The 112,187-nt window shown below is 69.6% G+C and carries 108 protein-coding genes and 1 pseudogene (2 of these 109 cut by a window edge); 43 read left to right on the forward strand and 66 right to left on the reverse strand.

Annotated elements, in window-relative coordinates:
• Positions 1-204, reverse strand: the 5' portion of a protein-coding gene (locus ACIOKD_RS16930) for an NADH-quinone oxidoreductase subunit A (RefSeq protein WP_189776989.1). Its footprint begins 156 nt before the window's first position; 204 of the gene's 360 nt are visible here — the first part of the coding sequence; the start codon lies at positions 202-204; its stop codon lies off the left edge, out of view.
• 789 nt (positions 205-993) lie between these two features.
• Between ACIOKD_RS16930 and ACIOKD_RS16935 the strand changes: the two genes are divergently transcribed.
• Complete coding sequence (locus ACIOKD_RS16935; RefSeq protein ID WP_402084025.1) at positions 994-1,839, forward strand: C40 family peptidase; 846 nt, start codon at positions 994-996, stop codon at positions 1,837-1,839.
• A 122-nt stretch (positions 1,840-1,961) separates the two neighbouring features.
• Here the strand turns inward: ACIOKD_RS16935 and ACIOKD_RS16940 are convergent, their stop codons facing one another.
• The gene (locus ACIOKD_RS16940; RefSeq protein ID WP_402084027.1) at positions 1,962-3,293 is read right to left on the reverse strand and encodes a geranylgeranyl reductase family protein; all 1,332 of its coding nucleotides are present in this window, start codon (positions 3,291-3,293) and stop codon (positions 1,962-1,964) included.
• Positions 3,294-3,423: 130 nt separating this feature from the next.
• Here ACIOKD_RS16940 and ACIOKD_RS16945 point away from each other — a divergent pair, with 130 nt between their 5' ends.
• On the forward strand, positions 3,424-3,930 hold the full coding sequence (locus tag ACIOKD_RS16945) for a GNAT family N-acetyltransferase (RefSeq protein WP_402084029.1): 507 nt from the start codon (positions 3,424-3,426) through the stop codon (positions 3,928-3,930).
• A 91-nt stretch (positions 3,931-4,021) separates the two neighbouring features.
• Positions 4,022-4,360, forward strand: coding sequence for a PASTA domain-containing protein (locus ACIOKD_RS16950; protein ID WP_402084032.1), 339 nt, complete (start codon positions 4,022-4,024; stop codon positions 4,358-4,360).
• Between the two features lie 42 nt (positions 4,361-4,402).
• Here ACIOKD_RS16950 and ACIOKD_RS16955 read toward each other — a convergent pair whose 3' ends face one another.
• From ACIOKD_RS16955 to ACIOKD_RS16970, 4 genes are all read right to left on the reverse strand, one after another.
• Positions 4,403-5,122, reverse strand: coding sequence for a demethylmenaquinone methyltransferase (locus ACIOKD_RS16955; protein WP_402084034.1), 720 nt, complete (start codon positions 5,120-5,122; stop codon positions 4,403-4,405).
• A gap of 100 nt (positions 5,123-5,222) precedes the next feature.
• On the reverse strand, positions 5,223-6,434 hold the full coding sequence (locus tag ACIOKD_RS16960; protein WP_402084036.1) for an acyltransferase: 1,212 nt from the start codon (positions 6,432-6,434) through the stop codon (positions 5,223-5,225).
• Positions 6,434-8,770, reverse strand: a complete 2,337-nt coding sequence (locus tag ACIOKD_RS16965) for a bifunctional polysaccharide deacetylase/glycosyltransferase family 2 protein (protein WP_402084038.1) — start codon at positions 8,768-8,770, stop codon at positions 6,434-6,436. Before ACIOKD_RS16965 ends, ACIOKD_RS16960 begins: the two co-directional genes overlap by 1 nt.
• Before the next feature lie 19 nt (positions 8,771-8,789).
• Positions 8,790-9,218: a hypothetical protein gene (locus ACIOKD_RS16970; RefSeq protein WP_402084041.1), complete on the reverse strand. Its 429-nt coding sequence runs from the start codon at positions 9,216-9,218 to the stop codon at positions 8,790-8,792.
• 308 nt (positions 9,219-9,526) lie between these two features.
• Here ACIOKD_RS16970 and ACIOKD_RS16975 point away from each other — a divergent pair, with 308 nt between their 5' ends.
• Positions 9,527-10,552, forward strand: coding sequence for a chitinase (locus ACIOKD_RS16975; protein ID WP_402084044.1), 1,026 nt, complete (start codon positions 9,527-9,529; stop codon positions 10,550-10,552).
• 51 nt (positions 10,553-10,603) lie between these two features.
• On the opposite strand, the gene ACIOKD_RS16980 is transcribed toward ACIOKD_RS16975, so the two are convergent.
• Positions 10,604-11,314 carry a response regulator gene (locus ACIOKD_RS16980; protein ID WP_402084046.1) on the reverse strand — a complete coding sequence of 237 codons (711 nt, stop codon included), beginning with the start codon at positions 11,312-11,314 and terminating at the stop codon, positions 10,604-10,606.
• Positions 11,311-12,651: a sensor histidine kinase gene (locus ACIOKD_RS16985; protein ID WP_402084049.1), complete on the reverse strand. Its 1,341-nt coding sequence runs from the start codon at positions 12,649-12,651 to the stop codon at positions 11,311-11,313. Before ACIOKD_RS16985 ends, ACIOKD_RS16980 begins: the two co-directional genes overlap by 4 nt.
• A 220-nt stretch (positions 12,652-12,871) precedes the next feature.
• On the opposite strand from ACIOKD_RS16985, the gene ACIOKD_RS16990 reads away from it, so the two are divergent.
• Together ACIOKD_RS16990 and ACIOKD_RS16995 are read left to right on the forward strand one after the other, a co-directional pair.
• A complete protein-coding gene (locus tag ACIOKD_RS16990) occupies positions 12,872-13,564 on the forward strand; it encodes an ABC transporter ATP-binding protein (RefSeq protein WP_402084052.1) in 693 nt (230 codons plus the stop codon).
• A complete protein-coding gene (locus ACIOKD_RS16995) occupies positions 13,561-15,909 on the forward strand; it encodes an ABC transporter permease (protein ID WP_402084055.1) in 2,349 nt (782 codons plus the stop codon). The genes ACIOKD_RS16990 and ACIOKD_RS16995 overlap by 4 nt, the downstream gene beginning before the upstream one ends.
• A 209-nt stretch (positions 15,910-16,118) precedes the next feature.
• On the opposite strand, the gene ACIOKD_RS17000 is transcribed toward ACIOKD_RS16995, so the two are convergent.
• The 5 genes from ACIOKD_RS17000 to ACIOKD_RS17020 form a co-directional block, all read right to left on the reverse strand.
• Positions 16,119-16,571, reverse strand: a complete 453-nt coding sequence (locus tag ACIOKD_RS17000) for an imidazolonepropionase-like domain-containing protein (RefSeq protein ID WP_402084057.1) — start codon at positions 16,569-16,571, stop codon at positions 16,119-16,121.
• 26 nt (positions 16,572-16,597) lie between these two features.
• Positions 16,598-17,797: a cyclic dehypoxanthinyl futalosine synthase gene (gene mqnC / locus ACIOKD_RS17005; protein ID WP_402084059.1), complete on the reverse strand. Its 1,200-nt coding sequence runs from the start codon at positions 17,795-17,797 to the stop codon at positions 16,598-16,600.
• Positions 17,798-17,909: 112 nt separating this feature from the next.
• The gene (locus tag ACIOKD_RS17010; protein WP_402084061.1) at positions 17,910-18,701 is read right to left on the reverse strand and encodes a prepilin peptidase; all 792 of its coding nucleotides are present in this window, start codon (positions 18,699-18,701) and stop codon (positions 17,910-17,912) included.
• Complete coding sequence (locus ACIOKD_RS17015) at positions 18,698-21,721, reverse strand: BTAD domain-containing putative transcriptional regulator (RefSeq protein WP_402084064.1); 3,024 nt, start codon at positions 21,719-21,721, stop codon at positions 18,698-18,700. Before ACIOKD_RS17015 ends, ACIOKD_RS17010 begins: the two co-directional genes overlap by 4 nt.
• A 171-nt stretch (positions 21,722-21,892) precedes the next feature.
• A complete protein-coding gene (locus ACIOKD_RS17020; protein WP_402084066.1) occupies positions 21,893-22,843 on the reverse strand; it encodes a LysR family transcriptional regulator in 951 nt (316 codons plus the stop codon).
• 197 nt (positions 22,844-23,040) lie between these two features.
• On the opposite strand from ACIOKD_RS17020, the gene ACIOKD_RS17025 reads away from it, so the two are divergent.
• The gene (locus ACIOKD_RS17025; protein WP_402084069.1) at positions 23,041-23,370 is read left to right on the forward strand and encodes a hypothetical protein; all 330 of its coding nucleotides are present in this window, start codon (positions 23,041-23,043) and stop codon (positions 23,368-23,370) included.
• Between the two features lie 118 nt (positions 23,371-23,488).
• Positions 23,489-23,809: a hypothetical protein gene (locus tag ACIOKD_RS17030; RefSeq protein WP_402084072.1), complete on the forward strand. Its 321-nt coding sequence runs from the start codon at positions 23,489-23,491 to the stop codon at positions 23,807-23,809.
• A gap of 15 nt (positions 23,810-23,824) precedes the next feature.
• Here ACIOKD_RS17030 and ACIOKD_RS17035 read toward each other — a convergent pair whose 3' ends face one another.
• From ACIOKD_RS17035 to ACIOKD_RS17085, 11 genes are all read right to left on the reverse strand, one after another.
• Positions 23,825-24,286 (reverse strand): pilus assembly protein TadG-related protein, encoded by a 462-nt coding sequence (locus ACIOKD_RS17035; protein WP_402084343.1) that lies wholly within the window; start codon positions 24,284-24,286, stop codon positions 23,825-23,827.
• 8 nt (positions 24,287-24,294) lie between these two features.
• On the reverse strand, positions 24,295-24,756 hold the full coding sequence (locus ACIOKD_RS17040; RefSeq protein ID WP_402084074.1) for a TadE/TadG family type IV pilus assembly protein: 462 nt from the start codon (positions 24,754-24,756) through the stop codon (positions 24,295-24,297).
• The gene (locus ACIOKD_RS17045) at positions 24,757-25,137 is read right to left on the reverse strand and encodes a TadE family protein (RefSeq protein ID WP_402084346.1); all 381 of its coding nucleotides are present in this window, start codon (positions 25,135-25,137) and stop codon (positions 24,757-24,759) included.
• Between the two features lie 141 nt (positions 25,138-25,278).
• On the reverse strand, positions 25,279-25,530 hold the full coding sequence (locus ACIOKD_RS17050; protein ID WP_055509289.1) for a hypothetical protein: 252 nt from the start codon (positions 25,528-25,530) through the stop codon (positions 25,279-25,281).
• A gap of 60 nt (positions 25,531-25,590) precedes the next feature.
• Positions 25,591-26,523 carry a type II secretion system F family protein gene (locus ACIOKD_RS17055; protein WP_402084078.1) on the reverse strand — a complete coding sequence of 311 codons (933 nt, stop codon included), beginning with the start codon at positions 26,521-26,523 and terminating at the stop codon, positions 25,591-25,593.
• The gene (locus tag ACIOKD_RS17060) at positions 26,520-27,533 is read right to left on the reverse strand and encodes a type II secretion system F family protein (RefSeq protein ID WP_402084349.1); all 1,014 of its coding nucleotides are present in this window, start codon (positions 27,531-27,533) and stop codon (positions 26,520-26,522) included. The genes ACIOKD_RS17055 and ACIOKD_RS17060 overlap by 4 nt, the downstream gene beginning before the upstream one ends.
• Before the next feature lie 88 nt (positions 27,534-27,621).
• Positions 27,622-28,932 carry a CpaF family protein gene (locus tag ACIOKD_RS17065; protein WP_402084081.1) on the reverse strand — a complete coding sequence of 437 codons (1,311 nt, stop codon included), beginning with the start codon at positions 28,930-28,932 and terminating at the stop codon, positions 27,622-27,624.
• 37 nt (positions 28,933-28,969) lie between these two features.
• Positions 28,970-29,842, reverse strand: coding sequence for a hypothetical protein (locus ACIOKD_RS17070; protein WP_402084084.1), 873 nt, complete (start codon positions 29,840-29,842; stop codon positions 28,970-28,972).
• A gap of 21 nt (positions 29,843-29,863) precedes the next feature.
• Complete coding sequence (locus ACIOKD_RS17075) at positions 29,864-30,616, reverse strand: hypothetical protein (protein WP_402084086.1); 753 nt, start codon at positions 30,614-30,616, stop codon at positions 29,864-29,866.
• A gap of 521 nt (positions 30,617-31,137) precedes the next feature.
• Positions 31,138-32,709 carry a metallophosphoesterase gene (locus ACIOKD_RS17080; RefSeq protein ID WP_402084089.1) on the reverse strand — a complete coding sequence of 524 codons (1,572 nt, stop codon included), beginning with the start codon at positions 32,707-32,709 and terminating at the stop codon, positions 31,138-31,140.
• A gap of 46 nt (positions 32,710-32,755) precedes the next feature.
• Positions 32,756-33,037, reverse strand: coding sequence for a winged helix-turn-helix domain-containing protein (locus tag ACIOKD_RS17085; protein ID WP_402084091.1), 282 nt, complete (start codon positions 33,035-33,037; stop codon positions 32,756-32,758).
• 160 nt (positions 33,038-33,197) lie between these two features.
• Here ACIOKD_RS17085 and ACIOKD_RS17090 point away from each other — a divergent pair, with 160 nt between their 5' ends.
• The 15 genes from ACIOKD_RS17090 (at position 33,198) to ACIOKD_RS17160 (ending at position 43,700) form a co-directional block, all read left to right on the forward strand.
• Complete coding sequence (locus ACIOKD_RS17090) at positions 33,198-33,455, forward strand: hypothetical protein (RefSeq protein ID WP_402084094.1); 258 nt, start codon at positions 33,198-33,200, stop codon at positions 33,453-33,455.
• On the forward strand, positions 33,452-33,826 hold the full coding sequence (locus tag ACIOKD_RS17095) for a hypothetical protein (RefSeq protein ID WP_402084096.1): 375 nt from the start codon (positions 33,452-33,454) through the stop codon (positions 33,824-33,826). Before ACIOKD_RS17090 ends, ACIOKD_RS17095 begins: the two co-directional genes overlap by 4 nt.
• A 204-nt stretch (positions 33,827-34,030) precedes the next feature.
• The gene (locus ACIOKD_RS17100) at positions 34,031-34,702 is read left to right on the forward strand and encodes a hypothetical protein (protein ID WP_402084099.1); all 672 of its coding nucleotides are present in this window, start codon (positions 34,031-34,033) and stop codon (positions 34,700-34,702) included.
• On the forward strand, positions 34,699-35,784 hold the full coding sequence (locus ACIOKD_RS17105; protein ID WP_402084102.1) for a hypothetical protein: 1,086 nt from the start codon (positions 34,699-34,701) through the stop codon (positions 35,782-35,784). Before ACIOKD_RS17100 ends, ACIOKD_RS17105 begins: the two co-directional genes overlap by 4 nt.
• Positions 35,785-35,800: 16 nt before the next feature.
• Complete coding sequence (locus ACIOKD_RS17110) at positions 35,801-36,133, forward strand: hypothetical protein (RefSeq protein WP_402084105.1); 333 nt, start codon at positions 35,801-35,803, stop codon at positions 36,131-36,133.
• Positions 36,134-36,182: 49 nt separating this feature from the next.
• A complete protein-coding gene (locus ACIOKD_RS17115; protein WP_402084108.1) occupies positions 36,183-36,593 on the forward strand; it encodes a hypothetical protein in 411 nt (136 codons plus the stop codon).
• A 209-nt stretch (positions 36,594-36,802) separates the two neighbouring features.
• Positions 36,803-37,420: a hypothetical protein gene (locus tag ACIOKD_RS17120; protein WP_402084110.1), complete on the forward strand. Its 618-nt coding sequence runs from the start codon at positions 36,803-36,805 to the stop codon at positions 37,418-37,420.
• A gap of 406 nt (positions 37,421-37,826) precedes the next feature.
• Positions 37,827-37,955: a hypothetical protein gene (locus tag ACIOKD_RS17125; protein ID WP_402084112.1), complete on the forward strand. Its 129-nt coding sequence runs from the start codon at positions 37,827-37,829 to the stop codon at positions 37,953-37,955.
• Between the two features lie 93 nt (positions 37,956-38,048).
• Positions 38,049-39,086, forward strand: a complete 1,038-nt coding sequence (locus ACIOKD_RS17130; RefSeq protein WP_402084115.1) for a hypothetical protein — start codon at positions 38,049-38,051, stop codon at positions 39,084-39,086.
• Between the two features lie 21 nt (positions 39,087-39,107).
• A complete protein-coding gene (locus ACIOKD_RS17135; RefSeq protein WP_402084117.1) occupies positions 39,108-40,004 on the forward strand; it encodes a hypothetical protein in 897 nt (298 codons plus the stop codon).
• 10 nt (positions 40,005-40,014) lie between these two features.
• A complete protein-coding gene (locus ACIOKD_RS17140) occupies positions 40,015-40,281 on the forward strand; it encodes a hypothetical protein (RefSeq protein WP_402084119.1) in 267 nt (88 codons plus the stop codon).
• Positions 40,282-40,285: 4 nt separating this feature from the next.
• Positions 40,286-40,774, forward strand: a complete 489-nt coding sequence (locus tag ACIOKD_RS17145; protein ID WP_402084121.1) for an RDD family protein — start codon at positions 40,286-40,288, stop codon at positions 40,772-40,774.
• Between the two features lie 162 nt (positions 40,775-40,936).
• Positions 40,937-41,233, forward strand: coding sequence for a hypothetical protein (locus ACIOKD_RS17150; protein WP_402084123.1), 297 nt, complete (start codon positions 40,937-40,939; stop codon positions 41,231-41,233).
• Positions 41,234-41,297: 64 nt separating this feature from the next.
• On the forward strand, positions 41,298-41,879 hold the full coding sequence (locus tag ACIOKD_RS17155; protein WP_402084126.1) for a hypothetical protein: 582 nt from the start codon (positions 41,298-41,300) through the stop codon (positions 41,877-41,879).
• 564 nt (positions 41,880-42,443) lie between these two features.
• Positions 42,444-43,700, forward strand: a complete 1,257-nt coding sequence (locus ACIOKD_RS17160) for a hypothetical protein (protein WP_402084129.1) — start codon at positions 42,444-42,446, stop codon at positions 43,698-43,700.
• 18 nt (positions 43,701-43,718) lie between these two features.
• Here the strand turns inward: ACIOKD_RS17160 and ACIOKD_RS17165 are convergent, their stop codons facing one another.
• From ACIOKD_RS17165 to ACIOKD_RS17175, 3 genes are all read right to left on the reverse strand, one after another.
• Positions 43,719-44,399: a hypothetical protein gene (locus ACIOKD_RS17165; protein ID WP_402084131.1), complete on the reverse strand. Its 681-nt coding sequence runs from the start codon at positions 44,397-44,399 to the stop codon at positions 43,719-43,721.
• A 47-nt stretch (positions 44,400-44,446) separates the two neighbouring features.
• Positions 44,447-46,525, reverse strand: a complete 2,079-nt coding sequence (locus tag ACIOKD_RS17170; protein WP_402084134.1) for a hypothetical protein — start codon at positions 46,523-46,525, stop codon at positions 44,447-44,449.
• Between the two features lie 63 nt (positions 46,526-46,588).
• Complete coding sequence (locus ACIOKD_RS17175; protein WP_402084136.1) at positions 46,589-46,990, reverse strand: hypothetical protein; 402 nt, start codon at positions 46,988-46,990, stop codon at positions 46,589-46,591.
• A gap of 102 nt (positions 46,991-47,092) precedes the next feature.
• Here ACIOKD_RS17175 and ACIOKD_RS17180 point away from each other — a divergent pair, with 102 nt between their 5' ends.
• Entirely contained in the window at positions 47,093-47,359 is a 267-nt protein-coding gene (locus ACIOKD_RS17180) for a WXG100 family type VII secretion target (protein ID WP_402084138.1), read from the forward strand.
• 122 nt (positions 47,360-47,481) lie between these two features.
• On the opposite strand, the gene ACIOKD_RS17185 is transcribed toward ACIOKD_RS17180, so the two are convergent.
• From ACIOKD_RS17185 to ACIOKD_RS17205, 5 genes are all read right to left on the reverse strand, one after another.
• On the reverse strand, positions 47,482-51,936 hold the full coding sequence (locus ACIOKD_RS17185; protein ID WP_402084141.1) for an FtsK/SpoIIIE domain-containing protein: 4,455 nt from the start codon (positions 51,934-51,936) through the stop codon (positions 47,482-47,484).
• Positions 51,937-52,055: 119 nt separating this feature from the next.
• The gene (locus ACIOKD_RS17190) at positions 52,056-52,394 is read right to left on the reverse strand and encodes a hypothetical protein (protein WP_402084144.1); all 339 of its coding nucleotides are present in this window, start codon (positions 52,392-52,394) and stop codon (positions 52,056-52,058) included.
• Positions 52,395-52,595: 201 nt separating this feature from the next.
• Positions 52,596-54,911 carry a PQQ-binding-like beta-propeller repeat protein gene (locus ACIOKD_RS17195; RefSeq protein ID WP_402084147.1) on the reverse strand — a complete coding sequence of 772 codons (2,316 nt, stop codon included), beginning with the start codon at positions 54,909-54,911 and terminating at the stop codon, positions 52,596-52,598.
• Between the two features lie 239 nt (positions 54,912-55,150).
• On the reverse strand, positions 55,151-57,010 hold the full coding sequence (locus tag ACIOKD_RS17200; protein WP_402084149.1) for a serine/threonine-protein kinase: 1,860 nt from the start codon (positions 57,008-57,010) through the stop codon (positions 55,151-55,153).
• 100 nt (positions 57,011-57,110) lie between these two features.
• Positions 57,111-57,992 carry a menaquinone biosynthetic enzyme MqnA/MqnD family protein gene (locus ACIOKD_RS17205; RefSeq protein WP_402084152.1) on the reverse strand — a complete coding sequence of 294 codons (882 nt, stop codon included), beginning with the start codon at positions 57,990-57,992 and terminating at the stop codon, positions 57,111-57,113.
• Between the two features lie 405 nt (positions 57,993-58,397).
• On the opposite strand from ACIOKD_RS17205, the gene ACIOKD_RS17210 reads away from it, so the two are divergent.
• On the forward strand, positions 58,398-58,601 hold the full coding sequence (locus tag ACIOKD_RS17210) for a cold-shock protein (RefSeq protein WP_033319512.1): 204 nt from the start codon (positions 58,398-58,400) through the stop codon (positions 58,599-58,601).
• A gap of 159 nt (positions 58,602-58,760) precedes the next feature.
• Here ACIOKD_RS17210 and ACIOKD_RS17215 read toward each other — a convergent pair whose 3' ends face one another.
• Complete coding sequence (locus ACIOKD_RS17215; protein ID WP_402084155.1) at positions 58,761-60,677, reverse strand: AMP-dependent synthetase/ligase; 1,917 nt, start codon at positions 60,675-60,677, stop codon at positions 58,761-58,763.
• Between the two features lie 301 nt (positions 60,678-60,978).
• Positions 60,979-62,250 (reverse strand): acetyl-CoA C-acetyltransferase, encoded by a 1,272-nt coding sequence (locus ACIOKD_RS17220; RefSeq protein ID WP_402084352.1) that lies wholly within the window; start codon positions 62,248-62,250, stop codon positions 60,979-60,981.
• Positions 62,251-62,482: 232 nt separating this feature from the next.
• Between ACIOKD_RS17220 and ACIOKD_RS17225 the strand changes: the two genes are divergently transcribed.
• A complete protein-coding gene (locus tag ACIOKD_RS17225; protein ID WP_402084157.1) occupies positions 62,483-63,829 on the forward strand; it encodes a 3-oxoacyl-ACP reductase in 1,347 nt (448 codons plus the stop codon).
• A gap of 153 nt (positions 63,830-63,982) precedes the next feature.
• On the forward strand, positions 63,983-64,933 hold the full coding sequence (locus ACIOKD_RS17230; RefSeq protein ID WP_402084354.1) for a MaoC/PaaZ C-terminal domain-containing protein: 951 nt from the start codon (positions 63,983-63,985) through the stop codon (positions 64,931-64,933).
• A gap of 31 nt (positions 64,934-64,964) precedes the next feature.
• Here ACIOKD_RS17230 and ACIOKD_RS17235 read toward each other — a convergent pair whose 3' ends face one another.
• The 9 genes and pseudogenes from ACIOKD_RS17235 to ACIOKD_RS17275 form a co-directional block, all read right to left on the reverse strand.
• A complete protein-coding gene (locus ACIOKD_RS17235; protein ID WP_402084160.1) occupies positions 64,965-65,705 on the reverse strand; it encodes a TetR/AcrR family transcriptional regulator in 741 nt (246 codons plus the stop codon).
• Positions 65,706-65,872: 167 nt separating this feature from the next.
• Positions 65,873-66,175 (reverse strand): annotated as a pseudogene (locus tag ACIOKD_RS17240) (DUF4229 domain-containing protein); the annotation flags it as partial.
• A 108-nt stretch (positions 66,176-66,283) separates the two neighbouring features.
• Positions 66,284-66,817 carry a GNAT family N-acetyltransferase gene (locus ACIOKD_RS17245; protein ID WP_402084162.1) on the reverse strand — a complete coding sequence of 178 codons (534 nt, stop codon included), beginning with the start codon at positions 66,815-66,817 and terminating at the stop codon, positions 66,284-66,286.
• Between the two features lie 288 nt (positions 66,818-67,105).
• Positions 67,106-68,269 (reverse strand): aminofutalosine synthase MqnE, encoded by a 1,164-nt coding sequence (gene mqnE / locus ACIOKD_RS17250; protein WP_402084165.1) that lies wholly within the window; start codon positions 68,267-68,269, stop codon positions 67,106-67,108.
• Between the two features lie 101 nt (positions 68,270-68,370).
• Positions 68,371-68,826 (reverse strand): Lrp/AsnC family transcriptional regulator, encoded by a 456-nt coding sequence (locus tag ACIOKD_RS17255; protein ID WP_107020870.1) that lies wholly within the window; start codon positions 68,824-68,826, stop codon positions 68,371-68,373.
• A 56-nt stretch (positions 68,827-68,882) separates the two neighbouring features.
• Positions 68,883-69,557, reverse strand: coding sequence for a UbiX family flavin prenyltransferase (locus ACIOKD_RS17260; RefSeq protein WP_402084167.1), 675 nt, complete (start codon positions 69,555-69,557; stop codon positions 68,883-68,885).
• A gap of 31 nt (positions 69,558-69,588) precedes the next feature.
• Entirely contained in the window at positions 69,589-70,161 is a 573-nt protein-coding gene (locus ACIOKD_RS17265) for a Uma2 family endonuclease (protein WP_402084170.1), read from the reverse strand.
• Positions 70,162-70,259: 98 nt separating this feature from the next.
• Complete coding sequence (locus ACIOKD_RS17270) at positions 70,260-70,553, reverse strand: hypothetical protein (RefSeq protein ID WP_402084172.1); 294 nt, start codon at positions 70,551-70,553, stop codon at positions 70,260-70,262.
• Positions 70,550-70,810, reverse strand: coding sequence for a hypothetical protein (locus tag ACIOKD_RS17275; RefSeq protein WP_402084176.1), 261 nt, complete (start codon positions 70,808-70,810; stop codon positions 70,550-70,552). Before ACIOKD_RS17275 ends, ACIOKD_RS17270 begins: the two co-directional genes overlap by 4 nt.
• A 151-nt stretch (positions 70,811-70,961) precedes the next feature.
• On the opposite strand from ACIOKD_RS17275, the gene ACIOKD_RS17280 reads away from it, so the two are divergent.
• Both ACIOKD_RS17280 and ACIOKD_RS17285 read left to right on the forward strand, forming a co-directional pair.
• A complete protein-coding gene (locus ACIOKD_RS17280) occupies positions 70,962-71,249 on the forward strand; it encodes a GntR family transcriptional regulator (RefSeq protein ID WP_402084357.1) in 288 nt (95 codons plus the stop codon).
• A gap of 36 nt (positions 71,250-71,285) precedes the next feature.
• Positions 71,286-71,525, forward strand: a complete 240-nt coding sequence (locus ACIOKD_RS17285; RefSeq protein ID WP_402084179.1) for a GntR family transcriptional regulator — start codon at positions 71,286-71,288, stop codon at positions 71,523-71,525.
• A gap of 18 nt (positions 71,526-71,543) precedes the next feature.
• On the opposite strand, the gene mqnP is transcribed toward ACIOKD_RS17285, so the two are convergent.
• Positions 71,544-72,470 carry a menaquinone biosynthesis prenyltransferase MqnP gene (mqnP, locus tag ACIOKD_RS17290; RefSeq protein ID WP_402084182.1) on the reverse strand — a complete coding sequence of 309 codons (927 nt, stop codon included), beginning with the start codon at positions 72,468-72,470 and terminating at the stop codon, positions 71,544-71,546.
• Positions 72,467-73,927 (reverse strand): menaquinone biosynthesis decarboxylase, encoded by a 1,461-nt coding sequence (locus ACIOKD_RS17295; protein ID WP_402084184.1) that lies wholly within the window; start codon positions 73,925-73,927, stop codon positions 72,467-72,469. The genes mqnP and ACIOKD_RS17295 overlap by 4 nt, the downstream gene beginning before the upstream one ends.
• Before the next feature lie 111 nt (positions 73,928-74,038).
• On the opposite strand from ACIOKD_RS17295, the gene ACIOKD_RS17300 reads away from it, so the two are divergent.
• Complete coding sequence (locus ACIOKD_RS17300; protein ID WP_402084187.1) at positions 74,039-74,473, forward strand: PLD nuclease N-terminal domain-containing protein; 435 nt, start codon at positions 74,039-74,041, stop codon at positions 74,471-74,473.
• Between the two features lie 31 nt (positions 74,474-74,504).
• On the opposite strand, the gene ACIOKD_RS17305 is transcribed toward ACIOKD_RS17300, so the two are convergent.
• The 4 genes from ACIOKD_RS17305 to ACIOKD_RS17320 all read right to left on the reverse strand — a co-directional run bounded on the left by ACIOKD_RS17305 (position 74,505) and on the right by ACIOKD_RS17320 (position 76,785).
• The gene (locus ACIOKD_RS17305; protein ID WP_402084191.1) at positions 74,505-75,017 is read right to left on the reverse strand and encodes a hypothetical protein; all 513 of its coding nucleotides are present in this window, start codon (positions 75,015-75,017) and stop codon (positions 74,505-74,507) included.
• Positions 75,001-75,492, reverse strand: coding sequence for an RNA polymerase sigma factor (locus tag ACIOKD_RS17310; RefSeq protein WP_402084194.1), 492 nt, complete (start codon positions 75,490-75,492; stop codon positions 75,001-75,003). The genes ACIOKD_RS17305 and ACIOKD_RS17310 overlap by 17 nt, the downstream gene beginning before the upstream one ends.
• Positions 75,493-75,787: 295 nt before the next feature.
• Positions 75,788-76,402, reverse strand: coding sequence for a class F sortase (locus tag ACIOKD_RS17315; protein WP_402084196.1), 615 nt, complete (start codon positions 76,400-76,402; stop codon positions 75,788-75,790).
• Positions 76,399-76,785 (reverse strand): sortase-dependent protein, encoded by a 387-nt coding sequence (locus tag ACIOKD_RS17320; RefSeq protein ID WP_402084199.1) that lies wholly within the window; start codon positions 76,783-76,785, stop codon positions 76,399-76,401. The genes ACIOKD_RS17315 and ACIOKD_RS17320 overlap by 4 nt, the downstream gene beginning before the upstream one ends.
• Before the next feature lie 438 nt (positions 76,786-77,223).
• On the opposite strand from ACIOKD_RS17320, the gene ACIOKD_RS17325 reads away from it, so the two are divergent.
• On the forward strand, positions 77,224-78,342 hold the full coding sequence (locus ACIOKD_RS17325; protein WP_402084359.1) for a sensor histidine kinase: 1,119 nt from the start codon (positions 77,224-77,226) through the stop codon (positions 78,340-78,342).
• A 307-nt stretch (positions 78,343-78,649) separates the two neighbouring features.
• A complete protein-coding gene (locus ACIOKD_RS17330; RefSeq protein ID WP_402084202.1) occupies positions 78,650-80,887 on the forward strand; it encodes a hypothetical protein in 2,238 nt (745 codons plus the stop codon).
• 22 nt (positions 80,888-80,909) lie between these two features.
• On the opposite strand, the gene ccsB is transcribed toward ACIOKD_RS17330, so the two are convergent.
• The 7 genes from ccsB to hemL form a co-directional block, all read right to left on the reverse strand.
• Positions 80,910-82,028, reverse strand: a complete 1,119-nt coding sequence (gene ccsB / locus ACIOKD_RS17335) for a c-type cytochrome biogenesis protein CcsB (RefSeq protein WP_402084205.1) — start codon at positions 82,026-82,028, stop codon at positions 80,910-80,912.
• The gene (locus ACIOKD_RS17340) at positions 82,025-83,899 is read right to left on the reverse strand and encodes a cytochrome c biogenesis protein ResB (RefSeq protein ID WP_402084208.1); all 1,875 of its coding nucleotides are present in this window, start codon (positions 83,897-83,899) and stop codon (positions 82,025-82,027) included. Before ACIOKD_RS17340 ends, ccsB begins: the two co-directional genes overlap by 4 nt.
• 3 nt (positions 83,900-83,902) lie before the next feature.
• Positions 83,903-84,670 (reverse strand): cytochrome c biogenesis CcdA family protein, encoded by a 768-nt coding sequence (locus ACIOKD_RS17345; RefSeq protein ID WP_402084212.1) that lies wholly within the window; start codon positions 84,668-84,670, stop codon positions 83,903-83,905.
• 6 nt (positions 84,671-84,676) lie between these two features.
• Positions 84,677-85,300: a TlpA family protein disulfide reductase gene (locus tag ACIOKD_RS17350; protein ID WP_402084215.1), complete on the reverse strand. Its 624-nt coding sequence runs from the start codon at positions 85,298-85,300 to the stop codon at positions 84,677-84,679.
• 54 nt (positions 85,301-85,354) lie between these two features.
• The gene (locus tag ACIOKD_RS17355; protein ID WP_402084218.1) at positions 85,355-86,599 is read right to left on the reverse strand and encodes a hypothetical protein; all 1,245 of its coding nucleotides are present in this window, start codon (positions 86,597-86,599) and stop codon (positions 85,355-85,357) included.
• A gap of 387 nt (positions 86,600-86,986) precedes the next feature.
• A complete protein-coding gene (locus ACIOKD_RS17360) occupies positions 86,987-87,661 on the reverse strand; it encodes a histidine phosphatase family protein (protein WP_402084221.1) in 675 nt (224 codons plus the stop codon).
• Positions 87,658-88,977: a glutamate-1-semialdehyde 2,1-aminomutase gene (hemL, locus tag ACIOKD_RS17365; protein WP_402084224.1), complete on the reverse strand. Its 1,320-nt coding sequence runs from the start codon at positions 88,975-88,977 to the stop codon at positions 87,658-87,660. The genes ACIOKD_RS17360 and hemL overlap by 4 nt, the downstream gene beginning before the upstream one ends.
• Before the next feature lie 139 nt (positions 88,978-89,116).
• Between hemL and ACIOKD_RS17370 the strand changes: the two genes are divergently transcribed.
• Positions 89,117-89,779: a hypothetical protein gene (locus ACIOKD_RS17370; protein WP_402084227.1), complete on the forward strand. Its 663-nt coding sequence runs from the start codon at positions 89,117-89,119 to the stop codon at positions 89,777-89,779.
• 141 nt (positions 89,780-89,920) lie between these two features.
• Here ACIOKD_RS17370 and ACIOKD_RS17375 read toward each other — a convergent pair whose 3' ends face one another.
• From ACIOKD_RS17375 to ACIOKD_RS17390, 4 genes are all read right to left on the reverse strand, one after another.
• Positions 89,921-91,234 (reverse strand): FtsX-like permease family protein, encoded by a 1,314-nt coding sequence (locus ACIOKD_RS17375; protein WP_402084362.1) that lies wholly within the window; start codon positions 91,232-91,234, stop codon positions 89,921-89,923.
• A 14-nt stretch (positions 91,235-91,248) separates the two neighbouring features.
• Positions 91,249-91,986, reverse strand: coding sequence for an ABC transporter ATP-binding protein (locus tag ACIOKD_RS17380; RefSeq protein WP_402084364.1), 738 nt, complete (start codon positions 91,984-91,986; stop codon positions 91,249-91,251).
• A gap of 288 nt (positions 91,987-92,274) precedes the next feature.
• Positions 92,275-93,732 carry an IS607 family element RNA-guided endonuclease TnpB gene (tnpB, locus tag ACIOKD_RS17385; protein ID WP_402084230.1) on the reverse strand — a complete coding sequence of 486 codons (1,458 nt, stop codon included), beginning with the start codon at positions 93,730-93,732 and terminating at the stop codon, positions 92,275-92,277.
• On the reverse strand, positions 93,729-94,304 hold the full coding sequence (locus ACIOKD_RS17390; RefSeq protein ID WP_402084233.1) for an IS607 family transposase: 576 nt from the start codon (positions 94,302-94,304) through the stop codon (positions 93,729-93,731). The genes tnpB and ACIOKD_RS17390 overlap by 4 nt, the downstream gene beginning before the upstream one ends.
• A gap of 204 nt (positions 94,305-94,508) precedes the next feature.
• On the opposite strand from ACIOKD_RS17390, the gene ACIOKD_RS17395 reads away from it, so the two are divergent.
• From ACIOKD_RS17395 to ppk2, 3 genes are all read left to right on the forward strand, one after another.
• Complete coding sequence (locus ACIOKD_RS17395; RefSeq protein ID WP_402084376.1) at positions 94,509-94,715, forward strand: hypothetical protein; 207 nt, start codon at positions 94,509-94,511, stop codon at positions 94,713-94,715.
• Between the two features lie 196 nt (positions 94,716-94,911).
• Positions 94,912-95,145, forward strand: coding sequence for a hypothetical protein (locus ACIOKD_RS17400; RefSeq protein WP_402084236.1), 234 nt, complete (start codon positions 94,912-94,914; stop codon positions 95,143-95,145).
• Between the two features lie 62 nt (positions 95,146-95,207).
• A complete protein-coding gene (gene ppk2 / locus ACIOKD_RS17405; RefSeq protein ID WP_402084239.1) occupies positions 95,208-96,101 on the forward strand; it encodes a polyphosphate kinase 2 in 894 nt (297 codons plus the stop codon).
• A gap of 463 nt (positions 96,102-96,564) precedes the next feature.
• Here ppk2 and ACIOKD_RS17410 read toward each other — a convergent pair whose 3' ends face one another.
• Both ACIOKD_RS17410 and ACIOKD_RS17415 read right to left on the reverse strand, forming a co-directional pair.
• On the reverse strand, positions 96,565-97,992 hold the full coding sequence (locus ACIOKD_RS17410; protein ID WP_402084366.1) for an ATP-binding protein: 1,428 nt from the start codon (positions 97,990-97,992) through the stop codon (positions 96,565-96,567).
• Positions 97,993-98,013: 21 nt separating this feature from the next.
• Entirely contained in the window at positions 98,014-98,748 is a 735-nt protein-coding gene (locus tag ACIOKD_RS17415; protein ID WP_402084242.1) for a response regulator transcription factor, read from the reverse strand.
• Positions 98,749-98,984: 236 nt separating this feature from the next.
• Here ACIOKD_RS17415 and ACIOKD_RS17420 point away from each other — a divergent pair, with 236 nt between their 5' ends.
• Positions 98,985-100,283: a glycosyltransferase family 4 protein gene (locus ACIOKD_RS17420; protein WP_402084368.1), complete on the forward strand. Its 1,299-nt coding sequence runs from the start codon at positions 98,985-98,987 to the stop codon at positions 100,281-100,283.
• A gap of 284 nt (positions 100,284-100,567) precedes the next feature.
• Here ACIOKD_RS17420 and ACIOKD_RS17425 read toward each other — a convergent pair whose 3' ends face one another.
• Together ACIOKD_RS17425 and ACIOKD_RS17430 are read right to left on the reverse strand one after the other, a co-directional pair.
• A complete protein-coding gene (locus ACIOKD_RS17425; protein WP_402084245.1) occupies positions 100,568-101,263 on the reverse strand; it encodes a CE1759 family FMN reductase in 696 nt (231 codons plus the stop codon).
• Positions 101,260-102,366: an LLM class flavin-dependent oxidoreductase gene (locus tag ACIOKD_RS17430; protein ID WP_402084248.1), complete on the reverse strand. Its 1,107-nt coding sequence runs from the start codon at positions 102,364-102,366 to the stop codon at positions 101,260-101,262. The genes ACIOKD_RS17425 and ACIOKD_RS17430 overlap by 4 nt, the downstream gene beginning before the upstream one ends.
• A 405-nt stretch (positions 102,367-102,771) precedes the next feature.
• Here ACIOKD_RS17430 and ACIOKD_RS17435 point away from each other — a divergent pair, with 405 nt between their 5' ends.
• Both ACIOKD_RS17435 and ACIOKD_RS17440 read left to right on the forward strand, forming a co-directional pair.
• A complete protein-coding gene (locus ACIOKD_RS17435; protein WP_402084251.1) occupies positions 102,772-103,557 on the forward strand; it encodes an SDR family NAD(P)-dependent oxidoreductase in 786 nt (261 codons plus the stop codon).
• Entirely contained in the window at positions 103,557-103,709 is a 153-nt protein-coding gene (locus tag ACIOKD_RS17440) for a hypothetical protein (protein WP_402084253.1), read from the forward strand. Before ACIOKD_RS17435 ends, ACIOKD_RS17440 begins: the two co-directional genes overlap by 1 nt.
• Positions 103,710-103,810: 101 nt before the next feature.
• Here the strand turns inward: ACIOKD_RS17440 and ACIOKD_RS17445 are convergent, their stop codons facing one another.
• Positions 103,811-105,004 carry an RtcB family protein gene (locus ACIOKD_RS17445; protein ID WP_402084256.1) on the reverse strand — a complete coding sequence of 398 codons (1,194 nt, stop codon included), beginning with the start codon at positions 105,002-105,004 and terminating at the stop codon, positions 103,811-103,813.
• 206 nt (positions 105,005-105,210) lie between these two features.
• Here ACIOKD_RS17445 and ACIOKD_RS17450 point away from each other — a divergent pair, with 206 nt between their 5' ends.
• From ACIOKD_RS17450 to ACIOKD_RS17460, 3 genes are all read left to right on the forward strand, one after another.
• Positions 105,211-106,116 (forward strand): DUF3558 domain-containing protein, encoded by a 906-nt coding sequence (locus ACIOKD_RS17450; RefSeq protein ID WP_402084371.1) that lies wholly within the window; start codon positions 105,211-105,213, stop codon positions 106,114-106,116.
• 149 nt (positions 106,117-106,265) lie between these two features.
• Positions 106,266-107,150 (forward strand): DUF3558 family protein, encoded by an 885-nt coding sequence (locus tag ACIOKD_RS17455; protein WP_402084259.1) that lies wholly within the window; start codon positions 106,266-106,268, stop codon positions 107,148-107,150.
• A gap of 183 nt (positions 107,151-107,333) precedes the next feature.
• Positions 107,334-108,761, forward strand: a complete 1,428-nt coding sequence (locus ACIOKD_RS17460; RefSeq protein WP_402084261.1) for a DUF2637 domain-containing protein — start codon at positions 107,334-107,336, stop codon at positions 108,759-108,761.
• A gap of 132 nt (positions 108,762-108,893) precedes the next feature.
• Here ACIOKD_RS17460 and lysS read toward each other — a convergent pair whose 3' ends face one another.
• On the reverse strand, positions 108,894-110,666 hold the full coding sequence (lysS, locus tag ACIOKD_RS17465) for a lysine--tRNA ligase (protein WP_402084374.1): 1,773 nt from the start codon (positions 110,664-110,666) through the stop codon (positions 108,894-108,896).
• Positions 110,667-110,936: 270 nt separating this feature from the next.
• Between lysS and argS the strand changes: the two genes are divergently transcribed.
• A protein-coding gene (gene argS / locus ACIOKD_RS17470) for an arginine--tRNA ligase (RefSeq protein WP_402084264.1) crosses the window boundary here: on the forward strand, positions 110,937-112,187 show its 5' portion. 537 nt of this gene lie beyond the right edge of the window; only the first 1,251 of its 1,788 coding nucleotides appear in the window; it begins with the start codon at positions 110,937-110,939; its stop codon lies beyond the right edge, outside the window.

Here is a 112,187-nt window from a genome sequence, read left to right on the forward strand (position 1 = left end):
GAAGAGCATCGCCGTCAGGTAGTACTTGATGGGGAACCGCCCACCGCCCGCCGGCGTGGGGGTCGGCTCGATTCCGCACTCGTAGGCGTCAAGCTTGGCCCGGTTGTATCGCTTTGGACCGATAAGCGTGGCCATGACCACGGAGAAGATCGCAAAGCCTGCCCCGAGGGCTCCCAGTACGAGGATGGGCGCATACGCGTTCACCGCTCCTCGCTCCTCTCAGTCGGCATTGACTGCTGGCGGTTGCATCAGGCGTCGCCCCCGCTCCACGAACCCCATGGACCTCATGAGGCGCGCGAGCTCCGTGCGGCTCACACGAAGATCGCGCACATGTGAAGCAGGTCACAAGCCCAACTGCCCCGCATCCTATGCCTGCCGGTCTGTGATCTGCGACACGGGGTGCGACAACGCCTTTGTGATCTCCACCACCCAGCGAAGGATCATGAAGTCGGATGAGTGTCGATCTTCGTACGAGAAGCGTCCGAGTGATCACCAGAGGTGATATTTCCGCTCGTCGTCGCTGGTCCGGGCCTTGGCGCACTATCAAGCCAGGCGGATCCAAGGCAAATTGGTGCTGGACGGGGCCGCTTGATAGAGGAAGTCGTTCACATGCCGGGGGGAGTTGGGATGTCCGTTGTGGACGGCGGGGGTGCGTGCATCCGTTCACGAGCGGAGGACGACGCCGGGACGACCCCGGGGCCACCCTCCGGGTCGGCGCCGAGTCTCCCCGCGATCCGCACGCGCAACGCGGTCGCGGGGGTCGCCGTTCCGTGACGTGCGTCACATCGGTAACAGGCTGGAAACAACCGGGCTTGGCCAACCGCCCCAACGAGTGGTAGGCCGCGGGCAATTCGGACGTAACTCGAAAAGGCCGTGATCACAGGCGCGTCGGGCGCTGTCCGCTATGCCCGTTACGGCGTCAATAAAGGGCGTCACGGCCCCGATTCGCGCGCCCATTGAACAATTGTGGCGCACCACACGTTTCTTGAAGGTATGGAGGAGCCCCTGATACCGGTTGTCCCTATGTCCCACACCGCTCACATACGAAGCCACCGGAAACCCCGGCCTCGCAGCAGTTCGGCGCTCGCGATGCGCGCCGGAGTTGCCGGTGGCGTCCTCGGCACCCTGGCAGTGGCCGGTGCCGCCGGAACGGCCAACGCGGCCGAGCCGGTGACGCAGACCATCGAGCTGCCCACCCTCACGGCCGACATGACCGCCCAGGTCGCCGAGTCCGCGGAGGTCACCCAGCAGGCCGCGGCCGACTACCAGCTGCGTGCCGAGCGCGACGCGGCTGCCGCGAAGGCCGCGAAGCAGGCCAAGTCGGACCTCGCGGACGCGAAGAAGAAGGCCGAGGCCAAGGAGAAGGCCGAGGCCGCCCGTAAGGATGCCGCCGAGCGCGCCACGCGCTCCGCGGGCCGGGAGACCCTCACGACGGCCTCCACGGCGTCCACGGCGGCAAGCAGCGACGTCGTGGCTCCCGCCAGCGGCAGCGTCGGGACCGTCATCAGCTTCCTGCGGGCGCAGGTCGGTGACGCCTACGTCATGGGTGCCTCCGGACCCGACGCGTGGGACTGCTCCAGCCTGGTCCAGGCGGCGTTCAAGCAGGTCGGTGTCGACCTGCCGCGCGTCTCCCAGGACCAGTCCGTGGCCGGCACCCCGGTCTCGCTGTCCAACATCCAGGTCGGCGACATCCTGTACTGGGGTGGCGCGGGCTCGGCGTACCACGTGGGTGTCTACATCGGCGGCGGCCAGTACCTGGACGCGGCGAACCCCTCGAAGGGCGTCGTCATCCAGGACCTGTCGGGCTACCCGGCGGACGGTGCGGTTCGGGTGCTCTGACCTCCGGTCACGCCCCTGGATCACGCCTTTTGAACGCTTTTGTGGGCCGTTTCCCCGGCGGGGGAAACGGCCCACAAGCATGCGTGCGTGCCGACACGGGGCACGGCCGGCCCCCGGTCCCGTCAGGCCCTCGGGGCCACCTTGGTCAGGCCGTTGATGATGCGGTCCATCGCGTCGCCGCCCGTCGGGTCCGTCAGGTTGGCGAGCATCTTCAGGGTGAACTTCATCAGCATGGGGTGGGTGAGGCCGCGCTGAGCGGCGATCTTCATGACCTTCGGGTTGCCGATGAGCTTCACGAAGGCGCGGCCGAGCGTGTAGTAGCCGCCGTAGGTGTCCTTGAGGACCTTCGGGTAGCGCTGGAGGGCGAGTTCACGCTGGGCGGGGGTCGCACGGGCCTGCGCCTGGACGATGACGTCCGCGGCGATCTGCCCGGACTCCATGGCGTACGCGATGCCCTCGCCGTTGAAGGGATTCACCATGCCGCCCGCGTCGCCGACGAGCAGCAGGCCCTTCGTGTAGTGGGGCTGGCGGTTGAAGGCCATCGGCAGGGCGGCCCCGCGGATCGGGATCGTCATGTTCTCCGGGGTGTAGCCCCAGTCCGCCGGCATCGAGGCGCACCACGCCTTGAGCACCTCGCGCCAGTCCAGTTCCTTGAACGAGGACGAGGTGTTGAGGACGCCCAGGCCGACGTTGGACGTGCCGTCGCCCATGCCGAAGATCCAGCCGTAGCCCGGCAGCAGACGGTCCTCGCCGGGTCCGCGGCGGTCCCACAGCTCCAGCCACGACTCCAGGTAGTCGTCCTCGTGGCGCGGGGACGTGAAGTACGTACGCACCGCGACGCCCATCGGGCGGTCCTCGCGGCGGTGCAGGCCCATCGCCAGGGACAGCCGGGTCGAGTTGCCGTCGGCGGCGACGACCAGGGGCGCGTGGAAGGTGACTTCGCGCTTCTCCTTGGAGTCGGCGTCACCGAGCTTCGCGTGGACGCCCGTGATGTGGCCCGTGCGGTCGTCGACGATCGGGGCGCCGACGTTGCAGCGCTCGTACAGGCGCGCGCCCGCCTTCTGCGCCTGCCGGGCCAGCTGCTCGTCGAAGTCGTCGCGCTTGCGGACGAGTCCGTAGTCGGGGTAGGAGGCGAGTTCCGGCCAGTCCAGCTGGAGGCGGACCCCTCCGCCGATGATGCGGAGCCCTTTGTTCCGGAGCCAGCCCGCCTCCTCCGAGATGTCGATCCCCATGGAGACGAGCTGTTTGGTGGCCCGGGGCGTCAGTCCGTCGCCGCACACCTTCTCCCGCGGGAACGCGGTCTTCTCCAGGAGCAGGACATCAAGCCCGGCCTTGGCCAGGTAGTACGCCGTGGTGGAACCGGCCGGCCCCGCCCCGACGACGATCACGTCGGCGGAATGCTCGGAGAGGGGCGCGGTGTGTTCGGAGAGGGGCTGGGACTGGGACTCGGTCACGGCGGGGTCTCCCCAAGTCTCGAAGGCTCGAAAATCTCGTAGCGCGAAGTCTCGAAATCCGCGTGCTGACGGGCACGGGACATGGGCAGTCTATGCAGCGGTACTGATCACCTGGCTGAAGGGCTGCCCCGTGAACCGAGCTCTCCCCGTGGTACACCTGCGCGTCCCCACCGACGAGGACGCCTTCGCCTGGCACCGCGCCTTCGACCACCCGGACGTGATGGAGTTCCACGGCGGGAAATCCGCCGAACTGTCCGTCTACGAGGAGTTGACCGCCCGCCAGCGACGGCACGACGCCGAGCACGGTTTCTGCTTCTGGACCATGCTCGACGAGGAGGACCGGGTCATCGGCTTCACCGGCGCCCAGCCGTGGCCGTACGAGTGGGGTCCGAAGGGCGAGATCGAGATCGGCTGGCGGCTCGGCCGGGACTACTGGGGCAAGGGCTACGTGACGGCGGCGGCGCGGTCCACGCTGGAACGGGTGCGCGCCACGGGCGTCTCCCGCGTGGTGGCCATGGTGAACTCCCGCAACGAACGCTCGATCGCCGTGACCAGACGTCTGGGCATGGAGCTGGCGGAGACGTTCACCTCACCGAAGACGGATCAGTTCGGGCACTGCTACCGGCTGGCTCTCTGACGGCGCCGGGCCACCGGCGGCCCGCCCTCCGACGCCTTCCGGCGGGGCCCGGCATGGGCTTACCCTGCGGGTACCGCAGGGGGTGACGTCTGTGCGCATACCACGCAAGACACCCGAAGTGCGCGTACCGCGGCTCGTCGGTCTGATGGCCGTGGACGCGCGCGAGACGGCCGAGGCCCGTGGAGTGCTCCTCGCCGCGCCCGACCGGCCCGACTTCGACCTGACGGTCGTCGACTACGTCGTACGCCAGTACCCGCGGCCCGGTTCCGAGGTGCCGCGCGGGGCGGTCGTGACGGTGTGGTTCGACCTCGGCGAGGGTGAGGGCGGCGGGGGCGCCGGGGTGCGCGAACCGCGACTGCCCCAGCCGCCGTCGGGCGGCCTGCAACGCGAACTCGACTCTCCGCGCGATCCCTTCGCGCTCCTGAGATGAGCGAGCGCCACGCAGCCGTTCACCGACGCCCCAGCTCTAGATCTAGCTCTGGCCCTGGCCCTGGCTTGGCTTGAATCCGCGGTGCAGCGCGACGATCCCGCCCGAGAGGTTCCGCCAGGCCACCTTCGACCAGCCGGCCTCGATCAGGCGCTCGGCGAGGGCGGGCTGGTCGGGCCATTCGCGGATCGACTCGGCGAGATAGACGTACGCCTCCGGATTCGAGGAGACCGCACGGGCCACCGGCGGCAGGGCGCGCATCAGGTACTCGGTGTAGACCGTGCGCAACGGCGCCCACGTCGGGTGCGAGAACTCGCAGATCACCACCCGCCCGCCGGGCTTCGTCACCCGGTACAGCTCCCGCAGCGCGGTGTCCGTGCCGGTGGACTGCACGTTGCGCAGGCCGAAGGAGATCGTCACCGCGTCGAAGGTGTCGTCCTTGAACGGCAGCTTCGTGGCGTCGCCCGCCGTCAGCGGCAGCCAGGGGTGGTTCTTCTTGCCGACCCGGAGCATCCCGAGGGAGAAGTCGCAGGGGACGACGTACGCACCCGTGCGGGCGAAGGGCAGGGAAGAGGTGGCGGTGCCCGCCGCGAGGTCCAGGATCTTCTGCGCGGGCCGCGCGTCGACCGCCTTCGCGACCTCCTTGCGCCACACCCGGTCCTGGCCCAGCGACAGCACGTCGTTCGTCAGGTCGTAGCGTTCCGCGACGTCGTCGAACATCGAGGCGACTTCGTGCGGCTGCTTGTTCAGGGATGCGCGGGTCACGGTCCCATTGTGGCAGTACGGGCCGGACGACTCTCCGGCGCCCGGCCCGTACGCCGGCCCGTACGCCGGCCCGTCCGAGGACCAGGACCTGCGGGGTCCCTCAGGGCAGCAGTCTCGGCTTCGTCTTCGCGGCCACGTCCTCCACCCACCCGCACAGCAGGATGAACACGCCGATGAGGATCCAGCCGATGCCGAACATGAACCACTGGCTCTCCAGCGGCAGATACGCCTCGAAGGCCGGGACGTTCCAGAACTGGTCGACCAGCGGGATGGCGAGTATCAACGCCAGCTCGTGCCAGAGGTAGACCGTCACCGCGCGGGCGTTGAAGATCCGCACGATCCGGTCGAGGCGCTTGAAACGGACCAGCCACGCGAAGTCGATCCCGAGGCGCGCCTTCGCGTACATCAGCAGGGTCACGAACCCCGCCGACCAGAACGCCTGCGCGTACGGGATGTCGTCGAGGTCGTACGAGCCCGTCTCGGCCTGGTGCGTGAAGGCGTACCAGCCGCCGTACCCGATCGCGGCGAGCGAGAGGACGACGACGGCGAACGGTTTCAGCCGATCGAGGACACCGTCGCGGTGCGCGAAGCCGAGGATCCAGCAGAACAGGTACGTGGCCAGGTCGATGAGACCGATGCCGAAGCGGTTGTCCGGCGGCGTCCAGAAGAACTGGACGACCACGATCGGGGCCAGCGAGAGGACCAGGACCGCGACCGGGGCCAGCCGGAAGACCCTCAGCAGCAGGGGCGACAGCAGGACGAACCAGAGGTACGTCCGCAGGTACCAGAGGATCTCCCAGGCCTGCTCGCCCCACGCGTTGCCCGGCGGGTCGCCGAGCGGCACGATCCAGTAGACGATCTGCCAACCGGGCATCCAGCCGTGGATCAGCATCGCGACCACGACGAAGAAACCCCAGAACCAGAAGGGCGGCAGGAGCCGGCGGACCCGGCTCCTGATCACCTTGAGGGCGGGCCGCTCCAGGGACTTCGCCATCAGGGTGCCGGCGAGCGCGAACATGATCCCCATGGAGGGGAGGACCATGCCCGCCCAGGCCCAGCCGAAGGTGTGGTAGGTGACGACGCGGACGAGGGCGACGGCCCGGAGGGTGTCGAAGTACCGGTCGCGGCCCTTCGCGGTACGCCCCTTGCCGGTAAGCCCTGCGAACGGGGAGTCCGGCGGGGACTGCGGCGGGGACTGCGGCAGGGTCTCCGGCTCCACCCGCGGCAGGCGGGCCGGGTCCGGGACCGCACCGGACTCGGCGACGGCACCGGAATCGGCGACCGGGGGGCCGCCCCGGCGGTGCGAGCCCATCAGCCCACCCCCGCCGGTGTACCGACCTCTCCGGTGCGCTTCAGCTTCTGCCAGCGCAGGCGGCCGCCTGTGAGAGCCGTGATGCAGGAGTGGATCAGGACGAGGTACATCATCTGCCGGTACGCGAGCTGCTGCAGCGGCATCATCAGCAGATACCGGTACTTCTCCCGGTCGAGCCGGAACGCGTACGCCGCGCAGACGAGCTGGACGCACAGCACGGCCAGCCAGGCGAGCAGCGACGCCTTGAAGTCGATGAAGATCATCGAGTAGACGGTGAACACGTCGATCAGCGGGGCGAAGACGGGCGTGACGATCTGGAAGATCACCACCAGGGGCATGCCGACCCGGCCGAAGCGGCCCGAGGGGCCCTTGTCGATCAGGGACTTGCGGTGCTTCCACAGCGCCTGCATGGTCCCGTACGACCAGCGGTAGCGCTGGGACCACAGCTGCTTGAGGGAGGCCGGCGCCTCGGTCCAGGCCTTGGCGTGCTCCTGGTAGACGACCCGCCAGCCCGCCCGGTGCATGGCGATGGTGATGTCGGTGTCCTCGGCGAGGGTGTCCTCGCTCATCCCGCCGACGCCGAGCACGGCCTCCCTGCGGAACGCGCCGATCGCGCCCGGAATGGTGGGCATGCAGCGCAGCAGGTCGTACATGCGGCGGTCGAGGTTGAAGCCCATCACGTACTCGATGTGCTGCCAGGCACCGATGATCGTGTTCCGGTTGCCGACCTTGGCGTTGCCCGCGACCGCGCCGACGCCGGGGTCGGCGAAGGGCTGGACCAGCTGTCGTACGGTGTCCGCCTCGAAGACGGTGTCGCCGTCCATCATCACGACGATGTCGTAACTGGCGTTCCGCACCCCGTTGTTGAGGGCGGCGGGTTTGCCCGCGTTCTCCTGGCGGATGACGCGCACGTTGGGCATCCCGAGCGCCTCGGCGATCTCCTTGGTGCCGTCCGTGGAACCGTCGTCCACCACGATGATCTCGATCGGGTGGGTGCTCTGCGCCAGCGACTTCAGGGTGTTGGCGATGCACTCCTTCTCGTTGTACGCGGGCACGATCACACTGACCGGCCGGGTGACGGGCTCCCCCCAGCTGAACCGGCGTTTGTTGCGCTTGCGGTAGTGCCTGCGGGCGAGGATCAGCATCATCCCGAAGCGGCCCATGACGGCGACGCCCACGACGGCAAGACCGGTCGCGAGCCCCGGTACGGTCCACTCGGCGACGGCGACCGCCGCGACGAGCGCCCTGCCTTCGTAGAGGGTGGTGCCGGTGGCGGTGCGGTGCGCTGCCTGGAGTCCGTTGCCTCCCTGGGCCCCCTCGCCTTGCTGGCCCTGCTGACCGCCGGGTGCCTCGCCGTTGCCGGGCTGCGCTCCGTTCCCCTGCTGGTTCGCGCCGGCCGCGGCGCCGGCGTCGTCGGAGGCGTCGTCGTCCGTGCCCGACTGCTGCTCCGCGGCGTCCGCCTGCTGGATGGCACCGCTGATGGTGGTGAAGGTGTAGCCCTTCGCCTTCATCTTCTTGATGTACGTGCCGAGCGCCTTGACCGTCTGCGAACGCTCGCCGCCCGCGTCGTGGAAGAGCACCGAGGCGCCCTTGTTCTTCGACGGCGTGGCCCACTTGATGATCTTCGAGACGCCGGGCCGCTTCCAGTCGTCGCTGTCGGTGTCGACGAAGACGCTGGTGTAGCCCTCGGCGCCGAGCTCCTTGTAGACGGGCCAGCTGTAGTTGTCGATGGCGTCCGTCTCCGAGGAGTACGGGGCACGGAACAGCGTCGTCGTGATGCCCGCCGCGCCCGCCAGGGCGAGCTGCGTCTGGTCCATCTCCCGCTGGATCCGCGAGTCGCTCTGGTACGAGAGGTCGACGTGCGTGAAGGTGTGGATGCCGACCTCGTTGCCCTGGTCGACCAGGTCGTTCACGATGCTCGGGTAGCGCGAGACCATCGAGCCGACCAGGAAGAACGTACCCGGGACGTCGTTCTCCTGCAGGATCTTCAGGATCTGGGGCGTCCACGTGGGGTTGGGGCCGTCGTCGAAGGTGAGCGCGATGGTCTTCTCCGGGACGGACCGGGACTGGGCCTCACCGTTCCTGAAGGAGAGGATCGGGCCGCCGTCGATGACGGACTCCGGGACCTTGCTGGAACTGGCGTCGCTGCGTACGCGCTCGTCGCCGCCGACCTCCGAGCGCAGATAGCCGTCCAGCAGCATCACGCTGGTGAGCGCGAGAAGGAGCAGCAGGGCGAGGATGACACGCGGTTTCTGCAGCGCCGCTGCCTTGCCCGCGGCCCGTGTCATCCGGGAGGGGGCCCGCCGGCGACCGCGCGAGGGCGTCGTACTAGCCATGAGTGGGGGTCCGTTCCGGTCAGTTGGCGGCCGCGGAGGCGGACGCGGACGGGGCGGAGACGGACGCCGACGGGGCGGCGGTGGGTGCGGCGCCGGTCGCGGCACCCGAGGGCGGGGCGCCGGTGGGCCGCGCGGGCGGACTGCCGTAACCGCCCTGCGGCTGGAGCCCGCCGCCCGGCCCGGAGTTCTGACCGCCGTTCGGGCCGCCTGTACCGAAGGGCAGCAGCGAGGACGGCGTGAGCGAGGGGCCCCACCCCATGAACGCCATGCCGAGCACGACCGCGTACCCGATACAGACGACGCCGAGGAGGATGCCGATCCGGCGCAGAAACCTGGCCCTGCGACCGGAGTTGTCAACGAACACGGGACCGTCCTCAGGCCCGTTGCCGCGTTTGCGGCGGCGGCCGCGCACTGCGGCGCGGGATTCGATGGCAGGCTCGGAATGCATTCCCCAGACATTAGGGAGCCTTTATGTGTCCGAAACTCTGATTCTGTTGTGAGACGGCCATGAGAAACGCCCGAGTCTGTCTTTTCCCTGAGAGAATCCTCGATCGCCGGTCCGGGCGAGGACCGCCGAGAAGATGCCCAATGTCCACATATTCATGTCCGGTTGACCCCATTTGCCGGGCTGTTTCTGTGCACCTTCCCTGAATCTGCTGTCTTCGTGCAGCAAGGCCGCCCGTGAGACATTTTCACTTCGGAAACGCGATTTGTTTCCATCCTGAGACGAGAATCACGAAAGTGGGAGCATGCGCGATGAGGACTTTCCTGAAGCCGGCCGCGGGGCTCATCTGTGTGATCGCCCTGGCCACCGCGGGGTGTTCCTCGGGGACGGACGACTCCTCCGACTCGGGCTCGACGAGCCGTCCGCAGAGCAGCGCGTCACCCTCCGAGAGTTCGTCGGGCACCGCTTACGCCCCGTACGTCAGTGCCACCACCGCCTCCGACAACGACTCGGCCGGCTCTCCGTCGACGTACAACCTGGCCTTCGTCATCGCTGACGGCAGCGCCTGTACGCCTTCCTGGAACGGCACGACCGCGATCGGCGACTCGGCGGTGAAATCCCGTATCTCGGCGCTGACCGAGTCGGGCTCGGCCGTGCGGGTCTCCTTCGGTGGGGCCTCGGGGAAGGAGCTGGCCTCGACCTGTGACAGCGCGTCGGAGCTGGCCGCCGCCTATGGGAAGGCGCTCGACGCCGCCGGGGCGACGGAGGCCGACTTCGACGTCGAGGGCACGCAGTTGACCGACTCCGACTCGGTCGCGCTGCGCTCCGAGGCGATCGCTCTGCTGCAGAAGGAGCGCGGGGATCTGGCGGTCACCTTCACGCTGCCCGTCATGCCGTCCGGTCTCGACGACGACAGCGTCGCGCTGCTGGAGTCCGCCAACGACAACGGTGTCGTGGTGTCCACGGTCAACATCATGACCATGAACTACGGCAGTTCGTACGACGAGGACATGGGCGACTACGCGAAAACGTCGGCGCAGGCGGCCCACGACCAGTTGGAGACGGTCTTCGGGTTGTCGGACGCGGGGGCGTGGAAGGGGCTCGCTCTGACCTCGATGCTGGGTGTCAACGACGTGGACAACGAGACGTTCTCGCTGGCGGACGCGGCGGAGGTGCGGTCGTTCGCGGAGGAGAAGGGGGTTGCGTGGGTGTCGATGTGGTCCACGTTCCGGGACCAGGAGTGTGAGGGCGACGATGCGTCCTCGGACGACGCGGCGACGAACTGCAGCGGGGTCGAGCAGGAGGCGGGCGCGTTCGCCAAGGCGTTCACGGGGTGATTCCCGGCCGGCCGGCACCCGCGAACCGCCCGGCCACCACGGGGTCGCCGGTCACCGGGACGGCCCGCTCCACGGCGCCGGCGGCCGGGCGCCGCCCTCCGGGGCGATCAGCCCTGTCTCGTACGCGAGGACCACGGCCTGTACGCGGTCCCGGAGGTCCAGCTTCGACAGGATGCGGCCGATGTGCGTCTTGACCGTGGTCGGACTGAGGAAGAGGCGCTCGGCGAGTTCGGCGTTGCTGAGACCGGTCGCGAGCAGGCGGAGCACCTCCAGTTCGCGTGGGGTCAGGCCCGACAGTTCGCGGTGCGCGGTGGCGGCCCCCGGCTCCTCGCGACGGGCGAAGCGCTCGATCAGACGGCGGGTGATCGAGGGCGCGAGAAGGGCGTCGCCGGTCTGCACCAGTCGTACGGCGGCCACCAGGTGCTCGGGACTGACGTCCTTGAGCAGGAAGCCGCTGGCGCCGGCGGTGAGGGCGGCGTAGACGTAGTGGTCGAGGTCGTAGGTGGTCAGGATGATGACGCGGGTGCTGTCCTGGCCGTCGGCGAGGATCCGCCTGGTCGCTTCGATGCCGTCCATCCGGGGCATCCGGATGTCCATGAGGACGACATCGGGCCGCGTGCGGTGGACCGCGGCGACCGCCTCGGCCCCGTCGGCCGCCTCGGCCGTCACCTCGATGCCGTCCGCGGCCAGGATCATCCCGAAGCCCGTCCGCACCAGGGCCTGGTCGTCGGCGACGACGGCGCGCAGGCCCGGCCGGCTCATGCGGTCCGCCAGGGGACCCGGGCCCTGATGCGGTAGCCGCCTGCCAGGGTCGGCCCGGTCGTCAGTTCGCCGCCGTAGACCGCCAGCCGCTCGCGCAGTCCGATAAGACCGGTGCCGGTGCGAGTGCCGGTGCCGGTGCCGGTGCTGTTGACGGTGGCGTCGGCGTTGCCCTTCGCCGTCGGTACGGCGTCCCGCTCGCCGCCGGTGTCGGCGATCTCGATCTCCAGCCAGTCCTCGGCGTAGCCGATCACGACGGACGCCTCGGCGCCGGGCGCGTGCTTGATCGTGTTGGTCAGCGCCTCCTGGACGACGCGGTACGCCGCGAGGTCCACCCCCGGCGGCAGCGGTTCCGGTGGCAGCGTCACCGCGATGCGCACCGGTGTCCCGGCGGCGCGTACCCGCTCCACCAGGGTGTCGAGCTGCGCCAGTCCGGGCTGGGGCTCGAAGCCGTCGAGTCGCTCGTTGTCCGGCACCGCGAGCAGGCCCATCACGTGGCGCAGTTCGGACATGGCGGCCCGGCCACCGGCCTCGACCGCGAGCAGCGCAGCCTTCGAGCGCTCGGGCGCCGCGTCCATCACCTTGCGTGCCGCTCCCGCCTGAATGACCATCACGCTCACATTGTGGGTCACGACATCGTGCAACTCGGCGGCGATCCGGGACCGTTCCTCCTCGACGGCCCGGCGCATGGCCTCTTCCTGGTCCTGTTGCAGCCGCGAGTAGCGGTCCTGGCTCGCACGCAGCTGTCGCTGCCAGAACCGGACGAGGCCGGCCCCCGCCCCGGCGATCAGCAGCACGACCGCCGGGCTCGACCAGCCCGGCAGGATGGGCTCCGTCTCCCGGAACGCGAGGCCGGCCAGCACAGCGGCGACGACCAGCGCGGCCATCGCCCGCACCCGGTAGCGGCTGTGGACGACGGCGCTGTACGCGCCGATGACACAGGTCACCACGTTCGTCCAGGAAGCGTCGTCGACCATGACCAGGGTCGCGCACAGCACGACGACGAAGGCCGCCAGCGGGTACCGGCGGCGGGCCGCCAGGGGCAGCGTCGAGAGCACGACGAGGGGCCAGACCGCCGGGGAACGCGTCGACTCCCGCACCACGACGGAGGGCTCGGGCCGCGGAGGCGGAGGCAGAGGCGGGAAAGCGTCCTGGTCGATCCGGACGAGCTGTCCGACGTCGGGAAAGCGCGCGGCCCAGAGCAGCGCGCCGACGGTCAGCACGACGGCCAGCACCACATCGAAGCGCACCGCCCGGGGTGACAGCGGTGCGGGTCCGGGCTCCGGACGCAGCGCGTCGCGCAGCTGCCCGACCCACCGACGCCGGCCTTCCGTCTCCATCAGCACATTGTGCGGCCCTTCCGCCCTCATCCGCGTCCGCCTTCGTGACCAAGTCACCGTCCCCCGGGCGTACTTCGCAGGGATGACGCCACGGCGGATCCTCCGCACGGAGGGCCTGACGTCGGTGCCGCGGACGACGCGCCCCGAACGCGCTCGCCCCTACGTTCGCTGAGCCGGCCAAAGCCAGCTCGCGCTCCCGACCGTAAGGCGGACAAGTCCCATGACTCACGTGATCGAACTGGAGGGCGTGGCCAAGCGCTACGACAGCGCCGGCGCTCCCGCGCTCGGACCGATCGACCTCGGCGTCGCCGAGGGCGAGGCCCTCGCCGTGACCGGCCCCTCCGGCAGCGGCAAGTCCACCCTGCTCAACCTCGTCGCCGGCCTGGACAAGCCGACCGAAGGCGCCGTGACCGTGGCCGGGCGGCGGATCGACCAGCTGAGCGAACACGCCCTGGCCCGCTTCCGCCGCGAACAGATCGGCATGGTCTTCCAGTTCTTCAACCTCCTCGACGACCTCACCGTCGCGGACAACATCCAGCTCCCCGCCCAGCTGACCGGGACGGGCAGGAAGAAGGCGGCGGCCCGCGCCGGTGAGCTCATGGAGGTGCTGGGCATCTCCAGGCATGCCCGCGCCTATCCGGGCCGGCTGTCCGGGGGCGAGCGCCAGCGGGTCGCGGTGGCCAGGGCGCTGGTCAACCGGCCCGCGCTGCTGCTCGCCGACGAGCCCACCGGCGCGCTCGACACCGCGTCGGGCCAGGACGTACGGGAGCTGCTGCTGGACCTGCACCGCGGCGGGCAGACCATCGTGCTGGTCACGCACGACCTGGCACTGGCGGAGTCCTGCGCCGGCCGCACCATCCATCTGGTCGACGGGCACCTCGCGCTCGACACGCACGCACAGGCCGTCCGATGAGCGGCGCTCTCGGCCGGGTCGTGCGCTCCGGGGTGGGCCGACGCCGGGTGCAGACCACGGTGATCGCCATCGCCACGATGATGGCCGTGGCCTCGGCGGTGGTCGCCGGGTCGCTCATGGTCGCCGCGAACGCCCCCTTCGACCACGCCTTCGCCGAGCAGCGCGGGGCGCACATCACCGCGCAGTTCGACCCGGCCGAGGTGAGTGCGGCGCAGCTCAGGAAGACCGGACAGCTGTCCGGGGTGAGCGCGGGCGCGGGCCCGTACCCGACCACGACGATCCGCCCGGTGGACGACCGGGGCGGCCGTCTGCCGCCGCTGACGCTGGTCGGAAGGACCGGTCCGCGGAGCAAGGTGGACGATCTGAATCTGAAGTCCGGCCGCTGGGCCGAGAAACCCGGCGAGATCGTGCTCACCGCGTCCGTCGCCGGACCCGCGTTCGGGCTCGGCACGGTCCTGAAGGCCTCGGACGCCGCGAACAGCCCGAGCCTGACCGTCGTCGGCCTCGCCATCTCGGCCAGTAGGACCGCGGACGCCTGGGCGACCCCCGCCCAGGTCGGCGCGCTGGGCTCGAAGGAGAGCCCGGTGACCAGCCAAATGCTCTACCGCTTCGACTCCGCGGGGACGAAGGGGCAGCTCGCCGACGGCCGCGAGCAGCTCCTCGCCGCCGTACCGTCAGGGGCGCTGGTGGGCACCCAATCCTGGCTGGACACCAAGCGGACCGCCGACCAGGGCGCGGCACCGACCATCCCGTTCCTGATCGCCTTCGGGGTGCTGGGCATCGTCATGTCGGTGATCATCGTCGGCAGCGTGATCAGCGGCTCGGTGGGCACCGGTCTGCGCCGGATCGGCATTCTCAAGGCCATCGGCTTCACCCCGCGCGAGGTCGTCCGGGCCTATGTGGCCCAGGCGCTGATCCCGGCCGCCGCCGGCATCGCGCTGGGCGTCGTCCTGGGCAACCTCCTGGCCATGCCGCTGCTGGCGGACACCGAGTCGGTGTACGGCACCGCCTCGCTCTCCGTGGCCTGGTGGGTGGACGTCCTGGTGGTGGCCGCCACCACGCTCATCGTCGGCGTCGCGGCGCTGGTCCCCGCGCTTCGGGCCGGCCGGCTGCGTGCCGTCGAGGCCATCGCGGTCGGCCGGGCGCCACGCACCGGGCGCGGCCAGTGGGCGCACCGGACGGCGGGACGGCTGCCGCTGCCGCGGGCGGTGACGTACGGCCTAGCGAGTCCCTTCGCCCACCCGGTCCGTACGCTCGCGCTGCTCCTCGCGGTGGCCTTCGGCACGGTCGCGGCGACGTTCGCGCTGGGGCTGACCTCGTCCCTCAACGCGGTCGGCGCCGCGTCGGACCCCGAGGAGCGGGCGGACGTCACGGTGATCGCCGGCAGACCGGAGGGCGGCCGGCCCCCGCCCGGCAGCCCGCCGGCTCCGAACGCCGACCCGGCCGAGGTGCGCGCCGCCATCGAGGCGCAGGCCGGTACCGCCTCGTACTACGGCCTGACGCAGGACGACGTCACCGTGCCCGGCATCTCCGGCACGGTCCGGGCCGGCTTCTACCAGGGCGAGACGGGTTCCGGCCGCTACGAGATGATCTCCGGGCGCTGGTTCGCGGCTCCCGGGGAGGCCGTGGTGCCCACCGGCTTCCTGGAGCGCACCGGCACCGGGATCGGTGACACGGTCCAGGTGACCTACGGGAAGCAGACGAAGACCCTGACGATCGTCGGCGAGGCCTTCGACACCTCGGACGACGGCCTGCACGTCGTCATGGACCTCGCCACCTTCGCCGGGACCGAGTCCCAGACCTTCCTCGTCGAGGTGAAGCCGGGCGTCTCCCCCGCCGAGTACGCGCAGAAGCTGGTCCCCGCGGTGCGGTCGCTGGGCGGCGATGTCATGGTCGACGCCCCCGACGAAGGGGAGAGCATGATCCTCATCCTGAACTCGATGGCGGTGCTGCTCACTCTCATGCTGGTCTCGGTCGCGGGCCTCGGGGTGCTCAACTCCGTGGTCCTCGACACCCGGGAACGCGTCCATGACATCGGCGTCTGCAAGGCACTCGGCATGTCGCCGCGGCAGACCGTGAGCCTCGTGCTCGCCTCGGTGGCCGGGATCGGCGTGCTCGGCGGCCTGATCGGCGTCCCGGCCGGGTACGCGCTGCACGGCTATGTGCTGCCGGTGATGGGACACGCGGCGGGCACCAACCTGCCGCCGTCGATCCTTGAGGTGTACGAGCCGTGGCAGCTGACTCTGCTGGGACTGGCCGGCATCGCCATCGCCATGCTGGGCGCGATGCTCCCGGCGGGCTGGGCGGCCAGAACCCGCACGGCCACGGCACTGCGCACGGAGTAACGACCGACGCCGACCGACAGCGCGCGCCCCTGGGGGGTGGGGCCGCCACCCACCCCCCAGGGGCGCGAGGAACTGCGCGACCAGCCACAACCGAGCCGCACCCACGAACCAACCCCAACCACCCACCCCCCAGGGGCGCGGGGAACTGCGCGACCAGCCACAACGGAGCCGCACCCGTCAACGCACAACCGGCGGAGCCACCACCCGCGCTACCGGCGCCGGTGCACCAACCGCCCCCCGCAGACCGTCGCGAGACACGCACCGTCCTCGGCGAACACCGCGAGGTCGGCCCGGCCCCCGTCGACGATCGCCACGGGGCGGACCCGGTCCAGGACCACCACCCCGTTGCGCTCGGCGGCAGATCGCACCCCAGCCGCGGACACGAACTCCGCCAGCACCGCCACCGCCCCCCGCCGCAGCACACCGTGCACCCGTTCACGCGGCGTCGGAGCGTCCGGCAGCGGGCCCTCGTGGACCAGCGCGGGCCCGAGCGTCCCGGGCCACCGCCGGACCCGGGCGCCCGGAAAGCGTTCCTGGAGCTCCGCCAGGGAACCCGTCGCGGCGACCCGGTCGCCTTCCACGGCGACGGCCCCGCCCGCCACCGGGTCGAAGCCGTCCCAGGTGTGCCGCAGCTCGTCCGCCGCGTGAATCGTCAGCGCCACCGGACCCAAACCCCTCCGCTCCGGGCCTAGTTGGAGGCGAGCAGCTTCAGCTCGGGGTGAGCGGTCCCGCCCTCGATCGCGGTCGACGAGATGTGCGACTGGACCCGGTCGTCGACGGGGTCGTTCGCCGGGTCGTCGTGGACGACGAGGTGCTCGTACGTCGTGGCCCGCTGCGCCGGGACGCGGCCCGCCTTGCGGATCAGGTCGATGATCTCCATACGGTTGGAGCGGTGCTTGGCACCGGCCGACGAGACGACGTTCTCCTCCAGCATGATCGAACCGAGGTCGTCCGCGCCGTAGTGCAGCGACAGCTGGCCGACCTCCTTGCCGGTGGTGAGCCACGAGCCCTGGATGTGGGCCACGTTGTCCATGAAGAGCCGCGCGACGGCGATCAGCCGCAGGTACTCGAAGAGCGTGGCCTGCGTACGGCCCTTGAGGTGGTTGTTCTCGGGCTGGTACGTGTACGGGATGAAGGCCCGGAAGCCGCCCGTCCGGTCCTGTACGTCACGGATCATCCGCAGGTGCTCGATGCGCTCGGCGTTGGTCTCGCCGGTGCCCATGAGCATGGTGGACGTGGACTCCACGCCCAGGTTGTGCGCGATCTCCATGATCTCCAGCCAGCGCTCGCCGCTCTCCTTCAGCGGGGCGATGGCCTTGCGGGGCCGCGCGGGCAGCAGCTCGGCGCCGGCGCCCGCGAAGGAGTCGAGCCCGGCGGCGTGAATGCGCTCGATCGCCTCCTTCGCGGAGACCTTGGAGATACGGGCCATGTGCTCGACCTCGCTCGCCCCCAGACTGTGGATGACGAGCTGCGGATACGCGGCCTTGATCGCGGAGAAGTGCTTTTCGTAGTACTCGACGCCGAAGTCCGGGTGGTGCCCGCCCTGGAACATGATCTGCGTGCCGCCCAGCTCGACGGTCTCCGCGCAGCGGCGCAGGATGTCGTCGAGGTCGCGCGTCCAGCCCTTGTCGGTGGCCTTCGGCGGGGCGTAGAACGCGCAGAACTTGCACGCCGTGACGCAGACGTTCGTGTAGTTGATGTTCCGCTCGATGATGTACGTCGCGATGTGCTCCGTACCGGCGTACCGGCGGCGGCGTACGGCGTCGGCCGCGGAGCCGAGTGCGTGCAGCGGGGCGTCGCGGTAGAGGTCGAGCGCCTCTTCCGGGGTGATCCGCCCACCCTCGGCGGCACGGTCGAGGACGGACTGAAGGTCGGCCTTCTCGGTCACCGGAGCGGTCCCTTTCATGGGGGTGTGGACGGACTCAGCCAGCGTACGCCAGCCGATGTGATCACCCGACGTCAGGCGGCGTACGCCCGCAACAGCCGGTACGGCCCCCGCGTCAGGCGGCGTACGCCCCGATGAGCAGGCCCGTGAAGGCGCCCGCGATCAGGAAGGGGCCGAAGGGGATGGACGTCTTGCGCCCGGCCCTGCGGGCCACGACGAGCACCGTCCCGTACAGCCCGCCGAACAGGAACCCCGCGAACGTGCCGAGCAGCACGGTCCCCCAGCCGTACCAGCCGAGGACGGCGCCGAGGCCGAGGGCGAGTTTCACGTCGCCGAAGCCCATGCCGTTCGGGCTGATGAGGAAGAGGACGAAGTAGCCGCCGCCGAGGGCCAGGGAGCCGTACAGCGCGGTCGGCCAGTCGCCCGCGTGCTCGGGCGCGGCCCGGGCGCCCGCGAGCAGGACCAGGGCGGCGCCCGCCAGGGACAGCGTCAGTACGTCCGGCAGGCGCTGGACGCGGAAGTCCACGACGGCGAGGAGTACGCCGAGGGGCGCGAGCAGCAGCCAGACGGCCAGCTCGGGCCGGGTACCGGTGGCCGCGGCGAGGACACCGCACACGAGAGCGGTGGCGAGGGCGACGAGGAGGGTGCCGGGCCCGTACGCGCGCCCCCCGCACTCCCGGCACCGGGCCGGGCCGATCCAGCCGCCGAGCGGGCCACTGACGGGGCCACTGAGCGAGCCACCGAGGGGGCCACCGATCCGGTGGCCCTCGGGACACCGGTCCGCCCACGGCTCGTCGGGGTCGACGGAGAAGCGGTACGCGGGGCGGGGCACGAACAGACCGGCGACGCCGCCCCACAGGACGGCGCCGACGATCACCATCAGGTCGATCGGCGCAAGGCCGTTCATCCCGCGGCGGCGACGCCGCCGCGCCAGGTCGGCAGCAGCTCGTCGAGGAGCGCCTCGGTCCGCGGCGGCAGCCCGCGCGCGCCGCTGCGTGCGACGAGGTCCGCCGCGAGCCGCTTCAGCCGGTCGCTGTCGCCGGTCGCGTGCGTGGCCCGCAGCAGTTCGTGCCACAGCCGCTCGTCGGCGGGCGCGGAGCCCAGCGCCGCGTCAAGCGCCTCGATCGCCTTCTCGGCCCGGTCCTTCTCCAGGTGGAACGCGGAGAGGGCGAGGCCGATGTCCGCGACGAGCAGCGGCAGTTGGGCGTCGATGATCTCGTGGGTCAGCCAGCCGTACCGCCCCTCGGGCCGCTCGGCCAGCAGCGGACCCCGTACCAGCACCAGCGCGTCGGTCAGCAGACGGCCGCGCACCGCACGGCTGCCGGCGCCCCGGCCCTGGGTGGCCTCGTGGTAGAGCGAGCGCAGGACGTCCAGGTCGGACACGACGGACTTGGCGAGCTTGAGCCGCCCGGTCGCGTCGGCGGCGAGCCGCGGTGTGCCGTCCGGGTCGGCGCCGAGCCAGGCGCGCAGCCGCTCGACGAGCGCGTCCCGTACGTCGTCGGTGACCCCGCGCGGCCAGAGCGCGGAGGACAGCACCCGCGGGTGCACGCCCTCGCGGTGCAGAAGCATCAGCGCCAGCGCCTCGTGGAGCAGCGGACTGCGCTCACCGTCCGGGGTGTCGAGCCCGATGATCTCGTACGGGCCGACGAGCCGCGCGTACACCGCCGGACGCCCCTGCTCGCTGATGTCGACGAGGAACGGCGGGGTGGTGGCCGGGCGGCCGTCGTCGTCGCGTTCGGGGTCGGCGTCGGTGAACAGCTCGACGACGGCCCGCTGCTGGGACACCGGCAGGAGCTGCGCGTCGAGTTCGAGGCCGAGGAGCGGTGCGAGGAGCTTGCCCTCGCTGGTGATCTCCATCTCCCAGGCGGCGCCGGGCAGGTCGCCCGACTGGGTGCCGACGAGGTACCCGATGCCCAGCCGGCTGGCGTCGGCGGCGAGTTCGGCGAGCTTGACGGCGTCCTCGGCGGACGGTTCGGCGGCGAGCAGTACGAGGTGCGGCGCCCAACGGGTGTGCTGGGCCGGGCCCGTACGCCCGGTGAGCACCGAGTCGTGACCGGCCGCACCCAGCGCCCCGCGCCGCTGCCGCGTCTCGGCCTGCATGGTCTCCACGAGGGCCTCGATGTCGTCGAGGTGGCGGAGCCGGTTGGGGGCGAGCGGTGTCAGGTCCTCGCCGAAGCCGACGAGGGTGATGGTCATGCGGTCGGACCAGCCGTTGGTGGCCAGCTCGGCGGCCACGGAGGCGAAGACGCCCGCCCGGTCCTGCTCGCGGCCGCTCAGCGAGACGATGCCGGGGACCGACTCCAGGTTGAGCAGCAGTCGCGAGTCGTCCATCGTGCCGAGGCTGACCAGCCCGGGGTACGGGGCCGCCGTGTCCACGTCCTCGTACCGCTCGGCGTCGGCGCGGGCCAGCATCCAGAACGTCTGGTCCTGCCCCAGCTGCCACGGCGCGGGCGGGCGGCCGGCCGGCTGGGCGAGCTGGAGGTGCAGATCGCCGTTGCCGCCCATCCAGGCCGCGTACACGGTCGGCAGCGGACGGGACTCCCCCGCCAGCGACGCGGCGAGCCCGCGCAACGACCGGTCCAGCAGGCGTACGCCCTCAGGGTCGGCCCCCACCAGCAGCGCGTCCTGCGCGTCGGCCGCGGCGCCGGTGGGCGTCGGCGGCTCCATGCCGCGGCGCCCGCCGACGGCACCGAGCGCGGACTGCCACAGCGCCTGGCGGCGGCGCCGGCCGAGTGCGCCGAGGAGACCGGCGGCGAGGAGGGGCGCGCCGAGGAGGGCCTGCGGCAGCCCGAACCCGCTGCCCTCACCGGCGGCGGGAGCGGCATGCTCCTGCCCGCCCTGCTGCCCCTGCTGCTGTCCCTGGCCTGAGCCGGGCCGCTGCTCGGGAAGACTGATGTGGGCGGTGTCGCGATCCCGCGCACCGGACCCGGCGCCCTGCTGTCCTGCCCCCTGCTGTCCGGGCCGACCCTGCTCCTGCGCGCCGCCGGTCCTGGCGTAGTCGGAGATCTGCCGCTGGACGTCCGGCGAGACCTTCGGGGCCTCGTCGGGCATCTCGACCAGTTCGCCGCCACGGGCGTCGCCCGGCATCTCCATGATCCAGCCGGGCCGGATGAGGCTTGCCTCGGAGAGCTTCGAACCGTCGGGCTGCGCGCGGTCCTTGTTGAGCTGGTAGATCTCCTTGTACCGGCGCCCGTCACCGAGGTGGCGCTCCGCGACCTCCCAGAGGGAGTCGTGATGGCGGCCCTCGGGCGGCTGGATCCGGTAGAACTTCGTGGCGTCCTCGGACGCGTGGACGCCCCCGCCCTCCGCGTGCGCGGCGGCGTCGGCGGCCTGCTCGGCCAGTGCGGCGGCGCTCGCGGCGGTCCGCGCCTGCTGCTGTGCCAGCAGCCCGCCCGGGGTCTGCTGCGCGGCCGCGGCGACGGCGGGCCGCTGGTTGCCCTCCAACTGCTGGCCCAGCTGCGACAGACCGGGCGTGAAGCTCGCCGCGGCGGCGCCGACCAGCAGCAGCGCGGCGACGAGCTGCCGTGCGAGCAGCTGGCTCGGGCCGGCCCCGGGCACGCGGTTCGGCAGTCCGACACCGGACAGCGCGGCCTTCATCTCGACGAGCACACAGGCGGTGAACTGGGCCCAGGCCAGCCAGACGACCACGGTCAGCACGTTGATGAACGTGTCGACGGTGATCTCCTGCTGCAGCCACTCCATTTTCGGCGCCCCGGAGGGCAGCGGCCAGCCGATCTGGACGGCGAGCGCGCCGGGCACACCGATGAGCAGCAACAGCAGGGCGACGAGAGCGAGGAACGCCTTGACGAAGTCCCCCACCGAACGGCGGCGCCGGGGCAGGGGCCGCGGCGTCCGGTTCCTCGGACCCGGCGAACCCGCCGAGCCCGGCGAGCTTCCCGACGAGTTGGAAGTGGTACGTCGCGCCATGGCGGGTGTCCTGATGTCGTGTGGGGGGACAGGGAGAGCGGGGGTGTGCTGAGCCTACTTAGATCTTATTGAGGGTGTCGAAGGGTGGGGAGGGCCGGCGGGCTTTCCCTTCGGGGTTCATCGGCATCTGCCACCTGCACCCGGCTCTCGTAGAACGTCCAGCAGATCCAGTCAGTCGACCGCCGAGCGCCCGGCAACCTCGCGGATCGCGGCGACGGCCGGTCTGGACGCAGCGGAAGGCACCCACGCGAGTACGGAAGTGGACGGTTCCAGCTCGGGTACGTCGAGGAAGCTGATCCCCTGGCGGGCGAAGAGATCTTGAGCCGCTCTCGGCAGGAAAGACATTCCTTCGCCGCTGCTCACGGCATGGAGCAGGGCTTCCATGTTGGACACCACCGGGCCGTAGAGCACCGGGCTGCCGTCCGGGCGGGGGTCGACGGACCAGTAGTCCCGCCAGAGCCGGGGCGCTCCGTCGGGCAGGTGCAGGACCGGGTAGCCGGCCAGGTCGCTGAGGGACACGTGGGGCTGCGAGGCCAGCTCGTGCCAACTGGGCAGGACCGCGACACGCGGTTCGGTGGCCAGTCGCAGAACCTCTATCCCGGCAGGAACGGGGAGGCGCAGGAACGCCACGTCCACGACGCCGTTCCTCAGATCCTCCGCCTGATCGGCGAAGTGCAGGTTACGGATCTCGACCGTGAGGTGGGGATGCCGGAGCCGAAGTTCACCGAGGGTCTCGCGCACATGCGGCATCGAGGCTTCCGCACCGATGGAGCCCACGACGAGACGGCCGGACAATTGCCGGATCTCCCGTCCCACCGCCAGGCCGAACCGCTCCATCGCCCGGACGACGGCTTCGGCCGCCGGAAGCAACGCGGAACCGGTCTCGGTGAGTTCGACCCGGCGCGTCGTGCGTTTCACCAGAGGAGCGCCGACGAAGTGCTCAAGAACCCGAATCTGACGGCTCAGTGCGGGTTGTGTCATGAATAAGCGAGCCGCGGCCCTGCCGAAATGCAGCTCGTCCGCGAGGGCCAGAAAGATCCGGAGTTGCTGAACAGTCGGTTCGGTACGACTGCCGGAGACGTTGGAGCGTAATTCCCGATCGCCGTCCGCCCGACCACTCACTCAAGCCCTCCCCCGAGGCTGCGCCGCCAACCGCCCTCCCGGATCCTGCCGTACGAGCCGGTGCACCGCAACTGCCCCTGTACTGCGGTCATGCCGTCAGGACATCAATGCGTCTGCATATGTCATGGCCAAGGGTCTGGACCACACGCACGGGTTGGCTTCGAATGGGAAACGCAGCAGAACCTATGGAGGACAACATGCTTCGTCGTAAATTCGCCGTGCTCGCCCTCACCGTCGCGGCTTTGGCTCCGTTGTTCGGCGCCGTTCCCGCCCAGGCGCAATCCTCGGCGACAACCGCGGGGGAAATAAGCGCTTCCGGGCCGATCACCTGCTTCGCCAACACCGGCAATGTCCCGGTGTACCGGGCGAATGGCACCTTCGTGCAGTACATCCAGACGGGCCAGGGATTCAATGTGTACGACGGCGACTTCGGCTACGAGTTCTCTGACGGGTACCTCTACTACAGGGGCGACCTGTGGGGTGGCGCGACCGGTGTCTACGTCGCTCTTCGCTACCTGAACTGCTGATTCCAAGTACCGCCGTCGCTGACTCCTGTTCGTCACGTCACGCCGGGGCGATGTCCGCACGCCTCCGTATGATGAACGGGAGTCGGCGCACGGCACGTACACCACAGGGGGATCAGACATGGGCGGTAGACCCGACCTCGCGCTCCCGTTGAGTGATCTTGAGGACTACGGCACCCGGCTGCGCGACATCAAGACGCGGATGAACCACACCAAGAAGCTCTTCGAGTCCTACCGGGACGACATCGGCGACGGCGGCGTCTACGACAAGCTGGAGGACTTCGAGTCCAACTGGGAGGACGGCCGCGAGGACATCAACCAGCAGCTCGACGCGCTGGCCCAGATGTCCGAGGCGATCGTCCGTGAGTTCAAGAAGCTGGACGACGACCTGGCGAAGCAGGTCTCCGAGGGCGTGAAGTCCGACGACAAGGGCGGCGAGTAGGCCGTCCCCGACCGCTCACCCCACCTCGTTCTCCGCCACGGCCCGCCCCCGGACCGTCACGTCGCCGCCGTAGAACATGCCCGTGAAGACCGGCGAGTAGGTGAGCTGGACCTCCACCTCGACCTGGTCGGCGTCGGCGGCGACGCAGTTCGTCGCGGCTGTGTCGGCGCCCGTCATGCCCATCTCCCGGGCGAAGGCCTTCACGCGGGCGCCGCAGTTCTCGAAGAGGATCGGCGCCCCGCCGCCCTCGTTCTCGTACAGCGCGTCGAGGTCGACGTCCTGGGCCGCGTAACGGGCGGCCTGTTCCGCGATGTCGGCGGCCCGTTCGCGCTTGGAGATGGACAGGCCGCCGTCGATGACGAAGGCCGACAGGGACAGGAACACGAGCGCGAAGATGATTACCGCGCCGGCGCCCGAGCCCCGGTCGTCGAGACGCGCGCGGCGCGCAGCCACCCACGCTCGCACGAGGTGCGCCATACGCCCCATCACGCCTTCCTCTTGAACGGATCCAGCGGCGAGGTGAACGACGCCGTCAGCCGGGTCGGTACGTCCAGGCCGAGCATCGCCAGGCCCCGTACCTGACAGCTGACCTCCACGGTGAAGAGGTCGGCGTCCTGGAAACCGGCGCTGGTCTTGTTCACCGACACCGGGCCCGAGCAGACGTCCGCCAGGTCGGCGTCGGCGGCCTTCTGCGCCTCCGCCATCGCGGAACCCTCGTCCCGCTGCAGCGAACCCGAGCGGGCCGCGTCCCGGGCGGCCCCGTCGAGCGCTCCCCGTCCGTCGACCAGTTGCCCGAAGGCCACCAGCACCAGGATGAAGAGGATCATCACCGGGGCGAGGATCACCACTTCCACGGTGGACAGCCCCCGGTCACCGAGGTCGACGCCGCGCGAAAGCGGTCGCCTCACAAGCTTCACAAGCTTCACAAGGGGGCACATCTGGCGCATCTAGTTCCCGTCATCCTCGACGAACCGCTCCACCGGCCCCACCGACCGCGCGTGCACGGTCAGATCCATCCCGGGGAACACCGACGGCACCTTCGCCGTGATCTCCACCCCGACCGTGTTCGGGTCCGGCTGGAGCAGGTTCACGTCAGGACCGAGCACCAACTGCGGTCCCAGCTGCGCGATATAGCTGTCCACGACGTCCCGCGCCTCGCCGCGCCACGCGCCCGGGGACTCGTCTGCCGTGGCACGGGCCTTGCGCGCACCGGCCTGGGCCGCCGCCTGGGCCACGTGGTCGGCGAAGAAGTACAGCGCGAACTGCACCGTCGCGAAGATCATGAAGAAGAGGACCGGCGTGAGCAGCACGAACTCGATCGCGGTCATGCCGGAGTCACCGCGGGCGGAGGCGGCCTCCACCCGGCGGCGTACCCAGCGGACCAGGCGTCGTGCGCTCACCAATAACCCCGTGTACGAGAGAGAAGTCGGCGGCGGAAGCCGCCGATCAGCGGATCCGCGGTCGCTGGATCAGCAGGTGCTGCCCGCGTCCGCGCCCTTGATGCAGTCGCCGACCTTGTTGGCACCGTCGCTGAGCGCGGCGTTGATGATCGCGGCGACCACGCCGACGATCGCCACGACGACCGCCGAGATGATGACCCACTCCACCGCGGACGCACCGCGGTCGAGTTCGCCGGAGCGGGCGCGCTGCACCCGGCCCTGGAGGAAGGTGATCAGGAAGTCCACCCCCGGGATCCCGGTGCTGTAGTTCCGTCCGTTCATGGTGAGTTGTCCTCTCAAGACAGTTCAGGTCGGTGCAGGAGTAGTGGGTGGTTGCCGGGCTCAGACCTGGAACACGCGCATCGCCGCCGGGAAGATCAGGAAGACCAGGAAGCCGGCGCAGAGCAGCAGCTGCGCCACCAGCATCGACTGCGACTTCTCCCCCGCGCTGCCCTCGATCTCGGCGAGTTCGCGGTGCCGCATGGTCTCGGCGCGCGAGGAGAGCGACTCGCGCACCTTCGCGCCGTCGTCCGCGACGAGCGCCAGCGAGGCCGACAGGTCCTTCAGCTCCTCGACCCCGATCTCCTCCCCCAGCGTCCCGAGGGCCTGCCACTGGCTGATGCCGGTGATGCGGGCGTCGGCGAGCGCGTTGCGGATGCGCTGCGTGGCCCAGCCGTCGGAGACCTCGGCGGCTGCCATCAGTGCCTCGGGGAGACCGCGGCCGCCCGCCAGGCTCATCGACACCAGGTCGAGGTACGCGCCGATCACGCGCCGCAGGTCGCGCCGCTTCTCGGCCGCGTCCCGCCGCACTTCGAGGTCCGGCAGGAAGAAGAAGACGAGCGCGAAGACCAGGGCGAGCCAGACCGGGATGGCGGGGCTGCGGCTGAAGCCGAGCGTCCAGACCACCGCGAACATGAGCGGCCCGAAGAACAGTCCCGCGGCCCCGAGCAGCACCTTTGTCGCGAGGAAGTTCTCCCAGCTCCGGTCGAGCACCGAAAGGTCGGCCCGCAGCGAGCGCAGTTCCCAGCCCTGCTGGATGTACAGCTGGGCGACGCGCTGCCCGACCCGGGCGCGTACGCTGCCGAGCCGTCCGGCGTCGGCGTCGGAGGTGCGGTGCGCGGACTCGTACGCCGCTCCCCGCGCCCTCATCGCGTCGATGCGGGCGACCTGGGCGACCGCGCTGCGCTTGGCCGGCATCAGGGCACGGACCAGGACGTAGATGCCCAGGCCCAGGACGGCACCGACCAGGACGGGCAGGGTCAGGGTCGAGTTCATCGGCGTACCCCCTCCTCCGGCGACGACAGCGGCAGCGACTGCTGCGGGGACGATGACTGGGACGGCGCATGGGCCGGCGTCTGCTGCTGGGACGGCGTCTGCGATCCCGGCTGCGTCCGGGGGCGGACGAACTGGACCGCCGACTCGTCCCGCACCAGGAACCGCTCCGGCGTCTCGATGGTCGACAGCTTGCGCAGCCACCAGAAGCCGAGGGCGAACAGACCGCAGACACACGCGAGTACGAGCTGGCCGACGGCCGTCCCGTACGGCTCGACGAACTCGCGGTTGAAGATGGACAGGCCGAGCACGAAGGCGATCGACACGGCCACGACGATCTGCACCGAGCGGCGGGTCGAGGCACGCTGGGCCATCACGCGCTGGCGCATGTCGACCTCTTCGCGCGCCGACTTGGCGAGCGCGCCCAGCACCTGGCGCAGACCCGGCCCGCGCAGGCGCGCGTTGAGGATCAGCGCGGCCACGATGATGTCGGCGGACGCGTCGTCGATCTCGTCGGCGAGCTGCTGCAGGGCCTCGGGCAGCGGCGTACGGGAGCGCAGGCGGTCCACAAGGGCGTCGAGGTGCGGGCGCAGGACCGGCGCCGAGGCGCGGGCGGAGGCGGGGATGGCCTGTTCGAGGCCGACCGCGCCCGCGATGGTGTCGCGCAGCGACTCGGTCCAGGAGGCGAGGGCCTCCACGCGGCGCATGGCGGACTTCTCCTCGGAGGCGCCGCCGAAGAGCTTGTCCCAGAAGAAGACGAGGACGGCGGTCGCGATACCGGCGACGGCCCACCGGGTGAGCAGCAGGACGACGATGCCGGCGATGGCGGCGATCGAACCGCGCCGGCCGACGAACCGTACGAGCTCACCGGCCCGTTCGCTCGCCTTCTGCTTCTCGTGCTCGGGCTTGGCGGGCAGGCCGCGGACCGCGACGGTGAGCAGGGCGAGGCCGCCGCCCACCGCGACACCGCACGCGAGGGCGTACAGGACCGTCGTGGAGAACAGCCCGCCCATGGAGCCGAGCGAGTCGAGAGCGGCCAGAGTCATGCTCGGCCGGCCCATGGTCATGGTCATGGTCATGGTCGGTGCATGCATGATCAAGTCACCCCCAGTTCCCGCCGGGCAGGCGATAGCCGTACTGGATCAGGTCTTCGAGGCAGGACAGGGGCGCGTGCGGCAGGACCCGGCCGTCCGGTGTCTCCGCGAACACCTCGCTGGACAGGACGCGTCCGTCGACACCGTTGACCTCGCGGATCGAGGTGACCACGCGCTGAAGCCGGCCGCCCGACTCGAAGTTGTTGCGCCGCTGGACGAAGACGACGAAGTTCACCGCGCCCGCGACGAGCATCTGGCTGGCCTCGATGGGCAGGCGTTCGGTGGCCTGGAGCGCGTAGGTGGAGATGCGGTTGAACACCTCGTGGGAGCTGTTGGCGTGGATCGTGGACAGCGAACCGTCGTTGCCCTGCGACATCGCGTTCAGCATGGTCACGATCTCGTCGCCGAGGACCTCACCGACGATGACGCGCGAGGGGTTCATACGCAGCGACCGCCGGACCAGTTCGGCCATCGAGATCATGCCCTGGCCCTCGGAGTTGGGCAGCCGCTCCTCGAACGCCACGACGTTCGGGTGCAGGTCGGCGAAGGTGTCGAGGCCCAGCTCCAGGGCGCGCTCGACGGTGATGAGGCGTTCCTGCGGCGGGATCTCGTTGGCGAGCGCGCGCAGGAGCGTGGTCTTACCGGCGTTGGTGGCGCCCGCGATCATGATGTTCTTGCGGGCCCGGACCGCGCAGGCGAGGAAGTGGCCGACGTCGGGGGTGAGCGTGCCGTTGCCGACGAGGTCCGACATGAAGACCTTGCCCATGCGTGCGCGACGGATGGACAGGGCGGGCCTGCGGGTGACGTCCATGACGGCGGACAGTCGCGAACCGTCCGGCAGCCGCAGGTCGAGCTGCGGGTTCGCGGAGTCGAAGGGCCGGGAGGACAGGCCCGAGTACGCGCCGAGGATCTGGATCAGCTCGATCAGCTCCTCGTCGGTCTCGGCGACCGGATCGGCCCTGACCTCCTCGCCGTTCGCGTAGCCGACGAAGACCTGGTCGTACCCGTTGATGTCGATGTTCTCGACCTCGGGGTTGTCCAGCAGCGGCTGCAGGCGCCCGACGCCGAAGAGCGCGGCGTGCACGGCGGCGGCGTACTGCTCCTCGGTCTCGGCGTCCAGGGGCGTGCGCCCGGAGTTGATCTCCGTGCGGGCGTAGTCCTCCAGGATCTGGGCGATGACCGCGCGGGCGTACTGCCGCTCGTCCTCGTTGGACATCGGCGTGACGCCGGAGACCTGGTCGAGGCGGCGCTGCTCGGCGATACGGTCACCGGCGTCCTGCCGGAACCGCTTGACGAGCTGATGGTCGACAGCGGTCATCGGCCCGCCCCCGTCGCCCTCTGCGTGCCGGCCACGGTCATCGGCCGGCTCCGGCGGTCGGCCGACCGCTCGGGCCACCAGGACCGGCCGGACCGCCGGCCGTCGGTACGGACCAGGCCGCGCCGAACTGCTGGTAGAGGTCCGAGGTCACCTTGCGCGCCGAGCGGATGAGCAGCGACTTGTCGAGCCGTCCGCGCCTGCGGCCGGCCAACTGGTCGGCGCCGGTGGGGTCTTCGGCGATCGTGCCGACGACGCGGGCGCCGGTCCGCGCGGCCATCAGCATGTCGTCGACCTGATGGACGATCTTGGCGGAGTCGCCCGGGTCGGTGATCAGCACGACGCCGATGAGGGGTGTGCCTAGCGCCGCCGCGCCGCGCGGTCCGCCGTGCAGCTTGGCGGTGAGCGCGGCGGCCCGGTCGCGTACCCGCGCGATGGCCTCCGGCTCGGTGCGCGACACCAGCAGGACGAGCGCGGCCTGCGAGAACATCTCCACGGCCGGGGACTCCCCGCTGATCCGTCCGCAGTCCGCTATGACGTCGGCGGGCGCGTGCTCGGAGTCGGCGAGCTGCGCGAAGGCACGGCCGAGGGTGGGCCACAGCCCGGCGAGCCCGGCAGCCTGCTCGGAGTGCGCGAGCCCGACGAGCACGTCGAGCCCACCGCTCAACGGCTGTACGTGGTCCCAGATCTGGTCCGGTACGAGGCCGCGGCGGGCCGTGGCGGCTATGGACAGCATGCCGGTGTTGGGGTTCAGCGGTCCGCCGTGCGCGGCGGCGCTGCGGTACACGAGGTCGCCGCCGGCCGGGTCGGTCTCGGCGAGCAGCACGCGGCGCGGCCAGACCGCCGCGAGGGCGACGGCCGTCGTGGTGACGCCGGGGGAGCCTTTGTCCGCGGCGAGGGCGATGAGGGCCATGGTGTGTGTGACTCTCCGCCGCTAGTTGCCGGGGACCTTGACGAGGGCGACCTGGTTCGCCGCGGCGGCGCGGGCCAGCGCGGCGGCATCGCTCTCGTCGACGGTCACGGTGACGCGCTGGTTGGTGCTGCTGATGGTGCTGTCGCTGCCGTCCGGCACCTTGGTGACGCGGGCGTTGTCGACGATCGGGGTGTCACCGGAGCCGGTGGAACCGGAGCCCGTCGCGTCGTCCGAGTCCGCGTCGGAGTTGGAGTTGGAGTTCGAGTTCGAGTTCGAGGAGCCGGTGTTGCCGACCTGGTAGGCGGCCACGAGGTCGCCCGGCGCGATGCCCTGCGGGTACTGCCCCTCCTTGAGGGACAGGCCGACGATGGCCTTGCCGGCCGGGACGCTTGCCTCGGTGCCGAACATCTGGCCGATGACGAGGGTGCCCCCGTAGATCGTGGACTTGGCCTTGAGCTTCTTGAGGGTGCCCAGCTGGGTCCACTTGATGTAGTTGACCCCGGCGTCGTCGGCCACCAGCACCGATTCCACCTTGTTGCCGACGGACTCACCGGCCTGGATGTCGCCGGTCACCTTGACGACCTCGATACGGTCACCGGCGCGCAGTACGAGCATGGTCGCGCCGAGCGCACCCACGAGGATCAGCAGCACCGCGAGCGCGGCCAGTGCCGGTTTGCGCTCGCGAGGCGGCGAGGGAAGGCGCTCCCCCATCGTCGGCTGAACCGGCGCGGAGGAACGGTTGTTGCCCGCCCCCGTACGCTCCTGGATCTTCACGCAACCGCTCCCCGTACACCCAAGAAGGTTTTCGTCATTCAGGACACTTGGCACACTTGGCACGCTCGGCACGCTTGACGCACTTCGGGCACCGGGCCCTCACCGGGCGTACCGCCCGACCTGGTCGGATAACCGTCGAAAAGCTGCCGAATAGCCATGGCCGGAACGAGTGTCAAGTCACCGCACCGTATCAGCAGCACATAAGCCCCTCAAGGCGCGACCACGACCGCGAACCCCACACACCACGACGTTATCCACGCGCAACGCGGGGCGTTCGGTTCCCTGCCGAAGAGGGGGCCGCGCACGGAGTTCCGGACGGGGTCCCCACTGTGCAACAGCGAATCATCCGCTTCCGCCCCGCCGGATGTCGGTAACGCTGCGTCCATCAAGCCTGCACGACACGCTCACGGGAGGCTTGTGGGGTGGGTGGTGTGGCCTTCGGCCACGGGTGGAGGACGGGGGCTGTCGGTGACGGGGAGGCAACGGCTACCGGTGAACCGTCCGAAGAGGTGAAGCCGGCATCAACGGCGACGGCTCCCCCGGCCGTGCCCGGCAGGGAGCCCCTCCCCGGACGGCGTGATGCCTGAAAGATCGCGTACGACGACGCTGTTGCGGTCGCGGACCGAGCGGCCGAGCGCGTACTGCGGCCACAGGCCCGCCGCCACGCGCCTGCTGCGTTCGCTCCACTCCCGCGCCGGGCCGCTGCTGGTCTTGTAGTAGTTGAGGGCGTAGCCGCCGGTGTGGATCCGCAGCAGACAGAAACCGCCGGGGTACTCCTTCACAGCGCCCACCTCCTGCAAGGTGACGTGCCGCGCCTGCGGCAGGACCGTCCGCTTGTTGCGGTGGGTGTGGCCCGCGTGGTGGAGGAAGACGCCGGGGGCGGCGGCGTACGCGCCGAGGATCGCGCGGGCCTGGCGGCGGTTGAGGCGCTGCCCGCTCGTCACGGGGAACGGCGAGTTGCGTACGGTCAGCGGGTGGTGCCCGAAGACCAGGGTGGGCTGGTCCCTGTGCGCCCGCACATCGGCCCGGAACCAGGCGAGTTGCTCGTCGGAGAGCCCGCCCGACCCGGCCCCCCTCCCTCTCTTCTCGTACGTGTCCAGTCCGACGATCCGCAGGCCGCCGAGGTCGCGGGCGAAGTACGCGGCTCCGTTGCCCGCCCCGTCACCGGCGGGGAAGGCATCCAGGAAGTTGTCCCCGCGCCGCCCCTGAGGGCCGGGGTGCCCGCGTCGGTCGTGAGGGCCGGGGTGCCCGCGTCGGTCGTGAGGGCCGGGGTGCCCGCGTCGGTCGTGGTTCCCGCGGACGACGAAGTAGTCCTGCCCGTGCGTGCCGAACCCGTCCAGCAACCGTCGGGCCTCCGCCAGGTCCCGCGGCGCCCCGCCCGCGGATATGTCCCCCGCGGCCAGCAGATGACGGGCCCCGCGCCGATGCGCCTCCTCCACCAGCGCCCTGCCCATGACCTCCGGGTACGGACCGAGGCCGAGCCGTTGCGAGATCCCGCGCATCAACGGCACGCCCGTCACCAGCCCGGCGGTGGTCTCGCCGAGGTGGAGGTCGTTGCAGAGGGCGATCGACAACAGGTGGCGGCCGGGCGGCGGTTGCGGCGTCGTGAAGGAGTACGGACCGCCGTGGCCGCCGAACCCGTGGAGGGAGGTCCCCACGGCGTTCCCCTTCACCAGGTGCAGCGGTGTGGGCGTGGCCGCGGATCCGCGGGAACGGGCCTGGTAGTAGTACGTCTCGCCGGGTTCGAGGTCCGTCAACTCCACGTAGTGGTGTGCGGTGTCGCAGCCCTCGGAGGCGGTCCGGTTCAGGTGCGCGGGGTGGGTGCCGTAGACGACCTCGCCCTCGGTCACCGCGGGGAGCATCCGCCCGAAGCCGTCGTCGCTGCCCTCCACACCGGTGTGCCAGGTGATGACGGCCCGGTCCTCGGTGAGGGTCACCAGCTCCAGATTGACGGCGGACACGGCGTCGGGGGCGGGGGTGGGGGCGCGGCCGAGGGCCGGGTCGTGAGGATGGCGCGCCTGCGCCGTACCGCGACGTGCTGCGGAGTGGAGGACTCGGAGGAGGGCGTGCGGGGCGGCGAGGCAGCATGGCATGCCTGTTCTGTGCCCACGTGCGGTGGACGCGAACGCCCACGAAGTCCTACGGCTCCTGACCGTCACCTGTCGTCTCGGGGTACGCGACGAAGGTGCCCTTTGCGGGGAGGGTGATCACTAGTCCGCGTTCGCGGAGTTCGCGGATCGCTCGGCGGGCGGTCAGGTAGGCGACTCCGTACTCCGTACCTAGGTCACGCTCTCCGGCGAGCCGTGCTCCCGGCTGCAGCTCGCCGGACGCGATCTGGGCGGCGATGTGGTCCGCCACCTGCATATAGACGTACGCGATCTTGTTGGGGTCAATCGGTGAATCGTCTGGTTCTCCTGCCATGCCTACCACCGTAAAACAGCACTGAGCTGCAGTGATGGGCATAAAGCTGCAGACTGCTATGCACTGACATGCGCAGCAATGTAGGCTCACGGCACGAAATACCCCGGCGACGGCGGTAACCGTCCCGGGGCAATGGCCAACGCTTACTAGGAGCGTCAACGTGCTGGACCTTACTCTCCGCCTCCTCGCCAAGGTGCTGAACCTGTGCACCCCGCGCCCACCCGGCCGCCACCGGCTGGGAGCCCTCCCGCCGCTCCGGTTCGTCCCGGTCCCGCCACCCCGCTTTAACTCCATCCGAGGCAACCGCACAGCAGACCACCGCCGCCAACGCGAACGCCGTCGCGCGCTCTACCTCGCGACGGTGGGCATCGACGTCGGCCCGGACCGTATCCACGGCGTCCCGATGGCCGCCCGATGACGCGCCCCGCGGTGCGGATGTGCGCCCGCTGCCACCGGGTGACGGCCCAGCCGGTACTGGTCCACGAGGTACACGCGGCGACGGGCTCCGGCTTCAACGTCTACGCGTGCCCGGAGTGCGCGGACCAGTACCCGGCCGTGACGGACGTACTGGAACTGGCGGAACCGCCCGGCCGTAGCCGCCGCCTCACCCTGCGGGTCTACACGGTCGACGCGCGGGGCGCCGTGACCGGGGAACGGAGCAGGGTAGAGATCCGGACCGGCGGAGGAGCGGGCCCGCTGCCGCCGCCACTGCCGCAGACGTCGGCGTATCCGCCGTGCGGGTGCCCACGCTGCCGGACACCGGAGCGCGGCGCGGCCCGGCTGAACTGAGCCGCCTCGGGGCCCCGACGCATACCCGGGGCCCCACCCGGGTCCGTTGCGCACTCAGACACGATCGGGTCACTTACGCCATCGGCTTGCCCTGATTCCTCCAGGTCCGAGCGTCCGCACAAGGGAGTTCGCGGTAGCGAAAGCGCTCACCCCACGGATACCGTCGTGACTCGCGAATACATCTAAATCTCACGGGGGTTCACTGTGAAGCGCCGATCTTTGCCCGTTGCTGCCGCGCTCGCCGCGACCGCAGCCCTGCTGCTCACGGCGTGCGGCGGCGGCGGGGACGACAAGTCCAGCGACAACGACAAGATCGCGGGCGCCGACCAGGGATCGAAGAAGCCGACGAAATCGGCGGAACCGGCGGGCGCGGCCGAGGACAAGCCCGACGGGGTGGACGTGTCCTTGCCGAAGGACATGAACCTGGTCTTCGACTGGGACAAGCCGAAGGCGAAGAACGAGGCGGCGGCGATGGATGACGCCGCGAACTACGTTCGTGCGATCTATCGGGGTATCGACAAGCGCACGACGAAGGACGCGGCCGTCACCACGTACTCCACCGGCGAGGGCCTGACCTACGCGAAGACGCAGATCGACAAAAGGGTCGACGGCGACTGGACGGCCACCGGCACCCGGCGTCACTACCAGGCCACCACCCGGTCCACGACAAACGGCAACTCGGTGGAGGTCGCGTTCTGCGTAGATTCGAACAAGTTCTACAGCGAAGAGGTCAAGACCGGGAAGGTCCTGAAGACAGAGCCCAGCATCGACGGCTTCGACTACTTCAAGATCATCATGGTCAAGTTCCCCACGGGTGGCGGGCTGTGGCAGGCATCCAAGGTGTTCGTCGAGACGAAGGCGGCGAAGTGCCAGTGAACGCACCACGGCGTACGCCCCTCAGCGTCACCACAGTTGCCCTGGCGCTGACTTTCGGCACACTCATCCTCGGAACACCGGCCAGTGCGACGGAAACGCCGACTAATAGCGGAGACGCCGACACGAACCAGGAGGGTGGAAGCGACGGTAAGGGCATCTACGCCGCCGCCAGCGTCCAGTACTCCGGAGCCGTCACCAAGAACGGCGGCGCTGGAAACGTAGCCTCCGCCGATGTCAACTGGACGCCTCCGCCCTGCTGGTACGCCCCCTACATGGGCGCCAAAGATTTCAAGAAGAAGATGTCCGGCAACATCGACTCGTGGAAGAACAACCCCGACATCACCGGCTCCGCAGGCTCGGCCATCGGTGAGGTGGAGCGCCACTACGAGGACGACTACGGCTGGACCGACACCCCCGGCTACAAGGACTACAACGTCGACAAGGACGGCGAGGGGATGTTCTGGGCCGGCGTCGAGAACCCGAACGAGCCGGACTACCTCAAGCGCACCTCCTGCTCCGACCTCCCCTTCTGGGTCGACAACGGCGAGCCTCCGCCGCCCCAGCACGAAGAAGCCATCACTCCGGAGATGCTCTCGGCCCTCGCCTACCAGCACATGGAACTGCCCGGCACCAAGGTGACGCTCGCCCCCGAGGCCATCACCAAAGTGAACCTGCCGACATGGGCATGGCTCGACCAAGCCGTGTTCGACGAAGTCCAGGCAACAGCGGCGATCAACGCCCCTGGCTTCAACATTCAGGCGACCACGACGGCCAAGCCGAAGTCCCTGACGCTGAGCCCGGGCACGGCGGACGCCACGACGATCCCCGCCGACGGCGGATGCCCAATAGTCGACGGCAAGATCGGCGAGCCCTACGCCAAGGGCAAGGCGAAGGAGACACCGCCCTGCGGCATCATCTACCGCCGCTCCTCCGGCGGCGAAACAGTCCCCCTCAAGGCAGCCCTCACCTGGGAGATCAGCTGGACGGGCACGGGCCAGGCGGGAGCGATCGGCATGCCCGACGGCACGATTGAGGCCACCCAGAACATCACGGTCGAAGAAATCCAGTCGGTCAACCGCTGACTGGCAGGGAAGGCAGATGGCAGCCGCCAACGACAAGCCGAAGCAGGACAACCCGGAACGGGAACGCCTGCAAAGGCTGAGGCGAGAGCTTGAGAAGGAACGGTCCGACCTGGTCGACGCCCTGAAAAGGGGGGCGAGGGACATCGGGAAGGGCGGCCGGGACTCCACGAAGTCATGGGTGGGCAAGACCGCCGACAAGTGGCACGGCGATGTCATCGGCCACCGCAAGACCGTACGAGCCCGTATCGACAAGGTACTTACGGACATCCAGCGTGAGATCGACCGTATGCCGGAGAAGGTCACGCCCGAGGAAGCCAGTGCGATGAACCGCAACAGGCGGATGTACTGAAAGCGGCTGAAGGCCGGCAGCGGGTGCGCTGCGAACGGGGACGGTGGGCATGGACAAGGATGACAACGCAAGTGGCGTTAGTGCCTTCTCGGGCATTGACCCGGACGCACTCAAGGCCACGATCGACTCCGTACAACGGGACCAGGAGAAACTCCAGGACCGAGCGTCCTACTACAAAACGGAACTCGCCTACTACGGCCTGGGCGCCGAAGAACTCCAGGACATCCTGCACGTGGCGAGCTGGGCCCGGGACGAACTGCCCATGCTGAAGAGGCGCCACCACCTGTCCATGAACATGGACAACAGCCCCTATTCCGCCTTCAAGGGCATGGTGCAGATCATGGTGGCATCGTCGCGGGCGGCCTGGCCGGGACAACTGCGGAAGAAGTATTCAACGGTATCCTTAACGGCTTCGACGATGATGGGGAGCAGCAAAATAAACAGGTCTACCAAAACGTAAAGCACACGGACCAGATCCAGCACTCAGTCATCGTGACGACCCAGGAGTCCGCCAAGGCCGCCACTGGCGAGGAGGCTGCCGAAAATAGAGTCGGGGATGAAGCATTCAGAGGATTCAGTGACGCAAATTCCTTGGATTAAGAATAGCGAAGCCGAGCGGCCCACCAACTAATTACAACGGCGATTAGCTGCAGGACCTGGACGGAATCGATGAACCGCAGAGGCATCCAGAAAAGCCATATCTATGGGGTGGTTGCCGCGATTGTTGCCACATGCCTGCTCACTGTCTACCTCCTCGGGGCCTTCGAAGAACGCGGGACCATTCGGTCCGACGAGGTCTGCCGCAACATGCCTGACCGGCAAGAGGCTGCCAAAATCTTCAACTCCGTGCTACCCCAGTCCTCAAAATACGACTTCGACGAGACATGGAGACCTGACCCGGATTGGGGTTTCAAGAGCCAGTGCGGAGTGGGCGACGAAAACAATGAAAGGCTCCTCTACCTTGAGGCCCGTGCGGCCTCCACAACTTCCTGGCAAAGGTGGGCAGCCCACGAAATACCATCTAAGGCCAAGGGCGAGGAAAAGAACTTCGGCGCCGGCATCAAAGGCGTATCAACGGCGGACCTTGCTGCCATCTATGTTCCATGCTATGCCCGTGAAAAGACAAGTAATGAGCCGTACAGCCTGACCGTGTTGGCCCATTCCTTGAAGCCGCTAGAAGCCTCGGACAAGGAAGCACGCCAGACCCTAATCGACCTGGCAACAGACTTCGCCCGCCAGGCCCACAAGGACGCGAAATGCGACCTCCCGTCCAAGCTCCCGAGCTGAGGACGGACCGCGTCGAGGGCCTCCTCTCCGGGGAACGTCCAGACAGTTGCGTGGTCTTCACGTGGCCTACCGCGAGCATCAGCCCCGTGGCACCCGCGCTGTCCTGCACGAGAGCCTGAGCCACGACCTCGGTACCCACGTCGACCGCACGCGGTCAGCGAAAGGGCGAGTACAGCGACGGGCACGACATCTCGCGCCGCGGTCTTCCCGGGCAGCAAAGCCGCCATCTCTGCCGAGGGACCGCGCCCCTGTGGCCCCAGACACGGTCTGACCGCAAGCACTCACCACTTGCCCTGATTCATCCAGTTCCACCCAGTCGCCCAAGGAACTTCGCTGTAGCGAAACCGATCGCCCCACGGATACCGTCATTGCTCTTGACTGCATCTTTGTCTCACGGGGGTTCACAGTGAAGCGCCACTCCTTGCCCGTCGCCGCCACGCTCGCCGCGACCGCGGCCGTCCCGCTGACGGCCCGCGGCGACGCGAACGACAAGTCCGGCGCCGACGCAGCGGAAGCCGGTCACCTCCCGCTCTGAAGACCCATGTCACCGGGTTGAGCTTCGGCAGGAACTCATCGCACCCCAGAACAGAGCAGAGCAGAGCAGAGCAGAGCAGAAAAGGATCAATCAGTGGGCTTCAAGGGAATGAACGACGTCCAGGCACCGAAACTGGCTGCCGCCGTCGACGTACTGGGCGGAACACTCAGCATCCAAGGCGGCTTGATCAGCAACATCCTCGCAAAATGGGACGCGAAGGCGGAAGGCGTCTCCGACTTCCCCAAGAAGGCGTCCTGGGCGCAGGACGAGGCCAAGGACATCCGTCGCCGTCTGGGACTGGCCGCGGACGACCCCGAGGCAGTTCTCACCTTCGCAGGTCTCGCCGGCGCTCTGGAGACCTGGAAGGAGTTCAAAGAGGGCACCCTCAAGGACATCAAGACGCCTTTCAAGATTCTCAAGATTCCCACAGCCATCGAAGCCTCGATGCACCTCTACCAGAGGTGGGCCCAGGGGCAGAACGTGGCAGGCGCACGCGCCGTATGGGAACTCAACAAGTACTTCGGTTCACCGGCTGCGCGCACCGCCGCAAAGCGTGGCGAACTCCTGCAGGAGCTCCTCAAGGACCAGAAGATCCGCAACTGGTACAAGGAGCCCTGGAAGTGGCAGCAGGCGGTCCGGAACACCGCCATGCGCCTCAAGATCCCCTACGCTACGAAACTCTTCTCCAAGGCGCCCGGCACCGGCTTTCTCGCCACGCGTGTCTTTCTTCCGCTGGCCATTGTGAGCGGCGTCAAGGAAATGTTCCTCCCCACTCACGAAGGCGCCCAGGGCTGGGCGGACCGGGGCATGGGAGGCGTCCAGGCCGCGGGCGCCGTGGCCGTGCTGGGCGGCGCTGGCATGGCCACAGCCCTTGGCGCGTCCGCAGCCGTGGCCGCCGCGGTGCCCGTCGTAGGCTGGGTCGCTCTTGGCGTGGCCGGGGCCTACTTCCTGGGCAGTTGGGCCTGGGACAAGTGGGGGGACGACATCAAGGACGGCGCCAAGGAGGCCTGGAAAGCCACCAAGGAGTGGGGCAACGACATCAAGGACAAGGGTGCCGAGATCGTCGACGGAGCCAAGAGTGCCGTAACCAACCTGGTCCCCAACGCCATCCGCAAATACAGCTTCTGGTAAGCGAGCATCGGACTAACAGTCATGAAAAGCCCTGAAACCGACATGGACCTCCAGGAGTTCCGCGGAATCCTGGCCGAGGCGCTCTCCGAAGGAGGAACCCAGCCCCTCCTGAGGCTCACCGACGAAGAGATCGCCATTCTCGATCCCGACTCGTTGACCGAATGCGTCGCTCCCACTCCTCGGATCAGTGAGCTCTCCGGCCAGGAGCGCGAATGGGTCTATGCCACAGCGCTACGGTCCCTCGTCTCGCGTGAGGCGGTGGAGATCGCCAACATCGACGAACTCGACGCCGTGCTGCGAGCGGCGTTCGCGAACTCCGGGTCCGAGTCCGGCGACGCGGACTCCGGCGACGGTACGGACCTCGGTTCCGTCCCTTCAGGGGTGGACCTCGACATGCGCATCACCCCCGAGGTGAGCCTCGCCCTGACTCTGCGACGAACTGCCGCCCGCGCACTGGCTGTCGAACAGCACACGTCGAGCGGCGTCACGCACATGCTCGTCTACATACACGCCGAGGACCTCTACCTCGTGGAGCGCGTGACGGGCGGCGGCCTGCACATGTTCACCCTCGCCAGTTCCGCCAAGGACGCGGCGGACATGGTGCAGCTTTTCGTCGACCCCTTCGAGATAGCCGACAAGGACGGCCGCGTCCAGCAGATCACTCCCGAGCAGATCGGCGAGGACAACGTCGGCCACGCCCTCGGCGAGGCCATCAACAACGCACTCGTGGTCGGCCAGACGGTGCTCCTCGCCGATGCCCCGGGCCCCCTACTGACGACGTACGCCACCGACAAGGCCCTGTGGACGGTGTACGTCGAGAAGCCGAACGCCCCGACCGGCATCGAGGCGCGTGCCGTCGGCAAGACATCACTGCACAGGATGATCACCAAGCTGATCGCCCCGGCCGTCTCCACCTGAGGAAGGAAACATGTCCAGAGAGAGCGACTGCCGAGAGGACGTACGTCTCCTCAAGAAGTACGCGGACGAATTGGAGCGCTCCGTCGACAACGTCCAGCACCTCTGTGGCACCGACACCTGGACGGGCCCCAAGAGCGAACGCTTCCGCGGCGAGTGGTCCGGCCACAAGAAGCAGATCACTGACGCCGTGGCCAACGCACGCGCCGCGATAGACAAAGCACTCAAGCGCGTGGAGCAGGAAGAGGCGGACAAGAAGAAAACAGGAGCCGGGAGCTAGCGCCGTGGCCAACCAGCAACGCATCCTCACCCCCACTCGCGTCCCGGATCCCACCCCGGCACGCCGGATCACCGCGGCGACCATCGACGCGCTCGCCGCCCTGTTGTGCGGCCTCGCCGCCGGAGCCGCGGCCGGCGTGAAGGTGGTCGACGGAGTGGTCGAACTCCGGCCACAGTCCCCCACGGTGTGGGGTGCGGCGCTCGGCACGGCCCTGGGCCTCTCCTTCGTGAACCACGTCCTGCTCACGCTGGCGACCCGAGCCAGCCTGGGAAAGCTGATGGCGGGCCTACGGGTGGTCCGCATCTCCGACAGCGGCCACCCCGGCCTCTTCCGCCTCATCGGCCGCTGGCTTTTCGGCTTCTACTGGGCGGTCGTGTTCGTCCCTATCCATCTGGCAACGGACAGCGACGTCGAACAGCAGGACGCGGTGGGACTACGTATCGTGCGTCGAGCAAAGGGCTCCTCATCCGTGAGCGAACGGAAGATTCCCTGAGCGGCTTCAGTTTCCCTTCTCCGTTCAGCCAGGGGAATTGAAGCGCAGAAAAAATCAGGCTGCGCTTACCCAAAAGATAGCCAGCAGCAGTGCGTAGCCATAATTCTGTCAGATATTTCGGGAGGAGATCCCATTCGCTACCTGCAGGTAGCGGTTATTCCGATGTTGATTGCATTCGTTACTGGATGCACGACAGAAGAAAAACCTGCTCCAGATTCCACGTCAACCAGTGCCTCTACCAGCCCTGTACGGATGAGCCTACCGACAGCAACGAAGTATTCACAGGGTGAGACCAGGAACCTTCCTCTCATCGTGGATAACTCCGGACCGGCACGCGCCTCAGTCAACATCGATCTCGAATTCAAGCTGAGCAAAGCCTCACAAAGCGACCTTACTGTCGAGCATCGACGAAACGATTCCGGCGACTGGAAAAAGATCACGCTGACCAAAAAAAAATGATAGCACCCTGACAGGGACATACGGCACTTCATTGCGGAAGGGCAACAGCACTCTGCACCTCCGCATGGCATTGGGCTTGCGCCCGAAGACAGAAGGCGAATCCATCCCAATCAAAGCCACACTAAGCAGCGGGAAGGAGGAACTCGCAACGACCAACGGCGAAGCACCCCTAGCCACGCTCACCGTCGAGGCGAACCCACGTTCAACAACACTTGATCAAGGTGGTTCGTGGTCTGAATTCCGCTTCAAGATTACCAACAAATCGACGATGAACTATCCAAGAGTAGCGGTCCAAGCCTATGAGGAGTGCATCAACGGCACCGGCGGGGAGTGCGGCAAAACGCGCGACAGCTCGGAAAGTGCATTCCGCACCCAGTGGCTGGACGACCGGGAATGGAAAGATCTAGCGACGATTGTCCGAGGACCGACCTCTGATCCGGGATACCCGGAAAATGAGGCAACCGAGGTTGTCAACTTCTCACTACCCTCAGACTCAGCAAAGGAGGTTCGCCTAAGGATCTCAACGACTCCTGATCTAGAAGCAGCAGACGGTAAGGGAGAACTGCTTCTCATGGCCGAGGGGAACGCGACCGGATCGACAAAAGAGTCGCTCGGATCGGTGTTGTCAGATTTTTCGATTGAATAGTTGCACCCACGCGCAACAGGTCAATTCCAGGAATAGGTTACTTAAACAATTGGGAAGGCTACTGCTTCTGCTTTTCGTCAAGCGACTTGGGGATGGCAACGAATCGGCCATAAGAAGGACCTGCTGCCGGTATCCTCATCAGTGTCGGCCTTGCGGCAGAAAGCTCGCGAGGGCGCCCTTGGCGCCGTCCGCGCACGAGCGGCGCTCGAAGGTCCCCCCGGCTACCAGCGTCCACAGCTCGCGGGCTGCCGGGTGCGGCCGTCGGGCAGCGCCGGCACCTTGTCCCTCACGATGGCAAGGACGTAGCAGACCTGGTGTTCCTGCAGCCAGGCGCACGGCACTGCCGGTATGCCTCGGCGGCCAGGAAGTAGGTGAACGGCACCCCGGCGGTTTTGGTACCCGGATGGCGCAGTTGTCGTCACCTCTACCTCTCTGCCTCGCGATAGCAACACCTCACAGCCCGAACCCACTTGCTGCGCGGGTCCCAGACCCTGGCTTGCGGCCTCGCTAATAGGATCACGATCCACAGTTCGAGTATCAACCTGTGAAGAGAGGTGGAGTCCCTTGAGCTTCTTCAGCTCCTTGTCCCGCCGACGGCGCCGGACCATGGTCGGCGCCGGTATCGCCACCCTGACTATTGCCGGATTTGGGATTTACAGGGTGACATCCGATGGTCCCGACGCCGTGCCGGTGAATGTCGACTTCATACTCGGCGGCGGGGCCGATGTGAACGGTAGAGGTGACAAGTTGGCGACCCCGGGCACGTACCAAGGTCTCGCTGCCGCCTCCGCCGGTACCGTCTATTTGTTCACTCAAGAGACCGACGGCATGGTGATGTGGCGGAAGAAACCATCCGGCGCTGTCGAACGAATCCCGGTCTCCGGCGTCAATGAAGCCCAGGCCGAGCAAGCGGCCGTGGCACCCGACGGGTCTGTCTACCTCGCGGCAGGCGACCTTTGGAAAATCAGCCCAAAGGGGAAGGCAACCAAGATAATTGACACGAGGTGCAAAAAACACACGCCACTAGCAACATTGGTAAGCAAGTTTTGCACCGGGCAAGTCACTGGCGTGTCCATTGCCAGGGATGGCTCGGTCTACATCGGCGATCAGGTGATCTTGGGCGATGATGCCTCCTACGTCCACAGGTTGGACGGCGACTCAATCAAGCTGGTAGCAGGGCGTCCTCCGGCGGCCGGCGAGTCCTACAAGTTGTCCAATCCGGCAGTAAAGAATGGCATCGATCCAAGTTCTGGCACCAAAGCGACGGACGTACTGGTTACGGACAACCTGAACTCCGGGTGGCTAGCATTTGATAAAGAAGGTCTTTACTGGAGAAACGGCCCGGGGATTGTTCGCATCAACCACGACGGAACATTGAGCCCTGTCGTAGCAGCCAAATCACCCCGGAAGATCGCTGAAACAAAGGGCCCGTTCGACAGTGTGGGACGTGCTCTCGATGCGGAGATCCGACGCAACATCTCCGACGCTACGCGAGGCGACTTGGCCGTCATTCCGGGGCGTGGCGAGGTGTACTACTCCGATGGGGGCGCAAAATACAAGCCTACGAAAGAAGGTCCATTCCGCTGGCGTGATGTCGTTTCCGATTCGCAAAAGAAGCTTATCGATGAATCGACCAACGGTAAACTTGTCTATCTAGTGAAGGCCGGAAAATTGGCTCCTGTGATCGCCGGAGTGCAGGCTATCGCTACCTCCGAAGATGCGCTGTACATCGCGGTAGAATCCGAGTCCGGGAACGATAGGGAAAACCCAGAGAACTGGAGCACAGCAGTACTTCGGTTGCAACTTCCCAATACGAAGTAGCGCTAAGCAAACCTAGGCTCACCCCGCCGCCTTATCCAGCTTCTGCTGCTGCGCGCTAAGGATTTTCTGCGGTATGGCAACGAAATTGCGCTCGGACTGATCCGAGGCAGAAACACTGGTCACCGACGCCCCGTTCTGCACTACGGCGTAACGAATCTTCCGCCCCATTTGGTACTCAAGTGAGAAGTCCACTCCCTCCTCACCGAGGCCGGAATCATTGACCGTCATATGACGAATCGCGTAATCCTCCCCAGAAAACGTCACCTTGAATCCCGAACTGCAAGCCGATATGGCACTTCTCAAGTCATGAACAGCCTGCTTTGCAGCCGCCTCCGAATTGGCGCTCGACAGCACAAGTAGATAGCTCGCCTTTGGCACCTCGGAACCAGTCGGAGTCTTGGTAATGCTTCGCACTGCTAGTCGTTGGACATCGCGCGAGGCCGTGGGGGCCATCACGGCAACAACCGGCTGGCATGACTTTTCCGCCGCTCGCGCCGTTGGGTCGGACTTGACACCCGAGTTATCACGGATGGTGTAACCAGGGACGTCCCCCTGCCTCAGCACTGCCTGAGAAATCTCTGCCTTGGCCAGTGGCTTCTCTTCTGCCCCCTCATTGTTATTGTCTCCGCACGCTGCTGAACCCAGCAGAGCCACAGTGATAGACATGACAGCAAAGAATTTCTTTTCAACGAAAATCATTGCACACTCCTCAGTTACTTCTGATGAAAAGCTCTGGGGCTCGCGAGTCACTCATCCTGGCCAGCGTAGTCCCGTGCATTCCTGCTCTTCGAGAATTCTGGCCAGACAGCATCAACCACTGCAGCATCTTGCAGCCACTTGGCGTATGCGGTGCGTTCAGCCTGCGACATCTTAGACTCTTTTTTGATGTCGCCATTTTCATCCAGGAAATTCCCCCTACCCTTTGCGTAGTCTGCAGGATTACCCGAGTGCACCTCGGTGACCCAATTACCCTTCTCATCTTTGCTCGTGACCGTGACCTCCTTGACTTGGCCAGCGGCCCAGGCCGCCTTAGCGTTGGTCTGATAGTCCCCCTGCCAGGAGAAATCAGCCGTCGCTTCTTCGACGCCCTTGAATTGTTCTCTGAGGCCTCTGGGAGCGTCGCCTGAGTCGACCTTTGCGAATTCTTTGATCCAGCCTGTGGTGACGCTTTGCGCAAGACCATAAGCAACTCCAACTGCTGCCCCCTTGACTCCCGCCAGCCCGGCTCCTCCCGCTCCAGCTGCAGCCACACCAGCGGTGGTGTCGATCACCGTTGCTCGGAAATTATTTGTCTCTTCGACCCATCGGTCGATATCCATTTTCAGTTCTGTGGATGCCGTCTTGAAAGTCGTCACATAGAACTGTTGCATCATGCCGCGCTTCATAGAGTCGTAGGAATCTGCTTCCTCGCGACTCTCTTTAGTTTCATAGTGACGGATGGCCAAATTCCTGTCGTATGTCTGGAACAATGCACTTAGAGTGCCCGCCGCCTTGGGGTCGCGCGCTGATTCCTCCATCAGTGACCGCCATAGGTTTTCGGACACCTCTAGGCCAGAGCGGCCAGAATCTTGGCCTTTCAGGAAATCCTTGAGGCTCCATTCTTCACCCTTGGCTTTGTAATCATTTCCCCAAAGCGAGTCACTCACCGGTGACGTGACACCGTACTCAAGGTCGTTCCAATATGCCGTGATGATACTGGCATAGAAAGCCTGAGTCCCCTCGATCGGGTGCATTCCTTTCGTGTCGGATCCATTCCTGTGCTGATAGTTATCAAACAGGATACGAGCTGTATTCTTCTCCGCCAGTGCAGGATTCCAGCGCTTCAAGGCGACAGACCCGGAGTTGAGCAATTCAAAAAAGGCCTTCCCTCGCTCCTTCGGCTCATCCACCTTCCATGGACCCGTTGGGTACAGTGCTTTCAGTGCGAACTCACTGTTATGGTCGAACCACTCGCCGGAGGCTTCCGGGTTCTGCGAAATCGCACCAAAGAGCTGTGCATAGTTATCCTTACTCCACTCCCCTTCGCCCATTCCGTTGCTTCCGAAGAAGCGCGTCTCGTCATCTTTCGTGTTCTTTTTGAAAACTCGGTCGCCGAAGGCCACAAGAAAATCCTTGTCGTGCGAACCTCCCTTGAGCAACGGAGTCAACCGGTCTGGACGGAACCCCTCGTATTCGTCCATTGCGGAGCCATCGAACCACTTGTTCCATGCCTGCTGCTTAGCCTTGGGTGACTTCTCCTCAAAGGCAACCTTCGTGAACGTTCCGAATGTTTCTGCGATGACCGCACGATCTTTCTCTCGTTGGTCAGGATAGTCCTTGTAAGAATTATTGAAATGGTTACTCATTTCGTTGGACATCTGCAGCAGACCCTGGGACCCGAGTACGTTATAGAAAGCCTTCACGTAGTCGGCGTCCGCCTTGTTGGCACGCAAGTCGGCGAACATCTCAGGAGTAATATCTTCCCCGTTGTTCACCTTTTCCTTGAACTCGTCGCCCAGCTTCTTCCCATTTGCCACCGACTGCTTCGTCTGGCCGACCATGCTCTCCTTGATCCGTACCATTCCCTTGTAGCCATGGCCGTACTTCTCGTCCTCGGCGATGGAAAGGTGGTGTCGGCGTCTGAGCATGGGGAGCTGGTTCTCGGACCAGCCGGCGATGGCGAGCAGCTCGGTCAACGGCTCCGTTTCGACGCCGTAGCGTTCGAAACTCGACTTGATCCACGTCGCGCTGGACTTCAGCTTCTCCTGGTCCTTCTGGAGCGACTGGATCGTCCTGGCCAGCTGCTCCGGATCGATACCGGAGAACCCGTCCTCATCGCCTGCCATGAAAATGTCCCCCGATTAGTGCAGTTGCTACAGTTTGTTCAGTGTCAGCGCTGCTCTGCGTCGTCAACGCAAATCCATCCGCATCATCTTCGCCTCGGACGGCGACACCTTCTCCGGCAGGGAGTCGATCCTCCGCTGCACCGCCGGGATGAGCTTGTCGATCTCCCTGATCATTCGGCCGCGGTTGCCCTCGATTTCGTCGTGCCACTTGTTGGCCGTCTTGCCGACCCAGGACTTCTTTTTGTCGCCAACGTCCTGAGATGCCGTCTTCAGACATTTTTTTAGCTCTTTGACCTCCTCCACGAGATTGCTCTTCAGCACCTCAAGCTGGGCTCGATAAGGGTTATCGACCTTCGGCTGCTCGTTCGTATCCCCCACGTGCGCCTCCAGTGCGGCATCAAGTTGCAGTTCGGAAATTTTTATCGTCGACAGGGAACCAAGAATAAGGAGCTTCCAGTACCGCAAGCAAGGAGCCTTGAGCCGATGACGTGACTACACCCATTGCGATAGCATCGGGTCCCGGCGGACGGAAGGTTCGTCTGGCTATCGATACACGGGGAGGCAGTCATGACGCTAAAGGGCGCAGATACCACACGACTCCGGAGTCTTTCCACCACCTTCAAGACTCAGCACGGCAACCTCGACGACCTGATTCGTGCCATCTCGACGGGCACGAGTCACAGTGAAGAGTTCTGGAAGGGTGGCCGAGCCAACCGATTCCGGGAGGAATGGGACAAGCTCAAGCCGCAGCTGCAGAACTTCGTCACGTCTCTTGAGAACGCCCGCAAGGAGACCAACGACGCCGCCCAGGCGAACGACACCATCAATGACTAGTTGAGCAGTAGTCAATAGTCGTTGATGTGGGGGAAATCGACCCCCACTTTGAACACACGCGTTCGGGCCGGGCAACCTACGGGTTGCCCGGCCCGAACGCGTCAGTCGCCATCCACTGGCCGCTAACCCGGCAGCACCGCCTGCGCCGGCATGGCCTCCCCGCTCCGGACGAACAGTCCGCGCCCGGTCGGGCCGCCGCCGCTGTTCGACGAGACGCGGATGTTGAACATCTCGCCGTCCGCCGTGCCCTGGGGAGAGAGCAGAAGGCCGTTGCGCGAACGGCGTGCCTGCACCACGGAACCTCGGTACTGCGAGGACAACGTGTCGACCGCGCCTGCCATGATCAGGCCGAGACCGCCGTCCATACCGCGGCGCAGTTCCTCCTCAAGGGCCTCGTCGAGCGGGGTGTCGTAGATCAACTCGGCGTCGTCCACGAGGATGACGTACGGCCCCCGCGCACTGCCCGTCAGCGCCTGGAGGTCGTCCGCCGAACCCTCGCTGTCGAGCGTTCCGAGGACACCGGGCTCGGAGGCCAGGTCTCGCAGGGGTGAACGCCTCGGCGTGATCAGGACGACCTCGGTGCCACGGCTCAACAGTGACATCGCCGCCACCACCAGGGTGCTTGAGCGCCCCGACTTCGGCGGACCCGAGATGACGAAGCCGGGTCCCGCCTCCTCCAGGTCCATGCCGAGGGGCGCCAGTTCGTCCCCGCCGGCCGCGAAGAGCGCCCACAGGTCCGACGGCGGAACGAAGTCGGGCTGCAGCACCATGACCTCGGAGGCCTTGAGGCGCGCCGGCAGTACGTCGACCCGGATGGGCCTCTGGTGCTGAGCCGGGCGGGCCCAGGTCTGCGCCGCCACCCGTGCGATCTCCTGCAGTGCCGCCACCTGCGCCTGTCCGCTCGGGTTCTCCGCGAGCAGCGCGATCTGGCTCTCCTGCACCCCGTCGTCGGTCCCCTTGAGAGCCCGGCCGGACGGCACCTCCTTGGGTACGTCCTTCGGTGTGATGCCCGCGAACGAATAGTCCTGCGGGTCGGCGAGCCTCAGCACGAGCCGTTCGGCGAAGGAGCTGGAGATCTCTCCCATCAGGCCGCTTCGGTCCGTGGCGAGAACGACCTTGACTCCGACGGCGGCACCCTCGCGGAACAGCCGCTTCGCCGCTTCGACGAGACGCCCGTAGTCGTAGTTCTCGAACGCCAGGCGGAAGGCGTCCCACCCGTCGATCAGGACGACCATCCACGGCAGGCGGTCCTCGGGCCCTGCGGCCGCCCGCTGCTCGGCCGCGCTCGACTGGCCCTTCTCCGCGAGGAACATCTGTCGTCGCGTGACCTCGTCGAGAAGGCGTCCCAGCAGCCGGTCGACACGTGCCGTCTGGTCACGGGTGACGACCGCACCGCAGTGCGGGAGGCTGGTCAGCGGGAGCAGCGCGTTGGCTCCGCAGTCGATTCCGTAGATGTGGACGTCGCTCGGTGCGCAGTTCTGCGCGAGTGCCCCCGCGACGGTCCGCAGGGCGGTCGACCGCCCGGAGCGCGGACCACCCGCGATCATCAGGTGCTCCCCGTCGGCCAGGTCGAGCGCGAGGGCCGCGCGCGCCTGCTGGGCCGGCAGGTCGGTGAGCCCGAAGGCCACGGGGCGGACCGTGTCGGCGCCGGGGCCGGCCTCGGGCAGAGCGGGCAGCTCGGAGGTCAGTACCTGCGAGGGAATCGGTGGCAGCCACGGGCTGCGGGGTTGCGCGCAGCCGAGTTGCCGCGCCCCCGCGCCGATGGCCTCCACCAGCACGGCCAGGTCCGTCACCATCGTGCCGTCGTCGCCGTCCGCCTGCGCGGCTCGCGGCGGCGGATGCCCGTAGGCCACCCAGTCGAGGAGGTTCAACGTGACCTGGGGTGCCGCGTCGTGGCCGGGCCGCCGTCCACCGATACGCGCGGACTGCACACCGACGAGTGACTGGGCTCCGGACCGTACGTAGCAGCGGCCCGGTGTCGCCTTCGAGATGTTGCCCGAGTCGGGGGCGTCGATGACGTCGCGCGACTCCTCGCCGTTGGTGACGCGCAACGCGATACGAAGGTTGGTGTTGGCCCGGATGTCCTGGCTGACCACACCCGCCGGGCGCTGGGTGGCGAGCAGGAGGTGCACGCCGAGCGACCGGCCCCGCCTCGCGATGTCCACCAGGCCGGCGATGAAGTCGGGCAGCTCCGCGACCAGCGAGGCGAACTCGTCGATGACCAGCATGAGCCGCGGCATGGGCTCAAGCTCGGAGCGCAGCCTGCGGGCGTCGTTGTAGTCCTCGATGTCCTTGGTCTCGGCCTCGAAGAGGATCTCCTCACGGCGCCGGAGTTCCGCGGCGAGCGACGCGAGTGCGCGCTCCGTCAGATGGGCGTCGAGGTCACTGACCATGCCGACGGTGTGCGGCAGCCGTGCGCAGTCCTGGAAGGCGCTTCCGCCCTTGTAGTCGATGAGCACGAAGTTGAGGGCATCCGGGGTGTTGCCCACCGCCAGCGAGGCGATGATGGTCTGCAGCAGCTCCGATTTACCGGCACCGGTCGTACCGGCGATCAGTGCGTGCGGCCCGTCCCGCCGGATGTCCAGAACGAAGGGTCCGTCGGCGGCCAGCCCGATCGGTGCCGCTGTCGTCGCCCCGCCCCGCTGCCAGATCGAGGCGATGTCGGCGCCCGTGGGGTTCGGCATCTCCAGCAGGTCGAGCAGCCGGGCGGCCGTGGGCAGTGCGCTGTCCGCGTCGTCACGGCTCACGTCCACCACGGGTGCGAGAGCGCGGGCCATGCGTTCGCACCAGGCGATGGAGACCTGGTCCGCCAGTACGTCGCCGGCGGCCTCGTATCCGTAACCCCGGAGGTGGACCCGGGTGGCCGACTCCGGGGTCCAGCAGATCGCGGTGCGGCACTCCTCCGGCAGAAGCCGTTCGTCCTCGTCCACGCAGAGCGCGAAGATCCCGTGAGCCGGCCCCTCCTGGAGCAGCTGGGGAACACCGGGCACCCTGCGCAGCAACCGGGCGCCGTCGAGTACGAGCAGCACCTGCGCGTCAGGACGCAGGGCGTTCAGGCCGCCGTTCTCCTTGGCGATCGCCTGCCGTCTGGTGAGTTCCGCGAGGAGTTCGGCGACCCTGCGCGAGATCGACTCCGCGTCGGTGCCCATCAGGGCGACGCAGTTCTGGCCCTGCTGAGGGCTCGTATGGGGCAGCCACTGCGCCCAGCTCCAGTTCTGCGCCGCGTCCGCCGTCGAGGACAGCACCACCAGGGAGAGATCGCGAGGGCTGTGCAGCACGGCCGCCTGAGCGGTCATCCAGCGGGCGCCGGCCGCCGCCCGCGCCCTGTCTCCCGCGATGCCGACCACACCGAGTTCCGCGAAGGGCAGCGTCAGCGGCACGTCGGTCACCACCGGAGGCTCCGGTTCCTCCGCGTCCGAGCCGGCGTTGCGGGCGTTGGCGACGTCGATCTCCGCACGGAGATCACTGAAGCCGACCCTCAGATGCATCGCGTCCGGGTCGGTGATCCGGCGTTCCCACAGGCGCCGCCGCGGGCCGGTGGCGAACAGCAGGAGCTGGCCCGGATCCGGGTAGGCCTCGCGCCTCCGTCGCTGGTCCAGCTCGCTCAGCCGCACGACCTCGGCCTCGTGCTCGGCCTTGGCCTTCCGGTACTCCTTCATGGCGGCCCGGTACTTCTTCTTGCCGTGACGCCTGTCGCTGATCCACTGGCCGAAGATCATGAGGGGGGAGAGAAGGCAGAACAGCAACATGTAGATCATCTTGGTGACGAAGTACATGCCCACCCCGAAGAAGAGGGGGAGGATCGCCGAGATGAGCTGGAAGCGCTGTGCCTCGTCCTTTTTCGGCGGTGCGGGAACGACAAGCCGCGGGTTGGCTCTGGGGGAGGTCAGGCGTGGCGGGCGGTTGTAGGCGAGACCGCCCGCTCCCGCGGGTGAGAGGTGGGCGTCGGGTTCGCCGACCTCGGAGAGGCTGAACAGTGACTCGCCGGACTTCAGCAGGGCACCGGGCTGCCACTCCTGCGGGGCGGACACCGGCGCGTCGTCCAGGACCAGTTCGGCGCCGTCATGAGGAGCGATCTCCACCCGCCCCTTGACGTCGACGGTCACTCGCGCCGCCAACTGCGCCAGACAGGGGTCCTCGACGGAGAGCGTGGCGGTGGGGGCGGAGCCGATCGTGCTGACCCCGGCGGAGAGTCGGGCCACTCGGCCGGCCCCGGCTCCACCGCTGACAGTGACCTCGTACCTGCCGACGGGTTCACCGCTGACCATGAAGGGGCCGACGGACGCGTCGGTGGTGAGGCGCACGCCGTCCCGCAGCGCGCTGCCGATCTTCGCCTCCGGCGCACAGAGCCTGCCGTCCACCCACAGGCCGGCCTCGGCGGCGGGCCGCTGCCACGTGGGGGCTTGACCAGGGAGAGGTGTCACCACCCCTTGAGCCGCGAACGACGCGGGGACACCCCGCATACGGAGCCGTTCCACCGCCGCGGCGACTTCGGCCGCGGTCGTACCGTCGTCGACGTTGATCACCGCGTCCTGTGGTGCGACCCCTTCCCGGACTACCGTTGCCCGCACTCGCATCGGGACGTGTCCCCTCCCCTTAGGATCCTGCAGGTCATGATCTGAAAATACGCAGTCCAGAGCCTAGCTGGCACTGGTCGGCTGTTCGGGTGCATCGCCTGTGCACATTCCGGGGAGGCCTAGCCGGGGCGCCCGTTCTCCTCCACGGCCACCGTCGGAGCGAACATGCGCAGGGCCTCGGCCAGGCGCTCGCGGTCCAGGGTCCACAGGTTGATGTGCCTGCTCGCCAGGAAGACCTCGTGATCGACATGGCCCGCCAGTCGGCCGGTCCGCTCCCGCGTCAGCTCGGAGTTGGGCCCGGGCAGAGCAGGTGCGCCCGCTCGGCGGCGAAGGCCCACGTAGCGCATCGGCGTCGGCGCGGCGGTCTCCTGCTGCCACAGCACCACCGCTTCGACATCTCCCCAGGGAACGAAGGCGGTCTGACTCGCGTATCTCGCGGGCGCGCCCCCCAGGGTCACGCCGCTCTCATCGACGCGGAACGCGACAAGCCGCTTCGTCCACGCGCCGCTGAGAAGCTGGAAAGGTGTCCAGGTGAACTGGACTTCGTACGCTGACGTCGAATCTGCGGACATGCTGATCGCAATCGCTCGGGTTCGCCGGTCCTCCGGGGCTGCCTGTCCTCCAGGACTGCCCGGAGGGCACGAACTGTCTGGTGTCCCTCATACAGCCGGCAGCGCGTAGACCTCATACCCATGCGTGGCCAGCAGCCGGTTCCCGGAGATCGTGACCTGCCACGGCTCCCCCGGATCCTTGTTGTCGTTGTAGACCCATCGGGCCCGGCCGGTCTTCGCGTCCAGTGCGAAGACCCCGCCCCCGTCCATGGCCGAGGCTCCGTACAGGGTGCCGCCCGCCCGGAGGAACTGGGCGGGTGCCTGGTCGGCGCCCGGGTCCTCGCAGAGCCAGAGCTTCTTGCCCGTCTTGACGTCGACCGCCCATACGCCGCCGTCGTGGTCGGCGGTGTAGAGGACACCGTCGACGACCGTCGGGTTGTCGAAGCCGCGACGGCCGTTCGGGGAGAGGGTCCAGCGGGACTTCCCCGTTTCGACGTCGATCGCCGCCAGGGTGGTGCCCGGGAGGAGGACGAGGCCCGGGCCGGGGGCGACCGTGGGGCGCCAGGTCCAGTCGTCCCCGATCTTCTGCGTCCACAGCTGGGTGCCCGTGGCCGTGTCGCGGACGGTGAGGTTGCGGTTGGAGTCGGCGTAGACGAGGTGCTTGCCGGAGACCGTTCCCTCGACGTCGTAGTCGTCGGTGCCCCAGTCGCGCTTCTGCAGCCACACCTTCTTGCCCGTGGTGTGGCTGATGGCGGCGACACCCGTGCGGTAGTCCGTGGCGCTTCGGGAGTCGGCGTAGTCGGTCACCGTGACGTAGACGTTCTTCGCGTCGATCGCGATCGTCCTCTCGACCTTGAGGTCCTCACCGAGGCGGCTGCGCCAGGCTTCCTCACCCGTCGTCGCGTCCAGTGCCTTGAGCACGCCGCTCGTGTCGGTGTCCGCCATGAACAGCTTGCCGTCGGCGAGCAGCAGCGGAGCGCCGAACGGCAGCACGTCCTTGCGGGACCAGCGCTGCTTGCCCGACTTCACGTCGTACGCCACCAGCGGGTCGCCGCTGATGAACAGCAGCCCGTCGTGGGTCAGCAATCGCTCGGTCGTGGCGATGCTGTCCTCGGCGACCGACTTGTGCCACAGGGGCTGCGGGGCCGTACCCGCCGGCGGTGTCGTGAAGTTTTCCGTCTCCGCCCCGGCCGCGGCCCCGGCCGTTCCGCCTCCGGCCGCCGCCGACGCCCCGTCCTTTTCGGCCTCGCCGTCCTTCCCGCTCAGCCACCAGGCGGTACCGCCGCCTGCCGCGACCACCCCGACAACGCCCGCGGCGAGACCGAGGAACCGTCGGCGGGAAGCGGCCGGAGCCGCGGCCGATCCGGTGTCTCCCGATCCCAGGCGCACAGTGCCGGAGGGGGCCCCACCGGTCCCGTACGGCGAAGTGCCAGGGGCGCCCTGTGCGTACCCCGGTGCCGCGACCGGCATCGCCGGCGGAGGCCCGAACCCGGAGGCCGACGGCGCCTGTGCCGGTCCTGCCGGTTGTGGCGCCTCCAGGTCCAGGATCCCCGCCGCGTGCGTCGCGATCGTCGAGGCGACCGCCGACGGCAGCCAGTCGGTCAGCAGCCCTTCGACTCCGCCGGGTGCCAGAGCGGCCACGATCTCGGCGGGTGCGGGACGCTGTGCCGGATCCTTCAGCAGGCAGGCGCGGATCAGACCGACGAGCGACTGCGGTACGCCGGTGACATCCGGTTCGCCGTGGACGACCTGGTAGAGCAGCGCGGCGTGTGAGGCGGCGCCTTCGCCGAAGGCGTTGCGGCCCGTCGCGGCGAAGGCGAGAACGACGCCGAGCGAGAAGACGTCACCGGCGGTACCGACGTCCCGCCCCATGGCCTGCTCGGGCGACATGTAGCCGGGCGAGCCGACCACGACTCCCGTCTGCGTCATACGGTTGCCGTCCACCGCCCGCGCGATCCCGAAGTCGATGACACGCGGGCCGTCCGCCGCCAGCAGGACGTTGGAGGGCTTGAGGTCCCGGTGGACAAGGCCCGCGGCGTGGATTTCCTGAAGGGCCGCGGCGAGGCCCGCGCCCAGCGCACGGACCGTCCGCTCGGGAAGCGCGCCGTGCGCCTCCACGACGTCCGTCAGATCAGGGCCGAGGACATACGCCGTCGCGAGCCACGGCAGTGCGGCGTCCGGGGCCGCGTCCACGACCGGGGCCGTGTAGCGGCCGGAGACCGCGCGGGCTGTCTCGACCTCGTGCTGGAAGCGGTTGCGGAAGTCGGGATCGGCGGCCAACTCCGGTCGTACGACCTTGACGGCCACCGTGCGACCACCCGGTGAGCGCGCGAGGTAGACCCGCCCCATGCCTCCCGCGCCGAGTCTCCCCAGCAACCGGTAGCTGCCCAACTCCCGTGGATCGTCGGGCCGCAGTGTCTCCATGGTCGAGCCTTCCCCGTTCATTCACCGATTCCGGATTCCCGCCGGGGCCGGCCGGAGTCCGCGTGTTCGGTGATGATGCCTGCGGTTCGCGTGATGGCGTTCGCTACCGCAGACACAGTAGTAATCGCCGGGGCGGGCGGGGCGCCTGGGGAGGCGGAGATGGGGATGGGGGCGGGGACGGGGACGGGGGCGGGGACGGGCGGCCGACCGGCCCCGCGCCACCCGCCACCCGCCATCCGCTATCCGACCTTCGACATCCGAGCCACCGGATCCCCCGCCCCCGCGTTGTCCGTCTCGTAGCGCAGGTCGTCGTCGGCCGGGACCAGGCGGACCTCGTGGCGGCCCGTTGTGCACTCGGAGGTGGTGGACGGCTTGGCCACGCTCGTGGCGATCAGCTGTCCGGCCGTCACCTTCTTGAGGTAGAGGTCGGTGTCGCAGGTGCCGCCGATGAGGTCGGTCTGGCGGAACGTGCCGAGCCGTTCGCCCTTCTCCGCCTGGCGGACCGTCACCCGGAACGTGCCCATGGGGAGCTTGCCGTCGAGGGCGAAGCCGTCGCCCTCCCAGGTGCCGAGATAGGACTCGGGCACGGCGGAGGGCTCGGGCACGGCGGAGGGCTCGGCCGAGGGCGCGCTCGCCTCGTCGGAGGGGCCGGGGCTGGTCGCGGGCGGTCGGCCCGCGGGCCCCGAGTCGCTGCTGTCGTCCGAGTCCGAGTCCGTTCCGGTTCCCGGCATCAGGTCGAACACGAACACCGAGCCGAACGTCACCGCCGCCAGCGCTCCCGCCACCGCGAGCGCGACCGTGCAGCTCAGCCTGCGTCCGCGGCCGCCCGCACCCGGCACGGAGGTCGCGGCCACGCTGACGGACACCTTGCCGGCGGCGGGGGTGTGCGGCCCGTTGTGGGCGCCGGGAGCGTAGGGCGAGTACGGGGAGGGGGATGGGGATGGGGAGGAGGGTGGGGAAGAGGGTGGGGAAGAGGGTGGGGAGGGTGAGTAGGACGCGTAGGAGGGGTCGGGCGGGCCGAAGACCCCGGGCGCCCCTTCCCCCGCCGCCGCGTTCACCTCCCCCGCCGCGTTCACCTCCCCCGCCGCCGCATTCGCCCCCGCCCCCGCATTCGCCTCCGCCGCACTCGCCTCCGAAGTGCTCTCCACCGAAGGGCTGCTGAACCCCACCACCCCCGACGGTGCCGCCTCCGCCGCCCCGTCCGCCACCTCCAGGTTCAGCAGCCGTACTGCGCTGCGGCTGACCTGTTCCACCAAGGGGCCCGGCAGCCAGCCCGCTGCCACCAGCCGTGCCGCGCCTTCCGGGGCCAGTGCGGTCGCGAGGGCCGCCGGAGACGGGCGCGCGGACGGGTCCTTGGCGAGGCACCCGGCCACCACCTCCCGCAACTCGCCGCAGAGCGCGCCCAGTTCGGGCTCCTCGTGGACCACCTTGTAGAGCAGGGAGGCCGAGGAGTCGCCGGGGAAAGGGGGCGCGCCCGTCGCCGCGTACGCCAGTACCGCGCCCAGGGAGAAGACGTCGGCCGCGCCGGTGACGCCCTTGCCGAGGATCTGCTCGGGCGACATGTAGCCGGGCGAGCCGACGGAGACGCCCGTCGAGGTGAGGGACGCCGTGCCGTCGGTCGCGCGGGCGATGCCGAAGTCGATGAGCAGGGGTCCGTCGAGGGTCAGCAGCACGTTCGACGGCTTGACGTCCCGGTGGACCAGGTCCAGGCCGTGCACCGCCGCCAGCGCCTCGGCGAGGCCGGCGCCGAGGACGCGTACCGAGTGGTCCGCGAGGGCGCCCGTGTCGGTGACCGCCGCGGTCAGCGTGGGGCCTGCGGCGTAACCGGTCGCGACCCACGGGACAGGGGCGTCCGGGTCGGCGTCGAGGACCGGGGCCGTGTACGCGCCGCCCACCCGCCGCGCCGCCTCCACCTCGCGCCGGAACCGGGCGCGGAACTCCTCGTCGAGCGCGAAGTGCGGGTGCACGATCTTGACCGCGACGGTACGGCCGCCCGCGCTGCGGCCCAGGTAGACGCGGCCCATCCCGCCGGAGCCGAGCCGGCCGAGCAGCCGGTAGGGCCCCACGACAGTGGGTTCATCGACATCGAGCGGCCGCATGGCACCCGCACCTTCCCCCGTAACCCCGCCCCGTCGCCCCCGGACGAGCCGCACTCCCAGCAGGGTAGTACCGCCCGTCGCGGCCGAGCCTTGGCCGCTCTCACGGTTCCAGCAGATCCACCTTCACGTCCGACGCGAAACCGGTCGTGGGGCCCACCCTGCGCGCGAACTCCCTGACCGCCTCCAGCTGCGGTGCGCCGAAGCGGAAGTCGAGCGTCGTGAAGTAGCGCTCCAGGACCTTCTCGTCGAAGGCCTCCCAGCGGGCCGCCTGCTCGGCGACCTTGCCGACCTCCTCCAGGGACAGGTCGCGGGAGGCGAGGAAGGCCTCGTGCACCTTGCGGGTGAGGACCGGCTCGCGTTCCAGGTAGTCGCGGCGGGCGGCCCAGACCGCGAAGACGAAGGGCAGGCCGGTCCACTCCTTCCAGAGGGCGCCGAGGTCGTGCACCTGGAGGCCGTAGCGCGGGCCGTCCAGCAGATTGGCGCGCAGGGCGGCATCGCCGATCAGCACCGCCGCGTCGGCCTCCTGCATCATCAGGCTGAGGTCGGGCGGGCAGGTGTAGTAGGACGGCTCCACACCGAACCGCTCCGACAGGAGCAGCTGCGCGAGGCGTACGGACGTGCGCGAGGTCGAGCCGAGGGCGACCCGGGCGCCGTCCAGCTGGTCCAGGGGGACCTGGGAGACGATCACGCAGGACATCACGGGGCCGTCGCAGCCGACCGCGATGTCGGGGAAGGCCACCAGCTCGTCGGCGTGCTTGAGGAACTCGACGAGGGTGATGGGCCCGATGTCGAGATCGCCCCGTACGAGCTGCTCGCTGAGCTTCTCCGGAGTGTCCTTGGTGAGCTCGAAGTCGAGCAGCGTGCCCGTTCTCGCGAGTCCCCAGTACAGGGGCAGGCAGTTCAGGAACTGGATGTGGCCGACGCGCGGCCGTGAGCGGCGGGCGTCGGGACGCCCCTCGGGAGACTCAGGAGAATTGTCCACATCGCGAGGCTAGACCCCATGCGGTACGGTGCAGGATCCAGGGTGCCCGAGCGGGGACGAAACCACCTCCGCCTCCCGTGTCAACCCCTGTGACACCGAGTGATACCGCTACGTCAGCCCCTCCGGCGCGCCCCTCCGAAGCTTCTCCGGAGCCCCTCCTGCGAGCCCGCCAAACTTCCGGGTGACGTGATCTTGCCCTCTATTGCTTTCGACTGCCCTCCTGGGTAAGGTCGTCCGCAAGTTGCAGTTTGGTTTCCCTTGCAGTACAGAGCCTGCGGAGCATGTGACCGCGGGCTCTCGTCGTTTTCAGACGAATGCAGTTGTTTACAAGGTTTTGTTCACAAGCTTTTGTTTACTCCTTGCAGGTTCTGGAGCAGGGCAACCCTTTGGGCCCAAGGAGGGCTTATGGCTACCGGAACCGTGAAGTGGTTCAACGCCGAAAAGGGCTTTGGTTTCATTGCCCAGGAAGGCGGCGGCCCGGACGTCTTCGTCCACTACTCCGCGATCAACGCGAGCGGATTCCGCTCCCTCGAAGAGAACCAGGCGGTTACCTTCGACGTGACCCAGGGTCCGAAGGGCCCGCAGGCGGAGAACGTCACCCCCGTCTGATCCTTCGGCTGAGTCCGGGCTCCCGAGCCCGACACTCTGATCCGGAACCTAGAAGCAAGACCCAAGGAGCCCCACACCGTCAGGTGAAGGGGCTCCTGCCTTTTCCCCCGCCCCTATGTCTCTCCCCCTCCCTTCTCGTCCCTCTCCCTCTCCCCCTCCCTACTCGCTGCCGAGTGCCCCGTCGTACATCGTCTCGATCTCCCCGGCGAACTCCCGGGTCACCACCGCGCGGCGGAGCTTCATCGTCGGGGTCAGGTGGCCGGCCGTCTCCGTGAAGGTGAGGGGCAGGACGGTGAAGCGGCGGATCGATTCCGCGCGGGAGACGAGGCGGTTGGCGTCGTCGATCGCCCGCTGGAGGACGGTGAGCAGGTCGGGGTCGGTGACCAGGGTAGCCGTCGGGACCTCCGCCCGGCCGGTCATCCGGCACCAGTGGGCCATGCCCTCGCCGTCCAGGGTGACCAGCGCGGTGACGTACGGGCGGTTGTCGCCGATGACGACGCACTGGTTGATGAGGGGGTGCGCGCGGAGCCAGTCCTCCAGCGGCGCGGGTGCGACGTTCTTGCCGCTGGTGGTGATCAGGATGTCCCTCTTGCGGCCGGTGATCGTGAGGTAGCCGTCGTCGTCCAGCTCGCCGATGTCGCCGGTGGCGAACCAGCCGTCCTGGGCCGCCGGGACCACTCCGCCCGCCTGCGGGTCCCAGTAGCCGCGGAAGACCTGGTTGCCGTTCAGCAGGATCTCGCCGTCCTGGGCTATCCGCACCCGGGTGCCGGGCAGCGGCCAGCCGACCGTACCCAGGCGCGGCCGGTGCGGGTAGGTGAGGGTCGCCGCGGCCGTCGACTCGGTGAGGCCGTAGCCCTCGTACACCTGGATGCCGGCGCCGGCGTAGAAGGAGGCGAGGCGGCGGCCGAGCGGGGAACCGCCGCAGACCACCTGGCGGACCTTGCCGCCGAGGGCCGCGCGGATACGGCGGTAGACGAGGGGGTCGTAGACGGCGCGGGCCGCTCTGAGTTTCGCGCTCGGCCCGGAGCCCGTGCCGTGCTGCTGGGCCTCCAGCGCCTCCCCGTAGCCGCGTGCCACCCGGGCGGCACGGTCGAAGGAGGCGGCGCGGCCCATCCTCTCGGCGGTCGCGCGGCCACTGTTGTAGACCTTCTCCAGCACGTACGGGATGGCCAGCAGGAAGGTCGGCCTGAAGCCCGCGAGGTCGGTCAGCAGTTCCTCCGTACGGATGCTCGGCGCATGGCCCAGGCGTACCCGGGCGCGCATACAGGCGACGGCGACCATCCGGCCGAAGACGTGCGAGAGGGGGAGGTAGAGGAGCGTGGACGCGGGCTCCTTGAAGGTGGACTTGAAGACGGGGTGGAGCAGTTCGACCGCGTTGTCGACCTCGGCGAAGAAGTTGCCGTGGGTCAGCGCGCAGCCCTTGGGGCGCCCGGTGGTACCGGAGGTGTACATGACCGTCGCGAGCGAGTCGGGGCCGAGGACCCCGCGGCGTACGGCGACCTCCTGGTCGGGGACGTCCCGGCCCAGCTCGGCCAGGCGGTCCGTGTGTCCCTTCTCGAAGATCCACATGTGCTGGACGTCGGGCAGCCGGTCGCGTTCGGGGCCGAGCGCGGCGGCCTGCGACACATGCTCGACGGCGATCGCCACCGCGCCCGAGTCCTGGAGGATCCAGCGCGTCTGGAAGACGGACGAGGTCGGATAGACAGGGACGGTCACCAGGCCCGCGGCCCACGCGGCGAAGTCCAGCAGCGTCCACTCGTACGTCGTACGCGCCATGATGGCGAGCCGGTCGCCGGGCATCAGGCCCTCGGCGATCAGCCCCTTGGCGACCGCGAGCACCTGGTCGGCGAACTCGGCCGCCGTGACGTCCCTCCAGCGGCCGTCCGGGCCCTTGCGGCTGAGCACCGGGTCGTTCGGCACCTGGTCCGCGTTGTCGAACGGGATGTCCGCGAGCGAGCCGTGCGTCACGGGCAGGATCAGCGGGGGGACCGAGACCTCTCGTACGACCCCGTCCAGCCGCTTGACCTCGGGTTCCGGTAGGGCGGGCTGGGGGCGGGAAGAGGGATCGCGGGACACGGGCGGCTCCTTACTCTCGTGCTTCTCCCATTACGGACCCGTGAAGGGGCAGGTTCACCCAGGAAACTGGGGGGCTTGTGTGCGGAAGGGTGAGAGGTTGGTGCCCGTTCGGACAGCTGTTCATCTTCTGCCCGAGATGTGGGCATGGAGGAGGGCCGGATGTGGGCGGGGGCGCCTTGCCTGCGGGGCGGGGCGGGGCGGGGCGGGAGGTGTGCGTGGGCGCGCCGCGGTCGCCCGTCTGCCCGTGTCACTGGCGGGTGCGCGTGGGCGCGCCGCGGTCGCCCGCCCCCGTCCGCCCGTGTCACGGGCGTTCGAGGATCGCCGTCACGCCCTGGCCGCCCGCCGCGCAGATCGAGATCAGGCCGCGGCCGGGGCCCTCGCGCTCCGCGAGCAGTTTGGCCAGGGTCGCCACGATCCTCGCCCCGGTGGCCGCGAAGGGGTGGCCGGTGGCCAGTGACGAGCCCGCCACGTTGAGCCGGTCCCGGTCGACCTGGCCAAGCCCCCGCTTCTCCCAGGCCGCGAGGGTGGCGAGCACCTGCGACGCGAACGCCTCGTGCACCTCGACGAAGTCGAAGTCGTCGAGGCCGAGTCCGGCCCTTTCCAGCATGTGCGGGACCGCGTGGGCGGGTGCCATGAGCAACCCGTCCGCCCCGCCGGCCACGTCCCCCGCCACGAAGTCCACGGCCGCAGTCTCGTACGCCGTCAGGTACGCGAGGGGAGTCAGGCCGCGCCCCGACGCCCACGCGTCGCTCGCGAGGAGCACGGTGGCCGCGCCGTCGGTCAGGGGCGTCGAATTTCCCGCGGTCATGGTCGGGTTGGGGTCGTGCGCGCCGAACACGGGCTTCAACGAGGCCAGTTCGGCGACCGTCGAGCCGGGGCGGAGGTTCTGGTCCCGCTCCAGCCCCGGGAAGGGGACGACCAGGTCGTCGAAGAAGCCGCGTTCGTAGGCGGCGGCGAGCCGTTGGTGGCTGGCCGCCGCGAGTTCGTCCTGCGCCTCGCGGGTGACGGCCCACGTCCGGGCGGTGACCGCCGCGTGCTCGCCCATCGAAAGCCCGGTACGCGGCTCGGCGTTGCGCGGGATCTCCGGGACGAGGTGGCCGGGGCGGACGCGGGCGAGGGCCTTCAGACGGGCCCCCGCCGACTTCGCTCGCCGGACCTCCAGCAGGATGCGCCGCAGCTGGTCGTTGACGCCGAGCGGGGCGTCGCTCGCCGTGTCCGCGCCGCCCGCGACGGCGGACTCGGTCTGCCCGAGGGTGATCTTGTTGGCCGCCGCTACGACGGCCTGGAGACCGGTGCCGCAGGCCTGCTGGATGTCGTACGCGGGTGTGCGGGCGTCGAGCCGTGAGCCGAGCACGGTCTCCCGCGCGAGGTTGAAGTCGCGGCTGTGCTTCAGGACGGCACCGGCCACCACCTCCCCCACCGCGCCCGGCTCTTCGAGTCCGTAACGGTCCACGAGGCCGTCGAGGGCCGCGGCCAGCATCTCCTGGTTCGAGGCGGTGGCGTACGGGCCGTCGGAGCGGGCGAAGGGGATGCGCGTACCGCCGACGACCGCGACGCGGCGCGGCTCCGGCATACGGAGGGGTCCGGCGGTGGGGACGGGGCCGGGGCCGGCGGCGCGGAGAGGCCGGGGCGCGCTGCTGGGTTCGACGGGGCTCATCTCGACCTGCTCCCTCACGGTGACATAGTATTACCTCGGGTAACCTTACTCCAGAGTAAGCAGGAGAGGGCGCCCGTGCGAGCCTGCGCCCGAGCGCATCCGACCGAGCGCATCGACCGAGCGCATTCGACCGAGCTGGAGCTGCACCATGGCCGACCGCTATCTGAGCCTCACCGGCACCGCGCCCGGCCGCTTCCTGACCCGGCGGCTCGGCCTGCCCCAGCCGGCGCGGCTACGGCGGTGGAGCGCCGAACAGCCCTCTCTGCAAGGCCGGTTGCTGCACCTCACAGCGGGCAGGTCCGACCTCGACCTGGCGCCCGTCCTCGCGCTCGCGGGGCTGGACCTGGACCTGGTGCCGGCCGGCTCGGGGCTGGACCTGGGCACGGACAACCCGGTCGCCGTCGTCCTCGACGCCACGGGTGTCCGTGACGTCGACACGCTCGCCGAGGTCCACGCGGCGCTCCACCCCGTCGTCCGGTCGGTCGCCGGGAGCGGGCGGATCGTGGTGCTCGGCTCGCCCCCGGACCCCGCCGACCACCACCAGGCCGCCGTGCAGCAGGGCCTCGAAGGGTTCGTACGGTCCCTCGGCAAGGAGATCGGGCGGGGCAGGACCGTGAATCTCGTACGGCTCACGGACGCGCGTGCCGCGGAGTCGACGTTCCGCTTTCTGCTCTCGCCGCGGTCGGCGTACGTCAGCGGGCAGGTGATCGAGGTCGGTGACGGTGACGGTGACGGCGCGACGATGGCGCCCGCGGACTGGGGCAAGCCGCTCGCCGGACGGACCGCCCTGGTCACCGGGGCCGCGCGCGGGATCGGGGAGGCCGTCGCCGCGACGCTCGCGCGGGACGGGGCGCGGGTGGTGTGCCTGGACGTGCCCGCCGCCGGGGCCGACCTGGCCGCGGTCGCCGGACGGCTCGGCGGGGTCGCCCTCGCGCTGGACATCACGGCGGCCGACGCGGGGGCGCGGATCGCCGACGCGCTGCCCGAAGGGCTGGACGTCCTCGTCCACAACGCGGGGATCACGCGGGACCGGCGGCTGGTCAACATGCCTGCCGAGCGCTGGAGTTCGGTGCTCGACGTCAACCTCGCCAGCGTGCTGCGCACGACCGACGCACTGCTGTCCGGTGGCACGCTCCGCCCGGGCGGGCGCGTCGTGGCGACCGCGTCCATCGCCGGGATCGCGGGCAACGCCGGCCAGACGAACTACGCCGCGTCCAAGGCGGGGATCGTGGGGCTCGTACGGGCCCTGGGGCCGCGGGCGCTCTCGGAGTACGGCGTGACGGTGAACGCCGTCGCGCCCGGCTTCATCGAGACGCGGATGACGGCCGCGGTGCCGCTGTTCATCCGTGAGGCGGGGCGGCGGATGAACTCGCTCGCGCAGGGCGGGCTGCCGGTGGATGTCGCCGAGACGACGGCGTGGTTCGCGAGTCCGGGGTCCGGAGCGGTCAACGGGCAGGTCGTGCGGGTGTGCGGGCAGAGCCTTTTGGGGGCGTGAGCGGGGGCCTGCGGCGCTGGGCGGGTTGTGGGCTGATGCCGGGTGCGGGTGCGGGTGCGGGTGCGTGGGGGCTGGGTGCGCCGTTCCCCGCGCCCCTCAAGACAAGCGGGTCGTTGTGGAGGAGAGTCGGAGATGAGTGACCTGGTGGATGTCATGAACAGCAGTCGGACTCGTACACATACCCTCGGCCGGTCGCCGTCCCTGTGGCCCCTGCTCGCCCGGGGAGCGGTGCTCTCTCCGTTCAAGCGGCCCAGGACCGGAGTCACCGCGCCCCGTACCCGGCTGGTCCTCCCCGGGGTGCGGGTCGACCTGGGCAGGCTCGCCGCGTACGAGCGGGCCTGCGGGTTCGGGGTGGGGGCGGACGAGTTGCCGCCGACCTATCCGCATGTGCTCGGTTTCCCGGCGGCCATGCGGCTGATGAGCGGGCGGACGTTCCCGCTGCCGCTGCTCGGACTGGTGCACACGTCCATCGGGATCACGCAGCACAGGGCGCTCACGACCACCGGAGAGTACGAACTCGGCGTGTGTGTCGCTGACTTGTTGCCCCACAGACGCGGCACCGAGGCCGTCGTCGTGACCGAGGTGAGGGCGGGCGGTGAACTCGTGTGGGAGTCACGCAGCACGTATCTGGCCCGCCACGGCACCACGACGGCGGAGAGCACCACCACGACGGAGAGCACCACGACGGAGAGCACCGGCGAGCGGACCGCGGGCGTTGCCGAGCAGGCCGTCGCGGGGCGGCTTCGCGGGCAGGCCGCGGCGGCGGAGCTCAAGCCGCTGCCCGTGCTCGCCGAGTGGCATCTCGCGGGGGATGTCGGGCGGCGGTACGGGGCCGCGTCCGGAGACCGCAATCCGATCCATCTGCACCCCCTCACCGCCCGGATGTTCGGCTTCCCCCGGACCGTCGCGCACGGCATGTGGACCGTGGCGCGCTGCCTCGCCGAGCGCGGGACACCCCAAGCGGCCCGGATACGGGCGGAGTTCAGGGCGCCGGTGCTGCTGCCGGGGACGGTGTCGTACGGGGCGAGCAGCAGCCGTTTCGAACTGCGGGGGACCGACGGCGGCCGACTGCATCTGACGGGGGAAGTACTGCCGCTCGCCTGATCGGGGCGGCAGCACCGGCGTTGCCCCTGCTTCAGGGCCTCGGCCCGGCCACCGCGGTCCGCGCGGGCTCCGCGCCCTCCGGGGCCGCGGCGGTCTCGGGGACCTCCCCGCCCTCCGGGGCCACGGCGGTCTCCGGGGCCTCGGCCCACGGCCGGCCCTCCATCAGGTCGCCCAGACCCGCCCACGCGAAGTTCATCAGGGTCGCGGCGGCCTGCCGGGCGGAGACTCCGGGGGTGGCGTTGGCCCAGGCCGCGAGGGACTCGGCGGCGCCGACGAGGGCTTCGGCGAGGCCCGCGACCTCGCGCTCGGGCAGCGAGGGGTTCCGGTGGGCCTCCCGCGCCGCGACCACGATCAGCTGGGTGACGAACGCCACGATCTCCTCGCGCATCGAGGTGATCTCGGCGGCGAAGGGCTCCCCGTGCGTACGCGCCTGACGGTGCAGCACCGCCCAGCCGTCCGGGTTCTGCGCGGTGTGTGTGAAGAACGCCCGCAGACCTTCCCAGAGTTGACGGTCGGCGGGCAGGTTCGGCCGGACTCCGGCGCGTACCGCCGCGGTCAGGGCGGCGGCCTCACGCCGGATGCACGCGGTGAAGAGGTCTTCCTTGCTGTTCAGGTACAGGTAGACCAACGGCTTGGACACGCCTGCCAGATCGGCGATCTCGTCCATCGAGGCGGCCCGGTAGCCCCGCTGCCCGAAGGTCCGCACGGCGGCGTCCAGCATCTGCTGTTCGCGCACGGCACGGGGCATCCGCTTGCTCTTCACTGCACCCATACAGGAAAGAGTATGTTCTGCCGACGCTTACGCCGGGGCGAGGTGCGGTCGCATCGGGGCCCGGGTGCCGCCCGCCGTCACCTTCAGGCCGTCCGGCTCCGGGCGCCGGACACCTCGCCGGACACCTCGCCCAACACCTTGCCCGACGTCTCGCCCAACACCTTGCCCGACGTCTCGCTCGACGCCTTGCCCGACGTCGCGTCCACCGCCTCGTCCTCCTGGTTGCGGTTCGCCTCCAGGTTGGACTTCATGCGGTCGACGCGCTCGACGACCTGCATCGAGGCGCGGTCGCGCTCCTTGCGGAGGACCACGAAGCTGATGGGCGCCGAGACGACCAGGGCGAGCATGACGACCCACATACCGTTGGAGTCGCCGAGGCCGCGCGGAGCGACTCCGGAGTAGACGAGGCCCCAGACGACCACGAGGCAGCCCACGAAGATCCCCAGGCGCATCAGTGTGTAGCGGAGCATCTCAATCCACTCTTCCGTTCCGAACGTTCCCAAAGGCCACCGTCCAGTGAAGCACGCGCGGGCCGCGATCTTGTAGGGGGGTGTCGGGGGTGCGCGGCCCCGCCGGTGTCAGTCGACGCGGCCCAGGGACAGCAGCATCGTGATGTCGTCCCGGTCGTCGCCCGGCGACACCCTGATCGCGTCCGGTACGCGGCCGACCTCCTTGTAGCCGCACGATCCGTAGAACCGCTCCAGGCCCTCACCGCCCCGGCAGGTGAGCCGTATCGCCTCTATGCCGTCGAGACCGCGGGCGGCGTCGGCGGCGGCCGTGAGCAGGTCGCGGCCGTAGCCCCTGCCCTGGTGCCTCGGGTGCACCATCACCGTGTACAGCCACAGCCAGTGCGTCATCAGGCGGTGGGTGTTGTGGGCGAGGAAGGCGGTCGCGGCGACGGTTCCGTCCTCGTCGCGGCCGATCAGGAGCCGGGTGCGGCCCTCAGCCATCGCGACGAAGTGCTTCACGAGCTCCGGCCGTACCGTCTCGCGCGAGACGGGGGGTACGAAGCCGACGGAGCCGCCCGCGTTGGACACATCGGCCCACAGGTCGGTGATGCCGTCCCGCAGGGCGGGGCCGACAGAGGGGTCGAGCTCGAACGTAAGGGCCATACGAGCAGATTACTTATTACCCCTCCCGTGACTCAAGTGACTGTCGAGCCGGACACGGGCGGACGACTGCCGCGAGCCTCGCCACCGGCTCGCCGGTTCACCGCCCGGCCAGGCGCGGCGTTCAAGGGGCGCGGGGAACGGCGCAGTCCTTTCGCCCTGAAGGGGCGCGGGGAACGGCGCAATCCTTTCGCCCTGAAGGGGCGCGGGGAACGGCGCACCCGGTCCCCGCGCACCCGCAGACAAAGCGGGGACCGGGGGCCGGTGCCGGGGGCGGCAGCCCCCAGGAGGTCAGAGCCGCATCGGCTGCGGCGAATCCCGCCGCCCCGCGTCCGCGCCTTCGTACTCGCGAATGATCTCGTACCGAGTGTTCCGCTCCATCGGCCGGAACCCCGCGTCCCGGATCAGGTCGAGCAGATCCTCGCGAGTCAGCTTGTTCGGTGTGCCGTAGTTGTCGGCGTCGTGCGTGATCTTGTACTCGACGACCGACCCGTCCATGTCGTCCGCGCCGTGCTGCAGCGCGAGCTGCGCGGTCTGGACGCCGTGCATGACCCAGAAGACCTTGACGTGCGGCACGTTGTCGAAGAGCAGCCGCGACACCGCGAAGGTCTTCAACGCCTCCGCGCCGGTCGCCATCTGCGTACGGGCCTGCAGCCGGTTGCGTACCTTCCCGTCCTTCATGTCGACGAAGTCGTGCTGGTAACGCAGCGGGATGAAGACCTGGAAACCGCCGGTCTCGTCCTGCAGCTCACGCAGGCGCAGGACGTGGTCGACCCGGTGACGGGGCTCCTCGATGTGCCCGTACAGCATCGTGCACGGGGTCTTGAGACCCTTCTCGTGCGCGAGGCGGTGGATGCGCGACCAGTCCTCCCAGTGGGTGCGGTGGTCGACGATGTGCTGCCGGACCTCCCAGTCGAAGATCTCCGCGCCGCCACCGGTCAGGGATTCGAGCCCCGCGTCGATCAGCTCGTCGAGGATCTCGGAGGCGCTGAGCCCGGAGATCGTCTCGAAGTGATGGATCTCGGTGGCGGTGAAAGCCTTCAGGGAGACGTTCGGGAGGGCCTTCTTCAGTTCGCTGAGCGAGCGCGGGTAGTAGCGCCACGGCAGGTTCGGGTGGAGGCCGTTGACGATGTGCAGCTCGGTGAGGTTCTCGCCCTCCATCGCCTTGGCGAGCTTCACCGCCTCCTCGATACGCATCGTGTACGCGTCCTTCTCGCCCGGCTTGCGCTGGAACGAGCAGTAGGCGCACGACGCGGTGCACACGTTCGTCATGTTGAGGTGGCGGTTGACGTTGAAGTGGACGACGTCACCGTTCTTACGGGTGCGCACCTCGTGGGCGAGCCCGCCCAGCCAGGCCAGGTCGTCCGACTCGTAGAGCGCGATGCCGTCCTCGCGGGTCAGCCGCTCACCGGCCCGGACCTTGTCCTCCAGCTCGCGCTTGAGCCCGACGTCCATGCGTGTACCTCTCCTTGTGACCTGCGTGACCTGCGTGACCTGCTGACCTGCGCCGATTCGTGTGGATCGCGCAACCGTTCAACCGTACTCCCGCGCCCGTCCTACTCCTCCTCGGGCAGCTCGCCCACCCTGTTCTCCCACTTCGTGGAGAGCACGATGGTGGTACGGGTCCTGGAGACGCCCTTGGTCCCGGACAGCCGGCGGATGGTCCGCTCCAGGCCGTCCACGTCGGACGCCCGCACCTTGAGCATGTAGGAGTCGTCGCCGGCGATGAACCAGCAGTCCTCGATCTCGCCGAGGTCCTTCATCCGGCGTGCCACGTCCTCGTGGTCGGCGGCGTCGGAGAGGGAGATGCCGATGAGGGCGATGACGCCGAGTCCGAGCGAGGCCGAGTCGACCGTCGCGCGGTAGCCGGTGATGACACCGGCCGCCTCCAGGCGGTTGATGCGGTCGGTGACGCTGGGCCCCGACAGTCCGACGAGGCGTCCCAGCTCCGCGTAGGAGGCCCGGCCGTTCTCCCTGAGAGCCTGGATGAGCTGCCTGTCCACCGCGTCCATGCGATCGAAAGCCTTCCGCTGAAAAGTTCCTGAAGTATGAGTGGGTAGCGCTGTGTTCAGGTGGTGCGGGAGCCGCCGCCGAGTTCGCCCTCCCAGCGGCGGTACAGCGTGTGCCCGACGCCCGCCGCGTCCAGCACGCGCCCGGCGACGAAGTCCACCAGGTCCTGGATGTGCGTGGCCCCCGCGTAGAACGCCGGGGAGGCCGGCAGTACGGTCGCGCCCGCGTCGTCGAGGGTCACCAGGTGACGCAGGGTCTGCCCGTTCAGCGGGGTCTCCCTGACGGCGACGACCAGCCTCCGCCGCTCCTTGAGGACCACGCTCGCGGCACGCTGCAGCAGGTCCTTGGAGAGGCCGAGCGCGACTCCGGCGACACAGGCGGTGGAGGCGGGCACGATGAGCATGCCCTGGGAAGGGTACGAGCCGGAGGACGGCCCCGCCGCCAGGTCCCCCGCGCTCCAGTGCCGTACGTCGTCGACGTCCACCGCGAACGTGCCGGGCTTGCCGTCGGCCCCCCGGCCGAGCCACTCCCGCAGGTCGCCTTGCCAGTGGGCGTCCCGGAAGCTGATCCCGGTCTCGTCCAGCAGGGTGAGCCGCGAGGCCCGCGAGACGACGAGGTCGACGCTCTCACCGGCCGCGAGGAGAGCACGCAGCACGGCAGCGGCATACGGCGTTCCGGACGCGCCGGAGACCCCCACGATCCAAGGCCGACGCTCTGTTTCTCCTGCGTTCACACCTTGAGCCTACCGGCGCGACGACACTGACTCAGGACCGGTGGCGCGCCACGGGGTCCACGGGCAGCCGCCCGGTGCCGAGTGTCAGCCCGCCGAGCGACGAGTCGACGGTCAGGTCGGTGCCGTACGGGACGACGTCACGACCGCGGTAGCCGTCGGGGCCGGGGTTCCACATGGTCACGCAGTGCCCTTCGAGCGGGTCGACGACGCGATAGTTGGCGATGCCGCGGGAGGCGTACCAGCGGGGCTTGACCTCGTAGTCACGTCGGACACTGCTCGGCGACACCACTTCGACGACGAGTTCGATCAGGTCGGCGGGGTAGGCACTGCGGTTCTCGTCCTCGGCTTCGGCCGGGATGACCGCGAGGTCGGGGCAGAACTCGTTGTCGTCGTCGAACACGAACGCCACGTCACCCACGACGGCCCGCCCGCCGGGCAGCTGGCCTTCCAGGTCCGACCACAACCGCTGGATGGTCTTCCCGTGGAACGGCACGACCGGAACGGTGATGACACGGCCGTCGGCGATCTCCGTCAGCCGACCGGGAAACAGGTCCGCCAGTCCGCTGAGCCGCGAATACGGCCTACCGGCGTCCGGGACGGTCACGGTGGCCTCCCTGGGGTTCCGCTTTCGACGCAGGCCGCACGGTAGCGGACCGGAGAGCTCCGGCGTCCCGAGGCCGGGGCACCGGAAGCCCCCGCCCCCTACCGCCGCACCCCGGAGGCGATGCGCAGGGTGTCGGTCAGTGCCTGTGTCAGTTCCGCCACCAAGTGGCGCAGTTCGACGGGGGTCGCCTCGTCGGCCAGTTCGCGGGCGTGGCCGAGCAGTACGGCCGTCATCTCCAGGTGGGTCGCCTCGACCACGTCCGCGTACCGCGAGACCGGCCCCGGCCGCTCCGGATCGGCGATGACGTAGGCGGGCCCGCCGTGCAGGCCGTACCAGGGCAGCAGCCGGAGCTGACGCGCGCCGTCCGTGCCGTCGGATCCGCCGATGTTCATACGGCCCCCGTTCCGCACAGGACGTACGGGCGCACGGAGCGGTTCGCCGTGCCGTCGAGGGGCCTCTCGTGGACGCCGAGGGGGCGCCGGACCACCGTGGCCGGGGCGGGTCGCCGCTCCGGCCGCAGGACCAAGCCGCCTCGGCGGTGTCGCCCGCTCGGCACGGGTGGCGCGAACCGCACGAGGAAGACGAGCACACCGAGGGAAGCCAGCAGAAGGCTCACCCAGGGCAACAGGGGAGGGATATGGTCGGACATGCGTCAGCTCCTCTAAGGCTGGTGCCGTGCCCCGGGGCGACCGGTATCGCCGCCGGGGTGCGATGTCCTCAAGGTACTCCAAGTCCACTACGTATTCTAGGGGAACTAGAGATCGACTATCACGCCACGATGCATACACCATGGCGTAGTGATGGACTTCGTACCTGATATTCCTCGCTGGCGGCAGGTGGCCACAGTGATCCGCTCCCGCATCGAGGACGGCACCTACCCGCCTCGCGGTCGCGTGCCCTCCGTGCAGCAGATCGTCGAAGAGTTCGGCATCGCCACGGCCACAGCACAGAAGGTGAACGCGGGCCTCAAGAAAGAGGGGCTGCTCTACACGGAGCCCGGCATGGGCTCCTACGTCTCCCCCGACGCCCCCGCCCTCATCAGGAAAGCCCGCGCCGAGGCGGACGCCCAGAACGCTACGGACAGGTGAATGGAATTCGCGCCGGACGTACCCAGGTGGCGCCAAGTGGCAGCCGTCATCCGTGACCGCATCGAAGACGGCACCTACCCGCCGCGCAGCCGTGTGCCCTCGGTGCAGGCGATCGTCGCGGAGTTCGGCATCGCCACAGCAACGGCGGCCAAGGTGAACGTGGGCCTGAAGGAGGAGGGCCTCGTTCATACCGAGGTCGGCATGGGCTCATTCGTCTCCGCCGACGCCCCCGCTCTCATCAAGAAAGCCCGCGCCGGCCAGGCCGACGCGGGCTGAGTCGAAGCGTGCCGTCGGCTAGACCGTGAGCCCCCGCACCACCAGATCCAGCAGCGCGCACGCGAACAGTGCGATGCCGATGAAGCCGTTGACCTGGAAGAACGCGCGGTTCAGGCGGGACAGGTCGGTCGGGCGGACGATGCTGTGCTCGTACAGGAACGCGCCCGCCACGATCAGCAGGCCCAGCCAGAAGAAGACTTCCGCGTCGGTGGCCAGCGCGTACCAGACCAGGAGGCCGGTCGTGATCGCGTGGCAGCCCCTCGCGCCCCAGATCGCGGCCGGCACACCGAAGCGCGCCGGTACCGACTTCACGCCGACCTCGCGGTCCGTCTCCACGTCCTGGCAGGCGTAGATCAGGTCGAAGCCGCCGATCCAGACGCCGACCGCCAGACCCAGGATCACGGCGTCCCACGACCACTCACCGGTGATCGCCAGCCAGCCGCCGATCGGGCCCATCGCCTGGGCGAGACCCAGGATGGCCTGCGGGAAGTTCGTGAACCGCTTGCCGTACGGGTAGACCACCATCGGGATCACCGCGATGGGCGCCAGTGCCAGGCAGAGCGGGTTGAGCAGGGCCGCAGCGCCGAGGAAGAACACCAGAGCCACCAGCGCGCCCGTCCAGGCGTGCTTCACCGACATCGCGCCGGTGACCAGCTCCCGGTGGGCCGTACGCGGGTTCCGGGCGTCGATCTCCCGGTCGATGATCCGGTTCACGGCCATCGCGAAGGTCCGCAGCCCGACCATCGCCACGGTGACGAGGAGCAGCCGGCCCCACTGGATGTCGCCGTCCGTCAGGAACATCGCCGTCAGCGCCGCGATGTACGCGAACGGCAGCGCGAAGACGGAGTGCTCGATCATGACGAGCCGCAGGAACGCCTTCGTGCGCCCGGGCTGGGGCTGCGGCTGGGGCTGCGGCTGCGGGACCGCCGCTGATGCGCTGCTCACGAGAGTCCGTACTCCTTCCAGCGGCGGTCGACCTTCGCCGCCGTATCCGGGTCCGAGAGGACCATCTCGGGCCAGCCGCCGTCCCGCGTGTAGCCCTCCTCGGGCCACTTCCGCGTGGCGTCGATGCCCGCCTTGCCGCCCCAGAACTGCTGGTACGAGGCATGGTCGAGGTGGTCGACCGGACCCTCGACCACGGTGAGGTCACGGGAGTAGTCCGTGTTGCCCAGCGCGCGCCACGCCACCTCGTGCAGGTCGTGGACGTCGCAGTCGGAGTCGACGATCACGATGAGTTTGGTCAGCGACATCATGTGGGCGCCCCAGACGGCGTGCATCACCTTCTGGGCGTGCTTCGGGTACTTCTTGTCGATCGCGACGATCGCGCAGTTGTGGAAGCCGCCCGCCTCGGGGAGGTGGTAGTCCACGATGTCCGGCACGATGATCTTGAGGAGGGGGAGGAAGAAGCGTTCCGTCGCGCGGCCCAGCGGACCGTCTTCCGTCGGCGGGCGGCCGACCACGATCGACTGGATCAGCGGGCGCTTGCGCATCGTCACGCAGTCGATGGTCAGCGCCGGGAAGGGCTCCTGCGGCGTGTAGAAGCCCGTGTGGTCGCCGAAGGGGCCCTCGGGGAGCATCTCGCCCGGCTCCAGCCAGCCCTCGATGACGACCTCGGCCTGCGCCGGCACCTGGAGCGGCACCGTCTTGCAGTCGACCATCTCGATCCGCTTGCCCTGCAGGAACCCGGCGAAGAGGTACTCGTCGATGTCACCGGGCAGCGGCGCGGTGGAGGCGTACGTCACTGCCGGCGGGCAGCCGAAGGCGATCGCGACCGGCAGCCGCTCGCCGCGGCGCGCGGCCACCGCGTAGTGGTTGCGGCTGTCCTTGTGGATCTGCCAGTGCATGCCGATGGTGCGCTTGTCGTGGCGCTGCAGGCGGTACAGCCCGAGGTTGCGGATGCCGGACTCGGGGTCCTTGGTGTGGGTGAGCCCGAGGTTGAAGAAGGACCCGCCGTCCTGCGGCCAGGTGAAGAGCGCGGGCAGGGCGTCCAGGTCGACGTCGTCGCCGGTGAGCACGACCTCCTGAACGGGGGCGTTGTCCGACTTCACCTTCTTCGGCGGTACGTGCGTCATGGCGCCGAGTTTCCCGAAGGCCTCGCGCACCCCCATGAAGCCCTGCGGCAGCTCGGGTTTCAGCAGTCCGCCGATCCTCTCGCTGATCTCCGCGTACGACTTCAGGCCGAGCGCCTTGAGCAGGCGGCGGTCCGTCCCGAAGACGTTCATCGCGAGCGGCATCGCCGATCCGCGCACGTTCTCGAAGAGCAGCGCGGGGCCGCCCGCCTTCTGTACGCGGTCGACGATCTCCCCGACCTCCAGGTACGGGTCCACCTCGGCCTTGATGCGCTGGAGGTCGCCCTCGCGCTCCAGCGCCCGGAGCAGGGAGCGAAGATCGTCGTAAGCCATGCGTTCCAGTATCGGCTACTCGCTACGCTGGCTCTGTAAGGGGGGCCGCTCGACCGGCCCCGACGGCCACGAGTTCTTCGTACTCATCTCCACAGCAGGGGGAACCACCGCATGCTTCGGGTGCTGATGATCCTGGTGCCGCTGGCACTCAGCATCTACGCCTTCATCGACTGCATCACGACCGATGAGAAGGACGTCCGCTACATCCCGAAGCCCCTCTGGGCCATCCTTGTGCTGCTGTTCCCGCTCGTCGGCTCCATCTCCTGGCTGATCGTCGGCCGGGTCCGCACCCCGCGCGACGCCTCACCGTCCCGCCGGGGCGGCTGGGTCGCACCCGACGACAACCCCGACTTCCTCAAGTCCCTCAGGGACGAGAGCAAGGACGGCAAGGACAGTAAGGACGACGGCAAGGGCGACAGCAAGGGCGACAGCAAGGGCGACAGCAAGGGCGACAGCAAGGACAGCGGTAAGGACAGCGGTAAGGACAGCGGTAAGGACGACACCGGCGGCGAGGGGCCCGGGGACACCGCCCCGCCGAAACCCTGACGGGTGGCGGGCAGCGGGCAGCGGGGTGAGCTCACTCCGTGGGGGCCGGGGACTTCGCGTAAGGCGTCGGTGCCGCTGTCGGTGTCCCGGTCGGCACCGCGGTGGGTGCCGCCGAGTCCGCCGGCGGCTTGCTGCGGGCGGCCGTGGACGGACCGGTCGACGCGCCGGGGCTCGCCGCCGAAGGCTTCTTGGTGGCCTCGGCCGCCCCGGTGGGCCGGCCGGCGTCGGACTCGCCGGTCTCGGGCGACGGCGGCGAGGTGGGCGAGGCCGGACGGCTGCTCGTGGACGGCGGAGCGAGGGGGACCGTCGGGGACACGGGCCGGTCGGGTGCCGCCAGCCGGACCGGCAGCGCGACGAGAGCCGTGACGGCGCACAGCAGGCCGGCCCCGGCCGCGGCGCGGAGCAGCCGGCGGCGGGCAGCGCCGCGGCGGATCGCCTCGTACCGGCCGGGGGGCGGGCCCAGGTAGTCGGAGGCGGGCCGCAGGATGACGGCGAGAGGGTCGTCGGGTTCGAAGTCCGGGCCGTCGTCAGAGTGTGTGATCAACGCTTCTCCTCAGATGGGCGCGGAGCAGTTCGCGGGCCGCGTGGAGATCGGCCTTGACGGTTCCTTCCTTGCGCCCGGTCAGCACGGACACCTCCCGGATCGGCATGTCAGCGTAGTAGTGCAGCAGGATCGGGACGCGCAGCCGTTCCGGCAGCGACTGCACGAGCAGGCGCACCGACGGGTCGGCCTGTACGGTCTCCGGGCGGACGGCGGCCTCGGCCGTCGCGCGGCGCACCGCCCTGCGTTCGCGCTCCAGTTTGCGCCAGTGGTCCCGGACCAGGTTGGCCGCCGTCACGTAGAGGAAGCCGCGGGGCTCGGCCACGGAGGTCCAGCGGGCCCAGAGCCGGGTGAACGCCTCCGAGGCGATCTCGTGGGCCGTCTCGTCGTCGTCGACCAGCCGGCGGCACCAGCCGGCCAGGCGCGGGTAGAGGGCGGCGAACAGCTCGGACGCTGCCTCCTCGCGGGACCGTTTCAACGCTCTCCAGGTCGTGACGACATTCGGGGGACTTACGTGGCGTGCGTGGCTCGTAGGGCTCACCCGGAAGGATCCCGGACCGTCGGCGTACGGTTCCGACGGCCCGGAATCCGGGGTGCGGGTGGTGCGGGTGGTGCGGGTAATGCTGGTGGCTCGGGTCAAAAGCTTCCTGGGCCGCTCGAACTGAGCTCGAACTCAGCTCAGCTCTGCTCAGTTCAGTTCAGCTCAGTTCAGTTCAGCTCAGTTCAGTTCAGTTCAGCTCAGTTCAGTTCAGTTCAGCTCAGTTCAGTTCAGTTCAGCTCAGTTCGGCGAAGACGATCACGCTGTCGCGGTAGCCGTCGCCGCTGCGGGGGCCGCCGCAGGTGATGAGCCGCAGCTCGGGCCGGCCCACGTCCCCGTACACGTCGTCCGTCGGGAACTCCGCCTGCGCGACCGTCCGTACGCCGCTGACGGTGAACTCCGCCGCCGTGCCGTTCTCCAGCCGCGCCTCGATCCGGTCGCCCCGCCGCAGTCGCCTGAGATCACGGAAGACACCGTCCCCGTACGTGCCGACCGTGACATGGCCGAGGATCACCGAAGGACCCTCCTGGCCGGGCGTCGGCGAGTGCTGGTACCAGCCCGCCCGGTCGTCGGCCTCGACCGGAGGCACCTCCACACGGCCGTCCGGGGCCAGCCCCAGCTTCATGACCGGGGTGTCGACCTCGATGGCCGGGATACGCAGCCCGACGGGCACCGAGCGCGCGAGGGCGCGCACGTTCTTCCCGGCGGACCTCGGGGGCGGTGACGAGCTCTCGCCACGGCCGCGGTCGGCGGCGGCCCCGTCGGCCCCGCCGCCCCCTCCCCCGCCGCAGCCCACGAGCAGGGTGGCCGTCGCCGCGGTGACGAAGGCGCGCCTGGACGGCAGGGTCACGCCCCGGTCGCCCGTCGGCGGCGTACGACGTAGACCGCCGCGCCGCCCAGCGCGAACGCCGCGGCGGCGCCCGTGCCGATCAGGCCGCCCTCGCCACCGGACGTCGAACCGGTCGACACCTCACCGGTGTCGGGCGCTCCGCTCGGTACGACGGAGACCTCGGCGTCGGACGGCGCCTTGGTCGGCGCGGCGCTCGCCGCGGTGCCCGGAGGCTTGCTCCCGTCCGGGGCCGGGGCCTCGGTCGGGGCCTCGGTCGGTTCGGTGCTCGGCTTCACCGAGGCGGGGACGGGGGTCGGGGCGGTCCCGTCGGCGAACGCGGGCACCGTGCTCGCCAGGACGGCGGTGCACGCGAGTGCCAGGGCGCTGAGGACAGTTCGGCGCATGTGGGCTCTCTCTCATCGGTCCGTCCGCACGGTGGTACGGCGGACGGCTGCGTTACGGATGGCGAGCGGAGAGACGAGGCAGCGGCGGACCGGGTTGTAAAGAGAAGGCAAAGTCCTCGAACGGGTACGCCGAACCCGCCACCGGCCCCGCCGCGTGCCGCCTCCCCAAGGGCTGTCCCGTAATGCCCGGTGGATCAGCGCGCGGCGTCAGATGCGGTGCATCGCAAGGCGCCGGGTCACCCTCATACCGGGTGTATTCGGGTGATCCGGCAACGCCGCGAGGTGCCGTAGCTGTCGTCGTGCGCCCGCCGGGCATTACGGGACAGCCCTTAGGCTTGGCCGGCGTTCGGCGGGCCGGGGGTGCCCCGGGGACACGGCGGCCGGACGGGGAGGAGCGGAACACGCGTGATCCGGGTTCGGGCAGCGGTGGGCGACGAGATGCCGGTGCGGGGCCCCGTGAGAGCCGTACCGGCCGACGCGTTGCTCGTCGCCCTCGCGGCCGTGGACGTGGGGCTCCAGCTCGACCACTACACCCCGCTGGAGTCGGCCCTCTCGGCCGCCGCCTGTGCGGCGCTGGTCGTGCGGCGGCGCTTCCCCCTGGCGGTGTTCCTGCTGTCGCTGCCCGCCGCGTTGTTCTCGTCGGTCGTGGTGGCGCCCCTGGCCGCCCTCTACACCCTGGCCGAACGCAGCCGGGGCCGGCGGCTGCTCGTCGTCTGCGCCATCGCGTCGGCGCTGGCCTCCACGCTGCCGTGGCCGCTGTCGTGGCCGCTGTCGCAGTACACGCGGGACGACCGCTTCTGGACGTTCGTGGACTTCGTCTATCTGCTGGCGACGGCCGCCGCGCCGGTCTTCCTGGGCCAGTTGGTGCAGGCCAGACGCGATGCCGCCGACCGGCTCGCCGAGGTCGAGGAGGCACGGGAACACGAGCGCCGGCTGCACGCCCAGAGCGTCCTGGCCCGCGAACGGGCCCAACTGGCACGGGAGATGCACGATGTCGTCTCCCACCAGGTGAGCCTCATCGCCGTACGGGCCGGGGCCCTCCAGGTCGGCGCGAAGGACACCGAGACGCGCGAGGCGGCCCGCGCGATCCGCGGGCTCAGCGTGACCACCCTCGACGAACTGCGGCACATGGTCACGCTGTTGCGCGACTCCGGCGGCCGTACGGTGGAACCGTCGGCGCAGCCGACCCTGGCCGATCTGCGGGAACTGATCGACACCAGCGGTATCGAGGTGACGCTGAAGGGCGAACTGCCGTCCGGCATCGGGGCACCGGCCGAGCGCGCGGTCTACCGGACCGTGCAGGAGGCCCTGACGAACGTACGCAAGCACGCGCCCGGCGCCACCGCGACGGTGTGTCTGTGGCACGAGGGCGACGGGCTGGGCGTGACGGTCGTCAACACCCCGCCGACCCGCCCTCTGCTCGAACTGCCGGGCTCGCGCGTCGGGTTGATAGGCCTCGGCGAACGGGCGGAGAACCTCGCGGGCTCCTTCGAGGCCGGCCCCACCGCCGACGGCGGCTACGGAGTACGACTGGGCCTGCCCGCGACGACCGACTGAACCACCGGCATCGACGGCAGGCGCCCCCGACACCGGCGGGGGCTCGTACCGCGGCCGGCCGGGTGGCGTACGAACCCGTCGGCTCCCATGTGTACCTGCGGTACCTGCGGTCGGAACTCGACTCGATCACCGTGAACCGAACCGGGCCCGGTCGGACCCCGTCGGCGGCGCCGACATTTCCGTAAGCCCGCGGACATCATCCGATCCACTCCGAAGCAACGCCCCCTGGCCGTCCCACGGTTGGTACACCTCACCTCTACGAGAACCGGACCCACGGGTCCCAGCACGGGTCCCAGGGAGAGATGCGGTGCGCGGACGGCTGTACGGCCGAGGGGCTTTGTTCGACACGGAGCCGCCCGGCCTCGCTCCACGGCTCGTCGGCCTGCGCCCGTTCCAGCACGGGCCCAGTCCCTGCGAACACCCGAAGGACATCCCCTTCGTGGTGTTCGCCGGGGCCCGCGGGCTCGGCAAGAGCGCGGTGCTGGCGGAGCTGCGTGCCGCGTACGAGGGTCAAACACCCCTCGCGCTGATCGACTGCGAGGCGGACCGGTTCGCGGGACCTCCCGCGGGACGGCCGCACGAGGTCTGGTCGCCCGTGTCACAGGCGCTGGTGACGATCGCCGAGCAGCTCGCGGAGCCGGTGGCCGACGCGGGGCGGATCCCGTTCCCACGGCTCGCGGCGGGCCTGCTCGCCGTGGCGGCGGGCGGCTGGAACGACCGGGACGTGCCCCGCATCCGCCGGGAGGCCGAACGGATCCTGCTGCTGAACGACACGGGATCCTGGGTCGGTGGGCACACGAGCCGCTGGGTCGGCCGGGTCTCGGCCCGCCTCACCGACCCGCTCACCGGCCCGCTGCCGGGTACGGGTCCGGTGGTCGAGCCGGTGGTCGAGGCCGCCCTGGAGACGTTCTCCGAGGGGGTCTCGCCCGCGCACCGCCGGCTGCGGAAGGCCGCGGCCTGGTACCGCGACCACCCGAACGCCGACGGCAACCAGAAGCTCGGACTCCTCCTTCTCTCCGGCCACTTCAGGGCGGGCGGCGACCCCCGTACCCACGCCGAGGGCCATCTCGTACGGGCCCTGCTGGCCGATCTCGACGACGCGTACGGCGGCCCGCTGCCGCGCGGGCACCGGTCCGGGCGTCCGGTGGTCCTCATCGACAACGCGCAGACCGCGCCGGGCATCGGGCTGATCGGAGCGGTACTGCGGGACCGGGCCGACGGCATCGCCGACCGGGTGGCGTTCTTCGCCGGACTGCGCGGGCACGGTCATCCGGCCCTGCGCAACGCGACCCGCGGCACCCTGTCCGAGCTGGCCCGCACGAGCGGCTGGGAGCCCGGCGGCACGGCCTCGTCGCGGGCGCTGCTCGTACCGCTGTCACCGCTGTCACCCGACGAGACCCCGCGCGTCGTCGAGGCGGCCTGCCGGGGCCTCGCCGTACCGTCCCGGCTCCCGGGCGCCGCCCACCGGCTGACCGGCGGCAGCCCGCTTGGTACGACGCTGTTCGCCGAGTCAGCCCGGCAGAACCTGCCCCGGGGTGCCGGCACCCCCGGCGAACTGCTCACCGCGGACCTCGTACCGCAGAAGGCGCAGGAGGCGCAGGAGGCGCGCGAGAAGCGCGAGAAGCACGAGGCGTGTGACGGCCGGCCCGCCTACCGTGAGCTTCTCGACCGGCTGGTGCCGGACGGTCGCCGGGACGAGCCGGCGCTGCTGGCCGTGGCCCACGACCGCGAGTCGGCGTGCGCGCTGGCCGCGGCCCGGCTCCCCGGCGACTTCGGCGCGGTGGGGGTCCTGGCCCTGGAGGCCCGGCTCGCCGAGGAGGGCGTGCCCTCGGTCCCCGGCCAGTTCGTCGGCGACCCGTTCCTGCGGGCTCTGCTCCTCCTCGACCTGCACCGCAGGGAACCGGACCACGGCACCTGGAAGGCCGCCCACCGCACACTCGTCGCCCACTACACGGACATTCCGGCCGCGCCGGACGGCCCGGGGGACGGCTCCTGCGACAGCTCCTGCGACAGCTCGGGGCACGACTCCTCGGGGTCGCGGGAGCAGCGGACCCTCTACCGGCTCCAGCACGAACTCGCCCTCGGAGCCGCCGAACCGGCCGTCACGTATCTGCGCGACACCTTCCCCCGTCACGACCCGAGGGCGTGGCTGCGGGCGCTGCTCTTCCTCGCGTCGGCCCCGTACCACCCCGCCCGCCCCGCACCCGTCCCGGACGGATACGGCGGCGCCGCGTCCGACGCCCGCACCCGGGTCGCGCTCGGTCGCGTCGGCACCGGCCCGCCACCGCCCCAGGGCGCGGACACCGCCCTGCACCTGCGGATACGCCGGCTCCTGTACGGGGTCTGGCAGGTCACCGACCCGCTGGCGCTGCCCGACCCGGTCGTCGCCGAGCGGCTGCGGTCCGAGCTGGAGCATCTGTCGAGGCTCCGGCTCACGGACGTGGAGCCGCTGCTGCGGGCCTCCGTGCACTGGCCCGAGGACGCCCTGTCCGGCCGCCCTCTCCGCCACGCCCGGACCACGCCCGGACCCCTGACCAGACCCTGACCAGACCCTGACCAGACCCTGACTAGACCCCGGCGTAGGAGTGCTTGCCGGTGACGAAGATGTTGACCCCGTAGTAGTTGAACAGCCAGCAGGCGAAGGCGGCGAGCGCGATGTACGCGGCCTTGCGGCCCTTCCAGCCGGCCGTGGCACGGGCGTGCAGATAGCAGGCGTAGGCGACCCAGGTGATGAACGACCAGGTCTCCTTGGGGTCCCAGCCCCAGTAGCGGCCCCACGCGTCGCCCGCCCAGATGGCACCGGCGATGATCGTGAACGTCCACAGCGGGAAGACGGCGGCGTTCACGCGGTACGAGAACTTGTCGAGCGAGGCCGAGGCGGGCAGCCGCTCCAGCACGGAGGTCGCGAAACGGCCCGGCTTGCCGCCGGTCGCGAGCTTGTTCTCGTAGCTGTCCTTGAAGAGGTACAGGATCGTGCCGACCGCGCCCACGTAGAAGACCGCGCCGCAGAAGATCGCCGTGGAGACGTGGATGTACAGCCAGTACGAGTGGAGCGCGGGCACCAGCTGGTCGCTCGCCGTGTACAGGACGGTGACGGCGAGACCGAGGTCCAGGAGGACCGTGGTCACCAGGAAGAGGCCCATCCAGCGGACGTTCTTCTTCATCGCCAGCAGCGCGAGATACACACCGACGGCGACGGTGGAGAAGGTGATGTTGAACTCGTACATGTTGCCCCACGGCGCCCGCTGCACCGACAGGGCGCGTGCGAGCACACCGCCGAACGCGATGAGGAAGGCGAGCACGGTGAGGGAGATGGCGATCCGGCCGTACAGGTCGCCCTGCGCGTCACCGCCGTGCGCGCCGGGCCCGTCCGGCACGTCCCGCGCGCCGGCCGCGGCCCGCGTGACGACCTTGGGCCGCTCCAGCACGGCGGTGCCGCCCGCGGTCTGGACGGTGACCGCCGGGGCGGTCGCCTTCTTGCCGGCCCGGTCGGCGGTCAGCGCGGCGGCCGTACGGCCGACCTTGCTGCGGCTGCCGAGGAGCCATTCGGCGATGTACGCGAAGAAGGCCAGCGTGTAGACGGCCATCGCGGAGTAGATCAGCGTGTTGCTGACGTTCGCGAGGTGCTCGTTGGTCGCGGCGGCCAGGTCGGTTGCGGCGAGGTCGGTTGCGGCGGCGAGAGTCACTTCGTCTCAGCCCCTTCGGCAGGTACGGCGGGAGGTTCGGGGGTGGGTGCGGGGGTGGGTTCGGAGGTGGGTGTCTCGTTCTCGGAGGCTGCGGTGTCCGGGCCGGGGCCCGGGGTGTCGGGTACGCCAGGCGCCAGGTCGTACAGATGGCCGGCCAGGGCGCCCAGCTCCTCGGGGACCTTGGCGGACTCGCTGCGGCCGAGGCCCGCCATCTCGACGACCGTGACCCCGTCGGGGCCGGTCACGGCCCGCACCCACACCCGGCGGCGCTGGATGAAGAGGGAGGCGGCCAGGCCGAAGATGGCGCCGAAGGCACCGGTGAGGGCCCAGCCGGCCCCGGGCTGTCGGGTGGTCTGAAAGTTCGCCCACTCCTTGACCCCCTTCTCGAAGGTGATCGAGCCGGCGCCGTTCGGGAGCCGCATGGTCTCGCCCGGCTTCAGGTTCTCCCGCAGCTGCTTGCCCTTGGAGTCCTTGAACTCCTTCATGTTCTTCTTGTCGAGCTGGTACACGCTCTGCGGCAGGCCCGCGTCGACCCCGAGGTCGCCGTGGTACGCCGCCAGGTTCAGCACCGGGTTCAGCAGCGCCGGGAACTGCGAGACCACCGCGGTGCCGTCGCCGCCGTACGCCGGGAGGAAGAAGGCCTGGAAGCCGAGCTGCTCCTGCTTCCCCTCGGCGTCCTTGTAGCCGTCCATGACCTTGATCGCGCCGGTCGAGGTGACGTTCGAGTCGAGCGGCAGCAGCGGCACGGCCTGCTGGTAGACGATGTCGCCCCTGCCGTCCCGGACGGTGACGACGGGCGCGTAGCCGTGGGCGGTGAGGTAGACCTTCGAGTCGTCGATGTCCAGCGGCTCGTTGACCTTGACGGTCTTCTTCTGCTCCTTGCCGTCCGCGCCCACGCTGTAGTCGACTTTCGCCTGGTACGTGCGCGGCGTGCCCTTGTTGGGCCCCGTCTCCTCGTACGTGCCCTCGAAGTCCTCCAGGACGAAGCTGAAGGGCTCCAGGTCGTTCGTGTCGAAGAGGCTGCCCGACTTGAAGTCGTCGTACTGCGTGAGCGTGTTGGCGAACCCGTCGCCCTCGACGATCAGTTTGTTGCCCTCGGACTTGAAGAGCTGGCCCCAGGCGAAGGCGACCAGCATCACGATCAGCGCGATGTGGAAGGCGAGGTTGCCGACCTCGCGGAGGTAGCCCTTCTCGGCGGCGACCGCGTCCCCGTCGAGGTGGGCACGGAAGCGCCGCTTCTTCAGCAGCCGCAGCGCCTCGTCCCTGACCTCCTCGGGCCCGGCCTCGGTCCGCCAGGTCGTGTACGCGGGCAGCCGGGTCAGCAGGCGCGGGGCGCGCGGCGGCCGGCCGCGCAACTGGCCGACGAACTGCCAGGTGCGGGGCACGATGCAGCCGATGAGCGAGATGAAGAGCAGGATGTAGATCGCGGAGAACCAGGCGGAGCTGTAGACGTGGAACAGCCCGAGCTTCTCGTAGAGAGGCCCGATCGTGGTGTGCCGGGACAGGAAGTCGGCCACCTTCGTCTCGTCGGTCCCGGACTGCGGGATCAGCGAGCCGGGGATCGCGCCGAGGGACAGCAGGAAGAGCAGGATCAGCGCGACCCGCATCGAGGTCAGCTGCCGCCAGATCCAGCGGGCCCAGCCGATGACCTCGCGGCCGGTCCACGCGAGCAGTCCCGTGGCGCCCGGCGTACGCGCGCCGCCGAAGGAGCCGGGCATGACCGTCTCCCGGGGCGCGGTGGACAACTGGGCCCCGGCCGCACCGAGATCGCCGGCGTCCCGCCCGGCACTGTCGTTCTCACCAGTGCCTCGGTTGCCGTCCCTGCCGTCCCTGCCGTCGGTCCGCACGTCGGTGTCCCGTGTCGTGCCCATGAATCAGATCCCTACCGTGAAGCCGTCGGACCAGCCCTGCATCTCCTGCACGATGCCGTCCCACGCGCCGGTCAGCAGGAGCAGACCGGTCGCGATCATCATTGCGCCGCCGATCCGCATGACCCACACGTAGTGGCGCTTGACCCAGCCGAAGGCGCCGAGCGCCTTGCGGAAGGCGACGGCGGCGACGACGAAGGGCACGCCGAGACCGACGCAGTACGCGACCGTCAGTATGGCCCCGCGACCGGCGCTCGCCTGGTCGGACGAGAGCGCCAGCACGGAGGCGAGCGTCGGTCCGATGCACGGCGTCCAGCCGATCCCGAAGAGCGCGCCCAGCAGAGGCGCCCCGACCAGGCCGGCGACAGGACGCTTGTGGAAGCGGAACTCGCGCTGGGTCAGCCAGGGCATCATCCCCAGGAAGAACACACCCATGAGGACCATGAGGACGCCGAGCACCTTGGACATCGTGTCCTTGTGCTCCTGCAGGGTCGAACCGAAGTAGCCGAAGAGCGCCCCGCCGGAGACGAACACGGCGGTGAAGCCGAGCACGAACAGCGAGGCCCCGGCGACCATCCGGCCGCGTCGCGCCTCGGCCAGGTCGGTGCCGCTGACCCCGGTGACGTACGACAGATAGCCGGGCACGAGCGGCAGTACGCACGGGGAGAAGAAGGAGACGAGCCCGCCGAGCAGGGCGATCGGAATGGCGAGCACCAGCGCCCCGTCGAGGACGGTCCGGTTGAGGTCGGTGCCCGCGGCCACGAGAAGAGACACGAGCGGTCACTTCTCCGCGAGGATCGGCTTGAGCATCTTGCGCAGATTGTCCTCGCTGAGCGCGGACAGCGACCGGGAGGCGACCTTCCCGTCCCGGTCGAGGACGAGCGTGGAGGGGATCGTCTGCGGGTTGAGCGTGCCCTTCTTGAAGCGGAGCATCAGCTTGCCCGTCGGGTCGTACAGACTCGGGTACTCGACGCCGTGCGCCTTCTCGAAGGCGATCGCCGGGGTGGTGCTGGTGTCCCGGGTGTTGATGCCGACGAACTGCACGCCCTGGTCCTTGAGGTCCTCGGAGACCTTGACGAAGTTCTTGGCCTCCAGGCGGCACGGGCCGCACCAGGAGCCCCAGACGTTCAGGACGACGATCTTGCCCTTGTAGTCGGCCACGTCGAGCTGCTTGCCGTCGATCGTCCTGCCCGACAGCTCGGGCGCCTGTGCGCGGCTGCCCTTGCCGACCGTGGCGATGCCGTCGGAGCCGGTGACGAAACCGGTGTCACCCGACCCGCCGGACTTGCCCCCGGAGCCGCACGCGGACAGCAGCAGCGCCGCGGCGACGGCCGCTCCGGTCAGTACGGCGGCGCGGCTACGGGTCCGGTCGGTGCGCTGGACGGCACGGCTGGCGGCACTCATGTGAAAAGTTTCGCATGTCCGTTCCGGGGATCTTGCGCACCCCCCTCGCGGGGTTCAGGCGGCCTGGTCCCGACCGAGGAAGGCCTTCCAGCCACCGGCCGGCTCCTGCCCCACAGCCAGCGACCTCAGCTTCTCCAGCACGGCCGCGTCCTGCACGTCGAGCCAGTCCACGAACTGGCGGAACGACACCAGGCGTACGTCCTTCTTGCCCGCGATGTGCTTCAGCGCGTTCTCGACGGCGTCCATGTAGATGCCGCCGTTCCACTCCTCGAAGTGGTTGCCTATGAAGAAGGGCGCGCGGTTCGTCTCGTAGGTACGCGTGAAGCCCGCTATGTACGAGTCGGTCGCCTGCCTGCGCCAGGCCGGGTAGTTGGCGGGCGGGGCCTGGGTCGAGTTCACCGACTGGTTCGCGAGGATGTTGTAGTCCATGGAGAGGACCTCGAAGGTGTGCCCGGGGAAGGGCATCGCCTGGAGCGGCAGGTCCCAGACGCCCTCCTTCCTGCCCGGCCAGACCTGGGTGCCGCCGGGCGAGGAGGCGTCGTAGCGCCAGCCGAGCTCGCGGGCGGTGGGCAGCAGGTTGTCCTGGCCCTTCAGGCAGGGGGTGCGACCGCCGACGAGTTCCTTCTCGTAGTCGAAGGGCAGCGAGGGCACCTCCTTCTCGCTCCAGCCCGTGTTCGTACGCCACTCCTTGACGAAGGCCTTCGCCTGGTCGATCTCGCTGCGCCACTGGGCCGGCGTCCAGTTCTCCACCGTGCCGGTGCCGCCGCAGAAGTGGCCGTTGAAGTGGGTGCCGATCTCGTGTCCGTCGAGCCAGGCCCGCCGGAGGTTCTTCAGCGTCGACTTGATGTGGTCGTCCGTCAGATAACCGATGTCGGACGCACCCGGCGCGTTGTTCGGCGGAAGGTACTTGCGCTTTTTCGACTCGGGCAGGAGATAGAGCCCGGAGAGAAAGAACGTCATTCGCGCGTCGTGCTCTTCGGCGAGCTTCAGGAATCGCTCGAAGAGTCCGTTGCCGACGTCTCCCGCACCGTCCCAGGAAAAGACGACGAACTGCGGCGGGGTTTCGCCGGGTTGCAGGGGAACGGGCTTCTCGGGCTGCTTGGGCTGCTTTCCGGTGAAGGTGGTGGAGCCGTCGCCGAGAGGGCGGGCGGGACGGCCGCCACCACTGTCACCAGGCTTTCCGGAACCGCCGACGCCGTGGGAGCCGCCTCCGAGAGCGGTACCGCAGCCCGCGATCCCCATGGCAGCCGCGGCTCCGGCTCCGATCCCCAGCATTCCCCTTCGGCTGATGTCGCGCATTTCCGTCCCCATTCGTCGTGCTCGGCGCCCAAGCAATCTGGGCACAGAGTGAGAGGGCACGACGAACAGGGGGGTTCCCCCGCGCACTTAGATATTTCGGTGACTGTCCGATGGCGAACTTGTAACGAACAGAAGGGAACCGGGCCGCTCCGCGGCAGGGGGCACGGAGGTACGGAGTGTTGTTCGCCTGCGGACCCGGCCGGGGCTTGTCGCGCCGCGGGGTGGTTGGGGCCGGGGCGCGGCCCCGGCTTTCAGGGGCGCGGGGAACTGCGCGGCCCACCCCCACGCGCCCGCACGATGAGCACACGCCCGCACCATGAGAACGCACCCGCACCATGAGAACGCACCCGCACCAGTAGAACGAGCAAGCCGGGCGGAGCCGAAAAGCTACGCCCCGAAAGCCTTGGACTTACCCTTCACCGGCTTGGCCCCCGCCAGGAGATGCGCGGGCACAAGATCCCGGGCCGGCTCGGTGTACCCCACGGACACGATCTTGTCGCCCTGGTACGTGAACGTGGTCAGGGACGCCAGCGTGCACTGCCGCTTCCGCGGGTCGTGCCACAACCGCCGCCGCTCCACGAAGGATCGCAGGATCCAGATCGGCAGCTGATGGCTGACGCACACGGCCTCATGCCCCCGAGCCGCGTCCCGAGCCGCGTCCAGCGCCCCCATCATCCGTACGACCTGCTCCAGGTACGGCTCGCCCCAGGACGGCTTGAACGGGTTGACCAGGTGCTTCCAGTTCTCGGGCTTGCGCAGCGCCCCGTCCCCGACCCCGAAGGCCTTGCCCTGGAAGACGTTCTCCGCCTCGATCAGCCGCGCGTCGGTCGCGAGGTCGAGACCGTGCGTCTCGGCGACCGGCGTGGCCGTCTCGCGGGCCCGCTCCAGCGGGGAGGAGACGACGTGCGTGATGTCACGCGGTGCGAGGTGCTCGGCGACCCGCTCGGCCATCCGCTGCCCCAGCTCGGACAGGTGGTAGCCGGGCAGCCGCCCGTAGAGCAGTCCGTCCGGGTTCTCGACCTCGCCGTGCCGCATCACGTGTACGACGGTGATGTCACTCATACTGCCGTGGCCTCCGCTGCTGCCCGTGCCGCCGCCGGAAGGGCGTCGGCGATCCGCTGTACCGCCCGGTCGTCGTGCGCCGTCGACACGAACCAGGACTCGAACGACGACGGCGGCAGGTAGACGCCCCGCGCCAGCATCGAGTGGAAGAAGGCGTTGAAGCGGTACGACTCCTGCGTCTTCGCGTCCTCGTAATGACGTACGTCCTCCCCCGTGAAGAAGACGGAGAACATGTTGGACGCGTTCTGCAGTCTGTGCACCACACCTTCCTTGGTGAGGGCGTCCGTGACGAGCGTACGGATCTGCTCGGAGACCGCGTCGAGCCGGGTGTACGCGGCGTCGTCGAGCAGCCGCAGCTGGGCGAGGCCCGCGGCGGTCGCGACCGGGTTCCCGGACAGCGTGCCGGCCTGGTAGACGGGACCGACGGGCGCGAGGTGCCCCATCACGTCCTTGCGCCCGCCGAAAGCGGCGGCCGGGAAACCGCCGCCCATGACCTTGCCGAAGGTCATGAGGTCGGGCGCGACACCGTCCACCCCGTACCAGCCGGCCCGGCTCGTACGGAAGCCGGTCATGACCTCGTCGGAGATGTACAGGGCGCCGTCCGCCGCGCAGGCGTCCTTGAGTCCCTGGTTGAAGCCGGGCAGCGGCGGCACGACCCCCATGTTGCCGGGCGAGGCCTCGGTGATCACACAGGCGATCTCGCCGGGGTGCGCCCGGAAGGCCGCCCGCACGGCGTCGAGGTCGTTGTACGGCAGGACGATGGTGTCCCCGGCCTGGGCCCCGGTGACGCCCGGGGTGTCGGGCAGCGCGAAGGTGGCGAGGCCACTGCCCGCGGCAGCCAGCAGGGCGTCGACGTGTCCGTGGTAGCAGCCGGCGAACTTCACGACCTTGGCGCGCCCGGTGAACCCGCGCGCGAGACGGATGGCGGACATGGTCGCCTCGGTGCCGCTGGACACGAGCCGGACCTGCTCGACCGGTGCGACGCGGGCGACGATCTCCTCGGCGAGCGCGACCTCGCCCTCCCCCGGCGTACCGAAGGAGGTGCCGCGTGAGACGGCGGCCTGGACCGCCTCGATGACCTCGGGGTGGGAGTGGCCGAGGATCATCGGCCCCCAGGAACAAACGAGGTCCACATATTCCCTCCCGTCGGCATCCGTCAGGTATGGACCGTTACCGGACACCATGAACCGGGGCGTACCGCCCACGGCGCGGAACGCCCGGACGGGAGAGTTCACGCCGCCGGGCGTCACGGCCGCCGCACGGTCGAAGAGAGTCTGCGAAACTGGGGCTTCGTACGGATAGCTCACACGGACCATGGTGTCAGAGGCTGCGAAGATCCTGCGGACAGGTGTTTCAACGCACGTTTCGGCGTGCGGCCGTGGGGGAGGTCACTGTCACGATGATCGGGTTGCGTGGCGGGGGTCGCGAGCCCTGGAAAAGCAGTCGGGTGGAGATATGCATCGCGGTGGCGGACTGGGCGAGGGGACCGATGACCTCGGTCCTCGGCGTGCCCGGCGGGGGAAGCACCGGCGCGAGGCGGAAGCGGCCGAGGCACGGCAGACTCAAGGGTCGCAGGGCGAACCTGAGCGGATCGACCCGTCCGCGCGTATGGACGGTATGGACTACACGGACCGCGGGGCGGACCAGCTCAGGCCAGGAAGCAGCGGGAATGGTGGCCGGGTGGGGGTGACCTACAAATACTTCGGGGCTCCGGACGGCGCGACCGCCGCCCGCGTCCCCATCTCCATGCGCCCGGAGGAGCTCGGCGGCGACGAGCTCGGTATGAACGGCATGTTCACGAAGATCAAGCCGGAGACGATGGCCGCGATGGTCCTCACCGGCATCGAGGGCATACCCCTGAACAAGGTGCCCCCGCTCGAACTGGTCGTCCTCCACCCGGACTACGCCGTCGTCAGGCTTCCCATGACGGTCGTCGACCCGCTCCGCGGCATAGGCGAGGAGGCCGTGGGCGCGGCAGCCTTCATCTGGTCGACGGTCCCGGACCGCGGCGGCCCCCGCGACGCGTACAACGTCTACCAACTCCTCCACGAATGGCAGGACTTCAGCCACCGCCTCCATGAGGCGGGGCATCAGCCGTACTGTCTGGTCTGGCCCTGACCTTCAGGGGGCGCAGCCCCCAAGGGGCGCGGGGAACGGCGCAATCCTTTGGGGGCGCGGGGAACGGCGCAGTCTTTGATTCTCAGGGGCGCGGGGAACGGCGCGACCAGCCACGGCGGACCCGCACCCTCCAAGCGCACCCTAAGCGGCCAGCGCCACCGCGCTGATCGCCGGTGCCCGCAGCACCCGCCACGCGGTGACAAGGCTCGTCCCCATCGTCACCGCAACAGCCACCGCCACGACCCCGAGCCAGATCCCCAGCCCCTGGTCCGGCAGGACCGAGTCCGTGCGGACCGTGGTGAAGGAGATGATCCCGGCCAGCGCCGCCGCCGTACCGAAGAAGACGCCCGTCACCGTGAGGACCAGTGACTCGATGGCCACCATGCCGAGGACCTGCCCCGGAGTCGCCCCCGCGAGCCGCTGCTGCCCGAACTCCTTGCGCCGGTAAATCGTCGCCGCGTACAGGGAGTTGACCAGCATGATGCAGGAGAAGACCACGATGATGCCGACGACCGTGAGGTTGAGCGTTTCGAGGTTCTTCGCGTCGACCGACTTGGGGACACCCGCCGCGTCGATCGCGTCGTTCTCGACCGCCTGCATGTGGAGCGTGGCCGTGGCCATGCCGATGAAGAGGATCAACGGCACGAGCACACCGGACAGTTGGGCGGCCCGCACCCGCATGCCACGTACGGCGAGATAGCCGCTCGGACCCGTCAGCGGCAGCCGGCCGAGCAGCGCCCGTAGCAGCCTCGGCGACAGGAGCGCGAAGCCGACCGCGAGCAGGATCGAGCCGTACGCGGGCGGTGCCATCAGCGCGGCGTCCGTCGAGGAGACGGCGAAGGTGGCGCAGATCGACAGGGTGCCGAGGACCAGGGACGCGAGGGCGAGGAACCCGCGCCCTCTGCCCCGCGACCGGCGCCGGCCGGTGGTCGCCCGGCGCACCGCGAGGAACGCCGCCCCCGCCGCGGCGAGCACCGTGATGCCGAGGCCCGAGTACAGGGCGATGGGTCCGAAGGTGTGGTCGACGGACTCGTTGACCTGCCCGCTGTCCTGGAACACGTCGAGCAGGACCCGCCCGCCGAGCATCGCGGGGCCGACGGCGAGCAGCGCGCCCACCAGGGCGACGGCCACCGACTCCCCGACGACCATCCGCTTGATCTGCGCGGGCGTGGCCCCGGAGCAGCGCAGCAGCTCGATCTCGGCGGAGCGCTGGCGCACGTTCACCGTGAGGGTGGAGGCGACGGCGAAGAACACCAGGAGGGTGCCGTAGCCGCCGACGACGCCCGCCGCGGTGGACAGGGTCTCCGAACTGACGGAGTCGACACCCGGCGCACCGGCCGTGTCGTGCATCGAGTTGAACGTCATGATGATCGCCGCGCCCAGGAAGGCGGACAGCAGGGTCGCGGCGAAGCGCCCGGGGCGCTGCCGTACGGAACGCGTCGCCAGGGTGAGCACGGTGAACATCGCGGTCACGCCCCCGCCATCACGTCGTCGCCGAGGTGCGCGAGGCGCTCGGCCACCGCGTCCACGGTCGGCCGGGGCATCTCGCCCGCGAGCCGGCCGTCCGCGAGGAACAGCACCGAGTCGGCGTACGAGGCCGCGACCGGGTCGTGGGTCACCATGACGACCGTACGGCCGTGGAGGCGTACCGCGTCCTGGAGGAGCCGCAGGACGTCCCGCGCGCTGCGCGTGTCCAGGGCGCCGGTCGGCTCGTCCGCGAAGATCACGCTCGGCTCGGTCACCAGGGCGCGGGCGATGGCGACGCGCTGGCGCTGGCCGCCGGAGAGCTGGTCGGGCCGGTGGCCGAGGCGGTCGCCGAGACCGACGGCGGTCAGGGTCTCCCGCACCCGGTCCCGGTTGACGCGGCGCCGGGCGAGCTTCAGCGGCAGGACCGTGTTCTGCGCCACGGTGAGCGTGTCGAGCAGGTTGTACTGCTGGAAGACGAAGCCGATCCGGTTGCGGCGGAACTTCGTCAGTTCGGTCTCGGTGCCGCCGGTCATCTCCGCCCCGTCGACCATCACGATGCCGCTGTCGGGCCGGTCGAGTCCGGCCGCGCACTGCAGCAGCGTGGACTTGCCGGAGCCCGAGGGGCCCATCACGGCGGTGAAGGTGCCGCTCGCCAGGCTGAGCGTCACCTCGTCCAGCGCGGTCACGGAGCTGTCGTCGCTCCCGTACGTCTTGCTGACCTTGACCAGCCGCAGGGCCATCTCGGCGGCGCCCGCGCCGTGGTCGTGCGGACGTCGATCAGTGATACGTCGGTCGGTGGTACGTCGGTCGGTGCCGGTTCGGCGAAACATCGTCATCAGCCTCCGTCGGGCACGGTCCGCGCCCCGCTGTCGGGCACTGCCTGTGCCCCGCGAAAGACGCTACGGAGAAGGGGAGGCGGGCACATGGGGCGCAGAACCCGTATCGGGGGGTGTACGTAGCGACACCGTTGCCGAGGCCGTAGTCAGGTCTCAGCATTCCGGGCATTTCGGCCCGGAAGGTCCGTCTCGTCACCAGAGCGTGAGGGCTTCGGCTTGAGTACGGTCTCTCGTTTCTGTCCGCCGCTGCTGCGGCAGGGCTGCGCCACCTGCCCGCCCCGCCTCCGTCATACGACGGGGGCGGGTGGCGCGGGTCTTACGGTCGGCTCCGCGAGGCTTCGGCACCCGCTTGGGGGTGCCCCGGTCTCCGGCCACTCCGGTACCGGTCGAGCATGCGGCCGCGAGAGCGGCGAGGTTGAGCGCGGCGTTTTCGTCCCGGTCGATGATCAGGCCGCAGGCGTCGCATTCGTAGATCCGGATGTGCAGCGGCAGCTTGGCTTTCACCGCGCCGCACCCGGAGCAGGTCTTGGAGGAGGGATACCAACGGTCGGCGACTACGAGGCGGGTGGCGTGGCGCCGGCGGGTCTTGTAGCCGAGCTGGCGGCGGATCTCCCCGAATCCGGCGTCGGCGATCCGGCGGGCCAGGCGCCGGTTGCGGAGCATCCCGGCGACGTTGAGGTCCTCGGCCACGACGGTGCCGTACTCGGCGGCAACGCTCGTGGTGAGCTTGTGCAGGGCGTCTTCGCGGAGGTTCGCCACCCGGTGGTGCACGCGGTTGCGTGCGGCGTTGGCTTTCTCCCACCGCTTCGACGGCTTGCGTCCGGTGCGCCGGTCCGGGCCCTGACGGCGGGACACGGTCCGGGAGGCGCGGCGCAACTGCTTGCGCGCGGCGTCGTAGTGCCCGGGATTCGCGACGGTTCGGATCTCGCCCGTGCTGTCGGCCATCACCGCGAGGGTCTTCACGCCGAGGTCGATACCGACCGCTGTGTCCGGGCGCGCCACGCGTTCGAGGTCGCGCTTGACCTCCGCCTGGAAGGAGACGAACCAGCGTCCCCGCTCGTGGCGGACGGTCGCGGACAGGATGCGGGCCGTCCCGGCCCTGACGCGGGCCAGGAGCTTGACGGTGGGCTCGTGGGTGCGGATCGTGCCGAGCCGGGGCAGCGTCACGTGTCGGCCGCCGGGCTCGACACGGATCGTGCCGGTGGTGAACCGGCAGGCAAGGCGCGTCTTGCGCTTCGACTTGAACCGGGGCGCACCTACCCGCTTGCCCTTGCGCTGCCCGCGCTTGGACTTGCTGTAGTTGTCGAACGCGGCAGCGGCGCCTGCCAGCCCGGTGGAGTACGCCTCCTTGGAGTTCTCCTCCCACCAGGCGGCGAACCTCGCATCGGTGTGCTTGGCGGCGTTGAACGCCTTCCGCAGCGACGGCAGCGACCACGGCCGCCACTCGGTCAGCTCCGCCTCCAGAACGCCGTACGTCTCCTCGGCCCTGCGCTGCCACCACGACGCCTCGACCCAGCCGACAGCCCAGTTGTAGGCGGCACGCGCCCCGCCGCAGTGCGAACGCAGCGCGGTCTCCTGGGCGGCGTTCGGGTCCAGGGCGAACCGGAACGCCTGCATCACGAACCCGGGCTGAGGCTGGAACTTCTTCACCCGGCGTCCTCGCCGGTCGCCACAGCCACCGCGCGGGCGGCGCGGTTCTTCGCCGCCTGCCGCCCGTACAGGCGCGCGCACATCGACGTGAGCACCTCGGTGATGTCCCCCACCAGGTCGTCAGCCGTCTCGGTCGGGTCGAGAACGACCAGGCGCCGCCCGGACGCCGACAGCACGGCTTCGAGGTGCTCGACACCGAACCGGGCCAGCCGGTCACGGTGCTCGACCACGATCACCGCCGCCTGCGGGTCGGACAGTACCCGGTGCAGCTTGCGGCGCCGGCCGTTCAACCCGGAGCCGACCTCGGCGACGACCTCGGCGACAGCCAGGCCCAGCCCGTTCGCGCCGGACACGACCCGGGCGGCCTGCCGCTCAAGGCCGGCCTTCTGGTCAGCGCACGACACGCGGCAGTACGCCACCACCCGCCCGGACGGCTGGACGGCGACCTGGTCGACCAGCCACGTCCCGGACGGTGCCTGGCGCACCGGGACGGGCATCTTCCCGTCCTTCACCCACCGCCAGGCGATCTGGTAGCTCACGCCCTGCTGACGGGCCCACTCCGAAAGCTTCACGAGACCAAAACGCGAGACGTGCGACCAGAGATGACTATGAATGACTAGAAAATATGTAGCAGCTTTCACCCCCCGCCCCGGCCGGCCCCCGCTCGGCGGGCCTCCGTCAGACCCCTTCCGTTCGGCTCCGCCCTCGCCACACGCTTGCAGGCCCTTTGCCTGTACGTCGCCGTCCGTACGCCTCCGCTTGCTTCCATCGCGCCCATGGACCACATCACGTTCCTCGTGGCTGTCGTCGTCGTCACGGCCCTCGCCTTCGACTTCACCAACGGCATCCACGACACGGCGAACGCGATGGCCGTCTCCATCGGCGCGCACGACGCGCACGACGCGCACTTCGGCAAGGTCGCCGAGAAGGTGCTGATCCCGGCGGTCGCCTCACCGCTGGTGGCGCGGGCGTGGCCACGCTGATCGCGACGTACCCGACGTACCTGGCGTACCGGATCGGCGCCGGTCCCGGGCTTCGCGGCGGAGGCGTCCTGCACGGCGGTGATCCCGACCTCCGCGCACCTCGGTTTCGCGCTGTCGACCACGCAGGTGTGTTCCGCGGACATGATCTGGATCGCCGGAAACCGGGAAGAACCAGGAGAGCAGGAAGGTACGAACGATGCAGCTGGACCGGACAGGTCTCGGAGAGGTCGCCGCGGTGAGCACGGCAGTCACGGTCGCGACGGTCGTGGTCTTCGCCCTCGGTGTGCTGGGCCCGGCCCGCGCGGAGGCGGCGCGGGAGGGCGACGGCGGTACCGACGCGGTGGGGCTGGGCGTGGCCGGGCTCTGCTTCCCGGCGTGCGCGGCCGTCGTGGCGTACGGAATCCACTTGATCGTGCCGCGGTTCCACTGAACACGTTCCACTGACCCTTCGCCGTTGCGCCGACAGTCCGCACCGACACTCCTGGGAGAGACATGACCGAGCTGCTGAGCGGCATGAGCGTCGACTACACCGACCACGACGACCCGGTGCTGATCCGGCCGGACGGCACCCCGGTGGACACCTGGCGGGAGAACTACCCGTACGCGCGGCGCATGGAGCGCGCGGAGTACGACCTGCACAAGCGGCTGCAGCAGATCGAGCTGCTGAAGCTGCAGGGCTGGATCAAGGAGACGGGGCGCCGGCTCGTCGTCCTCTTCGAGGGGCGGGACGCGGCCGGCAAGGGCGGCACGATCAAACGCTTCACCGAGCATATGAACCCGCGCGGCGCCCGGGTGGTGGCCCTGGAGAAGCCGACCGAGCGCGAGCGCGGGCAGTGGTACTTCCAGCGTTATGTGGAGCATCTGCCGACCGCCGGGGAGATCGTGCTCTTCGACCGTTCCTGGTACAACCGCGCGGGCGTCGAGCGGGTCATGGGCTTCTGCTCGGACGACGAGTACCGCCGTTTCATGCGGCAGGCGCCCGGTTTCGAGCGGATGCTCGTCGACGACGGCGTGGACCTGGTGAAGTTCTGGTTCTCGGTGTCGCAGGGTGAGCAGCGCACCCGCTTCACGATCCGCCAGGTCGATCCCGTACGGCAGTGGAAGCTCAGCCCGATGGACCTCGCCTCGCTGGACCTGTGGGACGACTACACCGCCGCGAAGGTCGCCATGTTCCGCGAGACGGACACCGAGCAGGCCCCGTGGACCGTGGTGAAGAGCAACGACAAGAAGCGGGCCCGCGTCGAGGCCATGCGCAGTGTGCTGGCCCGCTTCGACTACACGGACAAGGACCACGAGGTGGTCGGGGAGCCGGACCCGAGGGTCGTGGGCGAGGCGGCGACCCTGCTGGAGGAGGGCGAGGACGACGACCTACGAGAGGGCTGGTGACGCCCGCGCCCCCGGCGGGCCGACGGTCACGCCCCCGGCGGGCCGACGGTCACGGCCCTGGTCGGCCGACGGCCACGGCCACGTCGGCCGACGGCCATGAGCCCGGCCGGCCGACAGCCACGATGGCCGATCGGCCGGGTGGCCGGGTGGCCTGGTCGGCCCGGTGGCCGGGTCGCCGGGTCGCCGGGTCGCCCCGGTGGCCGGGTGGCCGGGTCGCCCCGGTGGCCGGTCGGTCTGGTCGCCCCGGTAGCCCGGTGGCCGAGTGGCCGAGTGGCCCGGTCGCCCCGGTGGCCCGGTGGCCCGGATCGGGTGGCCTGGTGGCCAAGTGGTCGGCGGCCGGCGGCCGGCGGCCGGCGGCCGGCGGCCATGAAACCGGTCAGCCCCGTCCACCCTGCACACACCCCTGCCCACCCTGTCCCCCTGTCTCCCGTCCCTGCCATCCCGGTCTTCCCGGTCTTCCCGGTCATCCGGCGACGGTGAAGCCCGTCACCGACCCGCCGCCATCCCGGCGCCCGGCGAACGGCTCTCCCCCGTGGGCGTCCGCCACCTCTCGGACGATCGACAGGCCGAGTCCGGAACCGGGCAGGCTCCGCGCGTCCGGCGCGCGGTAGAAGCGGTCGAAGACCCGGTCGAGATCCTCCTGGGCGATGCCGGGCCCGCGGTCCAGGACCTCGACCCGGACGGTGTCACGGTCGGCGCGCGTCACGACGAGCTCGATCGGCCCGCTCCCGCCCCGGTCGAACTTCGCCGCGTTGTCCACCAGGTTGGACATCGCCCGCTGCAGCGCCGCGGGCCGCCCGTCGACCACCGTGTCCCCGGACACCCGTACCGTCACGGCCCGCCCCGTGCGCCGGCGCGCCGCCACCGCCACGTCGTCCGCGAGGTCGCCGAGGGTCACCCGCCGCGGCGGCTCGGTGTCGGACTGGCCGGCCGCCAGCGCGACCAGCTCGTTGACCAGGTCGGTCAGCTCACGGGACTCCTGGGCGAGGTCGTCGACCAGTTCCTCGCGGACGGCGGGCGGCAGTTCGTCGATCCGGCGCAGTATCGAGATGTTGGTGCGCAGCGAGGTCAGGGGCGTACGCAGCTCGTGTCCCGCGTCCTGGACGAGGCGCCGCTGGTCGTCCTCGGACTGGGCGAGACGGCCCAGCATGCGGTCGAAGGAACGGCCGAGCCGGGCCACCTCGTCGTACCCGGTGACCGGCACCTGGATGCCGAGCCGCCCGGTGCGTGCCACATCCTCGGCGGCCCCCGCGAGCCGTACCAGGCGCGAGGTGATGCGACGGGCCAGCCACCAGCCGAAGAGCCCGGCGGCGATCACCACGGCGCCCACCAGCAGCACGGTCCGCTGCTGGAGGTCGCGCAGCAGGTCCTCCGTACCGCTGAACTCCTGCGCCACCTGTACGGCGCCCCGCCCGCCACCGAGCGAGACGGTCGCGACGCGGTACACGTCATCGCCGACGTCGACGTCCCGGTGCTCCACCAGCCGCCCGGCGGACCGCGCAGACGCGATCGGGCGGTCGGCGGCGTCCACGGGCAGCGGCGTCCGGCCCCGGTCGACGACCGACCCGTCCGGCCCCAGGACCTGTACGACCGTGCCGCCGGGCCGGACGAGCTCGCCGCGCGGACCGCCGCCCGCGCCGGCCGTGGCGAAGTCCGCGGGCCCCAGCGGGTTGCGGCGCACCTCGTCGAGCAGGTCCTGTACGACGCCCTCGAACACGGTCTGCTGGTCCACGCGCACGAGCCGGGCGGCGGCGTCGTACGACAGGAACCCGACGAGGACGGTGACGGCCGCGGCGACGGCCGCGAACGACACCGTGAAGGTGGTCCGCAGCGACGACAGCCTGGCCCGCGCCACCCACCGCCCGAGCCGGCCCGGCCGACCGGTCCGCACGCCCGTGGGTCGCGGCCGCACTCAGTCCTCCCTCAGCACGTACCCCACGCCCCGCACGGTGTGGATCGGCGAGGGCGCGGCGGGTGCACCGGGGACACCGGCCGCCCCCGGCTCGTCGAGCTTGCGCCGCAAATAGCCGACGTACACGGCGAGGTTCTTGGATCCCGGCCCGAAGTCGTAGCCCCAGATGCGGTCGTAGATGGTGGTGTGGTCCAGCACGATGCCGGCGTTGCGGACGAGCAGCTCCAGCAGGTCGAACTCGGTGCGCGTCAGCTCGATCTCCCGCGCGCCCCGCCAGACCCGCCGGGCCTGCGGATCGAGGCGCAGTCCCGCGGCGGCGATCTGGCCATCGGGCGTGCGCTGCGGTTCGCTGGGTACGTCGTCGGGGGCGCCCGTACGCCGGAGCAGGGCCCGGAGCCGGGCGAAGACCTCTTCGACGTCGAAGGGCTTGACCACGTAGTCGTCGGCGCCGGCGTCCAGGCCCGCGATGCGGTCCGCGGTCTCGACGAGCGCGGTGAGCATCAGGATGGGGGTGCGGTTGCCCTCGGCACGCAGGACGCGACAGACCTGGAGGCCGTCGATGCCGGGCATCATCACATCGAGAACGAGCACGTCAGGAGGGGTGCGGTGGGCCTGCGCAAGCGCCTGGACACCGTCGGCGACGGCGGTGACCTCGTATCCCTCCAGGCTCAGGGCCCGTTCCAGGGCGTGGCGGATCGCGCGGTCGTCCTCGGCGAGCAGCAGATTGTGGGGCACGGGACCAGTCTGCCAAGCCCTTCTGTACGTACTACCTGATGAAGGGGGTTACGGCCGGGCCTCTTACCCGGCTCTCACCCCGCCGGGACCGGTGGCTTACCTCGCCCAGCCACTGTGTCCCCAGTGCCGGGGGCGAGCGCCGCGACGGGGAGGGCCACGCACCGATGAAGCGCACTGGGCGCACGGAGCGTACGGAACGCACGGAGCGTACGGCAGGCGAGCAGGCCGCGAAGCGAATGAGCCGTAGGGGGCGCGGCCGTACGGGCCGCACGAAGGTCGTGTTCCTGCTGCACAACGCGTACGCCATCGGGGGGACCGTCCGTACGACGCTCAACCTCGCGGCGGCGCTGGCCGACCGCCACGACGTGGAGATCGTGTCGATGCGGCGGCACCGGGACGAGCCGCGGTTCACCATCGACCCGCGGATCACGGTCGTACCGCTGGTCGACGAACGGGACGGCAGCGCGGACCTCACCGACCCGGAGTACGCCCTCGCGGCCACGGACTTCCCGAACTCCGACAAACGGTACGAGCAGTACACGCGCCTCACCGACCGGCGGGCCGCCGCCCACCTGACCGGCTGCGACGCCGACGTGATCATCGGCACCCGGCCCGGTATCAACGTCTACGTCGCCCTCTTCGCGCCGCGCCGGGCCCTGCGCATAGCCCAGGAACACCTGCGGCACGACTCGCACTCCAAGCGGCTGCGGGGCGTGCTGGCGCGGCACTACCGCCGGCTGGACGCGGTCGTGACGACGACGGAGGCGGACGCGGAGGTGTACCGGCAGCGGATGCCCCTGCCGGGCGTACGGGTCGCGGCGGTGCCGAACATCGTGCCGGCGCCCGGGGGCATCACCCGCGACGCGACGACGAAGGTGGTGGCCGCGGCGGGCCGGCTGGTCCCCGGCAAACGCTTCGACCTGCTGATAGAGGCCTTCTCGGCGGTCGCCTCGAAGGAGCCGGACTGGCGGCTGCGGATCTACGGCGGCGGCGCGCGGCGCGACCACCTCCAGGACCTGGTCGACGGTCTCGGGCTCTCGGGGCACGTCCGCCTCATGGGCCCGCGCACACCCATCGAGGCGGAGTTCGCGAAGTCGGCGCTGGTGGTCTCGGCCTCGGACGCGGAGTCGTTCGGGATGACGCTGGTCGAGGCGATGCGCTGCGGGGTGCCGGTGATCAGCACGGACTGTCCGCTGGGGCCGGCGGAGATCATCACCGAGGGCGTCGACGGGCGGCTGGTCCCCGTCGGGGACGCCCGCGCGCTGGCCGAGGCGATGCTCGACCTGATCACGGACGAGCCGCTGCGCCGGGCGATGGGCGAGGCGGCGCTGGCGAGCTCGCACCGCTACGACGCCGAGCCGATCGTGGCCCGCTACGAGGATCTGTTGGCGGAGCTGATGTCGACTCGGGGGCGGCGGGCGTGGGCCCGGGGCTGTTCCCGCGCGGCCGTCTGGACCCGCCGCCAGACCCGCAGAGTGCGCCGCGCGCTACCGGGCCGCCCCCACCTCCCCGACCCACGAACGACGGGACCCTGAGGCACAGGCAGGGCCGGGCGGGGCCGGCCGGCGATTCGGCTGCGGCCCGACGGGAGCTTGTCGCGCAGTTCCCCGCGCCCCCAGGGGGATGGGGCGGGGGCCCGAAACTCGACTGCGGCCCAGTGAGGGTGTCCCTGAGGGGCGCAGCCCCTTCAAGGGGCGCGGGGAACTGCGCGGCCAACCCCCACCGCCCGCACCCGAACACCCAGGGCCACACCGGCACACCCCCTCTCAAGGGCGCGGGGAACTGCGCAACAAACCCCCACCGCCCGCACCCGAACCCCCTACGGGACCCGCAACGCGGCAAGTCGCTCCGCGAAGGGCACCACGTCGAACCCACCGACCTGGACGCCCCCGACCCGCTCCCCCACCGGCGCCGCAGAGGGCGCGGCAGACGGCGCGGCAGACGGCGCGGGCACAACCGGCCCACCGCTCCCCATCAGCGCAACCAACTCCCCCGCGGCCCGCCCGATCCGCTCGGCCAACCCCTCCGCCCCCCAGTCCTCCGAAGCCGCGTAAACCCCGGTAGGCACAACCACCGCCCGCAGATACGCGAACAACGGCCGCATCGCATGCTCCAGCACCAGCGAGTGCCGAGCCGACCCCCCGGTCGCGGCCACCAGCACCGGCTTCCCCGCCAGCGCGTCACGGTCCAGCACGTCGAAGAACGACTTGAACAGCCCGCTGTACGAGGCGGAGAAGACCGGCGTCACAACGATCAGCCCGTCCGCCGCCGCCACCGCGGACAACGCCGCACCGAGCGCCGGCCCCGGAAACCCGGTGGTGAGGTTGTGCGCGATCTCGACCGCGAGATCACGCAGCTCGACCACCTCGACCTCGACCTTGCCCTCACCCTTGCCCTCACCCTCGGCCGGAGCCGCCGCGGACGCCCGCCCCACGACCGCCGCGGCAAGCCGGTCCCCCAGCAACCGCGTGGACGACGGAACACTCAGCCCCGCCGAGACGACGACCAGCTTCATGACGCGGTCACCTCCTGGCCCGCCTCGGCCGCCGCGGCGGCAGCGACCCGCGCCGCATGCGTAGGCGCATCCGGCACCCCGGCCGGCCGCCCCTTGGCGAACTCCTCCCGCAGCACGGGCACGACCTCCTCGCCCAGCATGTCGATCTGCTCCAGCACGGTCTTCAACGGCAGCCCGGCATGGTCCACGAGGAACAACTGCCGCTGGTAGTCACCGGCGTAGTCCCGGAAGGCCAGCGTCTTCTCGATCACCTGCTCCGGCGAGCCGACCGTCAACGGTGTCTGCTCGGTGAACTCCTCCAGCGACGGCCCGTGCCCGTACACCGGCGCGTTGTCGAAGTACGGCCGGAACTCCCGCACCGCGTCCTGCGAGTTGCGCCGCATGAAGATCTGCCCGCCGAGCCCGACGATCGCCTGCTCGGGCGTGCCGTGCCCGTAGTGCGCGTACCTCGACCGGTACAGCTCGACCATCTGCTTGGTGTGGTCGGCCGGCCAGAAGATGTTGTTGTGGAAGAACCCGTCCCCGTAGTACGCGGCCTGCTCGGCGATCTCCGGCGAGCGGATCGAGCCGTGCCAGACGAACGGCGGCACGCCGTCCAACGGCCGCGGCGTCGAGGTGAACGACTGCAGCGGCGTACGGAACTTGCCCTCCCAGGTCACCGTCTCCTCGCGCCACAGCCGGTACAGCAGGGCGTAGTTCTCGACGGCGAGGTTGATGCCCTGGCGGATGTCCTTGCCGAACCAGGGGTAGACCGGGCCGGTGTTCCCGCGCCCCATCATCAGGTCCACGCGCCCGTCCGCGAGGTGCTGGAGCATCGCGAAGTCCTCGGCGATCTTCACCGGGTCGTTGGTGGTGATGAGGGTGGTGGAGGTGGAGAGGATGAGGTTCTCGGTGCGGGCGGCGACCCAGCCGAGCATGGTGGTCGGCGACGACGGCACGAACGGCGGGTTGTGGTGCTCACCGGTCGCGAAGACGTCGAGCCCGACCTCCTCGGCCTTCTGCGCGATGGCGACCATGGCCTTGATCCGCTCATGCTCGGACGGGGTCCGGCCCGTGGTGGGGTCCGGCGTGACATCGCCGACGGTGAAGATCCCGAACTGCATGGCTACCTCATCCTTCAGGTTGTTGACGATTCAACTATACCCATGAACGAACCCCGCACCCGGACTATTCCCCACCCCCACCCCCCACCCCCTGAGGAACGCGAGGAACGGCGCAAGCTCCCAAGGGGCGTGGGGAACGGCGCATTCTGTTCAGGGGCACGGGGAACGGCGCAATCTTTCAAGAAGCGCGAGTAACACCGCGACCTGTGCCACCCCGGCCGCCCGGCAGGCGCCGCCCATCAGGTGAGACGCCCGCCGCACCGCGCGTCGCCGACGGCCGCGCCCCCGCCCGTACGCCCTCCCCGCCTCCCCGCCCGCCTATCCTGGCCGGGAGAGCAATCGACCGTACGAGCGAGCGGCGGCCGCAGTTCGCCCCGCCCGCCCCCCTCCGCCGAGGAGCACCCCATGACCGCCGCCGCATCCACCGCGCCCGCCGCCGCGTCCCGTATCGCCGTCGTCACCGGCGCGAGCAGCGGAATCGGTGCCGCGACGGCCCGGCAGCTGGCGGCCGCGGGCTACCGGGTGGTCCTCACGGCCCGCCGCAAGGACCGTATCGAGGCGCTCGCGGAGGAGATCGGCGCGGCGGGCGGCGAGGCGATGGCGTACGCGCTGGACGTCACCGACCGTGCGGCGGTCGACGAGTTCGCGACGGCCTTCAAGAAGATCGGCGTCCTGATCAACAACGCGGGCGGCGCGCTCGGCGCCGACCCGGTCGCGTCCGGCGACCCCGCGGAGTGGCGCCAGATGTACGAGACGAACGTCATCGGGACCCTCAACGTCACCCAGGCCCTCCTCCCGGCGCTGACCGCGTCCGGCGACGGCACGGTGGTCGTCGTCTCCTCGACCGCGGGCCACGGCACCTACGAGGGCGGCGGCGGCTATGTGGCCGCCAAGCACGCCGAGCACGTCCTCGCCGAGACCCTCCGTCTGGAGATCGTCGGCACACCGGTCCGGGTCATCGAGATCGCCCCCGGCATGGTGCGGACCGACGAGTTCGCCCTGACCCGCTTCGGCGGGGACACCGAGAAGGCGGCGAAGGTCTACGCCGGGGTGGCCGAGCCCCTCACCGCCGAGGACGTCGCCGAGACGATCACCTGGACGGTCACGCGCCCCTCGCACGTCAACATCGACCTGCTGGTCGTACGCCCCCGGGCCCAGGCCTCCAACACGAAGGTCCACAGGGAGCTGTAGTGCCGGACACCGAGCCCCCCACCCAGGAGCAACGCCGCCTGGCCCAGGAGAAGAAGGACGAACGCTATGTCTGGTGGTACCTCGCGTACTTCCTCTTCGGCATCCACATAGTGGCGTTCGTCATGATCTACGCGGTCATGCACGCGGAGTAGCAGCGAAACCCGACGCCCCACGGCACGGCACGGCGAAATCCATGCCGCATGAAATCACACGGCATGGATACACGCGGCATGAATTCCACGGCAAGGAATCGTCAACCCTTCACGCACACGACCTGCTTCAGCTTCGCCACCACCTCGACCAGATCCCGCTGCTGGTCGATGACCTGCTCGATCGGCTTGTACGCGGCCGGGATCTCGTCCACGACACCGGAGTCCTTACGGCACTCCACGCCCCGCGTCTGCTCCTCCAGGTCCTTGGTCGTGAAGCGACGCTTGGCAGCGTTACGGCTCATCCGCCGACCCGCGCCGTGCGAGGCGGAGTTGAACGCCTTCTCGTTGCCGAGACCCTTCACGATGTACGAACCGGCGCCCATGGAACCCGGGATGATGCCGTACTCGCCGGAGCCCGCACGGATGGCACCCTTGCGGGTGACCAGCAGGTCCATGCCCTCGTACCGCTCCTCGCTCACGTAGTTGTGATGGCACGAGATCTCCGGCTCGAAGGTCACCTTCGCCTTCTTGAACTCCCGGCGGACGACGTCCTTCGAGATCGCCATCATGATCGCGCGATTGCGCTTCGCGTACTCCTGCGCCCAGAAGAGATCGTGCCGGTACGCCGCCATCTGCGGTGTGTCCGCGATGAATACGGCGAGGTCGCGGTCGATCAGCCCCTGGTTGTGCGAGAGCTTCTGCGCGATACCGATGTGATGCTCCGCGAGTTCCTTGCCGATGTTCCGGGAACCGGAATGCAGCATGATCCAGACCGAGTTGTCCGAGTCGAGGCAGAACTCCCAGAAGTGGTTTCCGCCGCCCAGGGTGCCCATCTGCCTGGTGGCCCGCCCCTGCCGGAACTTCACCGCTTCCGCGACCCCGTCGAACCGCCCCCAGAAGTCGTCCCACCCTGCGGTGGCAAGCCCGTGGAAGCCGCCGGGGTCGACCGGGCTGTCATGCATTCCCCGCCCGACCGGAATCGCCTGCTCCACCTTCGCCCGCAGGTGGGACAGGTCGCCCGGCAGGTCGTTGGCCGTCAGGGACGTCTTGACCGCGGACATACCGCAGCCGATGTCCACCCCGACCGCCGCCGGACACACCGCACCCCGCATCGCGATGACCGACCCGACCGTCGCACCCTTTCCGTAGTGCACGTCCGGCATGACGGCCAGACCCTTGATCCAGGGGAGCGTGGAGACGTTGCGGAGCTGCTGCATCGCCCCTTCCTCCACCGACGCCGGGTCCGCCCACATACGGATCGGAACCTTCGCCCCCGGCATCTCCACGTACGACATATCGTCCTCATTCCCCCGGAAAACCAACAGAAGTCTTAAATCGCAAAACCGGCGCCAAGGCCAACGTTTGGGACAACGGACCGGCGTCCACGGCAGTGCGTGCGATACACATTGTCTCCAGGGCCCACCCCCGTGCGGCAACCGAATAACCACAGGACACCCTGGTCGTGAGCACAGTCGATCGACCCGTCGAGAGGAGCCCCACCGTGCAGCGGAAGGCGTACGTACCCGGCGTCGCCGCGCTCCTCGCGGCGCTGCTGGCCGGTTGCACCGGCGGATCGCCGGACAGCGGCGGCCAGGACGACCCGAAGCCGGGCGGCACGACGTCGACGGCCACCGCGGCGCAGCCGGGCAAGTACCGCACGCTCCCGGAGCCCTGCGGCGCGGTGTCGCAGAGCACTCTGGACTCGCTGCTGCCGGGCATCGAGCAGCTGACGGACGAGGAGCAGCGCGAGGAGGCCTACGAGGGCACGGCGACGGTCACGTACGACACGGACCGGAAGGTCGGCTGCCGCTGGAAGGCGGAGTCGGCGACCGCGACGGACCATCTGCTGGTGGATTTCGAGCGGGTGGTCTCGTACGACAACGCGGTGAGCGACGACGACCGCGCGGCGGAGCTCTACGTGAAGAAGGAGGTGGCGGCGGACCTTCCGGCACCGGCCGCGTCGCCCTCCGCTTCATCGAAGGCACCTGACGCGTCCGAGTCGCCCGAGTCCGGATCCGGGTCGGCCCCCGGTGCCGGCGCGTCCGGCACGTCCAGTGCGTCGGACGACGCCTCCGGTGACAGCGACGGCGACAGCGACAGCGGTTCCTCCGCGAGCGCGAGCGCCGACCCTTCCACGGACCCCTCCGCCAGTGGCGTCCCCGGCTCCACGCCGAGCGCCCTCCAGCCCCGCACGCTCGAAGATCTGGGCAACACGGCGTTCCTCGACGACGCGCTGAACGACTCCAAGCAGCGGACGGTGACTGTGGTGTTCCGCACGTCCAACGTGGTCGTGACGATCCAGTACGACGAGCAGCCGGCGACCACGACGGACATCCCGAGCAGCGAGGACATGCAGGACAGGGCGCGGAAACTGGCGGGTCAGCTCGCCGAGTCGTTCAGCGACTAGGGACGTTCGGCGGGGGTTTCGGCCTCGGCGGAAGCTGAGCCGCACATGTCCCGTTCGGGCTACCGTGGCTCCTCGGACCCGACCGAGTGCGGTCCGGCGCAGAACGCGGCCGTCCGCACGTACACCCGAGCGTCTTGAGTGAAGGAACCATGCACCGATCCGTACAGCGACACCGTCAGCGACTCACCCGCATCCTGGCCGGGGCCGCCGCCGTCCCGGTGATGCTCGTCGCCTCCGGCTGCTCCTCGGACTCCGGCGACGGCTCCGGCGACGACGCGAAGAAGGAGTCCGGCTCCTCGGCGTCGTCCTCCGCCACGGAGGCGGCCGCGGTGGTGAAGGAGGCGACGTACGCGAAGCTCCCCGAGCCGTGCAAGGTGTTCGTGTCGAAGACACTGAAGGAGCTTGTCCCCCAGGGCGCCAAGTCCGGCAAGGAGGGCAAGTCCGAAGACATCGGCACACGCGGCAACTGCTCCTGGGACAGCCTGGACAACAAGGGTGTGAAGGGCTCGCAGTTCCGCTGGCTGAACGTGTCGCTGCTGCGTTTCGAGTCGGACCAGAGCCGGGGCACGGGCGAGAAGCTGGCCTCGGAGTACTACGCGAAGCACGCCGAGGACGCGCGTGCGGTGGAGGACGCGAAGAACACCAAGTCGCAGCCGGTGTCCGGCACGGGCAACGAGGCGACGCTGGTGACGTACGACCTGAAGAAGAAGGAAGGCACCTTCAGGCAGCAGACGCTCGTGACGCGCGTGGAGAACGTCGTCGTGACGGTCGACTACAACGGCGCCGGCCTCGCGGGCGACGACTCCCCGAAGGCGGCCGATCTGACGAAGTCGGCGGAGAAGGCCGCGAAGGAAGCCGTCCAGGCGGTCGTGACCGCGAACGGCGGCGGTGACGGGGCCACGGCCGGGTCGGACGCCGGCGCGAGCGCCTCCCCGAGCAAGTCCGCGAGCAAGAGTTCCGGCAAGGGTTCGGACCTCGGCGGCGGCTCCGACGACAGCGCGAGCGCCAGCAGGTCCGCCTCCAAGAAGAACTGATTCAGGGCCCGAGCCGGCACCGACGCGTCCCTTTCGGCTGCCGTCCCACTCGCAGCTCTACCAGGACATTTGGTCGAGCCCGGCCCTCACGGAGGCCGGGCTCGACCCGTACCGGGCATCCGTACCCCGTACACATGTGCCACTCTGTTGCGCGCAACAGGTCGTAACGGGAGGGGAGTACGGATGGCCGCGCCTATTGAGCTCACCAAGACGCACAAGATCCTCATCGGAGTGGTCGTCTTCGGAGCGGTCGTCATCGCAGCTATCGGCTTCGCCGGTTCCTACGCGGCGGTCCGCGAACTGGCCCTGGAGAAGGGCTTCGGGAACTTCAGTTATGTGTTCCCGATCGGCATCGACGCGGGCATATGCGTCCTGCTCTCACTCGACCTGCTCCTCACCTGGATCAGGATCCCCTTCCCGCTGCTGCGCCAGACGGCCTGGCTGCTGACCGCGGCGACGATCGCGTTCAACGGCGCCGCCGCCTGGCCGGACCCGCTCGGCGTGGGCATGCACTCGGTCATCCCGATCCTGTTTGTGGTCTCCGTGGAGGCGGCCCGGCACGCCATCGGCCGGATCGCGGACATCACGGCCGACAAGCACATGGAGGGCGTACGCCTCACCCGCTGGCTGCTCTCCCCGCTCCCCACGTTCCTGCTGTGGCGCAGGATGAAGCTGTGGGAACTGCGCTCCTACGAGCAGGTCATCAAGCTGGAGCAGGAACGTCTCGTCTACCAGGCGCGGCTGCGCTCCCGCTTCGGCCGTTCCTGGCGCCGCAAGGCCCCGGTGGAGTCCCTGATGCCCCTGCGGCTCGCCCGCTACGGCGTCCCCCTGGCCGAGACCGCGCCCTCCGGCCTGGCGGCGGCGGGCATCGAGCCGGCGCTGCTGCCCCCGGCGCCGCAGCCCGCGCTGGAGCCGGCCGAGGCGTCCGCGGGCAGCCGTAACCCCGCGGCGGCGCCCGCCGTACGGGACGACGCGGCTCCCGACCGGGCGCGGCGCCCCGCTCCCGCGGGCGACGAGTTCCCCGAGCCCCCCGAGCAGCCGGACCACGCCGAGGCGCAGAACCCGTGGCTGCACGCCCGGGACCCCCAGTCCGTCGCGTACCAGGGCGGCTACGACCCGACGTACGACCCGGAGGCCGCGTACACCCAGTGGTACGCGCAACAGCAGCAGGCCGACGAGTTCGAGGAGCGGCAACGGCTCCAGGACGAGCGGCGGTTCCAGGACCGGCGGCGGTTCGAGGAGGACGCCTTCCCGCAGCAGGAGGACGCCTTCCCGCAGCGGCAGTACGCGGAGCAGGAGCAGGAGCCGCAGGCCCCGGCTCCGGTCCCGGCCCCCGAGCCCTCTCCGGAGGACACCGGTACCTTCCCGATCCCGTCGGGGCCCGGCCGTACCCGCGAGCTGGGTGCGGGCGGTGGCACGGAGCCGACCGAGGAGGACTACTACCTGGTCTTCAAGAAGTCGATAGACGGCAGCTATCCGACCTCGGGCCAGTTCCGGGGCAATGTGGAGGACACGTTCGGCACCACGCTCCCGCAGCGCGAGGCCGACCGGATGGTCAACCGCTTCACCAACCGCCACACGGCGGAGCTCCAAGAGGACCACATCGCGTAGAGCCGGGCACGTGTGACAGTACGTACTGGCTGTACGTGATACGTCTGGCTGTACGTGAGAGGGGGCGCCCGGAGATTCCCGGGCGCCCCCTCTCACGTACGAGCCGGTCAGTAAGTACTGCCGACGCCTGTGCTACTGCCCGAGCAGCTTCCTGACCCGCTCCTGGCCCACCGCGAGCAGCAGGGTGGGCAGGCGCGGGCCGGTGTCACGGCCCACCAGCAGGTGGTAGAGCAGCGCGAAGAACGTGCGCTGGGCGACCTTGATCTCCGCCGGGAGTTCCTTGGGTGTGGCGTCGGCGGAGAAGCCGGCCTGGACCTTCGGAACGCCGTAGACGAGGTGGGTGAGCCCGTCCAGCGACCAGTGCGTGTCGAGCCCGTCGAGCAGCAGCCGCAGTGAGGCACGGCCCTGGTCGTCGAGGGACTTGAGGAGTTCGGCGTCCGCCTCCTCGCGTACGACGGTCCGCTGGTCGGCGGGGACCTGGGTGTTGATCCAGGCCTCCGCCTTGTCGAGCCGCGGCCGGACCTCGTCGAGCGAGGTGATCGGGTCCGAGGGGTCGAGCTCGCTGAGGATGCGCAGGGTCTGGTCCTCGGCACCGGCGGTGATGTCGGCGACGGAGGCGAGCGTGCGGTAGGCCATCGGGCGGGGCGTCTTCGCCAGTTCACCGGCCGCGGTGCCGATGGCGCGCGCGTAGGCGGCGACGTCCCCCGGCAGGGCGGAGCCCGACCCGGAGCCGGCAGCCGGGGAGGTGCCCCCAGCCACCTTGGCGCCCAGCTTGTCCCACTCGTCGTAGAGCCGCTGGATCTCCTGGTCGAAGGCGATCTTGAACGACTGGTTGGGCCTGCGACGGGCGTAGAGCCAGCGCAGCAGCTGCGGCTCCATGATCTTCAGAGCGTCGCCCGGAGTCGGGACCCCACCCTTGCTGGACGACATCTTCGCCATCCCGGAGATCCCCACGAAGGCGTACATGGGCCCGATGGGCTGCTTGCCGCCGAAGACGCTCCCGACGATCTGCCCGCCGACCTGGAAACTGGACCCCGGGGACGAGTGATCGACACCGCTCGGCTCGAAGACGACGCCCTCGTAGGCCCAGCGCATCGGCCAGTCGACCTTCCAGACCAGCTTGCCGCGGTTGAACTCGCTGAGCCGGACGGTCTCCGCAAAGGCGCACTCGGTACAGCTGTACGTCAGCTCGGTGGTGTCGTCGTCGTAGGCCGTGACGGTGGTGAGGTCCTTGCCGCAGCCACCGCAGTACGGCTTGTACGGGAAGTACCCGGCGGAACCGGTGCCGTCGTCCTCGGCCGCCGCGCCGGACCCCTCGGCGGCTTCGAGCTCGGCCTCGTCGACGGGCTTCTGCCCCTGCTTCTTCGCGGGGGCCTTCTTGGTCCGGTACTGGTCGAGGATGGCGTCGATGTCACCACGGTGCTTCATCGCGTGCAGGACCTGCTCGCGGTAGACCCCGGAGGTGTACTGCTCGGTCTGGCTGATCCCGTCGAACTCGACGCCCATCTCCGCGAGCGCCTCGACCATGGCGGCCCTGAAGTGCTCGGCCCAGTTCGGGTACGCGGACCCGGCCGGGGCGGGTACGGAGGTCAGGGGCCGGCCGATGTGCTCGGCCCACGACGCGTCGACCCCCGGAACACCGTTGGGCACCTTCCGGTACCGGTCGTAGTCGTCCCAGGAGATCAGATGCCTGACCTCGTGCCCGCGCCGCCTGATCTCGTCGGCGACCAGGTGCGGGGTCATGACCTCGCGCAGGTTGCCCAGGTGGATGGGGCCGGAGGGCGACAGCCCGGACGCGACGACAACAGGTTTGCCAGGGGCTCGGCGTTCCGACTCCTCGATGACCTCATCCGCGAAACGGGAGACCCAGTCGGTGGTCTCGGTGCTCTGAGCCACGATCGGCACGTCCTTCTTTCCTACGGTTCGCACGGCTGACCGCGCCATTGTCCCAGCTCCACCCCCAACCACGAAAACGCCTTTTCTTCGGGGGCCGGCCCCACCCACTCAGCCCGTCCGGCGTTTGAGGACGAGCGCGCAGCGCGATACGGGGGCGAGGGGGCGCAGCCCCCATGCGTGAACGGGAAGGGCAGGGGCGGCGGGGGCGAAAACCCCTTTACCCCCCGTGGGATACTGGGCGGACCCACCCGTACCCATCAGGAGAACGGCACCCACCCCATGGCCTCGGTCACGTCCCTCACCGCCCACGTCCACCAGCGCCTCACGACCGCACTCACGGCAGCCCTGCCGGAGTCCGCGGACGCGGACCCGCTGCTGCGACGCAGCGACAGGGCGGACTTCCAGGCCAACGGAATCCTCGCCCTGGCGAAGAAGGCGAAGGCCAACCCGAGGGACCTCGCGACCCAGGTCGTCGACCGGGTCGTCACCGGTGACCTGATCGAGGACATCGAGGTCTCGGGCCCCGGCTTCCTGAACATCACGGTCACGGACCGGGCGATCACGCGGAACCTCGCGGCCCGCGCCACGGACCCCGCGGACCGCCTCGGTGTCCCGCTCCTCGACCACCCCGGCACGACGGTCATCGACTACGCCCAGCCGAACGTGGCGAAGGAGATGCACGTAGGCCACCTCCGCTCCGCGGTGATCGGCGACGCGGTCGTGCGGGTCCTGGAGTTCGCCGGCGAGAGTGTCGTCAGGCGGCACCACATCGGCGACTGGGGCACCCAGTTCGGCATGCTCATCCAGTACCTGGACGAGCACCCGCACGAGCTGGACCGCGAACCCGCCGGGGACACCGCCACCGCCGAGACGGGCGAGGAGGCGATGTCGAACCTCAACCGCCTCTACAAGGCGGCCCGCGCGCACTTCGACTCCGACGAGGAGTTCAAGAATCGGGCGCGTCGCAGGGTGGTCGACCTCCAGGCCGGCGACCCGCACACCCTCGCCGTCTGGCAGCGGTTCGTGGACGAGTCGAAGGTCTACTTCTTCTCGGTCTTCGAGAAGCTGGACATGGAGATCCGGGACGCGGACATCGTCGGCGAGTCGGGCTACAACGACATGCTGGACGAGACGTGCCGCCTCCTGGAGGAGAAGGGCGTGGCGGTCCGCTCGGAGGGCGCCCTGTGCGTGTTCTTCGACGACGTGTTGGGCCCGGACGGCAACAAGGTCCCGCTGATCGTGCGGAAGTCGGACGGCGGCTACGGCTACGCGGCGACCGACCTCTCCGCGATCAGGAACCGCGTCTTCGACCTGAAGGCGGACACTCTCCTGTACGTGGTCGACGCGCGGCAGTCCCTGCACTTCAAGATGGTCTTCGAGACGGCCCGCAGGGCCGACTGGCTGAACGGGGACACCAAGGCGCGGCAGCTGGCCTTCGGCACGGTCCTCGGCAAGGACGGCAAGCCGTTCAAGACGCGTGAGGGCGAGACGGTCCGGCTGGTGGACCTGCTGGACGAGGCGATCGACCGC

It is taken from the genome of Streptomyces sp. NPDC087844, from assembly GCF_044742785.1.
In the GTDB taxonomy this organism is placed as follows: Bacteria; Actinomycetota; Actinomycetes; order Streptomycetales; family Streptomycetaceae; genus Streptomyces.

Coding starts and splice junctions, on each gene's coding strand:
- ACIOKD_RS16935 (WP_402084025.1), top strand. CDS start 994: ATGGAGGAGCCCCTGATACCGGTTGTCCCTATGTCCCACACCGCTCAC.
- ACIOKD_RS16960 (WP_402084036.1), bottom strand. CDS start 6,434: ATGGGCTCGCACCGCCGGGGCGGCCCCCCGGTCGCCGATTCCGGTGCC.
- ACIOKD_RS16965 (WP_402084038.1), bottom strand. CDS start 8,770: ATGGCTAGTACGACGCCCTCGCGCGGTCGCCGGCGGGCCCCCTCCCGG.
- ACIOKD_RS16970 (WP_402084041.1), bottom strand. CDS start 9,218: ATGCATTCCGAGCCTGCCATCGAATCCCGCGCCGCAGTGCGCGGCCGC.
- ACIOKD_RS16975 (WP_402084044.1), top strand. CDS start 9,527: ATGAGGACTTTCCTGAAGCCGGCCGCGGGGCTCATCTGTGTGATCGCC.
- ACIOKD_RS16980 (WP_402084046.1), bottom strand. CDS start 11,314: ATGAGCCGGCCGGGCCTGCGCGCCGTCGTCGCCGACGACCAGGCCCTG.
- ACIOKD_RS16985 (WP_402084049.1), bottom strand. CDS start 12,651: ATGGAGACGGAAGGCCGGCGTCGGTGGGTCGGGCAGCTGCGCGACGCG.
- ACIOKD_RS16990 (WP_402084052.1), top strand. CDS start 12,872: ATGACTCACGTGATCGAACTGGAGGGCGTGGCCAAGCGCTACGACAGC.
- ACIOKD_RS16995 (WP_402084055.1), top strand. CDS start 13,561: ATGAGCGGCGCTCTCGGCCGGGTCGTGCGCTCCGGGGTGGGCCGACGC.
- ACIOKD_RS17010 (WP_402084061.1), bottom strand. CDS start 18,701: ATGAACGGCCTTGCGCCGATCGACCTGATGGTGATCGTCGGCGCCGTC.
- ACIOKD_RS17015 (WP_402084064.1), bottom strand. CDS start 21,721: ATGGCGCGACGTACCACTTCCAACTCGTCGGGAAGCTCGCCGGGCTCG.
- ACIOKD_RS17025 (WP_402084069.1), top strand. CDS start 23,041: ATGCTTCGTCGTAAATTCGCCGTGCTCGCCCTCACCGTCGCGGCTTTG.
- ACIOKD_RS17030 (WP_402084072.1), top strand. CDS start 23,489: ATGGGCGGTAGACCCGACCTCGCGCTCCCGTTGAGTGATCTTGAGGAC.
- ACIOKD_RS17035 (WP_402084343.1), bottom strand. CDS start 24,286: ATGGCGCACCTCGTGCGAGCGTGGGTGGCTGCGCGCCGCGCGCGTCTC.
- ACIOKD_RS17040 (WP_402084074.1), bottom strand. CDS start 24,756: ATGCGCCAGATGTGCCCCCTTGTGAAGCTTGTGAAGCTTGTGAGGCGA.
- ACIOKD_RS17045 (WP_402084346.1), bottom strand. CDS start 25,137: ATGACCGCGATCGAGTTCGTGCTGCTCACGCCGGTCCTCTTCTTCATG.
- ACIOKD_RS17050 (WP_055509289.1), bottom strand. CDS start 25,530: ATGAACGGACGGAACTACAGCACCGGGATCCCGGGGGTGGACTTCCTG.
- ACIOKD_RS17055 (WP_402084078.1), bottom strand. CDS start 26,523: ATGAACTCGACCCTGACCCTGCCCGTCCTGGTCGGTGCCGTCCTGGGC.
- ACIOKD_RS17060 (WP_402084349.1), bottom strand. CDS start 27,533: ATGGGCGGGCTGTTCTCCACGACGGTCCTGTACGCCCTCGCGTGCGGT.
- ACIOKD_RS17065 (WP_402084081.1), bottom strand. CDS start 28,932: ATGACCGCTGTCGACCATCAGCTCGTCAAGCGGTTCCGGCAGGACGCC.
- ACIOKD_RS17070 (WP_402084084.1), bottom strand. CDS start 29,842: ATGGCCCTCATCGCCCTCGCCGCGGACAAAGGCTCCCCCGGCGTCACC.
- ACIOKD_RS17080 (WP_402084089.1), bottom strand. CDS start 32,709: ATGCCATGCTGCCTCGCCGCCCCGCACGCCCTCCTCCGAGTCCTCCAC.
- ACIOKD_RS17085 (WP_402084091.1), bottom strand. CDS start 33,037: ATGGCAGGAGAACCAGACGATTCACCGATTGACCCCAACAAGATCGCG.
- ACIOKD_RS17095 (WP_402084096.1), top strand. CDS start 33,452: ATGACGCGCCCCGCGGTGCGGATGTGCGCCCGCTGCCACCGGGTGACG.
- ACIOKD_RS17110 (WP_402084105.1), top strand. CDS start 35,801: ATGGCAGCCGCCAACGACAAGCCGAAGCAGGACAACCCGGAACGGGAA.
- ACIOKD_RS17115 (WP_402084108.1), top strand. CDS start 36,183: ATGGACAAGGATGACAACGCAAGTGGCGTTAGTGCCTTCTCGGGCATT.
- ACIOKD_RS17120 (WP_402084110.1), top strand. CDS start 36,803: ATGAACCGCAGAGGCATCCAGAAAAGCCATATCTATGGGGTGGTTGCC.
- ACIOKD_RS17135 (WP_402084117.1), top strand. CDS start 39,108: ATGAAAAGCCCTGAAACCGACATGGACCTCCAGGAGTTCCGCGGAATC.
- ACIOKD_RS17140 (WP_402084119.1), top strand. CDS start 40,015: ATGTCCAGAGAGAGCGACTGCCGAGAGGACGTACGTCTCCTCAAGAAG.
- ACIOKD_RS17150 (WP_402084123.1), top strand. CDS start 40,937: ATGTTGATTGCATTCGTTACTGGATGCACGACAGAAGAAAAACCTGCT.
- ACIOKD_RS17155 (WP_402084126.1), top strand. CDS start 41,298: ATGGCATTGGGCTTGCGCCCGAAGACAGAAGGCGAATCCATCCCAATC.
- ACIOKD_RS17165 (WP_402084131.1), bottom strand. CDS start 44,399: ATGATTTTCGTTGAAAAGAAATTCTTTGCTGTCATGTCTATCACTGTG.
- ACIOKD_RS17170 (WP_402084134.1), bottom strand. CDS start 46,525: ATGGCAGGCGATGAGGACGGGTTCTCCGGTATCGATCCGGAGCAGCTG.
- ACIOKD_RS17180 (WP_402084138.1), top strand. CDS start 47,093: ATGACGCTAAAGGGCGCAGATACCACACGACTCCGGAGTCTTTCCACC.
- ACIOKD_RS17185 (WP_402084141.1), bottom strand. CDS start 51,936: ATGCGAGTGCGGGCAACGGTAGTCCGGGAAGGGGTCGCACCACAGGAC.
- ACIOKD_RS17195 (WP_402084147.1), bottom strand. CDS start 54,911: ATGGAGACACTGCGGCCCGACGATCCACGGGAGTTGGGCAGCTACCGG.
- ACIOKD_RS17200 (WP_402084149.1), bottom strand. CDS start 57,010: ATGCGGCCGCTCGATGTCGATGAACCCACTGTCGTGGGGCCCTACCGG.
- ACIOKD_RS17210 (WP_033319512.1), top strand. CDS start 58,398: ATGGCTACCGGAACCGTGAAGTGGTTCAACGCCGAAAAGGGCTTTGGT.
- ACIOKD_RS17220 (WP_402084352.1), bottom strand. CDS start 62,250: ATGCCGGAGCCGCGCCGCGTCGCGGTCGTCGGCGGTACGCGCATCCCC.
- ACIOKD_RS17225 (WP_402084157.1), top strand. CDS start 62,483: ATGGCCGACCGCTATCTGAGCCTCACCGGCACCGCGCCCGGCCGCTTC.
- ACIOKD_RS17230 (WP_402084354.1), top strand. CDS start 63,983: ATGAACAGCAGTCGGACTCGTACACATACCCTCGGCCGGTCGCCGTCC.
- ACIOKD_RS17235 (WP_402084160.1), bottom strand. CDS start 65,705: ATGGGTGCAGTGAAGAGCAAGCGGATGCCCCGTGCCGTGCGCGAACAG.
- ACIOKD_RS17245 (WP_402084162.1), bottom strand. CDS start 66,817: ATGGCCCTTACGTTCGAGCTCGACCCCTCTGTCGGCCCCGCCCTGCGG.
- mqnE (WP_402084165.1), bottom strand. CDS start 68,269: ATGGACGTCGGGCTCAAGCGCGAGCTGGAGGACAAGGTCCGGGCCGGT.
- ACIOKD_RS17255 (WP_107020870.1), bottom strand. CDS start 68,826: ATGGACGCGGTGGACAGGCAGCTCATCCAGGCTCTCAGGGAGAACGGC.
- ACIOKD_RS17270 (WP_402084172.1), bottom strand. CDS start 70,553: ATGAACATCGGCGGATCCGACGGCACGGACGGCGCGCGTCAGCTCCGG.
- ACIOKD_RS17275 (WP_402084176.1), bottom strand. CDS start 70,810: ATGTCCGACCATATCCCTCCCCTGTTGCCCTGGGTGAGCCTTCTGCTG.
- ACIOKD_RS17280 (WP_402084357.1), top strand. CDS start 70,962: ATGGACTTCGTACCTGATATTCCTCGCTGGCGGCAGGTGGCCACAGTG.
- ACIOKD_RS17295 (WP_402084184.1), bottom strand. CDS start 73,927: ATGGCTTACGACGATCTTCGCTCCCTGCTCCGGGCGCTGGAGCGCGAG.
- ACIOKD_RS17300 (WP_402084187.1), top strand. CDS start 74,039: ATGCTTCGGGTGCTGATGATCCTGGTGCCGCTGGCACTCAGCATCTAC.
- ACIOKD_RS17320 (WP_402084199.1), bottom strand. CDS start 76,785: ATGCGCCGAACTGTCCTCAGCGCCCTGGCACTCGCGTGCACCGCCGTC.
- ACIOKD_RS17325 (WP_402084359.1), top strand. CDS start 77,224: ATGCCGGTGCGGGGCCCCGTGAGAGCCGTACCGGCCGACGCGTTGCTC.
- ACIOKD_RS17340 (WP_402084208.1), bottom strand. CDS start 83,899: ATGGGCACGACACGGGACACCGACGTGCGGACCGACGGCAGGGACGGC.
- ACIOKD_RS17350 (WP_402084215.1), bottom strand. CDS start 85,300: ATGAGTGCCGCCAGCCGTGCCGTCCAGCGCACCGACCGGACCCGTAGC.
- ACIOKD_RS17355 (WP_402084218.1), bottom strand. CDS start 86,599: ATGCGCGACATCAGCCGAAGGGGAATGCTGGGGATCGGAGCCGGAGCC.
- ACIOKD_RS17360 (WP_402084221.1), bottom strand. CDS start 87,661: ATGAGTGACATCACCGTCGTACACGTGATGCGGCACGGCGAGGTCGAG.
- hemL (WP_402084224.1), bottom strand. CDS start 88,977: ATGGTCCGTGTGAGCTATCCGTACGAAGCCCCAGTTTCGCAGACTCTC.
- ACIOKD_RS17370 (WP_402084227.1), top strand. CDS start 89,117: ATGCATCGCGGTGGCGGACTGGGCGAGGGGACCGATGACCTCGGTCCT.
- ACIOKD_RS17380 (WP_402084364.1), bottom strand. CDS start 91,986: ATGGCCCTGCGGCTGGTCAAGGTCAGCAAGACGTACGGGAGCGACGAC.
- ACIOKD_RS17395 (WP_402084376.1), top strand. CDS start 94,509: ATGGACCACATCACGTTCCTCGTGGCTGTCGTCGTCGTCACGGCCCTC.
- ACIOKD_RS17400 (WP_402084236.1), top strand. CDS start 94,912: ATGCAGCTGGACCGGACAGGTCTCGGAGAGGTCGCCGCGGTGAGCACG.
- ppk2 (WP_402084239.1), top strand. CDS start 95,208: ATGACCGAGCTGCTGAGCGGCATGAGCGTCGACTACACCGACCACGAC.
- ACIOKD_RS17420 (WP_402084368.1), top strand. CDS start 98,985: ATGAGCCGTAGGGGGCGCGGCCGTACGGGCCGCACGAAGGTCGTGTTC.
- ACIOKD_RS17425 (WP_402084245.1), bottom strand. CDS start 101,263: ATGAAGCTGGTCGTCGTCTCGGCGGGGCTGAGTGTTCCGTCGTCCACG.
- ACIOKD_RS17430 (WP_402084248.1), bottom strand. CDS start 102,366: ATGCAGTTCGGGATCTTCACCGTCGGCGATGTCACGCCGGACCCCACC.
- ACIOKD_RS17435 (WP_402084251.1), top strand. CDS start 102,772: ATGACCGCCGCCGCATCCACCGCGCCCGCCGCCGCGTCCCGTATCGCC.
- ACIOKD_RS17445 (WP_402084256.1), bottom strand. CDS start 105,004: ATGTCGTACGTGGAGATGCCGGGGGCGAAGGTTCCGATCCGTATGTGG.
- ACIOKD_RS17455 (WP_402084259.1), top strand. CDS start 106,266: ATGCACCGATCCGTACAGCGACACCGTCAGCGACTCACCCGCATCCTG.
- ACIOKD_RS17460 (WP_402084261.1), top strand. CDS start 107,334: ATGGCCGCGCCTATTGAGCTCACCAAGACGCACAAGATCCTCATCGGA.